This window comes from Streptomyces aurantiacus, from assembly GCF_001418335.1.
GTDB lineage: Bacteria > Actinomycetota > Actinomycetes > Streptomycetales > Streptomycetaceae > Streptomyces > Streptomyces aurantiacus.
Genome location: NZ_LIPP01000099.1, coordinates 1 through 93,148 on the forward strand (window position 1 = coordinate 1; position 93,148 = coordinate 93,148).

The following is a 93,148-nucleotide window of genomic DNA, read 5'->3' on the forward strand; positions in this document are numbered from 1 at the left end:
CCCTCCCCCCGCCATGAGCACTCGGACACCACGGCCCTCGCCCCTGCCTCCTTCGCCCAGCAGCGCCTGTGGTTCCTCGCCCAACTCCCCGGCGGGAACGAGGCGTACAACGAGGCCTTCGCCTTCGCCCTTCGCGGCCCCCTCGACCCGGCCGTCCTGCGCCGCGCGCTCGACACGCTCGTCGTCAGGCATCAGGCACTGCGCACCAGGCTTGTGGCGGTCGAAGGGGAGGTCCGTCAGCACATCGATCCGCCGGAGACCGGATTCGCCCTCGCGGCGGACGATCTCACCGGACTGGCGGACTCGGCGGCGCGCCTCGACGAGCTGCGTCTCGCGGAAGCCACGGCCCCGTTCGACCTGGCGCGTGGCCCCCTCACGCGCGGTCGCCTCATCGCTCTGGCGCCGGACCACCACGTCCTGCTGTTGACGATGCACCACACGATCTTCGACGGCCAGTCCCTGAAAGTGCTGATGCGCGAACTCGGCGCTCTGTACCCGGCGTTGTCGCACGGCAGGACCTCGCCGCTGCCGCACCTGCCGCTGCAGTACGCCGACCACGCCCGCGCCCAACGGGAGCGCGTCCTCTCGGGCGGGCTCGCCGAACAGGCCGCCTTCTGGCAGAAGCAACTGGCCGACGCCCCGCCGCTGTCCGGCCCGCTCACCGACCGGCCGCGCCCCGCCCAGCAGGATCTGCGGGGCGGCCGGGTGGAGTTCTCCCTCGATGCCGAACTCACGTCGGAGCTGACGGCATTGGCCCGGCTCCACGAAGGCACGCTGTTCGTCTCCGTCCTGACGGGCTGGACCCTGCTGATGTCCCGGCTCAGCGGCCGTACCGACGTCGTCGTGGGCACGCCCACGGCCAACCGGCGGCACAGGGACCTGTCAGGCCTCATCGGCTTCTTCGTCAACTCGCTCCCGCTGCGCGCCGACTTCTCCCGCACGGCGACAGCCGGCGAAGCCCTCAGACACGTACGGGGTGTCCTGCGCGAGGCGCTCGACCATCAGGACCTGCCGTTCGAGCGCGTCGTGGAACTCGTCAACCCGGTCCGCAGCGCCGCTCACACGCCGTTGTTCCAGACGATGTGTGCCTGGGTTCCCGACCGGAGCGCTCTGCTGCGACTGCCAGGTCTGGATGTCGCTCCGCTCGACATCCCGCACGCGCCGGCGAAGTTCGACCTCGCGCTGTCGCTGACCGAGTCGCAGGGTCGTGTCGTCGGCCACCTGGACTACGCGTCGGCGTTGTTCGACGAGGAGACCGTGCGGCGGTACGTGCATCAGCTGCGGCACCTGCTGACCGACATGGTGGCCCGGCCGACGGCGCCCGTCGGGGCGCTGAAGCTGATGGACGACCGCGAACGGCGTCTGCTGCTCACGGACCTTGCCACCGGTGCACCGCTCGCGGGCGGGGCGCCGTCGCACACGGGTGGCCTGATGGGCCGGTTCGACGAGCAGGTGGCGGCCCGCTCCGCGCAGACGGCGCTGGTGTGCGGCGACGAGCGGCTCGACTACGCCACCCTTGCCGGGCGGGCCGGCCGCCTCGCCCGTGCCCTCGCCGACCGGGGTGTGGGCCCCGGCGCCGTCGTCGGGCTGCACACCGGACGTTCCGTCGAACTCGTCGTGGGCGTCCTGGGCATCCTGAGAACCGGCGCCGCCTATCTGCCGCTCGACCCGGCCCAGCCGCCCGCGCGGCTCGCCGCGATGGTCGAGGACGCGGCCCCCGTCCTGGTGCTCAGTGATCTGCCCGGCCCCGAGAGGCCGGCCGCGTGGCACGACCTGACGACGGTCAAGGCCTCGGTCGGGGCGACAGACGAGGCGCCGGACGAGGCCTTGGCAGACAACGATGTCCCGCCTCCGACGACGCCACCGACAACGTCTCCGCCGGTGGCGGACGACGAGCAGGCGGCGGACGACGAGCAGGTGGCCTACGTGCTCTACACGTCGGGCTCCACCGGCCGTCCCAAGGGCGTGGCCGTCACGCAGGGCAGTGTCCTCAACCTGTTCGACAACTGGCTGGACCGGATGGGAGCGACGCCGGGAGAGGCGACCTCGGCGTGGTCGAGCATCGGCTTCGACGCCTCGGTGCACGAGTTGCTGCTGCCGCTGACGACGGGCGCCGAACTGCACCTGGTCCCCGAGGAGCTGCGGGGTGACCCCGAGGAACTCGTGCGGTGGATGCGGGAACACCGCATCGTGCAGGCGTTCCTGCCGCCCTCCTACATCCGCTGGATCGACGAGGAGCCCGGCAGACGGCTCGACGGGCTCGCGCTGCGCCAGTTGCTCACCGGCGTGGAGTCGCTGCCGGAGGCCGCGCTGCACCGCATGCGCGAACACCTCGCGGGCCTCAAGGTCTGCTTCGGCTACGGGCCGACCGAGGCGACGCTGTACAGCACGGCGTACTACGACCCACGGCCGCTCGACCGGCAGTGCCCCATCGGGCGCCCGCTCGCCGGAACCCGGATGTACCTCCTCGACGAGCGGATGGAGCCGGTGCCGGTCGGGGTCGCCGGAGAGGTCTATCTCGGCGGTGCGAGTCTCGCGGCCGGGTACCTCCACCGCCCCGACCTGACCGCCGAGCGGTTCCTGCCCGACCCGTTCCTCCCCGGCGAGCGCGTCTACCGTACGGGCGACCTCGCCCGACGCCTGCCCGACGGCGACGCCGTCTACCTGGGGCGCGTCGACGACCAGGTGAAGCTGCGCGGCTTCCGCATCGAACCGGCCGAGATCGAGGCGGCGTTGCTCGCCCAGCCTGGGGTGCGCGAGGCGGCCGTGGTGGTCGACCGGGACACCGGCGCCGAGCCCCGGCTGGTGGCGGCGGTGGGCCGCGGCGATATGCCCGCCGGGCCCGTACCCGCCAGGCCCCCGCACGAGTGGCGCGCGGCCCTGGCGGACCGGCTGCCGGACTACATGGTCCCCGCGGTCGTCGTCGAGCTGACCGCCCTGCCCCTGAACCGGAACGGGAAACTGGACCGCGCGGCCCTGCTGCGGGAGGCGGCCGAAGCCACCACGAGCCAGGTCAACACCCAAACGCCCCGCGACCACATCGAGTTGACGATCCACCAGATATGGCGGGGCATCCTCCTCGGCCCGGACTTCGGCATCCGCGACAGCTTCTTCGACATCGGAGGCACCAGCCTGTCGGCCATCAAGATGGCCCACGGCATCGGCGAAGCACTCGGCACGACGCTTCCGGTCCGCGACATCATGCTCCACCCGACGATCGAAGACCTCGGCGGCCTCGTCCGCCGGGGCCGCTCGGGGTCACCGCCGAGCAACCTCATCGAGTTCCGGCACGGCGGCGCCGGCGGGAACGTCGTGTGCGTCCATCCCGCCGGCGGCACCGCGTTCTGCTACCTGCCCCTGGCCAGGGCACTGCCCGCGGACGTCGGCCTGTACGGGATCCAGTCCCCCGGAGTGAATCCTGGCGAGGCATTCCTGCCCAGCGTCGAGGCCATGGCCGAGGCGTATCTGCGGCTCGTCGAACCGTTCGACGACGGCCCGCTCGTGCTCACCGGTCTCTCCTACGGCGGTCTGGTCGCGCACGAGATGGGCCGCCGTCTGGCACGCGGGGGCCGCACCGACGTGAGTGTCGTGCTCCTGGACACCCAGGCCACCGAGAACACCGAGGAACGCGCCGCCGTCGCACCTGTGGACCTGGCCGAGTTCCGGGACAAGCTCGTGAGGTTCAACGGCATGTATCCGGGGATCGACGATGAGCAGATCGACCAGTACTTCCGGATCTACAACCACAATCGCATGACGGCCCGTGACCACCTCCCGGCGCCTTCACGGGCTCGTCTCGTCCTGGTCCAGGCCGTGGGCGGCTCCACCACCGACCCGGCGTCCCTGCCGGAGGTGCGCGGCTTCTGGCGGCGTCGCGCGGAGGGCGGCTTCCGGGTCGAGCCACTGGACTGCGACCACTGGGAGGTACTGGAGAGCAGCACCTCCCCACGGGTGGCCGCCGTCCTCACCGCGGAACTCACCGCCGAACTCGCCGCGCCCTCCCGCGCGTCCGCCGTCACCGAGGAGGCGTGATGTCCGGCTTCCCCACGTCCGGCCTCACCGCATCCGGCCCCACCGCGTCCGGCCCCCTGCTGGCCGATGCCGTCCTCGGCCAGGCCCGCCTCACCCCCGACGCCCTCGCCGTGGTGGACGGCGACCACCGGCTCGACTACGCGGCGCTCGAACAGGCCGCCCTGCGCGTGGCACGCGGCCTGCGGGCACGCGGGATCGGCGCCGGGCAGGCCGTCGCGGTCTGCCTGCCGCGATCCTGGCAACTGGTGTGCGTCATGCTCGGCATCCGCCGTGCCGGAGCCACCGTGGTCCCCCTCGACGCGCAGAGCCCCGCCGAACGCCGCCGCCACATCCTCGACGACTCGGCGGCTGCCGCCCTCGTCCACGACGGCACAGTCGCCACGCTCGGGGTGGGCGCGGACCCCGGCTTCCTGCTCGACGTCGCCGAGCTCCTCGGCACGGACGCGAACACGGACGCGAACACGGGCACGGACGCGGGGTTGGACGCGGGGTCAGGTACGGGGCTCCTCGACGAGGTCGGCCCCGCGACGGACGCCGCCGCCTCGTTCCTCTTCTACACCTCGGGTACCACGGGCCGTCCCAAGGGTGTCGAGGTCAAGGACGCCGGAATCATGCGGCTGGCCGACCCCGGCTTCCTCTCCCCCACCACGGGCGCACGGTACGCGAGCATGTCCAACCCGGCCTTCGACGCGCTGAGTTTCGAGGTCTGGGTGCCGCTGCTCACAGGCGGAACCTGCGTCGTCCTGAGCGACGAACAGGTCCAGAACCCTCGGCTCCTCGCCGATGTGCTGCGCCGCCGACGGATCGACGTCCTCTTCGTCACGGCGGCGCTCTTCAACGCCGTCAGCGACACCGCCCCGCACTGTTTCGACTCCGTCGGCCAGGTCCTCGTCGGCGGCGAGCAGCTCAATGCCTCCCGCATCAGGCGCTGGTACCGGGACAACCCCGGCGCCGCGACATGCCTGGTCAACGCCTACGGGCCCACCGAGTCCTCGACCTTCGCCCTGTACCACCCGGTGCCCCGTGACTTCGACGGCGACACCGTCCCCGTGGGCCGGCCCCTGCCCGCCACGGACGCGCTGCTGGTCGCCGACGGCTCACGTACCGCGGACACCGACGAGGTGGGTGAGCTGTACTTGTCCGGGGCGGGGTTGGCGACGGGCTACCGCAATCTGCCCGAGGAGACGGCACGGCGCTTCGTGCCGTTGCCCTGGCACGACGCGGGCCGCGCCGTCTGGTACCGCACCGGCGACCTCGCCCGCCGTGACGCCGCGGGACTCCTCACCTTCGTCGGGCGGGCGGACCGCCAGGTGAAGGTGCGCGGTTTCCGCGTCGAGCCCGGAGAGGTCGAGCAGCGGCTCGCCGCGCACCCCGCCGTCCTGCAGGCCCGCGTCTGCGTCCGGCGCGACGTGGACGGCGCCCATGAGCTGCTGGCCTACCTGGTGCTGGGTTCCGAGCCGACGTACGAGGAGTACGACGCGTACGAGCGTCATCTCACGGCCACCCTGCCGCCGTACATGCGCCCGCACCGCACCCACCTCGTGGACGCCCTGCCGCTCAACGCCAACGGCAAGGTCGACGACACCGCCCTGCTCGCCGGCCCGGCACCGACCTGGCGCCGCACCTCGGTCACGGCCGTCGAGGTGACCGACGCGCAGCAGGAGGTGCTGGAGATGGCCGGGAGCGTCCTGGGGGTGCCCGGTCTGCGGCCCGACGACCGCTGGATCCCCAACGGCGGTGACTCCCTCAAGGCGCTGCGGCTGCGCTTTCGCATCCGGCAGCGCTGGAACGTCGAAGTACCCCAGACGGTCGTACTGCGAGAGGACTTCGCCACGCTGACGGAGGCCATCTCCTCCGCCACCTCCGCCGCACATCAGTCGTCGCCACTCCACCCGTCCGTGCCCGCCGCGAGCGGGCAGCGCACGGCACCGGCCACGTCCGAGCAGCAGCGCCTGTGGCTCCTCGACCGGAGCGATCCGCACAGCCGCGCCTACCACGTTCCGCTCGCCTTTCACCTGGAAGGAACCGTCGACGAGGACGCCCTGCGCGCGGCGCTCACCCGTCTGACCGTCGAACACCCGGCGCTGCGTACGGCTTTCCGCTCCGCCCCCGAGGGGCTTCTCCAGCAGGTCGGCGACCCCTTCGATCCATGGGAACCGGCCACCGTCCTCGACGACGAGGCCGACGAAAGCGGTGAAGGCTACGAGGGCTCCGAGGGCTGGGAAACCGCGGCGCGGCGCTTCTTCGCCGTCCCCTTCGATCTCGCCGAGGCCCGGATGCTGCGGGCAGGCCTGCTGCACACGCCCGGCGGCACGGTCCTGCTGCTGCACCTGCACCACATCGCCGTCGACGGCTGGTCCCTGAACGTCCTCTTCCGCGACCTCACCGCCTTCACCGCGTCCGCTGCGGGCCACGAAGGCAGGGAAGGCACACGGCATACGCCACTCGACTTCGCCCTGTGGCAGCGGCGTTGGCACCTTGAGCCCTCCTACAAGGAACAGCGGTCGGCACTGCACCGGCAGTACGCGGCCCTCGCCCCCGCGGCGCCCCCGCCCGTCGCGGCGGACACGGCCGGCACAGAGGCCCGGTTGCTGTCCGCGTCCGTCGACCTCGGCCGGCGCTCCCGCCTCGACCGCCTGGGAGCGGAACTCGGACTCACCCGCTTCCAGCTCCTGCTGGCCGCGTTCTCCTGGAGCCTGTACGGCGTGACGGGACAGACCCGTCCCCTGATCGCCAGTCCCGTGTCGGGCCGGCCGGTCACCGAATTCATCTCCGCCGTCGGCATGTTCGCCAACACCGTGCTGCTGCCGCTGCGTCTTGAGCCGGGCAACGGCCTGCGACAGCAGCTGGCCGCACAGGCTTCGGGCGTCCAGGAGATCCTGGACCGGCAGGACGTGGCACTGACGGACGTGCTGACCGACCACGACTTCGGTGACGGCCCGCTCTTCGACTTCATGTTCGTGCTGGAGAACACCGACTTCGGCGCGCTGTCGCTGCCGGGATGCCGGGTGCGCCCCGCCTGGCTGCAACCCGCCGACACCAAGTGCGCGCTCACGCTCTCCGTGGTCGAGCGGGAGTCCGGGTTCGACTGCCTGTGGGAGTACGCGGCGGGTCGGTTCGACGCCGAACTGGTGGCGTCCGCCCATCGGCTCTTCGTACGGGCGATCGACCTGCTCACCACCGACGACGCGGATGCCGCCGACGAGGGCGAGGACGGCGCCGAGAGCGAGGGCGAGCACACGCCGGCAGCCCTCGTGGCCCCCTACCGGCGTACGCTCCCCGACCCGGGACAAGGTCCACTGAGCGCACCCGGGTTCACCACGGTGGCCGAGGGCTTCGCCCTCCAGGTGGGCCGAACACCGCACGCCCCGGCCCTGACCACGGGCGACCACACCCTCACATACACCGAACTGGACGCTCGGGCACGGTCGTTGGCGGCCGAGTTGGCGGACCGGCACCCCCTGCCCGCCGACCCGGCCGCGCCGGCCCGCGTGGCCCTGTATCTCTCACCCTCGGCCGAGCACGTGGTGGCTCTGCTCGCCGCCGCGCAGCTCAACCTCACCGTCGTACCGCTCGATCCCGCCTATCCGCCGGCCCTGCTGCGCCGGATTCTGCGCGATGCCGCCCCCTTGTGCGTCCTGACCGCGCCGGGCGCGGAGGCGGACGTGGACGTGGACACGATCGCGCCGCCGGAGCTGCCCCGCCACCCGATCGACCTGTCCGCCGCCGCGCCGCCCGCGCCGCGGCCGGCTCCCCACGCGGGGCTCAGGCCGCTCTACACGCTGTTCACCTCGGGCTCGACCGGCACGCCCAAGGGCGTCGACGTGCCGGACCTGACCCTGTGCAACCTGCTGCACTGGCAGAGCGAGGCAGGCGGTCTCGGCCGGGCCGCGGTCACCCAGCAGTTCTCGATGCTGTCCTTCGACGTCTCCTTCCAGGAGATCCTCACCACGCTGTGTTCGGGCGGGCGACTGCACCTCGTGCGCCCCGAGTGGCGGCAGGATCTGCCGGCCCTGCTCGACCAACTGGAACAGGCAGGCGTGGAGCGGCTGTTCCTGCCCTGTGTGGCGCTGCAACTGCTCGCCGAGCACGCCGTCCACCTGGGGCGCTTCCCCTCCCGGCTGCGCGAGGTGGTCACCGCCGGCGAGCAGCTCCTGTGCACCGACGCCATCCGCCGCTGGTTCGCAGGCCTGGCGGACGCCCGCCTGTTCAACCACTACGGGCCCACGGAGACCCATGTCGTCAGCGGCCTGTGCCTCGACGGCGACCCGATGCTGTGGCCCGCCCGCCCGGCCATCGGCCGCCCGGTGGCCAACACGGTCCTGCGGGTGGTCGACGACAGCGACGAACCGCTCCCGCCGGGGGCCGCCGGCCGGCTGCTGATCGGCGGCCCGATGGCCTCACCCTGCTACCTCGGCGACGCGGAGCTCAACCGCTCCAGGTTCACCGAACTGCCCGGCCAGGGAACGTTCTACCGCAGTGGCGACCTAGCGCATTTCGACGCCGCCGGGCTGCTGCACTTCGACGGCAGGGACGACGACCAGATCAAGATCAGCGGTCACCGGCTGGAGCTCGGCCACCTGGAAGCCGCTCTCCTGCGGCACCCGGCGGTCATCGGTGCCCTGGTGGCCCGCGACGGCGATTCCCTCGTAGCCCTTCTGCAGTGCCGTGGGGACGACCCGGACCTGAAGGACCTCACCACTCATCTCGCGGGGCAGATACCGCCCTTCGCCCGCATCCGCACCTTCCGCAGGGTCGAGGCGCTGCCGCGCACCCCGAGCGGCAAACTCGACCGCCGCGCGGTCGCCACCCTGGGGCGTGAGCTGCTGGGTCCGGACACCACGGAATCCGCCGTGTCCGCACGGGAAGCCCGGCTGTGCGAGTTGTTCGCCACGGTCACGGGCAAGAGGGTGCTGCCGGACCAGCGGTTCTTCGACGCGGGCGCCGGCAGCCTGGACCTGATGCGCTTCCAGTTGCGCTGCGGTGTCGACCTGGGCCTGTCCTTCGCCGTCGCGGACCTCTTCGAGCACGTCACCGTACGGAGCCTGAGCCGCTTCCTCGACGCGGCCGGCGGTCCGGCACCCGCCGCGGCGAGTTTCCCGGCTGAGCGGGACGGCATCTCGGACGAGCCGATCGCCGTCGTCGGAATGGCCGTGCGACTGCCCGGCGCCCCCGACCTGGCGTCGTTCTGGCGCATGGTCGAGTCGGCGGAACGCGGCATCGAGCACTTCCCGGCCCCGGCAGGACGCGTGGGCGCCCGCAGTCAGATGGACGGTCTCCTGGCCTTCGACCCGCACCGCTTCGGCATCAGCCCGCAGGAGGCGCGGCTGATGGACCCGCAGCAGCGGCACCTGCTGATGAGCTGTGTCGAGGCGCTCGCCCACGCGGGCCTGGCCGACCCCGCGAGCCGGCGCGTCGGACTCGTCGCGGGCTGCGGCGAGAACACGTACTTCCAGTCCATGCTGCGGGAGGCCGACCCGGCCGCCCTGCCGGACGGCTTCCGGCTGGCCCTCCACCACGACAAGGACTTCCTCGCCACCAAGGCGGCGTACCACCTGGGCCTGACCGGCCCCGCCTTCACCGTCCAGGCCGCCTGCGCCAGCTCCCTCGTGGGTGTGCACATCGCCGCTGGTCTGCTGCGGCAGGGCGAGGCCGACGTCATGCTCGCCGGCGGAGTGCTGGTCGACACGCTGCTGACGGACGGGTACACGTACCGGCCGCAGCACATCTTCTCGCCCGACGGGCACTGCCGGCCCTTCAGCGACGACGCCGCAGGCACCGTCGGAGCCAGTGGCGTCGGCGTCGTGGTCCTCAAGCCACTGAGCCTCGCCGAGCGCGACGGCGACACCGTCTACGCGGTCGTCACCGGGTCCGCCCTCAACAACGACGGCGCGGCGAAGCTCGGTTACAGCGCGCCCTCCGTGGCCGGGCAGCGGGAGGTCATCCGCACCGCGCTGCGCCGCAGCGGTCGCACGGGCACCGACATCGGCTACGTCGAGGCACACGGCACCGGCACCCGTCTCGGCGACCCCGTGGAGGTCGCCGCGCTGCGCCAGGCACTGGACCTGCCCGACTCCGCCTCGTGCGCCCTGTCGTCCGTGAAGAGCCAGATCGGTCACCTGGGGGCGGCTGCGGGCGTCGTCGGCCTCGTACGGGCGGCGCTCGCCGTCCATCACGGGGTGATCCCGCCGAACGTCGACTTCCGGCGCCTCAACCCGGAGATCGGCACCGAACCGGCCCCCTTCCACATCCCGACGACCGCGCGGCCCTGGCCGGCCGGGCGTCCACGCGTCGCCGCCGTGAGCAGTTTCGGCATCGGCGGCACCAACGCCCATCTGATCCTGGAGCACCACGCGGCCACCGCACCGGCACAGGCGCCGTCGGACACGGGCGGCCGACTGGTGCTGTCCGCCGACAGCGAGGACGCCCTGCGTACGGACGCCCGACGCATCGCCGGCCATCTGGCCGCCGCTCCCCGGACGTACGCACAGGTCCTTCGCCATCTCCGGGGCGGCCGTCCGACACGCACGCACCGTGTCGAGGCCTTCTGCCCGGACGCCGAGAGTGCCGTGGCGTGGCTGCGGACGGTCGCGGACGGTACGGAGCGTGCCACGGCCTCCGGGACCGCCGCGGGCACGGCTCAGGAACAAGCACAGCGCTCCGCTCCTCCGCCCTGGGACTTCCCGCCGCCCGCCTTCGCCCTCACCGATCACGACTTTCCCCGCGCCGACCGGCAGCCCGAGCGCGGTACGACAGCCGGTTCCGCCGTCGACGCGCCCCCGGCGAGGATGCCGGAGGACGCGTGGCTGCACCAGACGGAGTGGGCGCGGACGCGACGGGCCGTCCCCTACACGGGACCCGTGTCCGGGCGCCCGGTCGTGGTCGTCACCGACGGCACCTCGACGCCGGTCGACTGGAAGGCCCTGCACTCCGCCCACAGCCGCGTCGTCCACGTCACGACCGGTACCGCGTTCGCCCGGTTCGGCACCGACCGGTACGAGGTCGATCCCGCCGACCCCGCCTCGCTGACCCTCCTGCTCCGGGACGTCGTACACGACGCTCCCGAGGGATTCGAGTGGCTTCACGCGCTGCCGCTCGGCGTCGAAGGGCCGGTCGGTGAGCGGTCGTTGGAGGACGCGCGACGCGTCTGCCTCGATCACACGGCCGCCCTGTGCCAGGCGGCGGCGGACCTGCCGTCCGGCACACGTCCGCGCCTGTGGTGGCTGTCCCACGGCGCACAGCCGGTGACGGGCGACGTACCGCGCCCCGAACTGGGCCTGCTGGCCGCGGCGGTGGAGGTGCCGCGCCAGGAACTCGGCCTGGACACCCGCTGGATCGACCTGCCCGGCGCCGACCCGTCCCAGTGGGCCCACCTGCTGCCGCTCGTCCTCGCCGAACCGCACACGGCGGACGGCCCGGAGCGCCGCATCGCGCTGCGCCGGGGCTACTGGTGGCGCCCGGTGGCCCGGCCCGTGCTGCCGCCCCTGTCCCACGCCTCAGCCGGGCTCATGGAGGGCGACGGCACGCACCTCGTCCTCGGCGGCACCGGTGGCATCGGAACCGGTATCGCCGCCTGGCTCCTCGAACGCACCGACGCCCGGGTCGTGTTGCTCGCCCGGCACCCCGCCCTGCCGCCCGCCCTCGCCCGCTGGTCCGACCGTGTCACCCTCGTGGCCGCCGACCTCGCCGAGGAGCCCCTCGACGACCTCCTGGAGCGCCTGGCACCCCACACCGCCCGCCTCCACGGCATCGTGCACGCCGCGGGCAGCGCGACCGGGGCCCTCCTGGTCCGCCGCGACGCCGGGACCATGCGCACAGCGAGCCGGGCGAAACTACGGGCCGCCCTGCTCACCGAGCGGCTGATCGCGCGCCACCGGCCCCGCTACGCCGCCTACTGCTCGTCCCTGTCGGCCCTCTTCGGCGGAGTCGGCCAGTTCGACTACGCGGCCGCGAACGGAGTGCTCGACGCCTTCGCCCACTACGACGGCGACGCCGCCTCGGCGACCGTGCGGCTGAGCATCGGCTGGGACGTGTGGCGGGACTCCGGCATGGCCCGCGACGCCCTCGGCACCGACACACGCCACCAAGCTCATCTGCGGACGGGACTGTCGACCGCCGAGGGACAGCGCGTCTTCGCCGACGCCGTGGAACTCCAGCTGCCGCACCTGCTCGTGTCCACCACACCACTGGAGGCGTCCCGGTACTTCTACGAACCCCCCGGGCCGGGGACCGCGCACAAACCGCAGGCCGCGCACGAGCCGCTCGGTGCCGTGGAGCCGCCCGACGCCACCCATCTCCTGGAAGCGGCACGGGGGTTGCTCGGCACGGACACCCTGGACCCGGCGGCATCCCTGTACGACCTGGGCGCGGACTCCCTCACCCTGCTCGACCTGCTGTCCGAGGTGAAACGGCTGTACGGGGTCGATGTCGAGCTCTCCCGGCTCAGTCATCAGGTGAGCGTCAACGATCTCCTGGCCCGCCTCGACCGTCCCCCACCGGCCGAGGACTCCTCCGGCGACCCGGTCGCGATAGAGACCTGGCAGACCGGCGACGACCAGGACGTCCTGTGCGTGATCCACCCGGTCGGCGGCGACATCCAGGCCTACCGGCCGCTGGTCTCCGCCCTGGACGCGCGCACCACGGTCTGCCTCGTCCCCGACCCCGCCCTGCGCGATCCCCGTCTCCCGCACTGGTCGGTCGCCGAGCGGGCCGGTCGCTACCTCGCCGCCCTGCGCGCCCGTTTCCCGAGCCCGAAGACGCGGCTACGGCTCGCGGGGTGGTCGTTCGGCGCGCTGGTCGCCCATTCCATGGCCGCGACCGCCGAGGCGGCGGGCCGCCCCCTGGACCGGCTGTACCTCCTGGATCCGCCCGCGCCACACGCCTCGCCGCTGCCGGAGGGCCTGGACGAGGACGCCCTGCGCGCCGTCTTCCAGCACGAACTGCTCGGCAACAAGAGGCAGTCGACGTCTCCGGCGACGGGAGAGTCCTACGCCGAGCGGCTCGCCCACTGCTGCCGGGCCAACATCACCGCGATGACCGGCCACACCGCACCCCGCGTGACCCGTACGCCCAGCACCCTGTGGCTCGCCACCGAGGCCACAGAGGCCACCACCGGCCTGACCCTCGCCGCGCCCGCGCCATCCACCACAGCCGCAGCCGCAGCCGCAGCCCCAGCCGCTGCCGCTGCCGCGGAATGGACGGCGCTGCTTCCCCATCCCGCCCGTGTGCACCACGTACACGCCACTCACTACGGCATCGTCACCGGTCGGCACGCCCAGGACATCGCCCGCGCGATCGACGCGGAACGGCCGGGCGACGCCGCCGACGACGGCAGGCCCGTCGACCTCGACCCACACATCGGAGACATCCATGGACCAGTTCACCCTGGACGCCGTCGAGCGCATCACGACGGCGCCCCGTGAGACCTACGACAGCTTCACCGTCGACCCGCTGACCCCGCTCCTGGGCGCGGAGATATCCGGCCTCGACCTCTCCGAGGAACTGACTCCGGTCCAGCAGAAGGACGTCAGGGCGGCCTTCCTGACCCACCACGTCCTCGTCTTCCACGACCAGCACCTCGCGCCCGAGGACCACAAACGGTTCGCCGCGCTCTTCGGCCCCCTGCATCCGGTCGCCCTGCCCGAGGAGGGTTCCGACCCGTACATCCTTGAGATCCGCGCGGACAGAAACTCCCGTGCCGTCGCCGGCAACGGCTGGCACGCCGACGGGACCGCCGACGCCGAGCCCTCCCTCGGCTCGATGCTCTACGTGACCGAGGTCCCGGAGATCGGCAGCGGAGGCGACACCCTCTTCGCCAACATGCACCTCGCCTACGACATGCTGTCCCCGGCGATGAAGACGTTCCTGGACGGGCTGACCGCCGTCCACGACGGCGCGCGTCCCTGGCTCGCGCAGGGGCAGATGCCCCCGCCCGAGTACGACGTGCCGCGCAACGAGCACCCGGTCGTGGTGCGTCACCCCGACACCGGACGCAAGCTCCTGTTCGTCAACGGCCCGTACACGTCACGGATCACGCAGTTGTCCGACGCCGAGAGCACGGCCGTCCTCCACATGCTGTACGACCACATCGCCCGCACGAACCTGCTGCACTGCCGGGTCCGCTGGCAGGCCGATACCCTGGCGTTCTGGGACAACCGCTGTGTCCAGCACCATGCCACCTGGGACTACTTCCCGCACTCCCGCTACGGGCAGCGCATCGCCATCGACGGAACCCGGCCCTTGGCCTGACCACGGTGTGTTCGTACCGAGGACACTCCGGCGAGGCCCCGGTGCCTGCCCGGCGGCACCGACCGGTGCGGTCGGGCAGGTCCCGGCATGCGTCGGTGTCAGGGGCGCAGGTACCGGGTCAGCTGTTCCAGCAGGCGTGCGGCGTCCTGGAGGTTGCGGGCGGTGTCCGAGAAGTCCACGGCGAGCAGTTCCCCCGTGTCGGCGCCGCTCTCCTTGTCCGCTCCTGACACCGGAGCGGGAATCCTCGTCCCCCGGTATCCCACCGGCTCCGCGCCGGCATCCTGCCGGTAGCCGACGAAGTCGCAGTCGCCGGGAGCCGCGGACTCGGCGCCGCCGTCGAAGAAGCGCACCGCGTTCAACTGGGTCTCGTCCGCACCGCGGTTGGCGGTGATCCGCAGGCGGTAGTGCCGATGGGCCTCGGCGCGGGCGAGCGCGAACTCCTTGGTCTGGTAACGCCCGTGGAAGGACTCGCCCTCGCGGGAGTCCAGCCGCGTCCAGTCCCGGCCGTCGGCGGAACCCTCCAGCACCCAGACCGCCGGGTCGCGGTCGGGGGCGTCGTTGGCGGAGGTCAGGCTGTAGGCGCTCACGGCGACGGGAAGGTCGAAGGTGAAGCTCAGCTCGGGGTCCTGCTCGTGAGCGAGCCACTTGCTGTGCGGCTTCACCAGGTTCTTCGCGACCTCGCCGAACTCCGCGAACTCCTCGCTGGCCCACACCTGCGAGACCAGGTCGGTGATGTCGCGCCGCTCGCCGGACACCGGGGCCTGTCCCACGACGGCCGCGGTGAGCAGGGAGAGCGAGGTGGCCGCGCCGTGGCGGTCGCTCCATGTCACGCGTTCCACCGGTGCGCCGCCGTCGTCGAGCAGCAGCCGCAGCCGGCCGGCCGGGCTCCACACTCCGTCGTGCGCCTCCTCGGTGGTGAAGTGCCGCACGGTGGTACCGGCGGCGGCGCCCGTGTGGGGCATACGGCCGGTGAGGGTGCCGCGCAGTTCACCGAGAGAGCCGTCGGCGTCCCGGAAGTGGCCGTGGAACCCCGACAGATCCGAATAGAACGCCACGGAGGACTCCGTCCCCGTGGTCCCGCGCCACGCCAGCCGGGTGACCGGTTCCCGCTCCCCGGCGACGTCGTGGGTCTCGCTCCGGTCGAGAAGGAAGCGCAGCTCCGCCGCCGGCTGCCAGGCGGCGCCTCCGAGGCGGCGGCGCTCGGTGGTGAAGACCCACCCGGATCGTTCACCTGTGTCGTGCCCGGAACCACGCCGTGCCCGGCCGTCGTGTTCGGCGGAGTCCACCATGAGGGTCCGCAGCCGGAGCACGCCGTCGCCTCCCCTTTCGGCGTCGGCATCGGCCTCGGCCTCGGCATCGGCGTTGTGTATCGCCAGGACGTTGGCGCCCGGCCGCAGCGCCGTGCCGGGCACGGTCAGCACGTACTCCCGTACGGTGTCGGGGCCTTCGGCTCCGGGCAGCAGGAAGTTCTTGGCCAGCGGCTCACCGTTCACCGTGACGTCGATCGGCGCGGCGACACCGAGCACCGACATGCGCAGCACGGCTTCGGTGATCTCCGCGCCGTCCGGCACCATGAAGTCCACATCGAGGTGGCCGCCGGACGCCACCACGACGTAGGACGGAGCGACCACGCAGCGGTGCTGACGCACGACGGCGTTCGACAACTCGGCGGGCCGGGTGGCGAAATCGACGAAGACAGGGTCCATCACGTTTCCTCACGATCGTCCAGGACACCGCACGCGGCCAGGTGACCGGTCGGTGATCCGTTTCGTCCAGGACACTAACGCCCGCCTCTGACAACAGCCCGCAGCCACAGGGGAGTTGGGGCCGAACCGCGACGAGCGCGGTGCGTGCCGCGGACATCCGGCTCCGAAGCCTTATGCCGCTGCAATCACGGTCCTGGTTTCATGACGCGATGAGAGTGCTGATAGCCGAGGACCATCGCGTGCTCGCCCGTACGATCGCCACCGGTCTGCGGCGGCAGGCGATGGCCGTCGACATAGCCGGCACGGGGGACGAGGCCGAGCGGAGGTGTCTGCTCACCGCCTACGACGTACTGATCCTCGACCGTGACCTGCCGGTCATGACCGGTGACGAGGTGTGCAGGCGGCTGCGGGACCTGGCGGATCCGCCGCGCATCCTGATGCTGACCGCGGCCGGGGAGATCACGGACAAGGTCTACGGACTCACCACGCTCGGCGCGGACGACTACCTGGCCAAACCCTTCGACTTCGCCGAACTGGTGGCCCGCGTACGGGCTTTGAGCCGCAGATCGCCGCAGCCGCCGCGCACCGTTCTGCGGCAGGGCGGCATCACACTGGACGGGACGCGGCGCGAGGTGTCCGTGGACGGCCGCCCGCTGGAGCTGACTCCCAAGGAGTTCGCGGTCCTGCATCTGCTGCTCCAGGCCTGCGGGGCGGCGGTGCCGCACCGGGAGATCGTCCGCACCCTCTGGGACGAGAACCTCGACCCGCGTACCAGCGCGGTCCGGGCCACCGTCAGCCGGCTGCGCGGCAAACTCGGTGACCCGGGCCTCATCAGCGTCGACAAGGGGCAGGGATACCGCCTGTGCGACTGAACCCGCGGACGCTCCTCGGCAGGCTCCCCTTCCGCGCCCGCCTGGCCGCGGCCATCTCCGCCCTGTTCCTGGTGGCCGGTGTGGCGCTGCTCGCCTTCGTGGTGCTCCTCGCGCGCTACGGGACGGCCCAGCAGGTCCAGGGGATCGCCGTCGAGCACGGCAATGTGTCGACATACGGCGATGTGCCGACGAGTCCTGAGCATTCCTCGGGCCGCACAGGCCTCGCAGGGCCGCAGCCGGCCCGGGGCAGGGCCGACGGCGACATGGCACTGATCCGAAAGATCGACTGGACCGTCCAGGCCGTCCAGGACACCGCCCTGCGGCAAATGGTGCTCTGGTCGGCGGTCGGGCTGCTGGTCATGGCGCTGCTGGTCGGCCTGCTCGGCTGGTGGCTGGCCGGGCGGGCACTGCGGCCGGTCACCTCGATGACCGAAGCGGCCCGCCGCATCAGCGAGCAGAACCTGCACCAACGGCTGGCACTCACCGGACCCGACGACGAGCTCCAGCGCCTCGCCGACACCTTCGACACCATGCTCGAACGGCTGGAGAAGTCCTTCGAGAGCCAGCGGCGCTTCATCGCCAACGCCTCCCACGAACTCAGAACACCCCTCGCCGTCCAGCGCGCTAGCCTCCAGGTGGGCCTCGCCGACCCGCTCCCCGAGGGGCTCGCGGAAGTCCGCGAGGACCTGCTCACCGCCAACCGTGAAGCCGAACAGCTGGTCAACGCCCTGCTCCTGCTCGCCCGCAGTGACCGCGGTCTGGAGGAGACCGTCGACGTCGACGTCGCGGCCACCGCCGAGACGGTGACGGCCGAACTCGCCGCGCAGGCCGCGATCGAGTGCGTGGACATCGGTCTCACGGCGAAAGCCCCGCGGCCCGTCCTCGGCGACCCCCTCCTGCTACGGCATCTGCTGACCAACCTCATCGGCAACGCGGTTCGCCACAACCGTCCGGGCGGTCATGTCCGCGTACGGGTCGAGGACCGCACCGTGACCGTGACCAACACCGGCCCCCTGGTGTCCGCCGAACAGATCCCCGCCCTGTTCGAGCCGTTCCGCCGCCTCGCCCAGGACCGTACCGGCACCACCGGCCACGGCCTGGGCCTCTCCATCGCCGACTCCATCGCCAAGGCCCACAACGCCGGACTGACGGCCGAACCCGGCGAAGACGGCGGGCTCCACATCACCTTGTCCTTTGCCTGACCGCGTGCTTTCGCTGACCGCGCTCATCGACGCGCGGAGCCGGTGAGGACGGCTGTCGTGCCGTCCGCCCTGGGGTCGCTCGCCGCGTCGACCTCGCCCGCTCGCAGCCGCGCCGTCTGTACGTGGCCCGCCTCGTCGTGCGGTCCCGCTGTCCCGGCCACCTCCAGGCCCAGCCGGAGCGCGACGGCGGTCAGGTGCCCGGCGTCCGGGGTGCCGGGCTCAAGGACGAGGGTGGGGTGCGCGCGGTCCAGGTCGCGGGAGCCGATGACCCACCGGGGACGGGCCAGTACGTCCTTCGGGGCGGGGGCGTCGAGGAGGTCCTCGGCCACCTGCGACAGGATCCACGCCTGGGCCCTGCCGCCCTGGCAGCCGAGGGACACGACGCGTCCCGGGGCCGTGGCGAGCGCCGGGCACAGCGTGTGCGGGGGCCGCGCCCCGGGCCGCAGCGCCCCGGGGTGCGCCGGGTCCAGGCTGAACGCCGAGCCGCGGTTGTGGAGTACGACGCCGGTCGCCGGGTCGGCGATGCCCGATCCGAAGCTCTGGAACACGCTCTGGATCAGGGCCACCGCGTTGCCCTCGTCGTCGACGGCGGTGACGGCGACCGTGTCCCCGGCCGGTCTGGGTCCTGCGGGCAGCGCGGCGATGTCGCGCTCGGCGCGCAGCAGCAGTCCTTCGATGTCCACGGCGCCCGACCGGGGGTCGCCGAGGAGCGCGTCCCTGCGAAGCTCCGCCTGTCGCGCGGCGGTCAGCGGGTCGCCGCCGCGTCCGAGTACGGCCAGCAGGGCCGCTCCCTGGCTGGGCGGCGGGGCCACCCACCAGGTGACGCCGTTACGGGTCGCGCTCAGTGGAGCGGTGTTCTCCGCCCGGTGTCCTGCGAAGTCCGCCGCGTCGAGCAGGCTGCCGCGCTCACGCAGGCCCGCGACGAGGCGCCGGGCGGTCGGCCCGGTGTAGAAGTGGCGCCAGTCGTCGGAGAGTTCCGCCAGGGTCGCGGCCAGTGCCGGCTGGACCAGGGTGGCTCCGACGGAGAGCGGTTCGCCCGCCTTGTCCAGCAATAGCGCCGACAGCCCCGGGTCGGCCCGTACGACGTCGAGGCGGTTGCGGATCGCCCGGGCCAGTCCCTCGCTCACCGCGACACCGCCGTCGGCCAGGGCGAGGGCCGGTGCGAGGGTCCGGGCGAGCGGCAGCCGCGCTCCGAGGCGGGCGAGTTCCGCCCATCCGGCGACCACTCCGGGGACCGTCACCGTGTGCGGGCCGCCGGGCGGCATCCGGTGCCCCGCCGCCCGCAGCGGTGCGGGGTCGGTGGCCGCCGCGGCGGCTCCCGCCGAGAGCACTGTGCGGACGGTGCCGTGCGCGCCGTCGCGGACCAGGGCGACGAGGTCGCCGCCGATGGAGCACTGGTGCGGGTAGGCCACCGTGAGCGCCGCCGCGGCGGCGAGCGCGGCGTCGATCAGACCGCCGCCGGCGGCGGTCACCTGGCGTGCCGCCTCGATGGCGGCGGGATGGGGCGCGGCGATCGCGATCGTGGCCACGGTTCAGTCCCGGGTGGTGAGGATGGCGCGGGCGAAGGAGCCGTCGGCGCCGACCAGTTTGGTGGGCAGGCAGGTCAAGTCGTAGGTTCCGGCGGGTACTTGGTCGAGGTCCGCGTTCTCCAGGATGAGCACGCCGGCGCCCAGCAGGGAGTGGTGGACGTCCCAGGTGTCGGTGCGGTGGTGGCTCTCGATGGTGAGGTAGTCGATGCCGATGAGTTCGACCTCGTGCTCGATCAGCCAGTCGGCCGCCTTCGGGGAGAGGCCCACCCACTGCGGGGCGCGTTCGGTCTCCTTGAGGGGGCCCGCGGAGTTGGAGGTCTTGAGCAGGACGCGGGTGTGCCCGGCCGCCCCGCCCTCCTCCAGGTGATGCGGTTCCACGTCTCCGTCGACGTGGGTGAGGTCCACGACCAGGGCGGGGCCGACCAGCGAGTGCAGGGACACCTCGTCGATGGGGGTGGCGCCGTCGCGGAAGTGGGCGGGGGCGTCGACGTGCGTGCCGGTGTGGGCGCCGAGCCGCCAGCGCGTGACGTTGGAGGCGTCGCCGTCGGAGAGGGATTCGACGACCTCGACCTCGGGCTTGCGTCCCCAGTGCAGCATCTCGGGGTGGATGGGCAGGGTGATGTCGTAGATCTTCACGCGGTCGCTCCGGGGCGGTGGGTCGGGTCGGGCCAGGGCTCGTGCACGGCGGCCGACACGGCGCGGGCGGTGGTGAGCAGGCAGCGGTCGAACTCCTCGCCGCCGTGCTCGGCGTCGGCGTCGGCCACGTCGCGGCCCCAGACTCCGGTCTCGCTGACCTGGTCCATCCGGTAGTCCCAGAAGGAGTCCACGTCGGTGTGTGAGGTGGCCAGGTCCATCCGGACCAGTTCGGGGTGGAGGTGGAGCATGACCGAGGTCTCGAAGAAGTTGGCGTGCATCAGGCCCCGGCCGTACTGGACGTGCCCGTCGACCTCGGGGCCGGGATACATCGTCACGTAGCCCAGGGCCCGTACGCGGGCGTCGCGGTGGCGTACCCGGAGCTTCTCCGCGGACACGTCGAGCGCGCCGTTGTTCCAGATGTGCCCGTTGAGCAGGATGAACTGCCGTACTCCGGAGGCGTACAGGGAGTCGATGACGTCCTCCACCACGGCGATCATCGTCTCCGGGCGCAGCGCGACCGTGCCGCCGAAGTCGCCGTGGGAGGCGGAGACGCCGAAGCCGATCGGTGGCACCACCGGTACGCCGGTGAGCGCGGAGACGCCGAGGGCGACGGCGCGGCAGATGAGGGTGTCGACGGCCAGCGGCAGATGCGGTCCGTGCTGTTCGGTGGCGCCGACGGGGATGATCACGGCGTTCTGCGCGGCGGCGGTGGACTCAGCCTGCTGCCAGGTCAGTTCCTCCCACCGGACCGGCACTCCGGAGCCGCCGAGTTCGGCGGCGAGTGCGGGAACGTCCAGGCCGGTGGGGACGGGCTGCTGTCCGAAAAGTTCGGGGACGGCTGGTGTCATGGTGCTTCCTTCTTCTGCGGTGCCGGGTTCGCTGCCTGGTTCGCTGTCGGGGGTCACCATGCGCGCCGGCTCTTGTCCGGGAGCAGGTCGAGGGCTTGGACCGGAACGACCTCGTTGTCCTCGACCGTGGTGATCCAGACCCTCGCGTCCGGGCTGTAGTCGCTGATGAGTTCCCGGCAGACACCGCACGGCGCGATCACCCGGAACTGTCCGGCGGGCTTGATCTGGACGGAGACGACCGAGGTGACGTCCAGCGGCTGCCCGCCGGGATATGCCCCGCGGGCCGCTCCCAGGGCGACACCCTCGGCGCAGATGGAGCTGCGCCGGCAGGAGCCTTCGAGATGGACGCCGGTGTGTACTGCTCCGTCGGCCGTGCGCACCGCGGACGCCACCTCGTGCCGGCCGTCGCGCCAGACGCGGGCCAGCAACTCCTGGGCGAGCGTGAGCAGTTCGACGTCGTCGTCGCTCATGGACGCGGGCACGGCGACGCGCGCGACGCCGGTCCGCGCCGCCGGCGCCGTCGCGGTGCCGGTGTCCGTGTCCGTGTCCGTGTCCGTGTCGGACGGTGCGGGGCTCACTCGGTGATCCCGAGCAGGCGTGCCATGTTGCCGCCCTCGACGAGCGCGCGGTCCTTGTCGTCCGGGATCGCCTTCGCGATCTTCATGCGTTCCAGGTCGAAGTCGGAGCCGGGCCACTCGCTGCCCAGGAGGATCTTCTCGGGACCCAGCCGGGCGTAGGCCCGCTTCACGTCGCTCATCAGCGTCGCCGAGGTCTCCAGGTACACGTGGGGCTGCCGTTCGGCGACGATGATCGCTTCGGGCACGTTCCACACGGCGCCCATGTGGGCGATGATCGTCGGGACCTGGGGGTGGTCGCGGGCGATCTCCTCGATGGACAGCGGGGCGCAGAAGGAGTCGTCCAGGGCGTTGATCAGGACCATCAGGCCGCGCCGTGCGCAGGCCTCGAACAGCGGGTCGAGCAGGCCGTGGTCGGCGACGTGGTAGCCGTGCAGGCTGGGGTGGAGCTTGAGGCCCACCAGCCCTGCGTCGGCCATGCGGTCGATCTCTTCGAGGGCGTCGTCGGCCTGCGGCAGGACCTGCCCGAAGCCGAAGAAGCGGTCGGGGTGGGCGGCGACCAGGGAGCTGATGAAGTCGTTCTCGATGCGCTGGGCGAGCGAGCAGACCATGGCCATGTCGACGCCGGCGGCGTCCATCCGGTCCAGGATGCGCCGGGGTTCGAACGGGGTGTACGGCGGCGGCGCCTCCCCCTTGCGGACGCCGGTGAGGTAGTCCGACCGTCCCCGGACGTCCTGGGTCGTGTTGTACGCGTCGATGATCACGCGGGATCAGCCTTTCTCGACTGGGCTCGGCTGGGCAGCGCTGGGCCGGTCACCAGGGGCAGGTGGCAGCGCACGGTGCGGCCGGGTGCGACGGTCCGCAGTTCCGGCATGCGGGTGCGGCACTGGGCCTCGGCGAAGGGGCAGCGGGTCTGGAAGAGGCAGCCGGCCGGCGGGTTCGCGGGATCGGGCAGTTCGCCCTCCAGGACCCGTCGCTCGCGCCGCCCGCTGGGGCGCAGGGACGGAACCGAGGACAGCAGCGCTTCGGAGTAGGGATGGGCGGGGCCGGAGAAGAAGTCGTCGCGGGACGCGACCTCGATGATCTGGCCCAGGTACATGACGGCCACGCGGTCGGCGATGTGCCGTACGACGCCCAGGTCGTGGGAGATGAACAGCATGGTCAGGCCGCGCTCGCGGACCATGTCCGACAGCAGGTTCAGTACCTGCGCCTGGATGGAGACGTCCAGCGCGGAGACCGCCTCGTCCGCCACGACGAACTTGGGCGAGGAGGCCAGTGCGCGGGCGATGCCGATGCGCTGGCGCTGTCCTCCGGAGAACTCGTGCGGCCTGCGCGGGCCCGCCTCGGCGCCGAGGCCCACGCGTTCCAGCAGCTCCGCCACGATCGGCCCGGCTTCGGCCTTGCTCACGCCGCGCGCCCGCAGCAGCGGTTCGGCGACGATGTCGGCGATCCTGCGCCGCGGATTGAGCGAGCCGAACGGGTCCTGGAACACCATCTGCAGGTCGGCGCGGGTGCGCCGCAGCCGGGTACCCCTGAGCCGGGTGATGTTCAGGCCGAGGAAGTCGATGGTGCCGGACGCGGGCTCGATCACCCGCAGCAGGGCCCGGCCCAGGGTGGACTTCCCGCAGCCCGACTCACCGACCAGGCCCAGCGTCTCGCCTTCGAGGATCTCCAGATCGACGTCGCGCAGCGCCCGGACCTTGCCGCCCGAGCGGCCGCGGAACTCGACGCGCAGTTTCTCGGCCCGGATGAGCGGCGTGCCGGGCGGCGCCGCGGGTACCGGGCCGTCGGCCTCGGTGGCGGAGGTGGCGGAGGTAGCCGGTGGCGAGGTCATGAGCGCCCCTTCTCGTTGCGTACCAAGTCCCGTTCCGTCCCGGCCGCTTGCTCCAGTTGCTCCAGTTGCTCCGGTCGCTCGGGTCGCTCCGGCTGCGGGTCCGGGCCCGCTCCGCGCGCCTGGCGGCGTACGGAGTCGGGCAGGACGCAGGCGTCGAGGTGGCCGGGCTCACCGTGCCGGTGGCGCAGTTCGGGCTGCTCCGTGCACGCGTCCTCGGCGAAGGCGCAGCGCCCGGCGAACGCGCATCCGCCGGGACGGTCCACACCCGTAAGCGGGCTGCCGGGGATGGCGGGCAGCCGGTCGGCGACCGGTCCGTCGATCGGCGGCACCGAGCCCAACAGACCGATGGTGTACGGGTGTTGGGGGTTGAACAGCACCTCGTCGCGCGAGCCCTGCTCGACGATGCGGCCGGCGTACATCACGGCGACACGGTCGGCGACCTCGGCGACGACTCCCAGGTCGTGGGTGATCAGCAGGACGGCGGTGCCGTGGTCGGCGCTCGCCCGCCGGAGCACGGAGAGGACCTGCGCCTGGATGGTCACGTCCAGCGCCGTGGTGGGTTCGTCGGCGATCAGGACGGCGGGGTCGTTGGCCAGGCCCATGGCTATCATCACGCGCTGGCGCATGCCGCCCGACAGCTGGTGGGGCAGGGCACGGGCACTGGCGCGGGGATTGGCGATACCGACCTCGCCGAGCAGTTCCACGGCCCGGTCCATGGCCGTCCCGTACGGCATCCGGCGGTGGGCGCGCATCATCTCGGTGACCTGGGCGCCGACCCGGTGCAGTGGGTTGAGTGCGGCCAAGGCGTCCTGGAAGACGACGGCGATGTCCTTGCCCCGGACCGAACGCAGTTCGCGCTCGGATGCCTCGGCCAGGTTGCGGCCGCCGAAGGTGACCTCGCCGCTGATGTGGGTGCGCGGGTCCCGGTTGAGGCCGACCAGGCTCATGGCGAGGGCGGACTTGCCGGAGCCGGACTCGCCGACCAGCGCGAGCGTCTCGCCCCGGCGCAGCGTCAGGTCAACGCCGGCGACGGCCGGCAGCCGGCCCGACGGCACGTCGAACCCGACCCGCAGCCCGCGGATCTCCAGGACCACGGGCGGGCTCTCCTGGCCGTGTGCGGCGGGCGCGGGCCCGCTCACGACGTGCCGCTCACGGCCGTGGCCGCGGTGTGGATCAGGTCGGCCACCCGCTGTGGGTGCACGAGCGTCGTGTAGTGGCTGCCCGGTACGTGTTCGGTGACGGCCTTCATCCGGGCGGCCATGTCGCGCTGCGCGTCCGGGCGCAGGGTGCGGTCGTCGTCGGCGACCAGGTACCAGGCGGGGAGGGTGTCCCAGGCCGGCTTCCCGGTCGGCTGGGTGAAGATGAGGTTCTCCGCCTTGCGTCCCTCGGCCTCGACGACGGCCCGTTGCGCGGGCGACAGGTCGGGGCCTATCTCGGCCCAGAACTCCTCGCTGGGTTCCGACTTCCACTCCCCGTTGGGGCCGCGCCGCATGAACGCCGAGATCTCCGCGGGTTCGTAGCGTTCGACGATGCCGTTGACGGTCTCGCCCTCGTCGGGGCCGAACGCCGCGATGTAGACCAGGCCGCGGACGGCGGGGTGCCGGCCGGCGTTGGTGATGACCGCGCCCCCGTAGGAGTGGCCGACGAGGAGCAGCGGTCCTCCGGGCAGCGATCCTGTCGCCTTCTCGATGGACTCCTCGATGAACTTCTCGATGACCGTGGTGGTGTGGGCCACGTCCTCGTCGAGGGAGGTCAGGGGGTTGGTGACGGCGACCGTCCGGTGTCCCCGGGCGGCGAGCAGGGGCTCGACCTCCGACCATGTGGTGGGGCGTCCGCCCGCTCCGTGGACCAGCACGATGTCCATGCGGCTCAGCCTTTCCGTATACGGGGATCGAGGATCATGTAGAGCACGTCCACCGCGTAGTTGACGAGGACGAACAGCAGGGCGATGGCGAGCGCGGCTCCTTGCACCACCGGGTAGTCGCGCTGGAGCACGCCCTGCACCAGCAGCCGGCCGACGCCGCCGTAGGAGAAGACCGTCTCGGTGATCACGGAGCCGCCCAGCAGGGACCCGAACTGCAGGCCGAGGACCGTCACGATGGGCAGCCAGGAGTTGCGCAGGACGTGGCGGCGGATCACCGCGGACTCGCCGAGTCCCTTCATTCGGGCGGTCCTGACGAAGTCGTCGCCGAGGACGTCCAGGACCGAGGCACGCACGATGCGGGTGATGTAGCCGGCCATGGACAGCGCCAGGGTGGTGGCGGGCAGGATCAGGTGCTGGATCCAGGGGCCGATCAGTTCGGGGCGGTTCTGCAGCATCGCGTCGATGACGACGAAGTTGGTCGTGGGCCGGTAGTCGAGCGAACTCGGCAGCCGTCCCAGCACGGGCAGCCAGCGCAGCCAGACGCCGAAGACGACGATGGCGATGACCCCGAGCGCGAACCACGGCAGGGAGAAGCTGACGGTCGCCACGGCCCGGGTGGCGGTGTCGATCCAGGTGCCCTTGCGCAGCGCGGCGATCACGCCGGTGACCACGCCCAGGAGCACGGCGATGGTCATCGCGGCCAGGGTCAGTTCGATGGTGCCCGGGAGGGCGTCGCCCAGCAGGCCAAGGACGCTGTTGGAGCCGAAGAACGATTCGCCGAAGCGCAGGTGCACCAGGTTGTCGAGGTAGGTGCCGTACTGGGTGAGCAGCGGCTGGTCGAGGCCGAGCGCCTCACCGGCGCGGGCCTGGTTCCGCGCTATCTCCGCGGCCGTCAGGTTCGTGCCGCCGCCGGCCAGGGAGGCGGTGGGCGAGCCGGGCAGCAGGCGCATCGCGATGAACACCAGGGTCGCCAGCGCGAACAGGACGACCGGGATGCCCAGGAGCCTGCGGAACATGGCCCACAGGGTGTCGGCCCGTTCGGACCGGGGGCGGTGCGGGCGCCGCAGTCGCGGCAGCGGGAGCGTGCTCATGCGGAGCCCTTCGGGTCGAGCGCGTCCCGCAGGTCGTCGCCCACGAAGTTGCAGGCCACGACGAACAGCAGGGTCAGGGTCGCCGGAAGCACCACCAGGCGGGGCGCGGAGTAGAGGAACTCCTGGCCCGCCTGGACCATGTAGCCCCAGTCGGGGGTGGGCGGCTGGATGCCGAGGCCGAGGTAGGACAGTCCTGCGGCGAAGCCGGCCGCGACCGACAGGGTCATGACGATCTGGGCCACCATCGGCCCGGCGATGTTGGGCAGGATCTCCTGGACCAGGACGCGCGGCGTGCGGGTGCCTCCCAGCCGGGCGGCGACGACGTAGTCCCGGGCCGTCTCCCTGGCCGCGAGCGCCCGGGCCAGCCGCGCCAAGCCGGGGGCGAGGGAGACGCCGACCCCGATGACGAGGCTGGTGGTGCCCGGTCCGGCGGCGGCGACCAGCAGGATGACCAGGAGGATGGAGGGGAAGGCCAGGGCCAGGTCGACGGCGCGCATCAGCACCTGTTCGACGGCGCCGCCCGCGTAGCCGGCGAGCAGGCCGACGCCGGTGCCGACCACGGCGGCCAGCGCGGTCGAGGCGAACGCCACGAACAGGAGCGGCCGCGCCCCGTGCACCAGCCGGGCCAGTTCGTCCCGGCCCAGGTCGTCGGTGCCGAGCGGGTGGCCGGGCGAGCCGAACGGCAGCAGCGCCGCATTCGTCTGCCGGACCGGGTCGGCCGAGATCAGCAGGGGTCCGACGAGGGCGATGAGGACGATCGCGACCAGGAACACCCAGGACACCATCGCGGGCCAGGACGTACCGATGCCGCGCTGCCGCAGTCTCGCCGCCCACCTGCCGGAACTCGCGCGACCGAGGCCGGGACCCGTACGGCCGGCATCGAGACCCGTACCCGTGTGGTCAGACACTGGCTTTCTCCATGAAACAGCGGTGGTTTCCGAGTGCGGCGGTGTTGATGCCCTTCACCTCGGCTCCGCTGACCACCAGGTTGGTGGAGCAGGCCAGCATCGCGATCACCATGTACTCCTCGGCCCAGCGCCGCTGGATCTTGGAGTAGGCGGCGGTGCGCTTCTTGCCGACCGGCAGGTTCTTGGCCACCAGCAGGTCCTCGGCCAGGGTGTCGACGCCGTCCAGCGTGTCCAGGCCGGTGATGGTGCTGCCGTAGAGGCCGGCGGGGTTGGCCATGGAGCCGACCATGTTGTTGGGGTCGGGGACGTAGGAGTTGCGCTCCCAGATCATCAGGTCGTGGTAGTCGTCCTTGCCGTCGCTGAGCCGACTGAAGTACGAGGCGGGGTCGACGGAGGTGGTCTTCACCTTGAACCCGGCGTCCTCCAGGTTCTGCTTGACGATCTGCGCGGCCTTGGGGTGCCAGGAGTCGCCGGCCGCCATCAGCCCCAGCTCCCTGCCCACCGCTCCGGCCTCCTTCAGGAGCTTCTTCGCCTGCGCGAGGTTCTTCGTGCTCAGGTCGGCGAGGCCGGTGTCGTAGCCGTTCTGGGCGGGCGGGATCGTGTAGCCGTCGGGCTCGCTGGCCACACCGAAGAACGCCTGCTGGACGATCGCCTTGCGGTCGATGGCCAGGTTGATGGCCTTGCGCACCTTCAGTTCGGGAACGCGCCGGGCGTCGATCATCAGGATCGCGTCGAAGCCCTCCTTGGTGTCGTGGACGGTGACCGAGGGGTCGGACTTCAGCTGCTCGACGGCCGAGTAGGGCGTGAACTGGGTGGCGGACACGTCCCCGCTGAGCAGGGAGCTGACGATCGCCGAGGGGTCCTGCACCTGGCGCAGGACCAGGCGGTCGATCGGCGGCCGGCCGAGCCGGAAGTCGTCGAAGGCCTCAAGGGTGACGGACTGGCCGGAGGTGGCCGAGGCGAACTTGAAAGGGCCGATGCCGACGAGGTGCTTGCCTATGCCGGACCCGTACTTGTCCAGGGCGGCCTTGGAGATGACCCGGCCGCCGATGTCGGAGAGCTGGGCGAGGACGGTCCGGTCGGGCGCCTTCAGCACCAGCTCGACGGTCAGGTCGTCCTCGGCGGTCAGCGAGGCGACGTTGTTGCCGAGGGAGGCGAGCGGTCTGGACGCGCCCTTCGGCAGGGTCTTGTTCTCCGGGTCGAACTGCCGGTTCAGGCTGGCCAGGACATCGGCGGAGGACAGCGTCGTACCGTCGTGGAACTTCACGCCCTCGCGGAGGGTGAAGGTGTAGGTGAGCTGGTCGTCGGAGATCTGCCAGCTCTTGGCCAGGTCCGGCGTGGGTTCGTTGGACTCGAAGGAGATGAAGGTCAGGCCGCGGCAGATGCAGTCCACCGCCATCCAGTCCCCCAGCGTCGTGTAGAAGGCGGGGTCGTTGACCGCGCTGGTGGAGTCGATCGCCAGGGTGAGGGTGCCGCCCTTGCCGGATCCACCGCCGGACTCCTCGGACCCGCCGTCGGCCACTCCGCAGGCGGTGAGCAGCGGGGTCAGTCCGAAGCCCACTCCGACGCCGAGGACACTGGCGCCGCGCAGCATGGTGCGGCGGGACACCTGCGGTCCGGCCGGGCGGAGTGCGGGCGATCCCTGCGACTGATCCGGCATGAGGGCCTCCTTGGGGCGCCGTTCCTCTGAAACCTCTGAGGGAATGGATCTAATCTCGTCTTGATTGGATCCAAAATCATCGTGTCCGGCTCGCGAGTCCGAGCCGTGTCCCGGGTGTTACGAGCACATGAAACCGGGATCTTGTGTGTTATCTGCCGAGATCTCCCGCCAGACAGGGTCCAGGCTGGTTTATGACGGCTGGTCAGCCGGCGCAGCAGTGGTCCGTGCCGGCCGACGGGTCCGGGATGTCCATGGCCGGGTTGCGGTCGAAGAAGCCGTCGGGTTCGAAGACCAGCCGTACCCGGTCGACCGGCATGACCGGCCACTGCTCGGGCCGGGGGAAGTGATGGCTGCCCACGACCGGCCACAGCACCAGCTCGGCCCCGTCCAGCGAGCGGTCCTTGCGCTGCCAGACCTGTACGCCGTCCTCGCCGGGCTCCGCCTGGTTCGGGTACTGCCCCCCGACGTACTGTTCGGCGGGGTCGGAGACCGTGGCCCACAGGTGCTGGTGGACGAAGGGCGCACGGCGGGCCATCACCGACTCGGGTCGCGCGAACGGCCGGGTGGTGTTGGGCAGTTGCAGGCGGTACGCCGTCGGCTCGCCGTAGCGGTTCTGCCGCTGCGCGCTCTCCACCCGCCAGTGCCGGGACGTCGCCGGGTTCGTGCGGCGGGCGGCCCCCGACTCCGACAGCAGGGGTGTGCGCACCATGCGGACCGCGTTGCCGTACGGGTCGTGGCGCGGGTCGTCCTCCGCCTGGGCGTTCTCCTCCACCAGGCGGTTGAGCGGGCCGTCCACCGCGGCGTCCAGGCGCAGGCCGAAGTAGTGCTGGTGCGTGGGTGTCTGGACGTTCGGCGAGACCACCCGGCCGTGCCGCACCTCCGCGCCCTCCTCGATGCCGGAGGCGGACAGCATCCCGGTCAGCTTGATCTCCAGCTCGATCCTGCCGTCCTGGTAGAGCGACCAGTAGAAGCCGTAGTCGTAGTTGGCCACCGTCTGGAAGCTGGAGATGATCAGCCGCCGGGAGCGGCGCACCTCGCTCACCCCGCGGCGCAGGTCGTTGTGCTTCCAGAGGATGCCGTCGTCCTCCTCGTGCAGGCAGATCGCCTGGGAGACCTCCTCGGCGGCGCCGTCGCCCCCGAGGTAGGCCGCGTCGAAGTAGTGGATGACGCCCAGGCAGTCGCAGCCGAGCGCGAGCGAGTTGGTCAGCGGGCCGGCCCCGTACTCGCCCCAGTCGAAGAAGTTCTTGCGGAACTGCGTGGAGCTCGGGTCGAGGTAGGGGACGTACATCTCGTTGCAGGCGGCCCGCTTGAGCACCGAGCGCCCCAGGAAACCGAGGTCGTACAGGACCAGGCCCTCGCGGTGGGTGAAGCCGACGCGGAACTCCCAGCCCTGCCAGCTGACCCGGTGCCCGTCGACGGTGTAGCTGGGCCCCTCGGGCTGCACCACCTCCAGGGGCTTCAGCCCTTCGCGGTCCGGGCCGAACCCGCCGGCCGACAGCGGTCCCGGCTCCTCGGAGACCGGGACGACGCCGTGGTCCTCGACCTCCAGCACCTCCATCGTCGCCATGTCGATGAGGGGGATGACGCCCTGCACGGGGCGCACATAGGCGTTGTCGTCCTCCTGGACGCGGTGCCAGACCGAACCCCAGGTGATCCTGCGGTCCTTGTACTTCTCCGGCACGAAGCCGCCGATGGACTCGGCGTCGATCACCGTCAACGACACGTCGTGGATGCCCCGCCGGGCCAGCGCCTCGCGGAACAGCGGGCTCTCCCGGCACGCCCTGGCCGCCGCGCGGGCCTCCGTCGAGGTGATGCCCGGCCGTCGTATGTCCACCGGCCGCCACTCCAGGCAGCGCGGCTCGGCACCGAGCCGCACATCGATCTCCCAGGCGCCGGGCAGGTCGTGGTCCATCGCCACCAGGCCCACCCGCACCTCGCCCGCGGCGTGCAGACCGGCCATCACCTCGCGGGCGAAGTGCTCGTCGAGCACCGCGCCCCAGAACCTGGTCCGCTCCCCGAGCCGGCCGTCGGCGCGCGCCACGGCGACGGCGGCGTCGATCTCGGCGGGAGACAGCGGGTCGAGAGGGTGGGTGCGCGCACGCCGGGCGTGGACACGGGTGCTGACGCTTCCGGGCGGGTTGTGCATGGTTGTGCTCCGCTCATCTGCACGGATCGCGAGATTTGGATCCTGCGACCTCTAGAATGGATACATTGAGTTCATTGGATACATAAGCTGTGCCGATCAGACGGAGACCTCATGGACACCGCCCCGCTCCCCGACGCGGACTCGCCCGCCGGCAAGGGAAAGGCACTCGTCGACGACACCGCCGCCGCGATCCGCGCGCGCATCCTCTCCGGCGAGATCCCCATCGGGTCGCAGCTGCGCCAGGTCGAGCTCGCGGAGCTGCTCGGCGTCAGCCGCACCCCCGTGCGGGAGGCGCTGCGTCAGCTCCAGGCGGGCGGCCTCATCGAGGTACTGCCCAACCGAGGCGCCGTGGTCCGCGTCCCCGCCCCCTGGGAGGTCCGCGAGGCCTACGAGGTCCGCGCCGAACTCGAAGGGCTCACCTGCGTCCGGGCGGTCCGCGCGGTCACCCCCGACGTGCTGCGGGAGCTGCGCGAGGCCAACGAGACAGTACGCACGGTCAGCGGCGGTTCGCCGGCCGGCGAGGGCTCCTCGCCCTCCACCGCCGCGAACGACTGCTTCCACACCCTGATCCACACCGTCGCGGGCAACAGGCGTCTGGCCCGTGCCATCAAGGACGTCAACGAGGCCTTCCCGCGCAACGTCTCCGCCCTCGTCCTCCAGGACAACCCCCGCCACCGCGAGGACAACATCCGTGAACACGAGCGGATCGTCGAGGCCCTCGCCGCCGAGGACGCGGAGCGGGCCCGCAGTGAGATGAAGGCCCATGTGATCAGCGCGGGCGAGCAGTTGGCCCGCTGGTACGAACAGCGGTCGGCCACCGTCTTCCGCGGCTGACCGGCCGTTGGGCCGGGCGCCGGGGGTCATCGCGCGGCTCCCGGGCCGGGCCGGGCGGTGATGCCCATCGCGTCCGGGGACAGGAAGTCCAGGTCCGCCCGTTCCTTGCCCTCCGCCAGATCCGCGAGCGCGGCGCCCAGCGCGGGCCCGAACTTGAAGCCGTGGCCGGAACAGGCCGCCGCCGTCAACACCCTGTCCTCGCCCGGCAGTCGGCCGACGGCGAACCGGTTGTTCGGCGCCATCGTGTAGCGGCAGGTGATCGTCTCCTCGACCGGCCCGTCGGCCGCCGGAAGGAACCGCGAGGCCAGACCGAGGAGCCGGTCCCGCTCGGCTTCGGTGACCGGTCCTGCGGGCACCGACGGGTCCTCCGGCGGCCCGTGGTCCAGGCCGATCTTGACGCCGGCTCCGCCGAAGGCCGGGATGCCGTACAGCAGGCCGACGTCCGGGACGTCGACGGAGAACGCGCCCAGCAGCGGCGGCTCCAGCAGGTGGCGCCGCGAGGAGCCGAGGTGCAGGTTCACGATCCGCACCACGCTCAGCGACCGGGCGAAGGCGGGCAGCAGTTCGCCGGTCCAGGGGCCCGCGCACACGACCAGCCGGTCCGCGTGCAGGACGCCTTGCTCCGTGTCGACCCGTACGCCCTCGCCGTCCCGGCGCCAGCCGAGCACGGCGCAGCCGTCCCGCCGGTCCACGCCGTGCGCGCGGCCCAGCGCCGCCAGCGCGGTGAGTGTGGCATGGGCGTCGATGACACCGGCGGCCGGATCGTGGACCGCGGAGAAGCCCTCGCACAGGCGCAGCCCGGGGAAGAGTTCCGCGGCACGGACGTGGTCCACGGTCTCGCAGCCGGGGCCGCGCAGGGTGCCCGGTGTGTCCACCGCCCTGGCGTACAGGCCCCCGGTGGTCGTCACCAGCCGTTGCCCGGAGGCGGCTTCGAGGTCCTCCCAGGCGCCGTAGGCGGTGTCGACCAAGCCGTCCCAGACCTCGGCGGGATAGGCCCGCCGGATCATCCGCGTCCTGCCGTGCGAGGAGCCCTCGGTGTGACCGGCGGGGAACCGGTCGAGGTGGATCACGCTCGCGCCGCGGACCGCCAACTGCCAGGCGGCGGACGAGCCGTGGACACCGGCCCCGACGACGATCACATCGGCCCGGTCGCCGGCGGCCCCCGGAACAGGGGTGGTGCCGGTGCTGGTGCTGGTGCTGGTGCTGGTGCTGGTGCTGGTGCTGGTCGACGGGGTGCCGGACGTCGCCTCCCGCGCTCCCCGGCGGCGCCGTTCGCGTGCGGTCAGGGCGGCGATGAGCGCGTCCACGTCGTCCGCGCTGTTGTATACGTGCAGCGAGGCCCGGGCGACCCGGTCCAGGCCGCGCCTGCCCAGGTCCCACTGCCCGTGCGAGGCGGGAACGGTCGTCAGCCGGAATCCGGTGGCCCGCAGGTCCCGTACGGTCCGGCGCGGGTCCTCGTCCTCGCGCAGGAACGTCACGATGCCCGAGGCCGCCGCCGCCGGATCGGTCCGACGGATTCCCGGTACGTCCGCCAGCCCGGTCCGCAGCCGTTCCGCCAGGGCCGTCACGTGGTCGTGGATCAGCGGGACACCGAGGTCGAGTGCCTCGTCCAGGGCCGTGCCCAGGCCCAGCCGCAGCGCGTGGGAGGACTCCCACGTCTCGTAGCGCCGCGCCCCCGGCATCACCTCGTACCGGTAGGCCGCCGACCACTGCGCACCGCGTACGTCCGGAGCGGCGGGCCTGGCCCGCGCCCGCAGCTCCGGACCGACGTACAGCAGGCCCGTACCCCGTGGCCCGCGCAGGAACTTGCGGCCGGTGGCGACGACGATGGCGCAGCGCATCTCCTCGACGTCGACCGGGAGTTGGCCGAGCGACTGCGTCGCGTCCAGCAGCAGCGGCACCCCCGCGCGGGCGGCCAGTGCGCCCACCTCGGCCACCGGCTCCACCAGCCCGGAGGACGTGGGGACATGAGCTGTCGTCACGAGTGCCGCGGGCTCGCGCAGGGCGATCTCCAGTGCGCCGAGGTCCACCTGCCCGCTCGCGTCGGCCGGCAGCACCTCAAGGACGATGCCGTGCGAGTCCCGCATCTCCAGCAGGTGCAGGGCGGAGCTGACATAGGTGGAGGAAGAGGCCAGAACCCGGTCGCCCGCCTTGAGCCGCAGGGCTCCGAGCGCCCGCTGCCAGGCGCTGGAGGCGCTGTCCACCAGGGCGATGTCCTGCGGCGCGGCGCCGATCAGCCGGGCCGCCGAGTGGTACACCCGCTCCGTGCGGTCGGCCAGCGCCTCGGCCGCTTCGTAGCCGCCGAGCAGCGCCTCCAGGCGCAGGTGGTCGGTGACGGCGGCCAGCGTCGCCGTGCTGGGCAGCGCCGCCCCGGCGGCGTTCATGTGGTGGGCGTGGCGCATGCCGGGGGTGGCGGCGCGCAGTGCGGCGACATCCAGGGCAGGCCTGCCGGGCGCCGACGGGGGCACGGGAACCGCGGTCCTGTCGGTACTCGCGGTCGTGTCGGTACTCGCGGTCGTGTCGGTACTCATAGTGCGACGACCACCGCCTTGCGCTCGCAGTAGGAGTACAGGGCGTCGTCGCCCAGGTCCCGGCCCAGGCCGGAGTCGCCGAGTCCACCGAAGGGCAGCGCCGGGTCGAAGATGTTGTAGGTGTTGATCCACACCGTTCCGGCGCGCAGCCGCGCTGCCGTGCGGTGGGCGCGGGAGAGGTCCCTGGTCCATACGCCGGCGGCGAGCCCGTAGGTGGTGTCGTTGGCGATGGCGACGGCTTCTTCGTCGTCCTCGAAGGCCATCACTCCCAGCACGGGGCCGAAGATCTCCTCGCGGGCGATCCGCATGCTGTTGGTGACGTCCGTGAACAGCGCCGGTTCGACGAAGTAGCCCGGCCGGTCCGGTATGTGGCCGCCGGTCACCAGTTTCGCGCCCTCGGCGACACCGGCCTCGACGTACGACAGGACCTGGGTGCGCTGTTCCTCGGAGACCAGCGGGCCGACGGTGATCCCGCCGTCCAGGCCGTTGCCGACGGGGACCTTGCGCACCGCGTCGGCCAGGCGTTCCTCCATCTCCGCGAGGACGGAGCGCTGGACCAGCAGCCTGCTGCCGGCCGTGCACATCTGCCCGGAGTGGCCGAAGGCGGCCCGCACGGCGGTGGTGACGGCGGCGTCGAGGTCGGCGTCGGCGAAGACGATGTTGGGGCTCTTGCCGCCGAGCTCCAGGGTGAGGCGTTTGACGGTGGGAGCGGCGGCGCTCATCACCAGTTTGCCGACCTCGGTGGAGCCGGTGAAGGACACCTTGGCGACCCCCGGGTGCGCGGTGAGCGCGGCGCCCACCTCGCCGTCGCCGGTGAGTACGTTGAGCACTCCGGCCGGCAGTCCCGCCTCGGCGCACAGGGCGGCGACGCGGAGCATGGTCAGCGGGGTCTGTTCGGCGGGCTTGAGCACGACGGTGCAGCCCGCGGCGAGTGCGGGGGCCAGCTTGAAACAGCCGGTCATGATCGGGAAGTTCCACGGCAGGATCAGCGCGGCCACCCCGACGGGTTCGGGCACCGTGTAGACGTGGTGTCCCGGATCCAGGGGCACGACCGTGCCGGTCAGCCGGGCGGGGGCGCCCGCGAAGTGGCGGAACGTCCTGGCGCTCATCGCGGTGTCGGCGCGCGAGCGTTCGACGGGTTTGCCGTTGTCCCGGGTCTCCAGCACCGCCAGTTCCTCGGCGTGCTCCTCGATCAGCTCGGCGATCCGGTGCAGCACCCGGCTCCGCTCGGCGACCGGCAGGCCGCGCCAGCGGCCGTCCTCGTGTGCCCGAGTGGCCGCGGCCACGGCGTCGTCGACGTCCTGCGGCGTGGCCTGCGCGACCCGGCTCAGGACGGTCTCCGAGGCGGGGTCGAGGACGGGGAACGTCCGGCGGTCGCCGGGGGCGATCCACCGGCCGTCGACGAAGAAGGGCTCCAGCGGCGCGGGTTGGGCCTTGAACGTGGTCATGGCGTCTTCCGTGAGGTGTGGGCCGGCCGCGGAGGGCCGGGGGCGGACTCCCGGGGTGCGGACTGCCGGGATGCGGACTGCCGGGGTGTGCGGTCAGACGAAGTCGAAGTACTCGCGCTGCTCCCAGTCCGAGACATGCGCCAGGTAGCGCGCGAACTCCGCGCGTTTGATCGTGGTGAGCCAGGAGACGACGTCCCGGCCGAGCGCGTCGGCGAAGACCGGGTCCGCGTCGAGCGCGTCCAGCGCCTGGGCGAGCGAGCCGGGCAGGGCGCGGGCTCCGACGTCGTACGGGTCGGTGGTCGGCGGTCCCGGGTCGAGTCGCCGGGCCATCCCGTCCATCCCGCTGACCACCTGCGAGGCGATGTAGAGGTACGGGTTCGCCGCCGGCTCGCCGGATCTGTTCTCCAGCCGGGTGCCTCCCCCGCCCTGGGCGCCGACGACCCGCACCATGGCGCCCTTGTTGTCGATGCCCCACACGACCCGGTCGGGAGCCAGCGACATCGGCAGGTACCGCTTGTAGCCGTTGACGGTGGGCGTGGTGAAGACGGTGGCGGCGGGCGCGTGTGCCAGCAGCCCGGCGAGGTAGTGCCGGCCCACCCGGGACAGCGTCTCCCCCGGCGCCGAGCCGGGCGCCGGGTCGAAGACGGCCTCGCCGGTGGCCCGGGAGCGCAGCGACTGGTGCAGGTGCCAGCCGCTCGACGCGGTCTCCGCCGTGGCGGGGCGGGACATGAACGTCGCGTGGTAGCCGTTCCGGTGGCAGATCTGCCGCACCGCCGCACGAGCCAGCAGCGCGTCGTCCGCGGCCTGCCCCGCGTCGCGCGCGTCCAGCGTCAGCTCCAGCTGGCTGGGCCCGAACTCCAACTCCAGGGAACGCAACGGCAGATCGAGTCCGGTGAGCCCGCGGTACAGCAGGCCCACCAGGTCGTCGAGCCGGTCCAGGCCCTCCTCGTGCAGCAGTTGCGCGCCGCTGGTGAGGGGCTCCACCTCCGGTGCCGGGCCGGGGGCGCCGGGCCGTCCGACGGCCACCGGCGCGGGCACGCCCCCGGCGGGACGGTACACATGGAACTCCAGCTCCACACCGACCGTGAGGTCGTACCCCGTGTCCGCCAGGGCGGCCAGCCTGTCGCGCAGCAGACCGCGCGAGCAGAACGCCGCCGGGGTGCCGTCGGGGTGGTAGAGGTCGCACAGGATCCAGCCGGTCCGATCGGCCCACGGCAGTACCCGGAACGTCGTCATGTCGGGCACCAGGACGATGTCGCCGGCCCCGGCGAAGCGACCGCCGGTCAGCATCCCGCCGCCGCGCTCACCGCCAACCCCGCCGCCGGTCGCGCCGCCGGTGTCGCCGCCCGAGAAGACGGGGAAGACGGTCCGGCCGGAGGTGTCCTTCAGGAGCAGGGAGGACGGCGCGGTGACTCCCGAGCGCAGTGCGCCGGGTACCGCCTCTCGCGTCAGCGTCTTGCCCCGCAGCACCCCGTGCTGGTCGGCGAAGGAGAACCGCACCCGTTCCAGGCCGAGTTCGTCGATCACCCGGCGGACGTGCCCGGCGGCCACGTGCTGCCGCTCGTCCCACAGGCCGTGCCGCTCGACGAAGCCACCGGCTCCGGCGGAGGTCAGCGGGCGGGCGGCGGGTCCGTCACCGCCCTGCGCCCGCGGCCGCTCGTCAGCGCTGCGCATCGCGCACCTCCCGCCGCGCCCACGGTGACCGCGCGCGCCGCTCCGACTCCCGGTGCCGCCAGGCCTCTTCCCAGCCGTCCACCGGCGTGATGGTGTCGATGGCGAGGGGCCCGGTCAGCTCCTCGGCCTCCTGCGCGTCGAGCGGCAGACCGGGCACCGGATGGCCGCTCTCGAAGGAGGCGATCGCCTTCAGCAGGAGTCTGCGGTTGGCGGTCACGGCGCGGTCCGAGATACCGAGCCGCTCGACGGTCCGGTCCTGGACGGGCCCCATGCTCTCCACCGCCCACTGGTCGTGGACGTTGATGTCAAGGCCCATGCCGGTGTACGTCAGTTCCCGCTGCTCCTCTGGATCGAAGCCCCAGTTGTTCGAACGGTTGCGCAGCGGCCGGTAGTCGGGGAGCGAGACCTCCGCGAGGCGCTGCGCCAGCAGCGTCTCCTTGTCGGTGACCTCCTCGAAGTCGTAGAGGATCATGAACCAGTAGTGGCTCTCGTCGTCGATCGGGACGTGCCACTGGCAGAAGACCTTGCCGTTGCCGAAGGGCACCACGAAGGCGTTGGGGAACACCAGGTTGGTGATCCGCACATGCCGGACGTCCTCGGTGAGTTCGCGCAGCGCGAAGACCCGCAGTCCGTGCCCGGCGCTCTCCACCTCGATGTCCGGGCGGAAGCTGGCCCCGACCAGTTCCGAGAGCTTCCTGCCGGTGCCCTCCACCTCCTCGCTGAACTGCTGCCCGTACACCTCGCGCGGGTCCTCGCCGACGAAGCGGTGCAGGAAGGAGACGTGACTCGGGTCGATCCCGCCTTCCACGCCCTGGAGCCAGTTGCACTCCCACAGGCCCTTGAAGGCGAAGGTGTACTCCTCGGGAGCGGTGAAGCAGTCGTACGCGGGAAAGGGGGGCGGGTCGCCGGTGCCGAGGTAGGCGAAGACGATGCCGTTGCGCTCCACGCAGGGGTAGCTCGGGATGCGCACCTTGGCGGCGAAGCTGCTGTGTTCGGGTTCCGCGGGCTGTTCCAGGCACCGGCCGTCCGGGCCGTACAGCCACCCGTGGTAGAGGCACCGCAGGCCGCCGCTCTCCCGGCGCCCGAAGGAGAGGTCGACGCCCCGGTGCGCGCAGTACCGGCCGACCAGGCCCCATGCTCCGGTCCCGGCCGGGCCCTCCGGCCGTCCCGTGCGGTCGGCGACCGGGCGGTCCGCCGGCTCCTCGCCGGCCACACCCGGACCGTCGTCCCGCCGGAAGAGGACCAGGTCCTCGCTCATGATCCGGATCGCCTTGACCGGTCGCTCGTCGGGCATCTCCGAGACGAGGGCGACCGGCTGCCAGTAGGCGCGCATGAGCTGTCCGAGGGGCGTGCCCGGGCCGGTGCGCGTCACGCGCTCGTTGTCCTCGCGTCTCAGCATCGCTCACCTCGTGCATCCGATTGCTTATTGATTGGATCCAATGCTTACACATCGAGATCCAAAGCGACAGGGTCAGATTTCTCGGAGCCGCGGCGCGGCTGCTCCCGACCGCACCGCCTCGCCCTCAACTCCCTTACTGCGGCGGCGACTTCGGCGCGGGCACCGTCATCCTCCCGACTTCGTCGTCAGGGCAGACCGAGCATGACGGCCATGGCGGTGACCATGAGCCCGCCGCCCGCCTCTCCCAGCAGAAGCGCGCGCCTGCCGGGTGAGCGTGCGGCGATCCGGGGCGGCCACGCCTGCCGGACGAGCACCACACCCGCCCTGGCCACGCCCCAGCAGGCGAGGGACAACAGCACCGGCCACAGCGCGACTCCGGCCGACGCGAGACCAGTGAGACCTTCCTCGCCTTCCCCGCCGTGGTGACTTTGTCCTACCACCGCCGCAGCCGCCGTCAGCAGCGCCATCACCGCCAGGTTCACCGACTCGGCAGCTCTGCGGAACGCGCACCCGGCGCGCATCTCCCACAGACACGCGCCGCCGATCACGGCGGCCCCCGCCACCAACAGCCCGCGGTCTCCCACTCCGGGGGCCATCGCCGACATGGCCACCGTCGCGAGCGCGTGCGGCAGCCACTGCCGCGCGGGAGACGGCAGATGACCGACGAGGCACAACACCCCGCCCACCAGCCCCGTCACCCACAGCACCTCATGCATGGGTCTCGCGCCGGGGGGATGAAGGGGATGACGTGCTCACGGTCCTCCTATGCCACTCGCGCAGGACGACGTCCTCGCAGACACGGACAAACGTGAGCGATACATGTTTCGTGCCGGAACAGCTCCTGTTTCCCAGCAGTAACAGCTGTTACCGGTGGCAGCAGCGCGGCGTCACCTCGCCTGCCGGGTGAATACTTCCGGTGCCGGGTACTCACTTCGCCTGGGCGAGCCGGACCGCGTCGGGGCCGGCCGGGAACCGCAGTTGGCCGGTCGTGTCGTGCACGGCGCGCCACACCGTCTCGGCGACGTCGCTCTCCTTGGTGAACAGGTCCTGGCTCGTGAACTCGTCCATGGTCTTCTTCGCCCAGGCTGCGTAGGGCGCCGGAACCAGCTCGTCCGGCGACCCGCCGCTCATCGACCTGGCAGCGAAGTTCGTCGTCAGACAGGCGCCCGGCTCGACCGTCTTCGCCCGCACACCGAACGGTGCCAGTTCGAGCGCGAGGGACGCGGTGAATCCCTCGACGGCCATCTTGCTCGCCTTGTAGACGGCCGTGAGCGGCATGTGACCCAGCACCACACTGGAGGTCACATTGACCACCACGCCGGAACCGCGCTCGCGCAACTGGGGCAGCACCGCCTGTGTCGTCGCCATGACGCCGAACGTGTTGGTCTCGAAGACTTCCCGCACCCGGGCCATGGGCATGCCCTCGAACACACCCATCGAGGGGATGCCCGCGTTGTTGACCAGGACGTCGACGGGCCCCGCCGCCTCGAACGCGGCGGTGATGGTGTCGGGCTCGGTCACGTCGAGCTCCACGACGCGGAGCCGGTCCGACTCGGGCAGGACGCCCGTACGCGGAGTACGCATCGTGGCGATGACGTTCCACCCCTGCGAGTGGAAGTGGAGGGCGGTCTCCCGCCCGTATCCGGATGACACGCCAGTGATCAGAACTGTCTTCATGCTGTGCCCCTTGCGATGTGTCGGGATCCGCGTAAGGCAGGCACTTTCCTACCCCACGGGAGAACTCGTGATCCCATTCAATCGCCATGACCTGCTGAAACAGTAGAACTATCCTCGCTCCTCCCTGCACGATCCTCCCGCCTGGTCCACCTCACTCACGGCAGGACGCCCGCAGGGGTGCGTACGGTGTCCCGCAGGCGGGCGGCGTCCCGGCTCGGGGGTTCGCCGAACTGGCGGCGGTACTCGCGGCTGAACTGTGACGGGTTGTCGTAGCCGACGCGCCGGCCGACTCCGGTCACGTCGCCCGGGTGCGTGGTGAGCAGCAGCCGGGCCTCCTGCAACCGGATCTGCTTCTGGAACTGGATGGGGCTCATCGCGGTCACCGCCTGGAAGTTGCGGTAGAAGGCGGAGACGCTCATGCCGGACATCCGCGCCACGTCCTCGACCCGGAACGGTTCCGCGTAGTGCTCGCGGATCCAGCGCACGGCCCGGGAGACATGGCTCAAACTGCTGTCGGCCAGGCCGAGTTGGCGAACCGTCGCACCCTGCTCGCCGGTGATCAGGCGCCACAGGATCTCGCGCTTGACCAGCGGGGCCAGTACGGCGCGGTCGCGCGGTTCGTCGAGCAGGCGCAACAGCCGTACCGAGGCGTCGAGCAGTGTGGGCGGAGCGTCGCAGACGGCGATCCCCGACGGCGCGCCTCCGCCGACGCGGGGGGTGTCTCCCGGACCGGCCTGCAACAACAGTTCCGCGACGGCGGACGGCTCCAGCGTGAGACCGAAGCCGAGGGCCGGCCGCTCGGCGTCCGCCTGCGTGAACTGGCCGGTGACGGGCAGGTCGACGGACGCGACCAGGTACTGGCCCGGGCCGTACTCGTAGACCCGGTCGCCCAGCGCGAGGCGTTTGGCGCCCTGGGCGATGACGGCGAGCACCGTGCCGGACATGGAGGGTGCCGGCGGATCCGGCCGGTCGACCTTCGAGATCAGGACACCCTCGATGGCGGTGGTCCAGTCGGGGCGGACGTGCCGGGCCAGCAGCGTGCGGAACTCTTCGAGGTACATGCGTCCATTGCAGCACTCGTCGGTACCTTCGCTCCGGCGTCCGCGAGGATTGTGCAGACAGGCGCGAGCATCGTTCTACCGTTTGCGCAGGTCAGCTCGGTTCAATGGAATCACCGCACTCCATCGACCGAGAAGAAGGCATCATGAACGTCGGCTACGGATTCAACGCCACCCTGACCGCCAGGCCCGGCATGGGCGACCGGCTGGTCGCCCTGTTGCTGACCGGTCTGCACGAGGGCAGCCCCGGCGCGAGCGAGTACTGCGTCGTCTACCTCGTGTGCCGTTCCGCGTCCGACCCCGACGTCGTCCACGTCACCGAGGGGTGGAGCAGCGAGGAGGACCACCACCGGATCTTCGCCGGCGAGGCCGCCCAGGCCATCGTGGCCCAGATCGACGGGCTGCTGGCCGGGGAGTCCGAGTACACCGACTACGTCCCGGTCCGCGGCAAGGCCGCCTTCTGAACCGGACAGTCTCCCGGCTCCAGACCGGCAGGCCTGTCGGCCTGCCGCGTGTCCTCGTCCGACCGTCCGGCACCCACCCCATGAAAGGCAACAAGCCATGACCACACTGCGACCCGACCTGGACCCCGAACTGCGTGAGCTGCTGGCCGACATGCCGCTGATGTCTCAGCTCAGCGCCGAGGTACTCGCGCAACTGCGCCAGTACCCCTCGCCGCCCGTCGAGTCCCTGCTCGCCCACCGGCGGGTCGACCGGCGCGAGGTCACCGTGCCCGCCAAGGACGGTGCCTCGATCGCCCTGTCGGTCTTCAGCCCCGCGCACACCGACGGCGCCGCCGCCGCGCCCTGCGTCTACTGGATGCACGGCGGCGGGATGGTCATGGGGGATCGCTTCTCGCAGATCGACATCCCGTTGGAGTGGCTCGACGAGTTCGGCGCGGTCGTGGTCTCCGTGGACTACCGGCTCGCCCCGGAGGCCACCGGCACCGCCCTGGTCGACGACTGCTACCAGGGGCTGCTCTGGATCGCCGAACACTCCGAGGAGCTGGGCATCGATCCCGCCCGGATCGTCGTCGCCGGTGCCAGTGCGGGCGGCGGGCTCGCGGCCGGTACCGCCCTGCTGGCCCGCGATCTCGGTACCCCCGCGATCGCCGCGCAGGTGCTGATCTGCCCCATGCTCGACCATCGCAACAGCAGCACCTCCAGCCGCCAGTACTCCGGCGTGCCCGGTGTCTGGACCCGCGAGATGAACGAGTTCGGCTGGCATGCCGTCCTCGGCGACCTCGCCGACGGCGAGGTGTCCCCGTATGTCTCGCCCGCGCTGGCCGAAGACCTCTCGGGCCTGCCCACCGCCTACATCGACACCGGCTCCGCCGAAGTCTTCCGCGACGAGGACACCGACTACGCCACCCGCGTCTGGGCGGCCGGCGGCCAGGCCGAACTGCACGTCTGGGCGGGCGGCTTCCACGGCTTCGACGCGCTGTACCCGCAGGCACACATCTCGGCCACCGCGCGCCGAACCCGCACCGACTGGCTCGCCCGGCTCCTGAGCCGAAACGGCACCGTCTGACACTGCCTCGCCCTCAGCTCTGTTCGTCCCGGGCCGTGAGGTGTTCGACGACGGCGCCGAGCAGGGGCGCCGGTACCCGCAGAGCGTGCAGGGCGGCGATCTTCGCGGCCAGTGGCTTGGGCGAGGACACGATCTCCCACATCCGTAGCTTCACCGGGTTGTCGAACTGGGCCGCGCCGAGGACCTTCTGGATGCTCTCGGTGGAACGGCCGGCGCCTGCGGATTCGGGAAGTTCGACCTCGACGGTGACCTCGGAGGAGGTGGCGGCCTTCGTCAGGACGCTGAACCGCCGCTGCCCGACGGCCACTTCGACGGGCTGGCCGTCGACCAGTACGGGTCCGGTCGGCGGTTCGGCGAGGAAGGTGACGGTCCAGGCCCGCTCACCGGGAACGATGCCGTCCGGCCCCAGCGCCTGCCCGATCCGGAGGACTCCGGTGGCGGCGTCCCACCGCAGTGGCGTGGAGACCGTACGCAGGTTCGTTCCGTCGCCGTGTCCGTCGTCCTCGACCAGAGTGAAGGTTCCGCTGTCCGAGGGCGCGACCAGCAGTTCGAGGTGTTCGGGGTTGCGGGTGGCGTCCGTTTCGGCCGGCCCGGCCAGTGGCAGGATGCCGCCGCCGCGCAGCAGGACAGGGACGCTGTCGAGGCCCCGGTGGAACTCGGCCCGGCGGTCGCCGTCGTACACGGTCCCGGTGACGATGTCGGTCCAGGTGCCCGGTGGCAGCCATACCGGTGTGGCGCCGAGCAGCGTGACGGGGTCCCGCGGGGAGGTGATGGGGGCGACGATCAGTTCGCTGCCGAACGCGAACTGATTTGGCACTTCGTAGGCTTCCGCGCTGTCCGGTGCGAGGTGGTACATCGGGCGCACCAGGGGCAGGCCGGCGGCCGCGCGGTGGTTCATGGTGTGCAGGTAGGGCAGGAGCCGGTGGCGGAACCTGAGTGCCTCTCCCATCGCGTGCCGTGCTTCGAGCGGGAACTCCCACGGTTCCTTGCGGATGAAAGGGTTGTTCGCCGAATGCAGTCGCAGAATCGGTGAGAGGACGCCCAGTTGGAGCCAGCGGGTGGCCAGTTCGTCGTCGCGTGTGCCGCGGGTGTGTCCCCCGATGTCGTGGCTCCACCAGCCGTAGCCGATGTTCGCGGCGGACGCGGTGAACTCGGGCTGGAAGGCCAGTGACGCCCAGGACACGACGGAGTCCCCGGAGAACCCGATTCCGTACCGGTGGCTACCCGGTCCCGCGTATCGGGAGAACGCCATGGGGCGTCGGCCCTCGCGCCCGGAGTCGAGGAAGTGGAAGTGGTTCAGGAGCCAGAGCGGATCGACGCCGGGGACGCGGGAGGTGGCGCCCTGCTGCCAGTCGATCCACCAGAAGTCGACGCCCTGGTCCTCCAGCGGATGGTGCAGGAGGCGGAAGTAGGCGTCCAGGAACTTCTTGTCGGTGAGGTCGAAGGGGATCGTCTCGTCGGACTCGGGGTCGATGCCCAGCGCGCGGGCCATCTGCGGATACGCGTCCTCGAAGGGGCGGACACCGTCGGCGGGGTGGAGGTTGAGGGTGGTCCTGAGATTGCGTCGGTGGAGTTGGTCCAGGAACGCGGTGGGGTCCGGGATGAGGCGTCGTTCCCACGAGTAGCCCGTCCAGCCGGTGCCGTACCGGGGTGGCACCGAGTCGACGCGGTGCCAGTCCATGTCGATCACGGCGACGGAGAACGGCAGTTCCTCGGCGTCGAAACGGTCGAACAGCTTGAGGTACTCGTCGGCCGTGTAGGGGTGGTAGCGGCTCCACCAGTTGCCCAGAGCCCAGCGGGGCAGCACCGGTGGATGACCCGAAAGGTCGTACAGGGCTTTGAGGGCCGCGGTGTAGTCGTGGCCGTAGGCGAAGACGTAGAGGTCGCGGCGGCCCGGTCCACGCGTGGCGATCCATCCGTCGGCGTCGAAGAGGAACGACTCCGAGTCGTCGACGACGGCGATCCCTCTGCGAGCGGCGATCCCGTGGTCGAGAGGGGTGCGCCCGTCGGCCTCGTCGAGTGTGCGGGCGGTTCCGCCGAGGTTGTCCGCCGGCTCCCCGAACCGCCATCGCCCGCCGACCGGCGTGGTGACGGTGAGCCCCTGCGCGCTGAACTCGTGTCGGTCGTAGTGCAGCTGGAACCGTGGGGTGGAAACGGTGAGCGCATCGTGGTCGTCGCGGACGGTGAACCGCGGTGGAGTGGACGCACGGTTCAGGGCGAAGGTCGAGGCCCGGTCCTCGAAGACGCCGTCGTCGGCCCACTCCAGTCGCAGGAGCCCGTCGGTCAGCACCGTGACGCGCCACCGCTCTCCTTGGAGAACGGATGCGCGGTGGGCCTGGGGACGCGAGGGCATGGTCCTGTTGGCTGTCATTGCTTCACTGCCCCTTGGGTCACTCCGCTGATCACCCATCGCTGGGCGAACAGGTAGACAAGTACGGTCGGCGCCATCGCCATGAGATACGAGGCGAACGCGATGTTGTAGTTCGTGCCGAACTGGCTCTGGAAAATACTCTGGACGACAGGCAGCGTCTGCTGCGCCGGATCGGCGGTGATGAGCGACGGCAGCATGTAGTCGTTCCACGAGGCGAGGAAGGCGAAGATGCCGACCGTCGCGTTCATCGGACCGAGCAGCGGCATGATGATGCGCCAGAAGATCTGCCATGTGGTGGCGCCGTCGATGCGTGCGCTCTCCTCCAGTGCCGCCGGGATGGAGCGGAGGAAGGCGCTGTAGAGCAGGACGCTGAAGGAGAGCTGGAAGACGATGTGCAGGAGCGCGACGCCCACCGGACTGTCGATGCCCAGCAGGGCGGTGAGTTTGATCTGCGGCAGCGCCACGACGGGGAACGGCAGGAACATCGCTCCCAGCAGGTAGTAGAACGACCACCGGAACAGCCGCCGGTCCCAGTTGCGGGCGATGGCGTACGCGGCCAGCGAGCTGAGGACGAGCGTGCCGATCACTGTCGCGGCGGCCACCGCGAGCGAGATGCCGAAGGAGACCGGGAAGTCGGTGAGACGCCACGCGGTGGCGAAGCTGTCCGGGTTCAGCGGCCAGGGCAGGGCGAAGGCGTTCCCGTCGGCTGCCTGGGACGTCGACTTGAGCGACATCGCGATCGTGACGTACAGGGGGATGACGACCACCAGGGCGGCGATCATGAGGCTGATCGTGACCGTCCGACTGGCGGCGCCGATCCGCTTCCGCTTCGGGTTCACCGGCGGCCGGCTGTCGGGCTCGGTGCCAGGGGGTGTGGTGCGCGCGTGCGTCGGGGTGGTGGTCATCAGAGTCGCAGGCCCCTTCCCCGGGTGGCCAGCAACTGCAGCAGCGAGACCACGACGGTGAGGACGAAGAAGACGGTCGCGTTGGCCATCTGGTAGGCGTAGTCGCCGCCCGTGTATCCGGTGAAGATCGTCATGGCGACACTGCGGGTCTCGGTGCCGGGCCCGCCCTGGGTGAGCGCGACGATGATGTCGTAGGCGTTCAGATAGCCCTTGATGCCGAGGATCGTGTTGATCAGGATGAATCCGGCGATCAGCGGCAGCGTGACGGACCTGAACCTGCGCCAGGGCGACGCCCCGTCGATGGCGGCGGCCTCGTAGAGCTCGTCGGGGATCGACAGCAGGCCCGCGATGTAGATCAGCAGGGCGCCGGGGATCGTCTGCCACGCGGACACGATGACAATGGCGATCCAGGCGAGGTCCGGGTTGCCGAGGATGCTCTCCTCCAGCGGGCCGAAGCCGATGGATCCGGCCACGCTCGGCAGGGTGTTGGAGAACAGGTAGTTGAAGACGTAGGCGATGACGATGCCGGAAATCACCATCGGGATGACGAAGATGCTGCGCAGCGCTGTCGCGAACCGGATGCGGCTGGTCAGCCCCAGCGCGAGTGCGAGCGCCACGGCCTGGGCGAGGATCACGGTGACGAGGGCGAAGCCGATGGTGAACGCGTAGGCGTCGAAGACGGCCGGGTCGGAGAACACGGCCCGGTAGTTCGTGATCCCGACGAACGACCAGTTTCCGAAGCCGACGTAGTCCGTGAAGCTGTAGAAGATGCCCACCACGGCGGGGAGCAGGACCAGGGCGGTGAACAGCAGCAGTGTGGGCAGCAGGAACCAGTAGAAGACGGGTTCGACACGGCGTCGCCCGGCGCGGCGGCTCGCGCCGGCCGCACCTCGTGCGACCCGGGCGGAAACGGACATGGGCTCTTCTCCTCGATGCGGCTCTGGGCGGGGCTGAGGGCTCCTGATGGATCTCCGTGGGTGAGGGAGCGGCGGTCGGGCGGCCGGTGCGGGCTCCGAGGGTCCCCGGCCGGCCGGCGGCTGGACGAGCGCCTGACGCGGGGCCTCGTACCGGCCGTACTCGCGTCTTGCTCCCGGTGCGGTGAGTGGGGATCGCCCCTGCTCCAAGAGCCTCGGGGACCTCGGGGGGAACCTCGGGGAGAGCGTGCCTGGCGTCGCGACGCCGCGGAGGCCCGTCGGCGGCCCGCCCGCGACCCGCCCGCGACCCGCCGGCAGGCTTACGCCGAGGAGCGGATCGCGAGGCGTCGCCAGTCGCTGTCGAGTTGCTTGAGCATGGACTCGAAGTTGCCCGACGAGATGGCGCTCTGAAGGTAGTTGCCCAGCGGGATGGACACCGGGATGAACGTTCCTGCGCCCGGGTAGAAGGCGGCCGAGTCCACATAGGGCTGCAGGCCGGCCAGTCGGGGGTCCTTGGCCGGCGGCGCGTCCTCGGTCACTCCGTAGGCGAGGTTGTCCCGGTTGTAGCCGTTGATGATCGCGGGTTCCATCAGGAAGTTGACGAGCTCCCGGGCCTCGTCCTTGTGCTGTGAGCCGGTCGGGATCCACAGCGCGAGGTCGATGTTGACCCTCGCCTGCCGGTCGCTCGCCCGGTCCGTGACGGGCAGCGCGAACGTCCCGACGTCGAGTTTCGGGTTCACCGCGGCGATCTGGGACAGCGCCCAGGGGCCCTGGAGGTACATCGCCGCCTGGCCCTTGCCGAAGGCCAGGTTGCCGTCGGCGTAGGAACGGGAGGCGGCGTCCGGGTTGTAGTACCTCGTGATGGCGCGCGCCCGGTCCATCGGCTCGGCGAACGTCTTCTGGAAGGAGACGGCCGAGTCCGGTCCGATGTCGGTGCCCTGTTCGTCGAGCCGGGAGAAGAAGGATGGCGTGTCGACGAGGCTGCCGACCGCGTAGTCGAAGAGCCCCTGCCATATCGTCCAGGTGTCCTTGCCCGTGGCGTAGACCGGCGTGACCCCGGCCGTCTTCAGCTCCTTGCAGACGTCGATGAACTCGGACCAGGTCGTCGGCACCGGCAGGCGGTGCTTGGCGAAGATCTGCTTGTTGTAGATGACCCCGGCGGCAGCCAGCGAGTAGGGCAGGACGCTGGTACGTCCCGGATACTTCGCGTACTGCTCGGAGAGTCTGCCGATGTCCGCGGGGATACGGCGCGCGGCGGGCAGGTCCGACAGGTCGGAGAGCACGCCCCGCTCGATGTAGCGGGCCAGCTCCAGGTTGTCGTTGAAGCAGCCCACGTCGGCAGGCTTCTCACGGACGAACTGCGGCGCGATGATCACGGTGTCGTCGTGGATCACCTTGATCCCCGGACGCCGCTTCTCGAACTGCCGCAGCAGTTTGTCGAAGTAGGCGAGCACCTCCGTCTTCTGCTCGTAGAAACGGATGGTCGTCCCACCGCTTCCCGAGGCGTCGCCGCCGCAGCCGGTGAGTCCCGCCGCGCCCAGCAGGGCCCCGGCGCCGACGCCGGCCGACGCGAGGAGGCCGCGGCGGCTGATCCCTCGTACGCCTCGGCTCGTGGGGCGCCTTGTTCCGGTCGTCACCTCGTTGCCTCCAGAGGTCCGTCACGCAACCTCGGGGCGCGTGAGCCGTGTGCAAGCGGGCGCGGCGAACTTACAGCGCTGTAAAATTGAGTGTCAACCACTTGCCGCCCATGTTTTCGGCGTGCCCGCTCGACCGTCCGGTGCACCCGACGCGGGCCGGGAACGGCCCGGTAGAGTCGCAGACCGCCGACGGAGCGTCGCGTGGCACCAAGGACCGAGCGTCACCGAGGAGCGAAGTGTCCAACGTCCGGCTGAGCGATGTGGCCAAGCATGCAGGCGTCTCGCCGAAGACCGTCTCGAACGTCGTCCACGGCTACGTACACGTGCGTGAAAGCACGCGGGCCCGGGTGCAGAGCGCGATCGACGAGCTCGGCTACCGTCCCGACATGCGCGGCCGCAACCTCGCCACCGGCCGCACCAGGATGCTCGCCCTGGCCTTCCCCGATCTGCGCATTCCCTACTTCGCCGAGCTCGCCCACGTCATCGCGGAGGCGGCCGGCGAGCGTGGCTACCGGCTGCTGCTCGAAGAGTCGGGCGGGGCGCCCGAGGTCGAGCGGGCGATCCTCTCCACGGAGGAGGCCGGGATCGTCGACGGAGTGCTCTTCCAGCCGGTCTGGCTGACCTCGACCGAGATCGCCCAGCACCGCAGGGACGTGCCGGTCGTCCTGCTCGGCGAGAGCATCGCCCCGCTCAGTGTCGACCACGTCCACATCGACAACATCGCGGCGGCCGCGCAGGTGGTGGAGCATCTGGCCGCGCTCGGCCGACGGCGCATCGCCTTCCTGTGCGCCGAGAGCCCGGCGCCCTCCGAGACGTCGAAGCAGCGTCTGATCGGTTACCAGCAGGGGCTTGAGGCCTGTGGGCTGCCCGTCGACACCTCGCTCGTCGTCACCGGCAGCGTGGCCGACGCGGACGCCGCCGGTGCGTCCCTCGCGGCCGCGCTCGACGCCGGTATGACGCCGGACGCCATCCTCTGCCGCGACGACCTGGCCGCCCTGGGGGCGCTGCGCACCCTGACCGACCGGGGCCTTCGGGTACCGGAGGACGTCGCGATCACCGGCTGGGACGACATCACTCTGGCGTCGGCGGTCCGGCCGAGCCTCACCTCCATCCGTGCCGACGGCCCGCAGCTGGCCCGGCGCGCGCTGGATCTTCTGCTTGAGCGCGTGGACGGGTACGACGGCCTGGGCCGGCACGAGACCGTCGGCCATTCACTCGTGGTCCGCGAGAGCGCGCCGGCACCCGCACCGGCACCCGCACCGGCTCCGGCTCCGGCTCCGGGAGCGGCATCCGCACCGGCTCGGACTCCGTCCGCCTGAGCGCCGCACCCGATCCCACGCTGCCGCGTTCGGCCGGTCTTTACAGCGCTGTAAATGGATGTTGAGATAGCCCGGCGACGTATGAGTCCGGTGAGTCCGATACGAGTCCGATCCGATCCCCCGCCGCAGGAGACACACAGCCATGCCCGATGCGCATCCCCCGACCGCGGTTTCGTCCAGCCCGGCGGCCATCCCCCGGCCGGAGTACCCCCGGCCCTCCTTCGTCCGCCAGGACTGGCTCAACCTCAACGGCACCTGGCAGTTCGCCCGCGACCCCGGCGACAGCGGCCTGGAGCGCGGCCTGGTCACCTCCGAACTGCCGGAGCGCATCCTCGTCCCGTTCTGCCCGGAGTCGGAACTGTCCGGGATCGGCGACACGGACTTCCACCACGCCGTCTGGTACCGGCGCACGGTGCGTGTCCCCGACGCCTGGGCCGGCCGTCGGCCACTCCTGCACTTCGGCGCCGTGGACCACGACGCCACCGTCTGGGTCAACGGGCACGAAGTCGCCCGGCACAGCGGCGGCTTCACCCCGTTCACCGCCGACCTGGGCGATGTGGTCCGAGCGGGCGAGGAGGCGGTCGTCGTGGTGCGGGCCCGGGACAGCGCCCGCGGCCCCCAGGCCCGCGGCAAGCAGTCCACGGAGTACGCCAACCACAGCTGTGTCTACACCCGGACCACCGGTATCTGGCAGACCGTGTGGCTGGAGCCGGTCGCCCCCACACATCTGCGGCGCCCCCGGATCACACCCGACCTGGCCGCCGGTTCGTTCCACGTGGAGGTGCCGCTGGCCGGAAGGCGGATCGGCCATCGGGTCCGCGGCGAACTGCGCGACGCCCAGGGCGTGGTCGTGGGAAGCTCCGTGTCGGCGGACTTCGACCTCGCGCCGCGCCTCGTCCTGCCCCTCCCCTCGGACCGCCGCCGCACCTGGTCACCCGAGGACCCGCATCTGTACGAGCTGGTCCTGGAACTGACCGACCCGAACGGCACCGTGATCGACCGCACCGTGTCCACGGCCGGACTGCGCTCGGTGACACTCGACGGCAAACGCATCCTCATCAACGGCGCACCCGTCTTCCAGCGCCTGGTGCTCGATCAGGGCTGGTACCCCGACGGCCTGATGACCGCGCCGGACGACGCCTCGTTGATCCGCGACATCGAACTCTCCCTCGCCGCGGGCTTCAACGGCGCGCGGCTGCACCAGAAGGTGTTCGAAGAGCGCTTCCTGCACCACGCGGACCGGCTGGGCTACCTGGTCTGGGGCGAGTTCGGGGACTGGGGCGCCGCGACGGGGCCGGTCAGCGGCGACAACCAGCAGCCGACCGCCGGCTTCGTCGCCCAGTGGCTGGAGGCCGTGGAGCGCGACTACTCCCACCCGTCGATCGTCGGCTGGTGTCCACTCAACGAAACCCGCCAGGAACTCACGGACCGCCAGAGCGTTCTCGACGACGTCACCCGTGCCATGTTCCTCGCCACCAAGGCAGCGGACACCTCCCGGCCCGTCCTCGACGCGTCCGGCTACGCCCACCGCGTACTCGACACCGACGTCTACGACTCGCACTGCTACGAACAGGACCCCGAGGTCTTCCGCAAGTTGATGGCGGGGCTGGACAAGAACACCCCCTTCGTCAACCCGCAGGACGAGACGCCGCAGTCCACCTGGTCCCTGCCCTACCGCGGACAGCCCTACTTCTGCAGCGAGTTCGGCGGCATCTGGTGGAATCCCGACGAGGCGCGGGCCGTCGGAGAGGACCGGCTGCTCTCCTGGGGCTACGGCCAACGCCCCCGCGACGAGGAGGAGTTCCACCAGCGCTTCGCCGGGCTGACCGGTGTCCTGCTCGACGACTCCGGCATGTTCGGCTACTGCTACACCCAGCTGACGGACGTCTTCCAGGAACAGAACGGCATCTACCGTTTCGACCGCACGAGCAAGCTCGACGTGGAGCGGGTCCGGGCAGCGCAGCAGCGGCCTGCCGCGTTCGAGGCCGACGGTACGCAAGAACGACCGTAAGGCTGCCGGGCTGTCTCGTCAGGGGCTCGCCTGTGCCTTGCGCCGCTTGCCCGAGTGCCGGGCTGCCCGCAGCAGGACCACCGGCAGGGCCGGCGCGAGGCACAGCTCTCCTTGCTGCGGACATGCCGCCGGACGTGCCGCATCGAGAGGCCCACGGCCTCGGTGATCCGGTCATCGCTCGTGGCACCCACTCCCTGTGGTGACGGCGGAGCAAGGCGATCGTTATGATGACCGGAATCGTTCAAACGAACATTTCGGGGTGGGGCAAGGTGCGGGAGCCGGTCGATCTCAGGCGCCAGCGAATCCTGGCGGCGGTCCAGGCACGCGGAGCGGCGCGGGTCCGGGACCTCGCCGACGAGTTGCAGGTCTCGGTGGTGACGGTGCGCCGGGACGTGGAGGAGCTGACGCGCGAGGGCAGGCTGCGTCGCGGACACGGGGTCGTCCGGTCGACGCTGCCCGCCCAGGAGGTCCTCTCGGGCGGCCTCTCCGAAGGGGACAGGGTGGCCGTCGTGGTGCCGGAACGGCACTCGTACCTGACCGAGACCCTGCATGGCGCGCGTACGGCACTGGAGGAGGCCGGGATGCGCATGGCGCTGCACATCGCCCCCCAGGTGACCGGCGCCGAACGCCCCCTGGTGGAACGGGCGTTGGCCGACGGCGCCCGCGGTCTGCTGCTCGCGCCCCGCTGGCACAGCAGGGCGGCGGAGGACGCCGACCACGGCTGGCTCGCCGCGCTGGACGTACCCACGGTGCTGATGGAGCGCCGTCCGCGGCAGGGCAGCGCGGCACACGCCCTGGACTCGGTGTGCTCCGACCACTGGTACGGCGCTCATCTCGCGGTGGAGCACCTGGTGGGGCTCGGTCACCGGCGGATCGTGTTCGCGACCCGGGAGGACAGTCCGACCGCGCGCACGCTGCGGGCCGCCTTCACGAGCATCGCCGGGGCGCATCCGCTGCTGGAGGAGTGGGCGTGGGCGCTGATATCCCCGCAGGCGGGGCGCGAAGGCCCATACACCGCCGACGAGACGGCCGGCCTGCCGCGGTTGCTGCGCAGGGTGCGGGCGACCGCGGTGGTGCTGCACAGCGACGTGGACGCGCTGATGGTCGTCCAGCAACTGGCGGACGACGCGGTGCGGGTGCCCGAGGACTGCTCCGTCGTGGCGTACGACGACGTGGTGGCCGCGCTCGCCACGTCCCCCCTGACAGCCGTGTCCCCGCCCAAGGCGGAGGTCGGCCGCGTGGCCGCCGAGCTGTTGGTCCAACGCCTTCGCGAGGGCGGGGAGCGACCCGCGCGCCGCGTCGAGCTGCTTCCGCGGCTGATGGTGCGTGGCTCCACCCGGGCATGGCGGGGTCCCCTGGAGGGAACCGCCGCTCAGAGCGATACCGCTCGGGACGATGCCGGTCGGAGCGATGCCGCCACGGTCGATGTCACCACGCCCAACTAATGAGCGTTTGAGCGTTTGTTTTTCTTCTGATCGATCTATTGACCGTTTGGATCGAAGCGTTGAGGATTCCCGTGTCCCGAACAGCCGTGTCCCCCCGGACACGCAGGAGCCGCGGGAGGCGCCATGCCCGGACGACCCGACCGTCGGTCCGTGCTCGCCGCGATGGCCGCCGTACCGCTGACAGGAGCCGCGAGCGCCTGCAGCGGGGACAACGGTGCCTCGTCGGCGGGCACGGGCCGTACGACGCGCATCACCTTCTGGTCCGCCCTGCGCGGCAGCCAGGAGGTGGTCGATGCCTTCAACCGCACGCACGACAAAGTGCGGGTGGACTTCCAGCAGATCCCCTCCGGGGGCCAGGGCGGCTACGCCAAGCTGAGCAACGCCGCCCGGGCGGGCAACGCGCCCGACGTCGCGACCATCGAGTATCCGCAGGTGCCGGGGTTCGCCATCGACGGAGTCGCCCGGGACATCACCGGCCTCGTCAGTGACAGCCTGCGCCGCAAGCTGCTGCCGCAGGCGCTCGCACAGACCACGTTCGAGGGGCGGGTGTTCAGCGTTCCGCTGGACGTCGAGCCCATGGTGATGCATTACCGCGCCGATCTCTTCGACCGGTACGGGCTCCAAGTCGCCCGCACCTGGGACGAGTTCGCCGAGCAGGCGGCCACCGTTCGCCGCAAGGCCGCCGACCGGCGACTCGTACTGTTCCCGACGGACGGGATGACGCAGTTCGCCGCCTACGCCTGGCAGGCCGGCGCCCAGTGGTTCGACACCTCCGAAGGAGCCTGGAACGTCTCCCTCGCCGACGCGCCCTCGCGGCGCGTGGCGCGGTACTGGCAGCGGCTCATCGACCGTGACGACGTGTTCGTGAACGCGGTCGAGAGCAGGCAGTCCGACGCGCAGATCGGCAACGGGCTGGTACTCACCCGGCTGAGCGGTGCCTGGGACGCCGGCGCGCAGATGAACGCCCGGCCCGCGCAGAAGGGCCAGTGGCGGATCGCCCCACTCCCCCAGTGGGACACCGGCAGCCCTTCCGTGGGCACACACGGCGGCTCCACGTTCGCCGTCACGAAGGACAGCCGCCGTCCCGAGGCCGCGATGGAGTTCATCGAGTGGCAGGTCACCCACCCCGACGCCCTGCGCGCCCGTCTCTCCAGCGGCACCAGCAGCCAGTATCCGGCCGCCCCCGGCCTGGTCGCCGTGGGCCGCAAGGCCTTCGACCGGTCGTACTACGGCGGACAGGACATCTACCGCCTGTTCGAACAGGAGGCGGAGAAGATCGGCGAGGGCTGGCGGTGGGGACCGCGGATGAGCGCCACCCAGAGAGTCATGCAGGACTCCTTCGCCCGGGTCGGCGGCGGCCAGGGATCGCTGGCCGCATCCCTGCGCACCGCACAGGAGGGGACCATGCCCGACCTCAAGGCCCTGGGCCTGTCCACCACGCAGCACACCACCTGAGCCGACGAGAAGGCAGGTGACACCGCATGACCACCACCGCCAGGGCCCGGGTACCGGCCGACGCGTCCCGCACCGAAGGGCCGGCCCTCTCCGCCTCCGGTCTGCGCGCCCGCCGGGCCGCCGAACGCCGCCGATCCGGCGCCGTCATCGTCCTCATGGCGCCGTTCTTCGCCCTGCTCACCACCATCTTCCTGATCCCCGTCGGCACAGCCGTCTACCTCAGCTTCTTCAGCGACGACCAGCCCGGTCTCGGTTTCGGTGCCGAACGCACCGTCTTCGTCGGACTGCGCAGCTACGCGGCCGTCCTGACCGACCCCACGTTCCTCGGTGGGCTCGGCACGGTCGCGCTCTACTGCCTGATCTACCTTCCGCTCATGGTCGTCAGCGCGCTCGTCCTGGCGCTGCTGCTGGACTCCGGGGCGGTCCGGCTGCGGGCCTTCGCCCAACTGGGTCTCTTCCTCCCGCACGCCGTGCCCGGCATCATCGCCGCCCTGATCTGGCTGTACTTGTACACGCCCGGCATCAGTCCGGTGATCGACCTGTTCGCCCGCGCGGACATCACGATCGACTTCCTCGGCATCCACACCGTCGTCCCGTCCATCGTGAACATCGCCGTGTGGAGCAACCTCGGCTACAACATGGTGGTCTTCTACGCCGCTCTGCAGGCCGTACCCCGCGAGGTGATCGAGGCGTCCGTGGTCGACGGCGCGGGACCCGTGCGGACAGCGCTCCAGGTCAAGACACCCCTGGTGCGCGCCTCGATCGTCATGGTGGCGATCTTCACCCTGATCTGGGCGCTCCAGCTCTTCACCGAACCGATGCTGCTCAGCCAGTCCTCCCCCATGATCAGCTCCCGCTTCTCGCCGAGCATGTACATCTACGACGCCGCGTTCACCCGCAACAACTACGGCCTGGCGGCGGCCGCCTCGGTGGTCCTGCTCATGTGCACCATCGCCCTGTCCTACGGCGTCACCCGCTTCACCGGCCGCGCCGACGCCGAGGAGGCCCGATGAGCGCCACCGACAGCTCCCTGCTCCGCCCCCGTCTGATCGGCCGGGCGACGGTCAACGTGGTCGTCGCGGTCTCCGTCCTCTACACCCTGCTGCCCGTGCTGTGGCTGGTGCTGGCCGCCACCAAGGACCGGGACGCGCTGTTCAGCAGCGACCTGCTGTCCCTGAGCGACTTCTCACTCGTACGCAACCTCAAGGACCTGTTCGCCATGGACGGCGGGCTGTACGGCCGCTGGTACCTGAACAGCCTGCTGTACGCGGTGCTCGGCGCCGCCATCGGCGCGCTGCTGAGCGTCGCCTGCGGCTACGCCTTCGACAAGTACCGCTTCCGGCACAAGGAGAAGCTGTTCGGTCTGGTGCTCGCGGCGGTCATGGTGCCGCAGACGGTCCTCGCGCTGCCGCTGTACCTGATGGCCTCCGAGGCCGGCCTGGTCAATACCTTCTGGGCGGTGTTCATCCCCGTGCTGTTCAACCCCTTCGGTGTCTATCTCGGCCGCATCTTCAGCCGGGGCTACGTGCCCGACGAGGTGCTGGAGGCCGCGCGGGTGGACGGGGCGGGCGAACTGACCACATACGTCCGGGTGTCGCTGCGGATGCTCGGCCCCGGCCTGGTCACCGTCTTCCTCTTCCAGCTCACCGCGATCTGGAACAACTTCTTCCTGCCCATGGTGATGCTGTCCGACCAGGACCTGTATCCCGTCAGCCTCGGGCTGTACCAGTGGAACAGTTCGGCGTCCGTCTCGCCCGAGTACTACCCCGTGGTCATCATGGGGTCGTTGCTCGCCGTACTGCCCCTCATCCTCGCCTTCGTACTGCTCCAGCGGTTCTGGCGCAGTGGCCTGACCGCCGGAGCCGTCAAGTGACCCTGCACGCCCCCGGACCCGGCTTCCGGCCCCGTGCCGCCGTGGCCATGTCCCAGGACGCCGCCGCGGCCGTCCTCGACGACCAGGTGCTCGCCGCGTTCCGCGAGGTCTGCGACCTCGCCCCTCCCCCGGTGCTCGACGACCTGTCGACACCGCGGGCGAGGTCGCTGCTGGCCGACGTCGACCTGCTCGTCACCGGCTGGGGCTGCCCGGCGCTGGACGAGGAGGTACTGCGTGCGGCGCCGCGGCTGCGCGCCGTCGTACACACCGCGGGCAGCGTGCGCGGGCACGTCACGGACGCGTGCTGGGAGCGCGGCGTCGAGGTGTCCTCCGCCGCCGCGGCCAACGCCCTTCCCGTCGCCGAGTACACCCTCGCCATGATCCTGCTCACCGGCAAACACGTCCTGGAACGCGCCCGCGACTACCGGGTCTCTCGGGCCAGGGACAACTGGCTGCGCACCCCGCGCGACATCGGAAACCACGGCAGCACCGTCGGCATCCTGTCGGCGTCGCTGATCGGCCGCCGGGTCATCGAGCTGCTGCGCCCGCACGACATGGAGGTGCTGCTCCACGACCCGCACATCAGTGACGCGGACGCCACCCGACTCGGAGTCGAGCGCGTCGAGTTGCCGGAGCTGTTCGCGCGCTGCGACACCGTCAGCGTGCACACCCCGCTCCTTCCCACGACCCGGGGCCTGGTCGGCCGCCCCCTGATCGAAGCGATGCCCGCCGGTGCCACGCTCATCAACACCTCCCGCGGAGCCGTCGTCGACCAGCGGGCGCTCACCGACGCCGTTCTGGCGGGCCGGATCCGGGCCGTGCTGGACGTCACAGAGCCCGAGGCCCTGCCGGCGGACCATCCGCTGTGGGACTGCGAGAACGCGCTGATCACCCCGCACCTGGCGGGTTCCGAGGGCAACGAGTGGCGCCGCCTGGCCGATCTCGCGCTCGCCGAGACCGCCCGCTGGGCGTCCGGCACCGGTTTCCTCCACCCCGTACGACGCGAAAGGCTGGCGTTCCTGGCATGAGCACCCCCCTCGAAGCCCTCTCCCGACTCCCCTTCCGCCTCCCCTCCGAGGACCGTGCGTCGAGCCCGTACACCGGCTACACCCGGGCCCACTGGGAGGCCGTCGCGGACGGGCTCCTGGCAGCGGCATGGCGTTGGAGCACCCCGGGCCACGCCCTGCTGGACCTGCCGGGGCGGCCCTCGCGCTCGGGGGTGCGCTCCGACGGTCTTGAGGGGTTCGCCCGGACGTTCCTCGCGGCGGGCTTCCGGGTCGCGGGCGCGGGCGGCGACGATCCGCACAACTGGATGGAGCGGTACGCCCAGGGCCTGGCCTCGGGCACCCGTTCCCCGGGCCGCGACGACGCCGAGTCCTGGCCGCTGATCCTCGACCACGATGTCCAGGGCCAGCCCATGGTCGAGTCGGCGTCGATCGCGCTCGGGCTGCGCCTGACAGCGCCCTGGCTCTGGAAGGAACTCGACGCCGGTGTCCAGGACCGGGTGGAGGAATGGCTGCGCGGGTCACTGCGGCACGTGCCGGCACCGAACAACTGGTACCTCTTCCCGTACACGGTCGCCGGGTTCCTGGAGTCGGTGGGCCGCGGCGACGCCGAGACGGCAGCGGCGCGCCGGCGGGCGCTGGATCTGCTGGAGAGCTGGTACCGGGGCGGGGGCTGGTACGCCGACGGGGACGGACGTGCCTTCGACCACTACAACGGCTGGGCGCTGCACCTGTATCCGGTGCTCGACGCGCACCTCTCCAAGGACTCGGCGCTCCTCGCCCGGTACGGCGGCCGGCTGCGCGAGCACCTCGACGGCTTCGGGCTGATGTTCGGCGCGGACGGGGCGCCGCTGCACTTCGGCCGGTCGCTCGCGTACCGCTTCGCCGCCTCCGCGGCCGTGGGTCTCGGCGCGCTGACCGGGCACACGCCGCTGACGCCGGGCGCCTCGCGCCGGCTGGCCGGCGGCAGCCTGCGCCACTTCCTCGACCGCGGGGCGCTGACCGAGGACGGTCTGCTGAGCCTGGGTTGGTACGGCCCGCGCGAGGCCACCCTGCAGTCGTACTCAGGACCGGCCTCGCCCTACTGGGCGTCGAAGGCGTTCGTCGCGCTCCTCGCCCCCGCCGACCACCCGCTGTGGACAGCGACGGAGGAGCCCGCGCCGGTGGAGGAGGCCGACCGTGTGCTGGCCCTGCCCGCGCCCGGACTGCTCGTCCAGGCGACACGCGACGACGGGATCGTACGGCTGCACAACCACGGCAGTGACCATGTGCGCCCGCACGAGGCGGAGTCGGCAGCCGGGGACGACCCGCACTACGGCCGGCAGGCCTACTCGACGCGGACGGGCCCGACGGCGGCCGGGAACCTCGCGGACAACCACCTGTCGGTGGAGGTGAACGGCCGGCCCAGTGTGCGCCGCCGCGTCCACCCGCTCGGCGCGGGACACGGCGACGGCTGGGGCTGGGCGGCGTCGTGGCACCGGCCCGTCTTCGCCGGCGGTCCCCCGATGGTGCCGGGGCTGCGGGTGGAGAGCGTGACGGTGGCGCGGGGACCGTACGAACTGCGGGTGCACCGCGTGGTGGGGGCGCCTGCCGGGGCACGCCTCACCCACACCGGGTGGGCGACCGGTCCGCGGGAGCCCCTGGTCTCGGCGCTGCACGGCCTGTACGGCTGGAGCCCCGAGCCGGAGACGGTCCGCGCCCCGCAGGGCACCGCCTACGTACCGTGGGCCGAGATTCCCCGCCTCACCGGCGAGACGGCCGGCCCGGACAGCACGGACGGCACTTCCCTGCATGTGTGCCTGGCCGCCCTCACCGGCGAACCGGGCCCCGGCCCACTGCCGGAGGCCGTCACGCGGGTGCTGGCCGACGCCACGGGTGTGGAGGTGGTCTGGGCGGAGGACGGGGCGCACACGCGGGTCTCGTTCGACCCGGTCCGGGCGACAACGGTACGAGCCGGCCTCGGGCATTCATGAGGTGGTCTGTCCGAGCACATGGCTGCCTGTCACGGCACTGGCTAGCGGATCTCGCTGGGAGCGCGGGCGAGCAGGGCACGGGTCTCCGCGACGACTCGGTCGCTGAACGCGGCGTCACGCACCTGGGCAGAGCCCAGCATGGGCTTGCCGTTCTCGTCGTAGTACACCCCTGACTGCTGCGACTCGCTCGTCAGCACCCCGGCGAGCAGCCGTGCGGCACGCTTCGGAGTGCTCCAGTACTTGATGAGGGGCGCCAGCGGCGCGAGCACGTACTTCGCCAGGAGTTGGAGGGCGGCGTTCGCGTCGCGGCCGAGGCCGGTACCGGGGTTGAAACCGGGTTCGACCGCGATGAAACGGAGTCTTGGGGTTTCGCGGGCGAAGGCGAGGACGGTGGCGAGGTTGCCCTGTTTGGAGGTGGCGTAGGCGTCGAAGCCTCGCTTGGAGGACCCGCCGGGCTGCCATTCGCCGCGTGCGCCGGCTTCGGCGGAGATGTAGCGCCCGCCGCGGAAACCGGCGGTCACCGCGGGCTTGCGCTCCGGGTCCTCGACGCCCGAGCAGGTGAAGACGACGTTCGCACCGTCGGGCAGGTGCGGAATGAGCGCCTCCGTCAGGGTGAACGGTCCGAGGTGGTTGGTCGTGAAAGCGAGGTCCCATCCCTGTGCGGTGCGGTCGGCGCGGTTCGGCATGATGCCGGCGTTGTTGAGCAGGCCGGCGAGCGGAAGGCCGAGTGCGACGATCTGCGCGGCGGCGCGGCGCACGCCCGGGATGTCGGAGAAGTCACAGACGACCGATACCGCGTGACCCCCGGCCTGCGCGCTGATCTCGGCTTCCACCTCTTTGAGCTTGTCCGGGTCTCGGCCCACCAGCACGACAGTGCCGTGCCCGGCGAGCTCCAGCGCGGTACGACGGCCGATTCCGGACGTCGGCCCAGTGATGATCCATGCTTGGCCGGGGGTTGGCATGTCAATTCCTTCGCGGTGGTGTCTCGCTGTGGCGGGGTGAGGTGACGGTCGGGAGTCAGGCGCCGGCGACGACCCGCCAGATGGCGTCGAACGCGACGCGGATGAGGGTCTCGGCTTCGGCAGGTTCGCGGATCACCGTGTCGATCGTCGTTTCCGCGATGGCGTTGGTGAGCGTCAGGACGAAGCTGAGCGGCGCGTCCTGCATCGGACCTCCCGCGCGGCTTCGCTCCAGCAGGTCCGCGATGGCGCTGGATGCGGAGTACACCGCCTGGTGACTGTCGGCGGTGATGTCGTCCGACACCTGGAGCTGTGCGAGCGCGCGCCGCTTCTCCGGGCCGGCAGTCGCCCAGTGCAGCCACTGCGTCCACATCTGGAGCAGCTGCTCGCGAGGCTCACTTTCGGCGGGGATACCGGCGAGGGCCGTCGTCGCCATCTCGGTCTTCAGGGCGACGTAGAGCTCGTTCAGGAGCACCGCTTTCGTGTCGAAGTAGACGAAGAGCGAGCCATTGGAGACACCGGCCTCCTTCGCGATCACTGCTGTCGGTGCGCCGAGTCCCTGGGAGGCGATGGCGCGGGTCGCCGCCGACAGGATGGCGTTACGCCGATCCTCGTTCCGTGGTCTGGCCATGCCCTCACGATATAAGAGAGTGACTAGTCAGTCAATTTAGTCCGTCCGGCATCGCCCAGAACGGGCCAGGAGCGGTGATCCTGATCCGGTGGACAGGCGTGGGTCAGTGCTTCATCGCGTCGAGCTCCGCCAGCGCGTCCTGTGGCAGTGGGAGAGCAGTTCCGAGGACGTTCTCCCTCCTCTTTCATCAGTGGTGTTCGAGCCGGCCGAATGCGACGGATCAGGCGCCGGCCCAGCTCCTTGGTCCCCGCCTCTCGTCACGCGTTCAGGTGGTGGATGAGGTCGGGCAGGTCAGCCGCACGGCGCGGAGCCCGCCCAGGACGCGGGCCGTCGGGCCCAGGCGTGCAGGGAAAAGCCCGCTTCTGCGAGAGCGGTTACGCGGCGGTGCCGCGTTCTTCCTCCTCGACCGCGGCCAGGACGCAGTCCAGGAGGCCCGGGAAGCGGAAGTCGAGGTCCTCCCGGCGCAGTGTGTGCAGGATGATGCGACCCTCGCGCCGGGCCCACAGGATGCCGCTCTCCCTCAGTACCTGCCAGTGGCGGCTCGCCGTGGACGCGGAGACTTCCGGCAGCACCGTCGAGCAGGTCAACTCCTCGCCGCCGGCCAGCCGCTTGACGATCCGGAGGCGGATCGGATTGGCGAGCGCGTCAAGGACGGACTGGATGAGCAGATCCTCACGCGCGGGATGAGTCAAGGACTTCATGACGACCGATTGTACGTTACATCGTGAACAGACAGATCAGTTGTCCGGGCGCCCGCACCTGCCTCGATTGCCACCCACCGATCCCCATGGTTCCATAGTTCGCGAGTTCGCGAACTATGGAGGTTTTGATGAGTGCGTACATGATCATCAGCGTGTCCCCTCGGAACCAGGAGAAGATGACGGAGTACGAGACCAGGACTCTCGCGGTCGTGGAGAAGTTCGGAGGCCGACCCGTCGCCCGGGACACCAGCCCCGAGGTGTTCGAGACCGAGCACCGCCCGGCCATCGGCGTCATTCTCGAATTCCCCGACAAGCAGGCCGTGTTGGACTTCTACCACTCAGAGGAGTACCGGCCGCTGAAGGAGTTCCGGCACACCTTCGCCACGGCGAGCGCCCTGGTCGTCGAAGCCTGAGGCGTAGTGGATCGACCGCCGCGAGGGATCGCGGCGTTGACGGCACCCTGGGCCGGGCCGGTCGCTACGGGAGGGTGACGACGACTTTCGCGGCCGAGACGCCCTTGCGCTGGATGTCCAGGGCGTGCTGGATGTCGTGGAGGCCGTGCCCGACGACGGTGGGCTTCGGCAGCGCGAGGTAGCGGCCCTCGGCCAGGGCATCGGGCAGGAAGTCGCGGTAGATCAGCGTGCTGACCTCGTTCGCCTTCAACGTCGTGCCGAAGATGTACTTGGTGCGCACACCGCGCCGCCGCGCGGCGACCTGCAGCGCGATGTTGGAGGAGATCAGCCGCGCGATCAGCCTCGGCGTGGCGAACCGGCCGCGGTCGGGCTCGCCGAGGTGGGCGAAGGAGACCGGCGGAGTGGCGAGCGACACGAACCGGGTGCCCTGGCACGCGCCCGCGATCCGGATGCAGGAGGCGGCGGAGGTGGTGCCGAAGGCGATCGCGCCGGCGAGCGTGCGGCCCTTGAGCGCCGCGACGATGTCGGTGACGGCATCGGGGCTGTTGTAGTCGAACACCTCCGTGGCGCCGAGTTCCTTGACGTAGTCGACGTTGCGCGGCGAGGCGGTGGTGATGACGTCGTAGCCGGCCGCCACCGCCAGCTGGATCGCGTTGCCGCCCACGCTCGTCGAACCGCCCCACACCAGCAGGGTCTGCCCGGTCGGCTCGGCCCTCGCCGACGGGTGCGCCAGCCCCAGCTGGTCGGTCTGGAACAGGCCGCAGGCCGCGGTCGAGACGGCGAGCGGGAGCACGGCGGCGTCCTCGAACGCCAGGGCGTCCGGGACCGGGGCGGCCATATGCTCAAGGACGAGCGTGTAGAGCTGGAACCCGCCCTCTGCCGCGGTGTTGGAGTCCTTGTCGGTACCGACCGCGTGGCCGAGCACCCGGTCGCCGACCCGGAACCGGGTGACCGCCGAGCCGACCTCCACCACCTCGCCCGCGACGTCGGAGCCGAGCACTGTCGGGTACTTCAGCCAGCGATAGGCGAGCCGGCCGGCGACCTGGATGATCCACTCCAGCGGATTGATCGCCACGGCGTGGTTGCGGACGACGATCTGGTCCGCGGCGGGCGGGGTGTAGGGCGCGGGGCCCACTTCGAGCGGGGCGTTTCCGGCTTTGATCCAGGCTGCGGCGTTGGACGGCATGAGACGGTCTCCTCCGGAACAGTGATTGCATCAGGTGCAATGACTTGAGCATGGCACGCGATGACACCAAGTGCAATCCGGCCGGTATGATGGGCCCGTGGCACGTTGGGAACCGGACGCACAGGCGAGGCTGCAGCAGGCGGCGATGGCGCTGTTCACCGAAGGCGGGTACGCCGAGGTGACGATCGCCCAGATCGCGGACCGCGCCGGCCTCACCAAACGCACTTTCTTCAACCACTTCACCGACAAGCGGGAAGTCCTGTTCGCCGGCGCGAAGGCCTTCGAAGAAAGCGTCGTCAAGCACCTGGCTGAGGCTCACGACGGCCTGGATCCCATCGACGCGGCCGTCGTCGCCCTCACCCGCGCCGGTCTCGCACTCGCGGGCTACGGGGAATTCGCGCGCGCCCGTCAGGAACTCATCGCGTCCTCGACCGAGTTGCAAGAACGCGATCTGATCAAAATGACATCGCTGGCTTCGGCCATGGCCGAAGCACTGTGCCGCATCGGGGTCCCACCCAGAACCGCCACCTTCACCGCACAGGCAGCGGTGACCGTGTTCACCACCGCCTACGCCGACTGGATCACCGATCCCGGAGCGGACCTCGACGCCCTGATGCAACGATCACTCGCCGACCTGCGCCGAGCCGTCGGCCACCCCCCTGGCCACAGCGACCGGAACTGACTGACGGCGTCCGGCCCGCGAGCGCCGCCGGGCCCGCGGCCAAGGCGATGACCACCGGCACGCGGAGCGGCCGGGAAAGCGGACCCCTTCCGCGACGGTGGCGCCGGTCAGGCTCGTTCCAGGGCCCGGCGCCAGTGGCCGGTGACGTGCGTCCGTAGCCGTTCCGTGTCGACGCTGCGAGGGTCGACGAGCCGTTGCATGCCGATTCCGCGGAGCTGCGCGACGATGGCGATCGCGGTCTCGTGCGGGGCGACGTCGGGGCGGATCGTGCCGTCAACGATTCCGGCGGTGAGATCCTCGTGCAGGCCCGCGTGGAACGCTTTGTTCCGCTCATGGAATATGGGGGCCAGTTCCGTTGCCGTCGCGGCCTCGGTCCACAGCTTGAGGAAGACCCTGTTCAGCGCGCCCATACGGCCGAGCTCTCCGACGTATCCGTCGATCAGCCGCAGGAGACGGTCCAGTCCCGGCGGCAGGCCGTCAAGTCCGGGCACGAATCCGGTCTGTGCCACGCGGGCCAGGCGTTCGACGAGTGCCTGCTTGGAACCGAAGTAGTGGGTGATGAGGCCCCGGCTGTAACCAGCTCGTTCTCCCACCCGCGCCAGCGTCAGCGCGTGCACTCCCAGCTCGTCGACCAGCTCGACGGCCGCGTTGAGCAGCGCGGCCTCGGCCTCTTCGCGGCGCTGCTTCTGAGTGCGGTGAGCGGTGGTCATGGGACAGACCTTAACAAGATATTTGTCATCCGGCCAACAAGTAGATAAGAATGGCGGCGTCGACGACGGCAGACCGGAACGGAAGGCATCGGATGACGCGACCCACTCGACGTGCGCCGCGGTCGGACGCCCAGGAGAACCGCGCACGCATCATCGAGACCGCGCACGCGGCCTTCACCGACGATCCCTCGGGGAGCCTCCAGTCGATCGCCAAGGCGGCCGGGGTCGGCCAGGGAACGATGTACCGCCACTTCCCCACCCGCGAGGCGCTGCTTCTGGCCGTCTACCGGGAGGAGTTGGAGGCGCTCATCGCCGCCGCCCCGCGCCTGCTGCACGAGCACGAACCCCTGGAAGCGCTCCGCCTCTGGTTCGAGCATCTCGCCGTGCACGGTCGGGGCACCCACGGAGCGTCCCTGGCCGTGGCCGCCGCCACCTGTGTGGGCCGGCCCCACCCGCCCTTCGTCGCCGCGTTGGAGCTGCTGCTCAGGGCGGGCAAGGAGGCGCGCCAGGTGCGCCCGGACGCTGAAGCGGACGACGTCCTGCTCCTGGGATCCTCCCTCTGGAGGACCGACGGTGGAACCGCGTACCAGGAACGCAGCCGACGCATGCTCACCGTCATCATCGACGGCTTGCGCGCCGACGCCCGCCGCTGACGGCCACAGCTCTCCGATGTCCGACGCGCCGCCGAAGGCAGGTCAGACGGCCAGCTGTCGTTCCACCGCCTGGGTGTCGATCAGATAGTTCATCTCGTAGAAGCGCCCGTCACGAACCTTGTGGAAGGCGTACTCCGCATACTCGATCGTGGCGCCGGTGGGGAGCACACCGAACCACTCCTTCGCGGGCGTGCCCCTGTTGAACAGACGGGCCGCGACTCGATCACCGTCGACAGCGAGGTCCTTGACCCGCCAGGTGAAGTCCGGGACCGCGTCGGTGTGGCCCTCCATGGCCGCGATGATGTCCTTTCGCGTGACCGGGTCGCCGTTCATGACGAGTTCGTCGTGGACGAACTCGGTCATGCGGTGGAATGCATGAGCGTTGAGCGCGTCGATGTAGCGCTGGAAGAAGTCGCGCAGTTCGGCCTCAGACATGCTTACCCCTCTGTGCCCCGGATCGGGGCAGCGTGTTTCGTATGGTTTCAAAGGGTTTCGATCGGTCCGGTCAGATCTGGTTCATTCCGCCGTCGACGTAGAGGTTCGCGCCGTAGACGAAGCTGCTGTCCGACGAGGCGAGGAAGGTCACGGCGGCGGCGATCTCGTCCGGGTCGGCGACCCGCTTGGAGGGCAGGCCGGCCGCGACGGTGTCCATCATCTCCCTGGCGCGATCACCGAAAGCCGTGTCCCACATCGGGGTGTTCACCGGGCCCGGCGAGATCGCGTTGACCCGGACACCCCGGCTGCCGAGCTCGTCGGCCCAGGCGCGGGCGTAGGCCCGCACGGCCGCCTTCGACGCCCCGTACGCGCTCATGCCCGCCGCGCCTCCCTCGGCGGCGGTGGAGGCGACGAGGATCACCGAGGCGCCCTCGTTGAGCAGCGGGAGGGCCTTCTGCACGGTGAGGAAGGTGCCCTTGACGTTGGTGTCGAAGATCGCGTCATGGATGTCCTCGGTGAGCTCGTCCAACGTCGCGAGGGGGTTGATGCCCGCGTTGGCGAACAGCACGTCCAGGCCCTGCCCGTGCTCCCGCACACGCTCGTACAGGCGGTCCACGTCGGCCGCGACACCGACGTCACCGGCCACCGCGGTGGCGTTGCCGATGGCGGCGACGGCCTTCTCCAGCTCGGTCTCGCGCCGGCCGGTGATGAACACGTGCGCACCCTCGGCCGCGAGTCGTTTCGCGGTCGCCAGACCGATCCCGGCGTTGCCGCCGGTGACGACTGCGGTCTTGCCCTCGAACTGCCCCATGACCATGGCCTCCACTCATTTAAGTACCGATCGATACCGAACGAGACTGTAACACCTTCGGAACCGATCAGTACAGAAAAGGGGTGCGCCGGATCGCACGGAGACACGGAGACACGGCAGAAGGCGCCTACCCGCGGCGCCAAAAGTGTTCCGGTGCGGTCGTGTAGTGCAGGCCGTCGAGCGGTTGGTCGGTGAGGAAGCGCAGGACCAGGTCGGCGTACTCGGCTTCCCGTTCGAGGTGCACCATGTGGTCGGCGTCGCGGACCAGGAGGAAGGTCGAACCGGCGATGGCGGCTGCCACGGCACGGTTCTCGTCCGGTGTGCTGACGTCGTCGTGCTCACCGGTGAACACCAGCGCGCGTACCGCGTCGATCCTGTCGAACGGGAGCGGGTCCGTGCCGAGCAGGCGCTGGTGGCAGACGGCGTGGCGGCGGGCCTCGGCCGGGGTGATGCGGGCGAACTGCCGGTGCAGCATCCTTGCCACGGCGAGGGCCTGGGAGACCTGGTCCTGGCGGCCGGTGTTCAGCAGCGTGGCGGCGGCGCGGGACGCGACCTCCTGCCTACCGGAGTCCGACAGCGCCCCGTCGACGCCGTCCGCGAGTGCGGCGCGGGTACGCCACACCTGCTCGCAGTCGGACACCAGGCGCGGGTTCATCCGGTGTGTGGCACCGGCCAGGACGAGCCGCGCGACCCGCTCCGGCCGGCTCAGGGCGGCACGGTAGGCGATCGGCGCGCCGTACGAGGCGCCCAGGACATTGACCCGCTCGAACCCGAGTCGGTCGGTGACGAGCAGGGCGGCCTCCGCGAGCGCGTCGAAGCCGTGGTCGGCGGGCAGGTCGTCGGCTGTCCCGATGCCGGGCAGGTCGACGAAGACCAGAGGCATGTGCGCGCCGAGTCTGCGCTCCAGCCGGGGCCAGGCGTACATGTCCTGCAAGGCGCCGCCGAGCAGCAGCAGGGGTTCCGTGGCCGCGGGCCGGTCCGAGGTGATGACGCGGCAGGTGTAGCGCAGGCCGCGCCATTCCAGACGTACGAGCTCCTCCCTGGTCTGCTCGGGCGCGCTCCACTCGGGCGGGCTCCACACGGCGCTGTCGGTCGGCATCACACGTTCCCGGTGACTCGGCTCGCGATGAGGTCGGCCAGGGCGTTGACGGTGGGGGCGCGCGAGAGTTCGTCCTCGGTGAGGAACAGGCCCATGCGGTCCTCCAGTTGCATGGACAGCACAGTCACGGCCATCGAGTCGATACCGGCGGCGGCCAGGGTCGCGTCCGCGGTGATGGGCGCTGGGGGCAGTCCCGCCTGCGCCGTGAGAATGCCTTTGAGTTCTTCCAGCACGTGCTTCGTTTCCTTACGTTCCTGGGCGGGTGGATCTCTACAGCTCCGCGGTGACGCCCGGGGGCCACACCAGGGTGGTGGCGGCCCAGGCGAGCCCGCTGCCGAAAGCGACAACGAGCACGCGGTGCCCGGGTTTCAGCCGGCCCTCGTCCGCGGCGTGGGCCAGCAGCAGCGGGACGGAGGCAGCCGCGGTGTTGCCCACCCGGGCGATGTTGGAGGGCGTGCGCTCGGCCGGGATGCCGAGCGCGTCGGCGACGGAGGCACCGATGCGCCCGTTGGCCTGGTGGACGATCAGGCGGTCGACCTCGTCGAGGGTCCAGCCCGCGGCCCGCACCGCGTCCCGGGCGGCCTGGCTCATGCGCCGCACCGCGTGCCGGAAGACCTCGTTTCCGCGCATGTGAACGAAGAAGTCACCCGCTGGCGCGGTGTCCCGCCGGTCGCGCGCACGGGCTCCGCCGGCCGGGATGACGATGGCGTCGGCGAGTGAGCCGTCACTTCCCCAGGCGAAGGGGCCGAGGCAACCGTCCTGCCCCCTGAGTCCGGCCTCCAGGACCACGGCTCCCGCGCCGTCGCCGAAGAGCGGTGCGGTGGCGCGGTCGTCGGAGTCGATGATGGCCGACATCGTCTCCGCGCCCACGACCAGGACTCTGCGGGCGCTGCCCGCGCTGATGAGCCCGGCGGCGACGGCGGACGCGTGCACGAACCCCGCGCATCCCGCGGTGACGTCGAAGGCGACCGCGTCTTGCAGTCCGAGCCGGTGGGCGACCGCAGGCGCGGTGGCCGGGCAGTGGTGGTCCGGCGTGGTCGTGGCCAGGACCAGGGCGTCGACGTCCGTCACGCCCGCCGATCGCATCGCCCGCCGCGCGGCCTCCAGCGCCAGATCCCCCGTGGACACCGCCGCGTCCGCGCGGCGACGCTCCTGAATGCCGATTCTCTCCCGGATCCACTCGTCGCTGCTGTCCAGCCGAGAGCACAGCTCGTCGTTGGTCACGCGCCGGGGAGGAAGATGGGAGCCCACACCCGTCACCACGGCGGCCGGCCCCGGCACTTCACGGGGTCCCGCACTCGAAACGTTCATTCACCAAGCGTACTTGAGTGAAGCCGGAGAGTTACCTGCGTCTCCCTGCCGCCCCCGGGAGACCGCCGACGGGACCGGGTTCACACCGACGTCCAAGGGCGATCAAAACATCATGAACGACCTCATATAGGCTGCACGCGCTGCCCTTTGCAGCCTTGTCCTTCCTCAGGAGAGTCTCCCAGTGACTGTAGTGACCGCGCAGCCCGAACCGGCCGTCCCGCCCGTCGACCAGGTGCCCGGACAGGCGACGTCAGAAGCCGAGGAGTTCTGGGTCGAGCCCGCGGCATCCGCCGACGAGGCCCCGACGGCCGCCGCGCAGAACGAAGTTACGACGGACGAGGCGGAGCAGGATGGTGATGCGCCCCGCGCCGAGCCGCGGACCGAACAGGCCGAACAGGCCGAGGACGATGCGATCCTGGACGACGTGCACGCCGATGTCGCGCGGGACGCACAGGACTTCGGGGCGTATGTGCGGGCCGGCGGCTGGGCGTTCGCGCTGAAGGTGGCGCGCAGCGTGCGGCCCGGCGGGGAGACGGCGGGGGAAACGCCGAAGATCTCCGCGAAGGGCTTCGCCGAGCTGGCCGGGTGCTCCCCCGAGCGGGTCATGCGCTATTACAAGGCGTGGGACAAGGCGGCCGACGACGGGCTCGTCCCGTACTTCGAGGCGCTGGCCCCGGGCCAGGACGTGGAACTGCCGGACTCCGACGTATGGCACACGTACTACCTCTCCCGTTCAAGCGCCGCCTCCGAGCGCGGCACGGCGATCGCCGCGGCGGCCGAGGCGGAGGGCATCCGGCCGACGAAGGCCCTGGAGGTCGCCGAGAACCCCACCGCGCTGCGGGCCGCGATCCTCGCCGACCCCTCCACGGCGCAGGCGGCGCGGGCGGCGCTCCTCGACCGGCTCCAGGAGGACCCGGCGCTGCAGACGGAACTGGCCCGTGACATCGCCCGTACCGACGACCTGAAGAAGGCGGTCGCCGCCGAGACCCAGGCGGCGGGCCGCATCGGCTACGTCCGCCAGATCGTGGAGAACGGCCAGGTCAAAACGCCTGCCGGGCAGACCATCGACGCCCCCGCCGAACTCCGCGCCGAGGCCGAGCGTCACCTCTCCCTCATCGACGAACTGGACGAGGGCGAGGACACCAGCGAGTGGGCCTTGGACGCGTACGACTCCATGAAGGACATCGTCGCCCAGACCATCCAGGCCGACCCCGAACTCCGACGCCAGGAACGCCGCACGAAGTTCTACAGCAGCCTGCAGAAGGCGACCAAGGTCTTCGAGGAGCTGACCTTCGACGACGTCGACGACCTCGACACGATCTACGAGGACGACATGCTGCAGCGTCTGCAGGAACTCCAGGAGGCCATCACCACCTGCATCACCGCCCTGCGGAAGGCGGCACCGGGCGAGTGAGCGCGGGTCCGCTGCTCTAGGGGCCCCTAGGGCCCTTCTGGCCCGGCGGCGGGGATCCGGCGGTGGATGTCCTCGACCAGGTTCCGCATCGCCATGCGGAAGATCTCGGCCTGGTGGTCACCGATGAAAGCGGTGTGCCCGAACACCTCCAGGACCACGAGGCCGTGCATGTGCCCCCACGCGCTCACGAAGAGCGCGGTCGCGGGAGACGGCAGCTCCTGATGCCCGGTGGGTGGCAACTGGTCCAGACGCGCCCTGAACTCGGGTGAGAGGCCAGGAGTGTGGGCCGCGGCCAGTTGTTCCGGGGTGAACCCGCCGAACATCTCGCGCTCGAAGATCGCGGCCATTTCGCGCATCGCCCGAGTGGTCGGCCCGTCGGCGGGTGCCGCGTAGTGCCGCAGCGGGGTTCCGTACAGGAGTTGGAACCGTTCAGGGTTGGCGAGGGCCCAGCTGCGGTATCCCTCGGTTCCGGTCACCACGCGCTCGGCGGGCGAACCGTCCGACGCCGCTTCGACGGCGATCCGTACGGCTTCGGTCAGGTCCTCGTACGCCTTGGCGATGAGCGCCGTGACGAGGTCGTCCCGGCTCGGGAAGTAGTGGTAGAGCGCCTGCACGGTCATCCCCAGGCTCCGGGCGACCGCGCGCAGGGACAGGGCGGCGGGACCGTCTTCGGCGATCTGGCGCTCGGCGGCGCCCAGGATCTCGTGCGTGGCCGCCGTCCGACGCCGCTGGCGCAGGGAGGGCGGGGCAGGTGCGTGCTCGTCTACCGGCATGGAACGACCGTACGACGGCAACTCTCCCCGCACAGCAAGATGTTGAACACTGTTAGAAAAACATAACACTGCCAAATCTCCGGCTGCCTCACTAACGTCGGCATGGCGACGACATGCGTGCCACTGCGCGCATCGGCTCCTGCCGGGACGAACGACGCCCGCAGGCTACCGCGTTGGCTTTCCTTCTCAGCGTCGGCCGCTCGACGTCGTTTCTACATGAGGATTCAAAGGAGATTGTTCGTGTTTGAACGCATAGCCGAACTGGCGATTCGTCGCTCCCGGCTCATACTCGTCGTCGCCGTCGTGGCCGTGGCCCTCATGGGTGCCGCGGGCGCCGGCGCGTTCGGCAAGCTGCTGGGGGGTGGCTACGACGACCCGGCCTCCCAGTCCAGCCGTGCCGAGGAGGTCATCGACGAGAAGTTCGGCGGCGAGACGAACCTGGTCCTTCTGGTTCGCACCTCCGAAGGCCGTGTCGACGCCCCGGCGGCCGACAGGAGCGGCCGGGCCCTGGTGGCCGACCTGAAGAAGGACCAGAACCTTGAGAACGTGATCTCGTACTGGGACACGGACAGCCCCAGCCTCCGCTCCGAGGACGGCCGCCAGGCCATGGTGCTCGCCCATGTGAAGGGCGAGGGTACGGAGCGGGACGAGCACGCCAAGAGCGTCATCGACGCGTACGCCGGATCGTACGAGGACACGCTCACGATCAAGGCCGGTGGCGGTGCCGCCGTGACCAGCGAGATGGGCAAGCAGTCGGAGGAAGACCTCGTTCTGGCCGAGGCCATCGCCGTACCGCTCACCCTGATCCTTCTCCTGGTCGTCTTCGGCAGCCTCGTCTCGGCCCTGCTGCCGCTGGTGATCGGGATCATCGCCATCATGGGCACCTTCGCGGAGCTCTACTTCCTCGGCAGCGTCACCGACGTCTCCGTCTTCGCGATCAACCTCACCACCGCGCTGGGCCTCGGCCTGGGCATCGACTACGCGCTGTTGATGGTCAGCAGGTTCAGGGAACAGCTCGCGGCGGGGGCGAGCGTGGACGACGCCGTCCGGCAGACCATGAGCACCGCCGGCCGTACGATCGCGTTCTCCGCCGCGACCGTGGCCGCCGCGCTCGGGGCGCTCATGGTGTTCCCGCAGTACTTCCTCCGCTCGTTCGGTTACGCCGGGGTCGGTGTCGTCGCCATCGCGGCCGTCAGCACCCTGTTCGTGATGCCGGCCCTGTTCGTCGTCCTCGGACACCGCGTCAACAGCGGGCGGATGCCGTGGGTCAAGACCAACCGGGCCGGCACCCGGGCTCCGATGTGGGGACGCCTCGCCCGTACCGTCATGCGGCGCCCCGCCCTCACCGCGCTGCCCGTACTCGCGGTACTGCTGCTGGCGGCCGGTCCCCTGCTGGGCATCACCTTCGGCACACCGGACGAGCGCGTGCTGCCCGAGGACGCCAACAGCCGCCAGGTCTCCGCGGTACTGCAGGCCGACTTCGCCGGCAACGACGACGCGGCCCTGCACGTCGTCCTCGACAGGTCCGTGGCCAAGGACCCGCTGCAGTCGTACGCGGTCACCCTGTCCGAGCTCGACGACGTCGTCCGCGTCGAGGCCAGCACGGGAACGTACGCCGACGGGAAGTCCACGCCGCCCGGCCCCGCCAACGCCGCCCTGGGCCGCCCCGACGCGCAGCAGCTCAACGTGGTGAGCACCCTGACACCGAAGTCGGACGAGGCGCAGAGCCTGGTCGACGAGGTACGGAACATCGCCGCGCCCGCAGGGGCCCACTCCCTGGTGGGCGGAACCGACGCCGTACTGGTCGACTCCAAGGACTCCATCGCCGGCCGGCTCCCGCTCGCGGTGGCGCTGGTCGCCGTCACCACGTTCATCCTGCTGTTCCTGTTCACCGGCAGCGTCGTGCAGCCGGTGCGTGCGCTGGCCCTCAACCTGGTCAGCCTGGGAGCGACCCTCGGTGTCATGACCTGGATCTTCCAGGACGGCCATCTCTCCTCGCTGCTCGGCTTCACCGCGCAGCCGATGGACGTATCGATGACCGTGCTGATGTTCTGCATCGCCTTCGGTCTCTCGATGGACTACGAGGTGTTCGTCACCAGCCGCATCAAGGAACTCCACGAGGCGGGCGAGGACAACGAGTCCGCCGTGGCCAACGGCCTCGGGCACACCGGGCGCATCGTCAGCGCGGCGGCCTGTCTGCTGGCGGTGAGCTTCTTCGCCTTCGGCACGGCCAAGCTCAGCTTCATGCAGATGTTCGGCCTGGGCAGTGGACTGGCCATCCTCATCGACGCGGTCGCCGTACGCGGAGTCCTCGTACCCGCGGCGATGCGTCTGCTGGGCCGCTCGGCCTGGTACGCGCCGCCCTTCCTGCGCACGTTCCACGCGCGCTACGGCCTCAGCGAGAGCGGCCCCCAGGCCGTGGCCACGCCGGAGCCCACGCCCGCGGACGAGTCGTTGTACGTGAAGAACTCGACGGAGGTCTGACCAGGCCTCCCTGTCCGGGGCGGGACCAGGCCCCGCGGTGTGCCCGCCTCCCCCACCGGAGGCGGGCACACCGGCGTCCGGGCGGACTCGGCTCCGGCGGCCGGTTTCCTGCACGTGTCCCGCCCGTTGGTAATCTGCCCCTGTGTCCGAGCCGCCTCCCTTCAGCCCCACCGTCACGCTGCTCACGGTGGGCCGGGTGTGGGAGGCCGCGTTCACCGAGGCCCTGAAGCCGCTCGGCCTGACCACCCGCAAGTACGGGCTGCTGGGACACGTCCGCGGCACTCCGGGCATCTCGTTCAGCGAGCTCGCCCGGCGCTCACGCATCACGGTGCAGAGTGCGCACACCGCGGTGGCGGCGTTCGTCAGGGCCGGGCTCGTCGACGACGGGACCGCGCACGCCGGGTCCGCGTCGAGCCTGCGGGTCACGGCCGACGGCGAGTCGCTGCTGGCCCGGGCCGCCGAGGTGGTGGCCCGCCTCGACGTGGAATTCGCCGCGCGGTATCCCGAGCTGACCGAGGCGCTGCGTGCCCAGATGGCGCGGGCGGTCTCGGGAACCGACTGACCTTCAGCTAAACTGAAGGTCATGGAATCCCAGTCGCCGCCTGTCGATGTCGCGGCGGGCATCGTCCGCGTGCTCCGTCGCATCGCCCTCCCGCACGGCATCCTGTCGATCACGCCGCGTCGGCGGGAGGTGTGGAGCGCATGAGCTTTCGGCATTACCTGCGTCGGCCACCGGCCGTCAGCGCCGCCGAGGCGGTCCGCCTCGTCGCGGACGGCGCGCTCGTCGTGGACGTCCGCCGGGACTTCGAGTGGAACCGGACGCACATCCCGGGTGCCGTACACATACCGCTGGAGGAACTGCCCGACCGCTGTCTGGAACTCCCCGACGACCGCCTGCTCATCACCTTCTGCACCGGCGGTATCCGGTCCGCCGGCGCGGCGAACCTCCTGGTGGAGAACGGCTTCGAGGCGGTCAACATGAGCCGCGGCCTCGTCGACTGGCGCGCCGCAGGCGGACCGCTCACCACGCGGTGAACGGTCGCCGCTCAGCTGTGTGAGAAAGGGCCGACTGTCTGAGAAAGGGCCGGCCGCGGTAGGCATTCCGCGTGCAGACCTTTCTCCCGTATTCCGACTTCACGCAGTCCGCCGAGGTCCTGGACCGGGCACGCCTGGGCAAGCAGCGGGTCGAGGCCCTTCAGGTGCTGCGCGGCCTGACCGTGCCCGGCTACGGATGGCGGCACCATCCCGCGGTTCGCATGTGGACCGGCTACGAGGAGGCGCTGGTCCGCTACGGCCTGGACATGTGCGCCATCTGGGTGGCGCAGGGGCGCGCCGACACCTGTGCCACCACGCTCGTGACCGACTTCTCCCAGTACCGTCCCGGCGCCGCCGTACGTGTCCAGGAGCAGCTCGCCCGCGACGGCGAGCTGCCGCCCTGGCTGGGAGATCCCGCTTTCCACCGCAGCCACCGGTCGGCGCTGGTGCGCAAGGCACCGGAGGTCTACGCCCCGTTCTTTCCCGACGTCCCCGACGACCTGCCCTATGTCTGGCCGGCCTCCGACCGGGTCACTTCGTAGGGACGTGGCCCCGGTTCACTGGTGAGTACCGCCGAGCGGTGAGTACCGCGGAAGGGAAGGCTCACCGTGGGTCCGTCCCGTACCGGATGACCTGGGTGGGGACCACGGTGCGTCGTGCGGGCAGCGGGGTGCCGGGACCGGCGTTGATGCGGTCGATGAGCATCTGGCAGGCCCTGCGCCCGATCTCGTCGGCGTCGTAGGACACGATCGTCAGCGGGAGTCCGAGGACGTCCGCGAGGTCGAAGTCGTCGAAACCGGCCAGGGCCACCGGGACGCCGAGGGCGCGGACGGCCCTGATGGCGCCCTGTGTCAGACGGTTGTTGGTGCAGAAGAGAGCGGTCGGGGCGTCAGTCCCGCGCAGCAGGTCGAGGGCGGCACGCTCGGCCGTGGGCACGTCGACCAGTCCGCGGCGCACATGCCGTTCGTCCGGTGCCAGACCGGCCGCCTCGTGGGCAGCCCAGTAGCCGCGGAACCGTTCGGCGCCGGTGTAGAGCGCGGGTGGGTTTCCCAGGAACCCGATCCGCCGGTGGCCGTCCTCGATCAGCCGGCCGGTGGCCTCCTCCGCCCCGTCGAAGTCGTCCACGAGAACGCAGTCGGCGTCCATTCCGGCCGGTGGCCGGGAGGCGAGGACGATCGGCATACCGCGCAGCGCGGCCGGTGCCAGGTGACGGTGACTGCCGCCCGCCGGCACGACGATCATGCCGTCGACCTGACGAGCTGCCAGGTCTTCGACCAATCCCCGCTCCCGGTCGACCTGTTCGGCGGTGTTGCTGAGCAGGACCCGCAGACCGTGTTCGTAGGCCACTTCCTGGACGCCGAGCGCCAGCCGTGAATAGAACGGATTGGCCAGGTTGGTGACGACCAGACCGATCATCCCGCTGCCACCGAGCCGGAGCCGGCGGGCGGTCTCGTTGCGCCGGTAGCCGAGCGCGTCGACGGCGCTCAGCACCCGCTCCCTGGTGGCCTCGCTGACCCGGCTGTCGTCCTTGAGCACCCGGGAGACGGTCATCGCGCTGACCTGGGCGCGGGCGGCGACATCGCGCATCGTCGGCGCTCCGGCGTCGCCGCCCGGTCGGTGCTGCACCAAGGCCGGTCCTTCCTTCGTACCGTTCGTACCGTCAGGGGGTCTTAGCCGTCGGTGGGTTACCGAGCCACGGGCGCGGTCATTCTAATGCCGTGGCGGGCAACGCCTGCCGGTCAAGGAACCGCGTCCGATGCACAGGGGGCCGCGACCCGACCGGGCGTCCTCGCGACGGGGTCACCAGGGCGTTCGGTGGCCCTCCGCCTGCCACAGCGCCCACCGTGCCGCGCCGATCAAGGGTGCGTCGTCCGGCCGTCGGGCCTCACGCAGACCCATCGCGGCCACGACGGCACCCGCACCACCTGCACCACCTGCACCACCCGCAATCGGTCCGACGCCATTGGCCCCCTCCGCCGCGTCGACCCCGTCGGCTCCGTCGGCAAGTCCGGCGCGCAGTGCGGGGCCGATGAGGTCCCAGGACGCGGCCATGGAGCCGCCGACGACCATCACGTCCGCGCGGAACGCGGCGCACCAGGGCGCCAGGGCACGCCCCAGGGTGGTGAAACATCCACGGATCGTCGCCACTGCCCCCGCGTCTCCCCCGCGGGCCAGTGCGGCGATGGCGCCGACGTCCGGGACCTCGGCCCGGTGGTCCAGGCCCGCGGCCTCGGCGTACCGTGCGCGGATCGCCCGCCGTGAGACCACGTCCTCAAGCGGCAGTCCGTCCACGGTGATGCGGTGGGCCCGGCCTTCGGGCGGCACGGTGGGCCCGTCGGTGACGGGGCGCCCGCCGTGGAGGAACGACGATCCGACGCCGGTGCCGAGCGTGACGCACACGGCCCGGTTCCGCCCCGCCGCGGCCCCGCTGCGGTGCTCCCCCACGGCGAAGGCGTCCGCGTCGTTGAGGAAGCTGACGGCGCGCGGGCGCGGCAGCCGTTCGCGCAGTTCCGCCCCGACGTCGACGCCGTGCAGTGACTCGAACTTGCCGATGCCGCGGAACGCGCCGATGCCGGCCGCGTAGTCGAACGGGCCCGGCATCGCGATGCCCCAGCACGCCCCGTCGGGCGCCGCGATGTGCCGGGCGGCCTCGGCGAAGGCGTCAAGGATCTCCGGGGCGCTCGCGTCGGCGCGGACCGGGCCGCGTACGACGGAACCCGCCACCGGCAGGCCCGCCGCGACATCCACCAGGGCCGCGGTCACATGGGTGCCGCCGATCTCCAGCACGGGCACCCGGGTCATGACGGCGTCACCGGCGTCACCGGTGTCACCGGCGTGACCCATGACTTGACGACCTGCACGGGCCGTGTCCCGACGGGGTGGAGGCGGTAACCGCCCACGGCCGCCGGCACGGTGAGGGTCTCCGCGAACGCCAGGTCGTGGCGCCCGCCGTCGGCGGTCTCCACCACCACGCCGTCCCCGGCGGCGACGTTGAGGATGTGGAAGCGGCCCTCGGTGTCGTCGTCGGCGGGACCCGTTCCGTCGAGTACGAAGCGGTGGACGGCGTAGAACATCTCGGGCAGGGCGCCGATGACCTCCTCGCGCCAGCCCGCGCCCTCGCGCAGGGTGCGGGGCCGCTGGACGAGGTCCTCGGCGACCTGGAGGCCGCGCCGCCCGGTGTCGAGGTTGGCGAAGGCGTGCCGGTGCGACAGCGGCCTGGGCGCCCCGGAGGTGGAGCGGCGCAGCCAGTCGTAGAAGCGCAGGGAGTAGAGGTAGGGCGTGGCGCTGATCTCCAGCACGAGGTTGCCCGCGCCGGACGCGTGCGGCGTACCGGCCGGAATCATGAACAGCCGGCCGGGTTCGGCGGGGAACGTCTGGACGTGGTCCTCGACGCGCAGCGGTACGCCGTCCGTCGCGGATGCCTCGACTTCCTTGCGCAGGATGTCCACGTCCGTACTCTGCCGCAGTCCGAGGAAGACCTGGGCTCCGGGTTCGCTCGCCGTGACGTAGTAGGTCTCGTGCTGGGTGTAGGGCCAGCCGAAGGTCTCCCGCATGTACCGCTCCCGCGGATGGCAGTGCAGGGAGAGGTTGCCGCCGCCGACGGTGTCGAGATAGTCGAAGCGGATGGGGAAGGAGGTGCCGTAGCGCTGGTGCACCTCCGTGCCGAGGAACCGTTCGGGATGCAGGACGCACAGGAGCTGGAAGGGCAGTTCCACCTGCGCCTCGGCGCCCTGGCCCACCAGGACGCCCGCCTCGGGGGCGATCAGTTCGTAGCCGAGAGCGGTGTTGCCGTCGCCGGGCTCGAAGCCCAGCTCGTCGGCGGCCCACCGACCGCCCCAGGGGGTGGAGTTGAAGTACGGGCGGGTGCGCACGGGCTGCCCGGCGAGGGCGGCGAGGGTGGCGCGGACCGCCGTACCGTCGAGGGAGGCGGGGGCCCCCGGGTCCTGTACGTCGATCCACCGGTCGAGCCGGGGGGCGAGCGCGTCGCGGTGGCGGTCGGTGACGGGCCAGTCGGTGTAGAAGAGGCTGCGCAGTTCGCCCGGCGTCCGCGGGCGGCCGAGGTTGACGCCCAGGGGCAGTGTCCCGGCGGTGACGGCGCTCTCGGCGTACCGTTTCGGCAGGTCGGCCCACCAGATCAGGTCGGGCGAGCAGAGGGCGGCGCCGGGGCCGAAGACCAGCAGGACACCGGTCGCCGGCCGGGTGACGGAGAGCCGGCCGTCGAAGAGGTCGCCCATCTCGAACTCGGCGAGCGGCAGGAAGAACGCGTCGGCGTCCGCGTCGGGCACGCACAACCGGTCCACGGCCGCGGGCGACCAGCGCTCTCGCACATCGACCGTGGCGACCTCGGTGGACCGCGCGCGCAGTGCCCCGGCGATTGCACGGGCGGCCTCGTGCCAGTCCAGGGCCGCCGGTCCGTCCACGGCGAGCACGGTCGGCCCGGCGGGCAGGGTCGCGACCGCGGCGTCCCACCCGGTGACCACGGCGCCGCCGGTGGCCGGGTAGCGGGGGTTGCGTTCGTAGGGGCGTGGCTCTGAAAGCACAGGCACAGGTACTCCTGAGGAGGTGGGCGGGCGGCGGCAGAAGGAATGGTAACGATAACTTTCAGGGCGAACAAGGTCGGCGTCCCACCGCGGGACGCGCACGACACATAACCGCTGCTGGGAGTGGAGACCGGACGAGTCCTCGGTGCGAAGTCTTGTTTAAGGCTCATGGTGTCGTTAACATCCTGGCAATCCGAACCGCCGATGCCGTGCGGTACGGCGAGATCTCTCGGAGGGGCACGCCCCTCACCCACCACACCCCAGAGCCAGGGATCCCTGCCGGGATCCAAGGGAAGGGAACCCATGAGATCAACCGGCGGGGCGACACAGCGGTCGCCCCACTCGCTCGGCCGCCGCAGCGTCCTGGCGGGCATCGGAGCGGGGGCCGCGGCAGTGCTGGCCGGCTGTGCCCGGGGAGACAGCACCGCGGTGCAACCCGGCACCACCTCGCTCGCCAACGACAACGCCACCTGGGACCAGGGCTATGTCGCGGCCGGGCGCGAACTGAAGAAACTCACCGGCTACGCGCTGCGCCCGCTGTCCAACCCGAACCCCACGTCGTACCGGCAGGTCACGCAGATCTCGCTCCAGACGACCAAGGCCACCGACATGATCAAGTGGGCCTCGGGCTACTTCCTCAAGTCGCTGGCGCGCACGGGAGAGCTCAGCGACCTCTCCTCGATATGGGACGCCTACGAACGCAAGGGCTGGGTCACCTCGCCGGCCCGTGACGCGATGTCCTACCGCGGCTCCGTGTACGGGATTCCGCTCTACGAGTCGTACTACGTGCTGTTCTACAACAAGGCGGTCTTCCGCAAGCACGGCCTGCGGGCGCCCGGCACCTGGGAGGAGCTCCTGCACAACGCCGAGGTGCTGAAGAAGGCGGGCGTCGTCCCGTTCGTCGCCACCCAGACCGGCAACTGGCCCGCGTACGAGTGGTTCCAGGAGCTCGTCAGCAAGGTGGACCCCGCGTTCTACACGAAGCTGATCAGCGGGAAGGCGAGCTACACCGACGAGCAGGCGAAGCAGGCCCTGCAGATCTGGCAGGACTTCATGCGCAAGGGCTGGATGACGGCGGCGGACTTCGACCAGAACAACGGTCCTGCCGCACTCAAGTCCGGACGGGTCGGCATGTTCCTGCACGGTTCCTGGCAGTCCCAGGGCATCGCCGCCACCGGCATGAAGCCGGGCGTCGACTTCGACGCGTTCGTCATGCCGCCCGTCGACTCCTCCACGCCCCGCTCCGTCATCACCGAGTCCGGGGTGCTCGCCGTGCCGCGCAAGGCCGTCTCGCACGAGGCGGCCATGGCCAACGCGGCGAACTGGCTGAACCCGAAGGTCCAGAAGGTGTGGACCGACTTCCTCCAGGACTCCTCGGCCAATCCGCTCTCGCGTCCGGGCAACCCGGTGATCGCCGGTCTCAAGGACCGGGCGCTGCGGGAGCACTGGACCCTGCTGCCCCGCTACGGCGAATCGGGCCCGCCCAACCTCATCCAGGGAAACACCGACGACCTGGGGAGCTTCATGACCGGGGCCTCCTCCCCCGACGCCACCCTGCGCAGCATGGCCGGGCGGGCGACGAAGGAGTGGGCCGCGTGGGAGAGGGACGAGTCATGAGTTCTTCCGTCGACCAGCGGCGGCCCTCGCTCCCCGGGCCGCATACGCCGCCGGGGACCGACCCGGCGGGCTCCGAGCCCGTACGCCGGTTCCCGCGCCGCGTACGGGACAAGGTGGCCGGGGCCGGTTTCCTGGCTCCCGCCGTGCTCCTGGTGGGCGCGCTGCTCCTCGTCCCGTTCGCCACCACCGTCTACCGGAGCTTCTTCGACGACCGGCGCGTCTCGGGATTCGCCGGTTTCGACAACTACACCCTCTTCCTCAACGATCCGGTGCTGACCCGGTCGATCCAGAACACCCTGATGTGGGTGGTCGGAACGGTCGTGCTGCCGCTCGTGCTGGGGCTCGCCATCGCCGTGCTGACGGACGGCGCCCGCTGGTCCCGGGCGGCGCGGATGGTCGTCGTCCTGCCGTACGCCCTGTCCGGTTCGGCCGTCGCGGTGGTGTGGAACTTCATCCTCAACACCGACGGCGCCGCGAACCAGGCCCTCAAGGCGTTCGGCCTGGATTCGTTCGCCCGGGGATGGCTGCTGGAGTGGCCGGGCAACACGCTGGTGATGATCCTCGCCAACACCTGGCAGTCGGCGGGCGTCGCGGTGATCCTCTTCCTGGTCGGCCTCCAGACCATCCCGCGCGAGACCATCGAGGCGGCCTCCCTCGACGGAGCCGCGGGGTGGCGGCAGTTCTGGTACGTCGTACTGCCCCAGCTGCGTACCGTCTCCGTCATCGTCGTCGGCACCAGCCTGGTCAACGGGCTGAAGTCCTTCGACCTGATCTGGGTGCTCACCCAGGGCGGGCCCGGCCGGCAGTCCGAGACGCTCGCGGTCTCCATGTACCAGGAGACGTTCCTCGCCCTGCATCCGGGAGCGGGCGCGGCGGTCGCGGTCGTCCTCACCGCGATCGTGCTGATCGCCTCGTGGCTGTATCTGCGGCGCCAGCTGACCCCGAAAGGCGACTGATCATGTCAACCACCCGCGCAACACCGGGCCGCGCGACGCCGGGGCGTGCCCCGCGCAGGCGGCTCACACCGGGCCGGATCGCCCGCAACACGACCCTGGTGGTCATCTCCCTGATCTGGGCCCTGCCCACCTGGCTGCTGCTGGTCAACGCCCTGGTCCCGGCCGCCGACTACGGCGGCACACCCCACTGGTGGCCGCAGGGCTTCGGCCTCTTCGACAACATGTCGCAGGCCTGGACGAAGGCGGATCTCGGCCCCTCGATGGGCAACAGCCTGCTCTACGCCGTCACCAGTGCCGCCGCCGCCATCGTCGTGGCCACCACCGCCGCGTTCGCGACCGTCATCATGCCGGTCAGGCACAAGGCCCTGTGGTTCTGGCTGATCTACTCGGGGACGCTGCTGCCACTCCAGGTCTTCCTTCGGCCGCTGTTCCTCGCCTACGCCGACACCGGGCTCTACGACGCCCAGTTCGGGCTGTTCCTCGTGTACGTGGCGATCGCCATCCCGTTCGCCTACTTCATCATGCGCAACTTCGCGCTCACGCTGGCACCGGAGATCATCGAGGCGGCCCGGATCGACGGCGCGTCGTGGTGGCGGGTGTTCTGGCAGATCCATGTGCCGCTGTCCAGGTCCGCGATGGTGGCCGCCTTCGTCTTCCAGTTCGTCTCCGTCTGGAACGACCTGCTGTTCGGCATCACCCTCTCCACCAGCAAGAACATCCGCCCGGTGATGGCCGCGCTGGCCGAGCTCCAGGGCAACTACTCCAATGTCGGGCCGCCCGTGGTGCTCGGCGGCGCGCTGCTGGTGTCGCTGCCGACCGTCGTCCTGTTCTTCTCCGCGCAGCGGTTCTTCGTCAGCAGCCTCAAGCTGCACGGTTGAGCCGTGTTGAGCCGTGCTGAGCCGTGTCGAGCCGTGTTCCGGCCGCCCGTCAGTATTCCGGCCGCCCATCGGCGTTCCACCTTCCCCGAAAGGCAGACCATCTTGAAGACGACAGCACGCGTCGCCCTGGCGCTCGCGGTCCTCTGCGGAGCGCTGGGCACGAGCCCCGCCGCGGCGGCCGGCTCCGACCGCGCCGCTCAGGGCTCCGACCGCGGGGCTTCGGCCTCGGCCCGTGGAGCTTCGGCCTCTGACTGGGCGCGCCGCGCCGAGGTCACCTACGGGTCGTTGCAGCAGCATCTCTACCAGGGCCCGCAGGAACACGGCCTGTACCTGGAGAAGACACCGCGCAAGGAGGGCGAGAACCCGCACTCCTATCTCTGGCCGCTGCGCGAGGCAGCCGCCGCCACCGTCGGCATGGCCGGACTGCCGGGTGTGAGCGCCCGCTACCACCGCGATGCCGCCGAGCGCTTCACGACGCTGCGGCTGTACTTCAACCCCCGTGACGGCAGGCCCGGATACGACTCCTACCTGCCTGCCCCGCTCGGTGCGGGCGGCGACGTCTTCTACGACGACAACGCCGTCGTCGGGCTGTCCTTCCTCGACCAGTACCGGGCGACCGGCAAGCAGGTCTACCTCGACCGGGCGGTGGAGACCTATGGCGTCGTCGGCCGGGGCTGGGACGACGATCCCGCCAAGCCGTGCCCCGGCGGCATGAACTGGGTCGACTCCCCGAACAACACCATGCGCGCCGCCAACGTGACAGGGCTGGCCGCCGAACTGGCCGCCGAGCTCTACGCCATCGAGCACGACGACCGGTTCCTCGCGAGCGCCAAGAAATGGTACGAGTGGAACTGGTCCTGCCTGCGCCGGTCGCCGGGCCTGTACGACAACAGCCGCGACGACGACGGCACCGTGAACACCACCCTGTGGACGTACAACTCCGGCGCGATGATCGGCACCGCGACCACGCTCTACCGCGCGACCGGTGACCGGAGCTACCTGGACCGGGCCGTCGCGGACGCCGACGGCTCGCTCGCGTACTGGAAGCAGGGCGAACGGCTGCACGACCAGCCGGCGATCTTCAACGCCATCTACTTCGACAATCTGCGGCTGTTGAACGAGGTGCGCCCCGACAGCACTTACCGGACGACCGCCGCCACGTACGCCGAGCGGACCTGGAAGGAGAACCGGACACCGTCCGACGGGCTGTTCCGCTTCCAGCCCTCCGGCGGCGGTGACCACGACCCGGCCGCACAGGCCGAGACACTCGAACAGTCCGCGATGGTGCAGATCTTCGCCGGTCTCGCCACCGATCGCACCTGAGCCCTTCCACGCCCGCAGCAGCACGCCCCGGCACCGCACACGAGTGGAGACCTCTCCCATGCCCCGCCCCGCACTTGCCCGTCCCTCCTGGTGGGACTCGAACATGGCCCGTGACATTCTGCGCGAGCGGGGGGTGTCCGCCGAGGGGGTTCTCGGCGGACACCGGTTCAGGTTCTCCTGCGAACCGCTGCTGCGCCACGACGGCGGCGGCGGGCTGCTCCAGTCCGTGCGCGTGACGGCGGACCGGCCGGTCACCCGTGCCCGCGTCACCACCGTCACCGGTGGCGCCCTGCGCTGCGACGTCGTTCCCGGCCCCGGCGGCACCACCCGGCTGCTCGTGCCGGAGGTGGACGCGCCCACCCCGGTCCTGGTCGAACTGCCCGAACTGGCCGACGCCCACAGCGTCGAGGTGCTGCTGACCCCGCAGCGCCACTGGACACTCCACCTGGTCCAGCACGCCCACCTGGACATCGGCTACACCGACCCGCAGGGCACCGTGCTCGCCGAGGGACGCACGTACCTCGACTCCCTGCTCGAACTGTGCCGCACCACGGACGACTGGCCCGACGAGTCGAAGTTCCGCTGGGCGGTCGAGGGATTCTTCAGCTACGAGAACTGGTCGCACAACCGGCCGGAGCGGCAGGTCGCGGCGTTCCTGGAGCGGGTGCGCGAAGGGCGCATCGAGCTGACCGCGATGCCCTTCAACCTGCACACCGAGACCTGCTCCACCGACGAGCTGCACGAACTGCTGCGCCCGATACGGGAGTTGCGCAAGCGGCACGGCATCGACATCACCACGGCCATGCAGACGGACGTACCGGGTCAGGTCGTCGGGCTGCCCGACGTCCTCGCCGACAGCGGCATCCGCTATCTGTCGGTCGCCCACAACTGGGCGGGACGCGCGGTGCCGCACCACGTCGGCGGCCAGGACCTGCCGCGCCTGTTCCGCTGGCGGGCGCCGAGCGGGCGCGACGTGCTGGTGTGGCGCACCGACACCCCGCACGGCCTCGCCTACATGGAGGGCTCGATCATCGGTTTCGACGAATCCTTCGACCGGGTCGACGACCTGCTGCCGAACTACCTCTCGGCGCTGACGAACCATCAGTACCCGCACGAGGGCCGCGGCATCCCCGGATTCCCCGTCCTGAACGAGGAGTTCAAGGGCGACCCGTACCCGTGGGACTTCCTCCACCTGCGGGTCCTGGGCAAGTTCGCGGACAACGGACCGCCGCGCCGCATCATCGCGGACACCGTGCGCCGGTGGAACGAGGAGTGGGCCTTCCCCGTCCTGCGCACCTCGCGCAACGAGGACTTCTTCGCCGACGCCGAGGAACGGCTCGGCGACCGGATCGAGACGTACGAGGGCGACTGGACGGACTGGTGGGTCGACGGTGTCGGTGCGGGCGCCGTGCCGCTGGCCGCCACCCGGGACGGGCAGGCCGCGCTCGCCGACGCGGGGACCCTCGCGGGATACGCGCAGGTGTTGGGGGCGCCGGACGCGGCCCGCATCACCCGGGCGGCGCCCGAGGTGTACCGCGCCGCCTCGCTGTTCAACGAGCACACGTGGGGAGCCGGCGACCCCTGGACGCATGGCGACCACGGCCACGGTTCGGGGGAACGGCAGTGGCACTGGAAGTACTCCCAGGCCCTGCTCGCCCACGACGGCGCGCACACCCTGCTGGACGCCGCGGGCGCGGCGCTGGGTGAGCGCCTGGCTCCGCGCGAGGGGTCGCTCGCCGGCTACTACGTCGTCAACACCTGCAGTTGGGAGCGTTCCGAGACGGTCCGGCTGTTCCTCCCGGAGAGCACCGTGCCGCTCGCCGAACCGGTGCGGGTCGTCGACTCCCGCGACGGCACCCCCCTTGACGTGGCGGAGGAGGCGCAGAGCAACGAACTCCACCGGGCGGCGGGGCGGTTCCTGCTGTTCCGGCTGGCGGGCGTGCCGGCCCACGGGGCGGTACGGGTGGACATCGAGCCCGCGCCGCCCCGCGCCGCGACTGGTGACGCCCCGGCCGATGCTTCGGCCGGCGCCGCCACGCTGCTGGAGAACGAGTTCCTGCGCGTCCACGTCGACCTGGCGTCCGCATGCATCGACTCCGTCGTCGACAAACGGACGGGGCGCGAGCTGGTCCGGCAGGACGCGACGGTCGGCTTCAACGGATATCTGTACGACGAGTACGCCACGGCCGGCGGGTTCAACCACCAGTCGAGCAAGACCACCGCCGACGATTCGATGCACCTGCTGGCCACCCGCAGGACGGCTCCCCCGGCGGCCCTGGTGGAACGGACCTCGGACGCGACCGGCGAGACGCTGGTCTACGAGTGCGCGGCGCCGGGCACCCGTCGGCTACGGGTCAGGGTCCATCTGCCGCGCGCCAGTGCGCGGATCGACCTGGAGAACCGGATCGACAAGGCCGCGACCCTGACGAAGGAGAGCGCGTTCTTCGCCTTCCCGTTCGCGATGCGGTCCCCGGTCGTCCGGATGGAGGCGACCGGCGGGGTCACCGGGACGGGGCTGCCCTCGGTACCGGGGTCCGCCCGGCACATGCGCGCGGTACGCCGTTGGGTCGGCCTCCAGGAGGACGGGGCGTGCGCGGCGCTGGCCACCCAGGACGCACCGCTGATCCAGGTGGGCGGTGTGGCGATCCCCTACGTGCCGTATCCGCAGTCACTGGCCCAGGAGGAACCGGGGACGGTGTTCTCGTGGGTCCACAACAACATCTGGGACACCAACTTCCCCTCGGAGCAGGCGTTCGACCATGTCTTTCGCTACAGCGTCGGCTGGGAGGAGGCGCCGCCCCACGGCGGTGCGGCCTCGGGTGGTGCGGTGCTCGGCGGCGCAGTACTCGGTATGCGTACCGCCGCCGTGGGCAGCCGGCCTCTCGCGGCGGTACGGGCCCGGCGGGCGGCCGAGCCCAGCCCTGTGTCCTCGTACGCGCTGCTGGCACTCGACGACCCCCATGTGCGGGTGGTCGGTCTGACCGTGCCCGAGCCCGGGCACCTGCTGGTGCGGTTGCAGTCCTTCGCCGAGGACCCGGTCACCTGCCGGCTCACCCCGGGGTTCCCCGTCACCGGCGCGGCGTCCGCCGACTATCTCGGCGCGACGGGTGCCGAGTTGCCGGTCGGTGCCGACGGCTCCGTGCCGGTCCCGGTTCCCCGGCTCGGCACCACGGCGGTGTCGCTGACCTGGGCAGGCCCGCCGGACCAGGAATGACTGCCGTAGCCTCGGGGAGATCACTTCTTCCGGACCGCGCGGTGGGCGGGGCGCCGGACCAGGACCGGGATCGGAGTCGGGGTCGGGTCCAGGCGCTGCGGATCGGCCTGGTCTCGCTCGACACCGCCGGGGCGACGGCCCGCTTCGACTACGTACGCACCTACGCGAGCTGATCCGGATCGTGGTCCGCGTGGTGGTGCGCGGGGAGTTGCACGGTCTCCCCGTCGGCCACCAGGTGCGCCACGATGCCCCTCTCCCCGGCGGCGCGGCCGAAGCGTTCGGCGATGTCGGACTGTTCGACGTAGGCGGGAGGGTTGTTGAAGAGTTCGTAGTGGATCGCGCAGGCCGCGGTGGCGTTGAGAGCCGCCGCGGCCTCCACCGCCTGTTCGGGTGTCATCGTGACGGGCACGTTGGCCTCGTAACCCTCGAATCTGGCGACGACACCGTTGACGGGAAGGAACGCGACGTCGAACGGGCCGTGGTCGCGGGCGATCTGCCACCAGTTGCCGTGCCACATGGTGTCCCCGCAGTGGATGATCCGCGCCCCGGCGCCCTCCACGATCCAGGCGACCTGGTCGCAGTCGCTGCCTCGCCAGTCCAGCGAGGCGACGGGGGTGACTGTCAGCGGGCCGATACGACGTGGCTGTCCCAGTTCCTGCGCCTCGGCCGCTATGCCGTCCGCCGCCAGCGTCGACGCGGTGGGAGCGTGGCAGCCGACGGTGCCGGAGCCGGCCAGGCGCGCGATCAGTTCGCGGTCGTAGTGGTCGGGGTGCACATGGGTGATCAGGGCATGCGTGCCGGCCGGCGCGTCGACGGGAGGAAGTGGCCGCCGCGGCCGTCCCATGACCGGTTCCAGCGGACCGGTGTTTTCGAGCGGGTCGATCAGCAGGGTCACCCCGCCCAGCCGGATCTCGACGCCCGCCCAGCCGAGGCGCCGCAGGCGCAGTGTGTCAGCGGTGGCACGTCCGAGGGGGCCGGATGCACCGGTGATGCCGATCATGATCTCCGCACCAATCTGTAGTCGTCGCAGTTGCGATTTGAACTGTAGTCATGACGATTACAGAAGAGCAATGCCGACGCGGATAGACGACCGGTCTAATCATGAGCTATGATTACGGACATGCCAATCACCGCACGTACCGGCGACACCCGCCGGAGCATCCTCGACACCGCCCAGCGGATCATTGCCCACAAGGGCTACTCCGCGGTCGGCATCAATGAGGTACTCGCGGAGGCCGGTGTACCAAAGGGCTCCTTCTACCACTACTTCCCGTCGAAGGACGCCTTCGGTGAAGCACTGCTGCGGAGCTACTTCGAGGAGTACGTCGCCGACATGGATCGCATACTCGCACGGTCCGGCCAGTCGGCCGCCGAGCAGCTGACGACCTACTGGCAGCAGTGGCGGGAGACGCAGAGCGTCGACGACTGCCAGGGCAAGTGCCTGGCGGTCAAGCTCGGTGCCGAGGTCTCCGACCTGTCGGAGCCGATGCGACTGGTCCTCAAGGAAGGCACGGACGCGATCGTCGACCGCCTGGAGCGGATGATCACCGGCGGCCTTCAGGACGGGTCGGTGGCGATCGACGGAGACCCCCGCGGAACAGCGCAGGTCCTCTACCAGATGTGGCTCGGCGCGAGCATCATGGCCAAGATCCACCGCAGCCTCGCGCCGCTCGACTCCACCACGGCGATGACCCGCCAGATCCTGCACCTCTGACGGCCCGCGTTTCACCTACGACGACCGGGAGTCGCGGGCAGTTTTTTGCCCAACTCTAGACGACCGGTCTACTCACCTCTACCGCTCGCACTCGCACTCGCACTCGCACTCACACTCACACTCACACTCACACTCACCAGGAGACAGACATGAAGGTCCTGATCGTTCTCACCTCTCACGACGAGCTGGGCGACACCGGCCGTAAGACCGGATTCTGGCTGGAGGAGCTGGCTGCTCCCTACTACCGCTTCAAGGAGGCCGGCTGGGAGGTGGCACTCGCCTCTCCCAAGGGAGGCCGTCCGCCCCTGGACCCGAAGAGCAACGAGCCCGGTTTCCAGACCGAACAGACCCGCCGGTTCGAGGCCGACGCGGAGGCGACCGCGGCGCTGTCGAACACCGTGCGCCTGGACTCGGTCTCGGCCGACGACTTCGACACGGTCTTCTACCCCGGCGGCCACGGCCCGCTGTGGGATCTGGCCGAGGACGCGCATTCCGCGCGGCTGATCGAGACAACGCTGCGCTCCGGCAAGCCGCTCGCGGTGGTCTGCCACGCTCCCGGCGTCCTGCGCCACACGGTCAACGAGGACGGCACCCCGCTGGTGCAGGGCAAGAGGGTCACCGGCTTCGCCAACTCCGAGGAGGAGGCGGTCGCGCTCACCGAGATCGTCCCCTTCCTCGTCGAGGACGAGCTGAAGCGCCTGGGCGGCGTCTACTCCAAGATCGGCGACTGGGAGCCCTACGTCGTGCAGGACGGCCTTCTGATCACCGGGCAGAACCCGGCGTCCTCGGGCCCGGCAGCCGACGCACTCGTCGAGCTGGCCGACAAGATCGGCGCCTGAACGCGTACGCCGTCAGGTCCAGGTAGCCAGGCAGCACTGATGCCGGTGCCGACCCCCGGAACGGGCGGCACCGGCACCGGCACGAGCAACGGCATCGGTGATGCCGTCGGATCAGCGCTTGATCTCCTTGATCTTCAGCATGCGCGTGATGACCTTGTCGAGCTCGTCGTCCTCGAAGACCTTCTTCCAGTCGTCGCGCACGATGGACTCGCGGCCGTAGTCCATGGCGATCAGGCAGGCGTCCGAGAACGGGTTGGAGCCCTTGAGGGTGTTCGCCAGGGCGACCTGGGTGTGGCCCAGGAGCATCGCGCGGGCCGCCTTCTCCGGGACGCCGACCGTGTGCACCGTCTCGTGCAGCGCCTCGGTCAGGAGGGCGCCGACCATGCAGGCGATCGTCTCGACGAGGGTCGGCTCCAGGACGGCGAGCTGCTTGACGGTGACCCAGTGGACGTCGACCACGGGGGCGTACATCACGCGGATGACCGAGTCGGCCAGCTCCTGCTTGGCGCTGTCGCCGCCCTCGTACGCGGCGACCACCTCCTGCGGGGCGGCGATGCCACCGAAGGTGTCCTGCCACTCCTCCTCGGTGGTGCGCTCCAGGAACACCGACGGGTGGCAGGGGTGGGCACACGCGTAGTGGATGTCGTCCCGGCTGAACAGCAGGCCCGCGTACGCGGCGGCCGGGTCGAGGGTGAGGACGACGGTGCCCGGCTTCATGAGGGGCACGAGCTGCTCGGAGACCGTTCCGAGGACGACGTCCGGCACGGCGAGGATGACGACATCCGCCTCGGCGACCGCGTCGGTGGACTCGGTCAGCTCCCGGCCCAGGCCGCGGATCAGCTCCTGGCCCTTGGGCGAGGCCTCGCTGAAGAGGACCCGGAAGTCGCTCTCGACCAGGTTGTTGGAGACACGCTGGCCCATCTTGCCTGCGGCCCCGATGACGGCGACGGTCCTGACGTCGGCCTGGGTCTGGATCTCGGTGGCCATTACTCGCTCCTCAGAAGGGTGTTGATGCTGTGCTGCGTCCACTGGTGTTCGAGCCGGGCGGTGGCGTCGAAGCCCTCGTCCTGCCACGGGAGCCAGTGCTCCACGATCTGGTTGATGCCGTCCGCGTCCGGCCGGGCGGCGTGCACGGCGGCGATCATCGCGTCGTAGTCCAGGAGTCCCTCGCCCAGGGGGCAGCCGGCGTAGGTGAAGCCGACCCAGCCGTCCCGGCGGGTGAAGGCGAAGTCCTTGACGTGGATGTTGACCACGTGCGGCGCGGTGGCGGCGACCACGTCCACCGGGCGTTCCAGGCGGGCGACGCTGTTGCCCGGGTCCAGGACGACGCCGAGCCGCTCGCTGTCGACCCCGCGTACGACAGCCAGCAAATCGTCGGTCGACACCTGCTCGTAGGTCTCCAGGCCCAGGGTCACCCCGGCGTCCTCGTAGCGGGACACCGACTCCTTGAGCAGCGACACGGCCTCGGCGGTGTCCGGCCGGTGGTCCGCGGTGTTGAGCATGGAGCGGACCAGGGTGACGTCCAACTGCCGTGCCAAATCGAGGTACTTGAGCAGATGGGAGGTACGCACGCCGCGGGTGCCGAGTTCCAGGGTCAGGCCCAGGTCGGCGGCGGTGGCCCGCACGTCCGCCAACTGCGCGGCGTCGTACGACTCGACGGGTGCGTAGTCGCAGATCTGGAAGACCCGGCCGCCCAGTTCGGCGGTGTCGCGCAGCATCTCGGCGAGGGTCATCGGCCGGGGTGCCCGGTCGGAGATCCGCCAGAAGTACGCGTACGTGCTGATTCCGTGGGCCATCACGCCACCGCCGCGCCGGTCGGGGTGCGGATCTCGTCGAGTACGGCCCGTACGTTCTCCGGGTCGTGGGCGAAGCGGCCGAGGAAGAGGCCGTCCGCGGTTCCCCCGAGGCGGCTGAGCAGGCCGGGGCCCGCGCTGCCGCCGTAGATGACCTGCGAACCCGCGTGCTGCGAACGGGAGTCGAGCCAGTTCCGCAGGGCCGTGCACACGGCGGCGATGTGCTCGGCCGAGGCCGGTTCCGGCGCTCCGATGGCCCACTGGGGCTCGTAGGCGAGGACGACGGTGCCGTCCAGTCCGGTCAGCAGGCGGGCGGCCTCGGCGACCGTGCGCTCGGCGGCTTCCTGTGGTGTTCCCCGGTCGCGTTCGCCGACGCAGAGGACGGGGGTGAGGCCGCTGCGCAGGGCGGCGGCCGTCTTGGCGGCGACGACCGTGTCGCCCTCGCCGTACAGGCGGCGGCGTTCGGCGTGGCCGACCTCGGCGTAGCGGCAGCCGATCTCCTTGAGGAGGGGGCCGCCGACCTCGCCGGTGTACGGGCCGGTGTCCTCGGTGGCGATGTCCTGGGCGCCGAGGGCGATGCCGTACGGCGCGAGGATGCCGGCGGCGGGGATCAGGGTCGGGAAGGCCGGCAGGACGAAGAGGCGGGCCTCGCCGGAGGTCACGGCGGGGTGCTCGGCGGCGAGAGTGGCAATCTTCCGCGCCCAGTTGAGGGTCTGGTGGTGGCCGAAGTACATCTTCAGGCTCACCCCCAGGAGGAGGGGCGGGCG

The 93,148-nt window shown here is 71.0% G+C and carries 75 protein-coding genes; 33 read left to right on the plus strand and 42 right to left on the minus strand.

All coding sequences use genetic code 11. The annotated features are described in order from the left end of the window. From AOK01_RS14370 to AOK01_RS14380, 3 genes are all read left to right on the plus strand, one after another. The coding region (locus AOK01_RS14370) for a non-ribosomal peptide synthetase (protein WP_281181354.1) at window positions 1-4,032 on the plus strand (4,032 nt) is incomplete at its 5' end. After that, window positions 4,032-13,454 carry a non-ribosomal peptide synthetase gene (locus tag AOK01_RS14375; RefSeq protein ID WP_063792794.1) on the plus strand — a complete coding sequence of 3,141 codons (9,423 nt, stop codon included), beginning with the start codon at window positions 4,032-4,034 and terminating at the stop codon, window positions 13,452-13,454. The genes AOK01_RS14370 and AOK01_RS14375, both read left to right, overlap by 1 nt. Next, a complete protein-coding gene (locus tag AOK01_RS14380; RefSeq protein WP_055511504.1) occupies window positions 13,402-14,280 on the plus strand; it encodes a TauD/TfdA dioxygenase family protein in 879 nt (292 codons plus the stop codon). Before AOK01_RS14375 ends, AOK01_RS14380 begins: the two co-directional genes overlap by 53 nt. A gap of 98 nt (window positions 14,281-14,378) precedes the next feature. On the opposite strand, the gene AOK01_RS14385 is transcribed toward AOK01_RS14380, so the two are convergent. Continuing rightward, window positions 14,379-15,986, minus strand: coding sequence for a hypothetical protein (locus AOK01_RS14385; RefSeq protein WP_055511506.1), 1,608 nt, complete (start codon window positions 15,984-15,986; stop codon window positions 14,379-14,381). 209 nt (window positions 15,987-16,195) lie between these two features. Between AOK01_RS14385 and AOK01_RS14390 the strand changes: the two genes are divergently transcribed. Both AOK01_RS14390 and AOK01_RS14395 read left to right on the plus strand, forming a co-directional pair. Next, window positions 16,196-16,858 carry a response regulator transcription factor gene (locus tag AOK01_RS14390; protein WP_055511508.1) on the plus strand — a complete coding sequence of 221 codons (663 nt, stop codon included), beginning with the start codon at window positions 16,196-16,198 and terminating at the stop codon, window positions 16,856-16,858. Next, window positions 16,849-18,060: a sensor histidine kinase gene (locus AOK01_RS14395; RefSeq protein ID WP_055511510.1), complete on the plus strand. Its 1,212-nt coding sequence runs from the start codon at window positions 16,849-16,851 to the stop codon at window positions 18,058-18,060. Before AOK01_RS14390 ends, AOK01_RS14395 begins: the two co-directional genes overlap by 10 nt. Before the next feature lie 23 nt (window positions 18,061-18,083). On the opposite strand, the gene AOK01_RS14400 is transcribed toward AOK01_RS14395, so the two are convergent. The 12 genes from AOK01_RS14400 to AOK01_RS14455 form a co-directional block, all read right to left on the minus strand. Then, a complete protein-coding gene (locus AOK01_RS14400) occupies window positions 18,084-19,589 on the minus strand; it encodes a gamma-glutamyltransferase (RefSeq protein WP_055511511.1) in 1,506 nt (501 codons plus the stop codon). Window positions 19,590-19,592: 3 nt separating this feature from the next. Beyond that, the gene (locus AOK01_RS14405; RefSeq protein ID WP_245702253.1) at window positions 19,593-20,225 is read right to left on the minus strand and encodes a cyclase family protein; all 633 of its coding nucleotides are present in this window, start codon (window positions 20,223-20,225) and stop codon (window positions 19,593-19,595) included. Beyond that, a complete protein-coding gene (locus AOK01_RS14410) occupies window positions 20,222-21,073 on the minus strand; it encodes a creatininase family protein (RefSeq protein WP_055511513.1) in 852 nt (283 codons plus the stop codon). Before AOK01_RS14410 ends, AOK01_RS14405 begins: the two co-directional genes overlap by 4 nt. 53 nt (window positions 21,074-21,126) lie before the next feature. After that, entirely contained in the window at window positions 21,127-21,651 is a 525-nt protein-coding gene (locus AOK01_RS14415) for a cytidine/deoxycytidylate deaminase family protein (RefSeq protein ID WP_245702254.1), read from the minus strand. Then, window positions 21,648-22,412: an amidohydrolase family protein gene (locus AOK01_RS14420; protein ID WP_055511514.1), complete on the minus strand. Its 765-nt coding sequence runs from the start codon at window positions 22,410-22,412 to the stop codon at window positions 21,648-21,650. The genes AOK01_RS14415 and AOK01_RS14420 overlap by 4 nt, the downstream gene beginning before the upstream one ends. After that, window positions 22,409-23,482 carry an ABC transporter ATP-binding protein gene (locus tag AOK01_RS14425; RefSeq protein WP_079103417.1) on the minus strand — a complete coding sequence of 358 codons (1,074 nt, stop codon included), beginning with the start codon at window positions 23,480-23,482 and terminating at the stop codon, window positions 22,409-22,411. Before AOK01_RS14425 ends, AOK01_RS14420 begins: the two co-directional genes overlap by 4 nt. Beyond that, window positions 23,479-24,621 (minus strand): ABC transporter ATP-binding protein, encoded by a 1,143-nt coding sequence (locus AOK01_RS14430; RefSeq protein ID WP_245702255.1) that lies wholly within the window; start codon window positions 24,619-24,621, stop codon window positions 23,479-23,481. The genes AOK01_RS14425 and AOK01_RS14430 overlap by 4 nt, the downstream gene beginning before the upstream one ends. Continuing rightward, complete coding sequence (locus tag AOK01_RS14435) at window positions 24,618-25,346, minus strand: alpha/beta hydrolase (RefSeq protein ID WP_055511516.1); 729 nt, start codon at window positions 25,344-25,346, stop codon at window positions 24,618-24,620. The genes AOK01_RS14430 and AOK01_RS14435 overlap by 4 nt, the downstream gene beginning before the upstream one ends. Window positions 25,347-25,351: 5 nt before the next feature. Then, on the minus strand, window positions 25,352-26,437 hold the full coding sequence (locus AOK01_RS14440) for an ABC transporter permease (protein ID WP_079103419.1): 1,086 nt from the start codon (window positions 26,435-26,437) through the stop codon (window positions 25,352-25,354). Continuing rightward, window positions 26,434-27,345, minus strand: coding sequence for an ABC transporter permease (locus AOK01_RS14445; protein WP_245702256.1), 912 nt, complete (start codon window positions 27,343-27,345; stop codon window positions 26,434-26,436). Before AOK01_RS14445 ends, AOK01_RS14440 begins: the two co-directional genes overlap by 4 nt. Beyond that, the gene (locus AOK01_RS14450) at window positions 27,338-29,005 is read right to left on the minus strand and encodes an ABC transporter substrate-binding protein (RefSeq protein WP_055511518.1); all 1,668 of its coding nucleotides are present in this window, start codon (window positions 29,003-29,005) and stop codon (window positions 27,338-27,340) included. Before AOK01_RS14450 ends, AOK01_RS14445 begins: the two co-directional genes overlap by 8 nt. A 202-nt stretch (window positions 29,006-29,207) precedes the next feature. Next, complete coding sequence (locus AOK01_RS14455) at window positions 29,208-31,151, minus strand: primary-amine oxidase (protein WP_055511520.1); 1,944 nt, start codon at window positions 31,149-31,151, stop codon at window positions 29,208-29,210. A gap of 111 nt (window positions 31,152-31,262) precedes the next feature. On the opposite strand from AOK01_RS14455, the gene AOK01_RS14460 reads away from it, so the two are divergent. After that, a complete protein-coding gene (locus AOK01_RS14460; RefSeq protein WP_055511522.1) occupies window positions 31,263-31,985 on the plus strand; it encodes a GntR family transcriptional regulator in 723 nt (240 codons plus the stop codon). Between the two features lie 26 nt (window positions 31,986-32,011). Here AOK01_RS14460 and AOK01_RS14465 read toward each other — a convergent pair whose 3' ends face one another. The 7 genes from AOK01_RS14465 to AOK01_RS14495 form a co-directional block, all read right to left on the minus strand. Further along, window positions 32,012-34,516 (minus strand): FAD-dependent oxidoreductase, encoded by a 2,505-nt coding sequence (locus AOK01_RS14465; protein WP_055511524.1) that lies wholly within the window; start codon window positions 34,514-34,516, stop codon window positions 32,012-32,014. Next, entirely contained in the window at window positions 34,513-35,964 is a 1,452-nt protein-coding gene (locus AOK01_RS14470) for an aldehyde dehydrogenase family protein (RefSeq protein ID WP_055511526.1), read from the minus strand. Before AOK01_RS14470 ends, AOK01_RS14465 begins: the two co-directional genes overlap by 4 nt. A gap of 93 nt (window positions 35,965-36,057) precedes the next feature. After that, on the minus strand, window positions 36,058-37,638 hold the full coding sequence (locus AOK01_RS14475; RefSeq protein ID WP_079103420.1) for a glutamine synthetase family protein: 1,581 nt from the start codon (window positions 37,636-37,638) through the stop codon (window positions 36,058-36,060). Further along, the gene (locus AOK01_RS14480) at window positions 37,625-39,037 is read right to left on the minus strand and encodes an aromatic ring-hydroxylating oxygenase subunit alpha (RefSeq protein WP_055511528.1); all 1,413 of its coding nucleotides are present in this window, start codon (window positions 39,035-39,037) and stop codon (window positions 37,625-37,627) included. Before AOK01_RS14480 ends, AOK01_RS14475 begins: the two co-directional genes overlap by 14 nt. 185 nt (window positions 39,038-39,222) lie before the next feature. Beyond that, window positions 39,223-39,753 (minus strand): hypothetical protein, encoded by a 531-nt coding sequence (locus AOK01_RS14485; RefSeq protein ID WP_055511530.1) that lies wholly within the window; start codon window positions 39,751-39,753, stop codon window positions 39,223-39,225. A gap of 211 nt (window positions 39,754-39,964) precedes the next feature. Further along, window positions 39,965-40,714 (minus strand): SDR family oxidoreductase, encoded by a 750-nt coding sequence (locus AOK01_RS14490; protein WP_055511532.1) that lies wholly within the window; start codon window positions 40,712-40,714, stop codon window positions 39,965-39,967. Window positions 40,715-40,869: 155 nt separating this feature from the next. Further along, entirely contained in the window at window positions 40,870-41,775 is a 906-nt protein-coding gene (locus tag AOK01_RS14495; RefSeq protein ID WP_055511535.1) for an AraC family transcriptional regulator, read from the minus strand. Window positions 41,776-41,918: 143 nt separating this feature from the next. Here AOK01_RS14495 and AOK01_RS14500 point away from each other — a divergent pair, with 143 nt between their 5' ends. Next, window positions 41,919-42,236: a putative quinol monooxygenase gene (locus AOK01_RS14500; RefSeq protein ID WP_055511537.1), complete on the plus strand. Its 318-nt coding sequence runs from the start codon at window positions 41,919-41,921 to the stop codon at window positions 42,234-42,236. A 97-nt stretch (window positions 42,237-42,333) separates the two neighbouring features. After that, window positions 42,334-43,302 (plus strand): alpha/beta hydrolase, encoded by a 969-nt coding sequence (locus AOK01_RS14505; RefSeq protein ID WP_055511539.1) that lies wholly within the window; start codon window positions 42,334-42,336, stop codon window positions 43,300-43,302. Between the two features lie 13 nt (window positions 43,303-43,315). Here the strand turns inward: AOK01_RS14505 and AOK01_RS14510 are convergent, their stop codons facing one another. The 4 genes from AOK01_RS14510 to AOK01_RS14525 all read right to left on the minus strand — a co-directional run bounded on the left by AOK01_RS14510 (window position 43,316) and on the right by AOK01_RS14525 (window position 49,129). Continuing rightward, window positions 43,316-45,673: a glycoside hydrolase family 31 protein gene (locus tag AOK01_RS14510; protein WP_055511541.1), complete on the minus strand. Its 2,358-nt coding sequence runs from the start codon at window positions 45,671-45,673 to the stop codon at window positions 43,316-43,318. After that, a complete protein-coding gene (locus tag AOK01_RS14515; protein ID WP_055511543.1) occupies window positions 45,670-46,578 on the minus strand; it encodes a carbohydrate ABC transporter permease in 909 nt (302 codons plus the stop codon). The genes AOK01_RS14510 and AOK01_RS14515 overlap by 4 nt, the downstream gene beginning before the upstream one ends. Beyond that, a complete protein-coding gene (locus tag AOK01_RS14520; RefSeq protein WP_055511545.1) occupies window positions 46,578-47,495 on the minus strand; it encodes a carbohydrate ABC transporter permease in 918 nt (305 codons plus the stop codon). Before AOK01_RS14520 ends, AOK01_RS14515 begins: the two co-directional genes overlap by 1 nt. 317 nt (window positions 47,496-47,812) lie before the next feature. Next, window positions 47,813-49,129 (minus strand): ABC transporter substrate-binding protein, encoded by a 1,317-nt coding sequence (locus AOK01_RS14525; protein ID WP_063792795.1) that lies wholly within the window; start codon window positions 49,127-49,129, stop codon window positions 47,813-47,815. A 236-nt stretch (window positions 49,130-49,365) separates the two neighbouring features. On the opposite strand from AOK01_RS14525, the gene AOK01_RS14530 reads away from it, so the two are divergent. The 8 genes from AOK01_RS14530 (at window position 49,366) to AOK01_RS14565 (ending at window position 60,209) form a co-directional block, all read left to right on the plus strand. Next, a complete protein-coding gene (locus AOK01_RS14530) occupies window positions 49,366-50,448 on the plus strand; it encodes a LacI family DNA-binding transcriptional regulator (protein ID WP_079103421.1) in 1,083 nt (360 codons plus the stop codon). Between the two features lie 142 nt (window positions 50,449-50,590). Beyond that, window positions 50,591-52,459: a glycoside hydrolase family 2 protein gene (locus AOK01_RS14535; RefSeq protein WP_055511546.1), complete on the plus strand. Its 1,869-nt coding sequence runs from the start codon at window positions 50,591-50,593 to the stop codon at window positions 52,457-52,459. Between the two features lie 269 nt (window positions 52,460-52,728). Continuing rightward, window positions 52,729-53,904, plus strand: coding sequence for a substrate-binding domain-containing protein (locus tag AOK01_RS14540; protein WP_079103426.1), 1,176 nt, complete (start codon window positions 52,729-52,731; stop codon window positions 53,902-53,904). A gap of 123 nt (window positions 53,905-54,027) precedes the next feature. Next, window positions 54,028-55,359, plus strand: coding sequence for an ABC transporter substrate-binding protein (locus AOK01_RS14545; protein ID WP_055511548.1), 1,332 nt, complete (start codon window positions 54,028-54,030; stop codon window positions 55,357-55,359). A gap of 26 nt (window positions 55,360-55,385) precedes the next feature. Next, window positions 55,386-56,372, plus strand: coding sequence for a carbohydrate ABC transporter permease (locus tag AOK01_RS14550; RefSeq protein ID WP_055511550.1), 987 nt, complete (start codon window positions 55,386-55,388; stop codon window positions 56,370-56,372). After that, window positions 56,369-57,232 (plus strand): carbohydrate ABC transporter permease, encoded by an 864-nt coding sequence (locus AOK01_RS14555; RefSeq protein WP_055511552.1) that lies wholly within the window; start codon window positions 56,369-56,371, stop codon window positions 57,230-57,232. The genes AOK01_RS14550 and AOK01_RS14555 overlap by 4 nt, the downstream gene beginning before the upstream one ends. Further along, a complete protein-coding gene (locus AOK01_RS14560) occupies window positions 57,229-58,260 on the plus strand; it encodes a hydroxyacid dehydrogenase (RefSeq protein WP_079103422.1) in 1,032 nt (343 codons plus the stop codon). Before AOK01_RS14555 ends, AOK01_RS14560 begins: the two co-directional genes overlap by 4 nt. After that, complete coding sequence (locus AOK01_RS14565) at window positions 58,257-60,209, plus strand: DUF2264 domain-containing protein (RefSeq protein ID WP_055511554.1); 1,953 nt, start codon at window positions 58,257-58,259, stop codon at window positions 60,207-60,209. The genes AOK01_RS14560 and AOK01_RS14565 overlap by 4 nt, the downstream gene beginning before the upstream one ends. A gap of 41 nt (window positions 60,210-60,250) precedes the next feature. Here the strand turns inward: AOK01_RS14565 and AOK01_RS14570 are convergent, their stop codons facing one another. From AOK01_RS14570 to AOK01_RS14580, 3 genes are all read right to left on the minus strand, one after another. Then, a complete protein-coding gene (locus AOK01_RS14570) occupies window positions 60,251-61,171 on the minus strand; it encodes an SDR family NAD(P)-dependent oxidoreductase (protein ID WP_055511556.1) in 921 nt (306 codons plus the stop codon). Window positions 61,172-61,226: 55 nt separating this feature from the next. Beyond that, window positions 61,227-61,799, minus strand: a complete 573-nt coding sequence (locus tag AOK01_RS14575) for a TetR/AcrR family transcriptional regulator (protein ID WP_055511558.1) — start codon at window positions 61,797-61,799, stop codon at window positions 61,227-61,229. 374 nt (window positions 61,800-62,173) lie between these two features. Beyond that, window positions 62,174-62,500: an ArsR/SmtB family transcription factor gene (locus tag AOK01_RS14580; protein WP_055511559.1), complete on the minus strand. Its 327-nt coding sequence runs from the start codon at window positions 62,498-62,500 to the stop codon at window positions 62,174-62,176. Between the two features lie 128 nt (window positions 62,501-62,628). On the opposite strand from AOK01_RS14580, the gene AOK01_RS14585 reads away from it, so the two are divergent. Beyond that, on the plus strand, window positions 62,629-62,913 hold the full coding sequence (locus tag AOK01_RS14585; RefSeq protein ID WP_055511561.1) for a DUF1330 domain-containing protein: 285 nt from the start codon (window positions 62,629-62,631) through the stop codon (window positions 62,911-62,913). 64 nt (window positions 62,914-62,977) lie between these two features. Here the strand turns inward: AOK01_RS14585 and AOK01_RS14590 are convergent, their stop codons facing one another. Then, window positions 62,978-64,099, minus strand: a complete 1,122-nt coding sequence (locus AOK01_RS14590) for a zinc-binding alcohol dehydrogenase family protein (RefSeq protein ID WP_055511563.1) — start codon at window positions 64,097-64,099, stop codon at window positions 62,978-62,980. Between the two features lie 97 nt (window positions 64,100-64,196). On the opposite strand from AOK01_RS14590, the gene AOK01_RS14595 reads away from it, so the two are divergent. Continuing rightward, window positions 64,197-64,781: a TetR/AcrR family transcriptional regulator gene (locus AOK01_RS14595; RefSeq protein ID WP_055511565.1), complete on the plus strand. Its 585-nt coding sequence runs from the start codon at window positions 64,197-64,199 to the stop codon at window positions 64,779-64,781. 107 nt (window positions 64,782-64,888) lie between these two features. Here the strand turns inward: AOK01_RS14595 and AOK01_RS14600 are convergent, their stop codons facing one another. Next, the gene (locus AOK01_RS14600) at window positions 64,889-65,491 is read right to left on the minus strand and encodes a TetR/AcrR family transcriptional regulator (RefSeq protein WP_055511567.1); all 603 of its coding nucleotides are present in this window, start codon (window positions 65,489-65,491) and stop codon (window positions 64,889-64,891) included. Window positions 65,492-65,583: 92 nt separating this feature from the next. Between AOK01_RS14600 and AOK01_RS14605 the strand changes: the two genes are divergently transcribed. Then, complete coding sequence (locus AOK01_RS14605; RefSeq protein WP_055511569.1) at window positions 65,584-66,144, plus strand: TetR/AcrR family transcriptional regulator; 561 nt, start codon at window positions 65,584-65,586, stop codon at window positions 66,142-66,144. A 42-nt stretch (window positions 66,145-66,186) separates the two neighbouring features. Here AOK01_RS14605 and AOK01_RS14610 read toward each other — a convergent pair whose 3' ends face one another. The 5 genes from AOK01_RS14610 to AOK01_RS14630 all read right to left on the minus strand — a co-directional run bounded on the left by AOK01_RS14610 (window position 66,187) and on the right by AOK01_RS14630 (window position 69,800). Next, window positions 66,187-66,579, minus strand: coding sequence for an ester cyclase (locus AOK01_RS14610; protein WP_055511571.1), 393 nt, complete (start codon window positions 66,577-66,579; stop codon window positions 66,187-66,189). Window positions 66,580-66,649: 70 nt separating this feature from the next. Continuing rightward, entirely contained in the window at window positions 66,650-67,390 is a 741-nt protein-coding gene (locus tag AOK01_RS14615; protein ID WP_055511625.1) for an SDR family NAD(P)-dependent oxidoreductase, read from the minus strand. Window positions 67,391-67,517: 127 nt separating this feature from the next. After that, window positions 67,518-68,489, minus strand: a complete 972-nt coding sequence (locus AOK01_RS14620; protein ID WP_055511572.1) for an alpha/beta fold hydrolase — start codon at window positions 68,487-68,489, stop codon at window positions 67,518-67,520. Continuing rightward, window positions 68,489-68,722, minus strand: a complete 234-nt coding sequence (locus tag AOK01_RS14625; protein ID WP_055511574.1) for an acyl carrier protein — start codon at window positions 68,720-68,722, stop codon at window positions 68,489-68,491. Before AOK01_RS14625 ends, AOK01_RS14620 begins: the two co-directional genes overlap by 1 nt. 37 nt (window positions 68,723-68,759) lie before the next feature. Then, window positions 68,760-69,800, minus strand: a complete 1,041-nt coding sequence (locus AOK01_RS14630; protein WP_055511576.1) for a beta-ketoacyl-ACP synthase III — start codon at window positions 69,798-69,800, stop codon at window positions 68,760-68,762. A 181-nt stretch (window positions 69,801-69,981) separates the two neighbouring features. On the opposite strand from AOK01_RS14630, the gene AOK01_RS14635 reads away from it, so the two are divergent. Then, the gene (locus AOK01_RS14635) at window positions 69,982-71,214 is read left to right on the plus strand and encodes a hypothetical protein (protein ID WP_055511578.1); all 1,233 of its coding nucleotides are present in this window, start codon (window positions 69,982-69,984) and stop codon (window positions 71,212-71,214) included. A 26-nt stretch (window positions 71,215-71,240) separates the two neighbouring features. Here the strand turns inward: AOK01_RS14635 and AOK01_RS14640 are convergent, their stop codons facing one another. Continuing rightward, window positions 71,241-71,987, minus strand: a complete 747-nt coding sequence (locus AOK01_RS14640) for a TetR/AcrR family transcriptional regulator (protein ID WP_055511581.1) — start codon at window positions 71,985-71,987, stop codon at window positions 71,241-71,243. A 240-nt stretch (window positions 71,988-72,227) separates the two neighbouring features. Here AOK01_RS14640 and AOK01_RS14645 point away from each other — a divergent pair, with 240 nt between their 5' ends. The 5 genes from AOK01_RS14645 to AOK01_RS14660 all read left to right on the plus strand — a co-directional run bounded on the left by AOK01_RS14645 (window position 72,228) and on the right by AOK01_RS14660 (window position 76,048). After that, window positions 72,228-74,471: an MMPL family transporter gene (locus AOK01_RS14645; RefSeq protein ID WP_055511583.1), complete on the plus strand. Its 2,244-nt coding sequence runs from the start codon at window positions 72,228-72,230 to the stop codon at window positions 74,469-74,471. A 142-nt stretch (window positions 74,472-74,613) separates the two neighbouring features. Further along, window positions 74,614-75,033: a MarR family winged helix-turn-helix transcriptional regulator gene (locus AOK01_RS14650; RefSeq protein ID WP_055511585.1), complete on the plus strand. Its 420-nt coding sequence runs from the start codon at window positions 74,614-74,616 to the stop codon at window positions 75,031-75,033. A 21-nt stretch (window positions 75,034-75,054) separates the two neighbouring features. Beyond that, the gene (locus AOK01_RS46140; RefSeq protein ID WP_281181356.1) at window positions 75,055-75,177 is read left to right on the plus strand and encodes a hypothetical protein; all 123 of its coding nucleotides are present in this window, start codon (window positions 75,055-75,057) and stop codon (window positions 75,175-75,177) included. Continuing rightward, the gene (locus AOK01_RS14655) at window positions 75,174-75,506 is read left to right on the plus strand and encodes a rhodanese-like domain-containing protein (protein WP_055511587.1); all 333 of its coding nucleotides are present in this window, start codon (window positions 75,174-75,176) and stop codon (window positions 75,504-75,506) included. The genes AOK01_RS46140 and AOK01_RS14655 overlap by 4 nt, the downstream gene beginning before the upstream one ends. 71 nt (window positions 75,507-75,577) lie before the next feature. Continuing rightward, a complete protein-coding gene (locus AOK01_RS14660; protein ID WP_055511589.1) occupies window positions 75,578-76,048 on the plus strand; it encodes an MSMEG_6728 family protein in 471 nt (156 codons plus the stop codon). A 61-nt stretch (window positions 76,049-76,109) separates the two neighbouring features. On the opposite strand, the gene AOK01_RS14665 is transcribed toward AOK01_RS14660, so the two are convergent. The 3 genes from AOK01_RS14665 to AOK01_RS14675 form a co-directional block, all read right to left on the minus strand. Then, window positions 76,110-77,093, minus strand: a complete 984-nt coding sequence (locus AOK01_RS14665) for a LacI family DNA-binding transcriptional regulator (RefSeq protein WP_055511627.1) — start codon at window positions 77,091-77,093, stop codon at window positions 76,110-76,112. Window positions 77,094-77,306: 213 nt separating this feature from the next. Next, window positions 77,307-78,350, minus strand: a complete 1,044-nt coding sequence (locus AOK01_RS14670; protein ID WP_055511591.1) for an ROK family protein — start codon at window positions 78,348-78,350, stop codon at window positions 77,307-77,309. Next, window positions 78,305-80,053 (minus strand): class I mannose-6-phosphate isomerase, encoded by a 1,749-nt coding sequence (locus tag AOK01_RS14675; RefSeq protein WP_382033087.1) that lies wholly within the window; start codon window positions 80,051-80,053, stop codon window positions 78,305-78,307. Before AOK01_RS14675 ends, AOK01_RS14670 begins: the two co-directional genes overlap by 46 nt. 297 nt (window positions 80,054-80,350) lie before the next feature. On the opposite strand from AOK01_RS14675, the gene AOK01_RS14680 reads away from it, so the two are divergent. The 6 genes from AOK01_RS14680 to AOK01_RS43540 all read left to right on the plus strand — a co-directional run bounded on the left by AOK01_RS14680 (window position 80,351) and on the right by AOK01_RS43540 (window position 88,208). After that, window positions 80,351-81,664 carry an ABC transporter substrate-binding protein gene (locus AOK01_RS14680; protein ID WP_055511593.1) on the plus strand — a complete coding sequence of 438 codons (1,314 nt, stop codon included), beginning with the start codon at window positions 80,351-80,353 and terminating at the stop codon, window positions 81,662-81,664. Beyond that, entirely contained in the window at window positions 81,661-82,620 is a 960-nt protein-coding gene (locus tag AOK01_RS14685; RefSeq protein ID WP_055511594.1) for a carbohydrate ABC transporter permease, read from the plus strand. The genes AOK01_RS14680 and AOK01_RS14685 overlap by 4 nt, the downstream gene beginning before the upstream one ends. 2 nt (window positions 82,621-82,622) lie before the next feature. Further along, window positions 82,623-83,498: a carbohydrate ABC transporter permease gene (locus tag AOK01_RS14690; protein ID WP_079103425.1), complete on the plus strand. Its 876-nt coding sequence runs from the start codon at window positions 82,623-82,625 to the stop codon at window positions 83,496-83,498. A 102-nt stretch (window positions 83,499-83,600) separates the two neighbouring features. Further along, the gene (locus tag AOK01_RS14695) at window positions 83,601-84,821 is read left to right on the plus strand and encodes a glycoside hydrolase family 76 protein (RefSeq protein WP_245702257.1); all 1,221 of its coding nucleotides are present in this window, start codon (window positions 83,601-83,603) and stop codon (window positions 84,819-84,821) included. 58 nt (window positions 84,822-84,879) lie between these two features. Beyond that, on the plus strand, window positions 84,880-88,035 hold the full coding sequence (locus AOK01_RS14700) for a glycoside hydrolase family 38 N-terminal domain-containing protein (protein WP_055511596.1): 3,156 nt from the start codon (window positions 84,880-84,882) through the stop codon (window positions 88,033-88,035). Beyond that, complete coding sequence (locus AOK01_RS43540) at window positions 88,032-88,208, plus strand: hypothetical protein (RefSeq protein WP_157871313.1); 177 nt, start codon at window positions 88,032-88,034, stop codon at window positions 88,206-88,208. Before AOK01_RS14700 ends, AOK01_RS43540 begins: the two co-directional genes overlap by 4 nt. Here the strand turns inward: AOK01_RS43540 and AOK01_RS14705 are convergent. Continuing rightward, the gene (locus tag AOK01_RS14705; protein WP_055511598.1) at window positions 88,196-89,035 is read right to left on the minus strand and encodes an MBL fold metallo-hydrolase; all 840 of its coding nucleotides are present in this window, start codon (window positions 89,033-89,035) and stop codon (window positions 88,196-88,198) included. The genes AOK01_RS43540 and AOK01_RS14705 overlap by 13 nt on opposite strands. Before the next feature lie 120 nt (window positions 89,036-89,155). Between AOK01_RS14705 and AOK01_RS14710 the strand changes: the two genes are divergently transcribed. Further along, window positions 89,156-89,749 carry a TetR/AcrR family transcriptional regulator gene (locus AOK01_RS14710; RefSeq protein WP_213862097.1) on the plus strand — a complete coding sequence of 198 codons (594 nt, stop codon included), beginning with the start codon at window positions 89,156-89,158 and terminating at the stop codon, window positions 89,747-89,749. Window positions 89,750-89,898: 149 nt separating this feature from the next. After that, entirely contained in the window at window positions 89,899-90,588 is a 690-nt protein-coding gene (locus tag AOK01_RS14715; RefSeq protein ID WP_055511600.1) for a type 1 glutamine amidotransferase domain-containing protein, read from the plus strand. 111 nt (window positions 90,589-90,699) lie between these two features. On the opposite strand, the gene AOK01_RS14720 is transcribed toward AOK01_RS14715, so the two are convergent. From AOK01_RS14720 to AOK01_RS14730, 3 genes are all read right to left on the minus strand, one after another. Further along, window positions 90,700-91,575, minus strand: a complete 876-nt coding sequence (locus tag AOK01_RS14720) for a phosphogluconate dehydrogenase C-terminal domain-containing protein (RefSeq protein ID WP_055511602.1) — start codon at window positions 91,573-91,575, stop codon at window positions 90,700-90,702. Then, window positions 91,575-92,384, minus strand: coding sequence for a sugar phosphate isomerase/epimerase family protein (locus AOK01_RS14725; protein WP_055511604.1), 810 nt, complete (start codon window positions 92,382-92,384; stop codon window positions 91,575-91,577). The genes AOK01_RS14720 and AOK01_RS14725 overlap by 1 nt, the downstream gene beginning before the upstream one ends. Beyond that, window positions 92,384-93,148 (minus strand): triose-phosphate isomerase (locus AOK01_RS14730; protein WP_063792798.1); only part of this gene is annotated, 765 nt, incomplete at its 5' end. The genes AOK01_RS14730 and AOK01_RS14725, both read right to left, overlap by 1 nt.

Excerpts from the sequence above, each read along its gene's own strand:
- AOK01_RS14375 (WP_063792794.1), top strand. The coding sequence starts at position 4,032 with ATGTCCGGCTTCCCCACGTCCGGCCTCACCGCATCCGGCCCCACCGCG.
- AOK01_RS14380 (WP_055511504.1), top strand. The coding sequence starts at position 13,402 with ATGGACCAGTTCACCCTGGACGCCGTCGAGCGCATCACGACGGCGCCC.
- AOK01_RS14385 (WP_055511506.1), bottom strand. The coding sequence starts at position 15,986 with ATGGACCCTGTCTTCGTCGATTTCGCCACCCGGCCCGCCGAGTTGTCG.
- AOK01_RS14390 (WP_055511508.1), top strand. The coding sequence starts at position 16,196 with ATGAGAGTGCTGATAGCCGAGGACCATCGCGTGCTCGCCCGTACGATC.
- AOK01_RS14410 (WP_055511513.1), bottom strand. The coding sequence starts at position 21,073 with ATGACACCAGCCGTCCCCGAACTTTTCGGACAGCAGCCCGTCCCCACC.
- AOK01_RS14425 (WP_079103417.1), bottom strand. The coding sequence starts at position 23,482 with ATGACCTCGCCACCGGCTACCTCCGCCACCTCCGCCACCGAGGCCGAC.
- AOK01_RS14435 (WP_055511516.1), bottom strand. The coding sequence starts at position 25,346 with ATGGACATCGTGCTGGTCCACGGAGCGGGCGGACGCCCCACCACATGG.
- AOK01_RS14440 (WP_079103419.1), bottom strand. The coding sequence starts at position 26,437 with ATGAGCACGCTCCCGCTGCCGCGACTGCGGCGCCCGCACCGCCCCCGG.
- AOK01_RS14450 (WP_055511518.1), bottom strand. The coding sequence starts at position 29,005 with ATGCCGGATCAGTCGCAGGGATCGCCCGCACTCCGCCCGGCCGGACCG.
- AOK01_RS14455 (WP_055511520.1), bottom strand. The coding sequence starts at position 31,151 with ATGCACAACCCGCCCGGAAGCGTCAGCACCCGTGTCCACGCCCGGCGT.
- AOK01_RS14460 (WP_055511522.1), top strand. The coding sequence starts at position 31,263 with ATGGACACCGCCCCGCTCCCCGACGCGGACTCGCCCGCCGGCAAGGGA.
- AOK01_RS14465 (WP_055511524.1), bottom strand. The coding sequence starts at position 34,516 with ATGAGTACCGACACGACCGCGAGTACCGACACGACCGCGAGTACCGAC.
- AOK01_RS14470 (WP_055511526.1), bottom strand. The coding sequence starts at position 35,964 with ATGACCACGTTCAAGGCCCAACCCGCGCCGCTGGAGCCCTTCTTCGTC.
- AOK01_RS14475 (WP_079103420.1), bottom strand. The coding sequence starts at position 37,638 with ATGCGCAGCGCTGACGAGCGGCCGCGGGCGCAGGGCGGTGACGGACCC.
- AOK01_RS14480 (WP_055511528.1), bottom strand. The coding sequence starts at position 39,037 with ATGCTGAGACGCGAGGACAACGAGCGCGTGACGCGCACCGGCCCGGGC.
- AOK01_RS14485 (WP_055511530.1), bottom strand. The coding sequence starts at position 39,753 with ATGCATGAGGTGCTGTGGGTGACGGGGCTGGTGGGCGGGGTGTTGTGC.
- AOK01_RS14490 (WP_055511532.1), bottom strand. The coding sequence starts at position 40,714 with ATGAAGACAGTTCTGATCACTGGCGTGTCATCCGGATACGGGCGGGAG.
- AOK01_RS14495 (WP_055511535.1), bottom strand. The coding sequence starts at position 41,775 with ATGTACCTCGAAGAGTTCCGCACGCTGCTGGCCCGGCACGTCCGCCCC.
- AOK01_RS14500 (WP_055511537.1), top strand. The coding sequence starts at position 41,919 with ATGAACGTCGGCTACGGATTCAACGCCACCCTGACCGCCAGGCCCGGC.
- AOK01_RS14505 (WP_055511539.1), top strand. The coding sequence starts at position 42,334 with ATGACCACACTGCGACCCGACCTGGACCCCGAACTGCGTGAGCTGCTG.
- AOK01_RS14510 (WP_055511541.1), bottom strand. The coding sequence starts at position 45,673 with ATGACAGCCAACAGGACCATGCCCTCGCGTCCCCAGGCCCACCGCGCA.
- AOK01_RS14515 (WP_055511543.1), bottom strand. The coding sequence starts at position 46,578 with ATGACCACCACCCCGACGCACGCGCGCACCACACCCCCTGGCACCGAG.
- AOK01_RS14520 (WP_055511545.1), bottom strand. The coding sequence starts at position 47,495 with ATGTCCGTTTCCGCCCGGGTCGCACGAGGTGCGGCCGGCGCGAGCCGC.
- AOK01_RS14535 (WP_055511546.1), top strand. The coding sequence starts at position 50,591 with ATGCCCGATGCGCATCCCCCGACCGCGGTTTCGTCCAGCCCGGCGGCC.
- AOK01_RS14545 (WP_055511548.1), top strand. The coding sequence starts at position 54,028 with ATGCCCGGACGACCCGACCGTCGGTCCGTGCTCGCCGCGATGGCCGCC.
- AOK01_RS14550 (WP_055511550.1), top strand. The coding sequence starts at position 55,386 with ATGACCACCACCGCCAGGGCCCGGGTACCGGCCGACGCGTCCCGCACC.
- AOK01_RS14555 (WP_055511552.1), top strand. The coding sequence starts at position 56,369 with ATGAGCGCCACCGACAGCTCCCTGCTCCGCCCCCGTCTGATCGGCCGG.
- AOK01_RS14565 (WP_055511554.1), top strand. The coding sequence starts at position 58,257 with ATGAGCACCCCCCTCGAAGCCCTCTCCCGACTCCCCTTCCGCCTCCCC.
- AOK01_RS14570 (WP_055511556.1), bottom strand. The coding sequence starts at position 61,171 with ATGCCAACCCCCGGCCAAGCATGGATCATCACTGGGCCGACGTCCGGA.
- AOK01_RS14575 (WP_055511558.1), bottom strand. The coding sequence starts at position 61,799 with ATGGCCAGACCACGGAACGAGGATCGGCGTAACGCCATCCTGTCGGCG.
- AOK01_RS14580 (WP_055511559.1), bottom strand. The coding sequence starts at position 62,500 with ATGAAGTCCTTGACTCATCCCGCGCGTGAGGATCTGCTCATCCAGTCC.
- AOK01_RS14585 (WP_055511561.1), top strand. The coding sequence starts at position 62,629 with ATGAGTGCGTACATGATCATCAGCGTGTCCCCTCGGAACCAGGAGAAG.
- AOK01_RS14590 (WP_055511563.1), bottom strand. The coding sequence starts at position 64,099 with ATGCCGTCCAACGCCGCAGCCTGGATCAAAGCCGGAAACGCCCCGCTC.
- AOK01_RS14600 (WP_055511567.1), bottom strand. The coding sequence starts at position 65,491 with ATGACCACCGCTCACCGCACTCAGAAGCAGCGCCGCGAAGAGGCCGAG.
- AOK01_RS14605 (WP_055511569.1), top strand. The coding sequence starts at position 65,584 with ATGACGCGACCCACTCGACGTGCGCCGCGGTCGGACGCCCAGGAGAAC.
- AOK01_RS14610 (WP_055511571.1), bottom strand. The coding sequence starts at position 66,579 with ATGTCTGAGGCCGAACTGCGCGACTTCTTCCAGCGCTACATCGACGCG.
- AOK01_RS14615 (WP_055511625.1), bottom strand. The coding sequence starts at position 67,390 with ATGGGGCAGTTCGAGGGCAAGACCGCAGTCGTCACCGGCGGCAACGCC.
- AOK01_RS14620 (WP_055511572.1), bottom strand. The coding sequence starts at position 68,489 with ATGCCGACCGACAGCGCCGTGTGGAGCCCGCCCGAGTGGAGCGCGCCC.
- AOK01_RS14630 (WP_055511576.1), bottom strand. The coding sequence starts at position 69,800 with ATGAACGTTTCGAGTGCGGGACCCCGTGAAGTGCCGGGGCCGGCCGCC.
- AOK01_RS14640 (WP_055511581.1), bottom strand. The coding sequence starts at position 71,987 with ATGCCGGTAGACGAGCACGCACCTGCCCCGCCCTCCCTGCGCCAGCGG.
- AOK01_RS46140 (WP_281181356.1), top strand. The coding sequence starts at position 75,055 with ATGGAATCCCAGTCGCCGCCTGTCGATGTCGCGGCGGGCATCGTCCGC.
- AOK01_RS14655 (WP_055511587.1), top strand. The coding sequence starts at position 75,174 with ATGAGCTTTCGGCATTACCTGCGTCGGCCACCGGCCGTCAGCGCCGCC.
- AOK01_RS14665 (WP_055511627.1), bottom strand. The coding sequence starts at position 77,093 with ATGCGCGATGTCGCCGCCCGCGCCCAGGTCAGCGCGATGACCGTCTCC.
- AOK01_RS14670 (WP_055511591.1), bottom strand. The coding sequence starts at position 78,350 with ATGGGTCACGCCGGTGACACCGGTGACGCCGGTGACGCCGTCATGACC.
- AOK01_RS14680 (WP_055511593.1), top strand. The coding sequence starts at position 80,351 with ATGAGATCAACCGGCGGGGCGACACAGCGGTCGCCCCACTCGCTCGGC.
- AOK01_RS14685 (WP_055511594.1), top strand. The coding sequence starts at position 81,661 with ATGAGTTCTTCCGTCGACCAGCGGCGGCCCTCGCTCCCCGGGCCGCAT.
- AOK01_RS14690 (WP_079103425.1), top strand. The coding sequence starts at position 82,623 with ATGTCAACCACCCGCGCAACACCGGGCCGCGCGACGCCGGGGCGTGCC.
- AOK01_RS14700 (WP_055511596.1), top strand. The coding sequence starts at position 84,880 with ATGCCCCGCCCCGCACTTGCCCGTCCCTCCTGGTGGGACTCGAACATG.
- AOK01_RS43540 (WP_157871313.1), top strand. The coding sequence starts at position 88,032 with ATGACTGCCGTAGCCTCGGGGAGATCACTTCTTCCGGACCGCGCGGTG.
- AOK01_RS14705 (WP_055511598.1), bottom strand. The coding sequence starts at position 89,035 with ATGATCGGCATCACCGGTGCATCCGGCCCCCTCGGACGTGCCACCGCT.
- AOK01_RS14710 (WP_213862097.1), top strand. The coding sequence starts at position 89,156 with ATGCCAATCACCGCACGTACCGGCGACACCCGCCGGAGCATCCTCGAC.
- AOK01_RS14715 (WP_055511600.1), top strand. The coding sequence starts at position 89,899 with ATGAAGGTCCTGATCGTTCTCACCTCTCACGACGAGCTGGGCGACACC.
- AOK01_RS14720 (WP_055511602.1), bottom strand. The coding sequence starts at position 91,575 with ATGGCCACCGAGATCCAGACCCAGGCCGACGTCAGGACCGTCGCCGTC.
- AOK01_RS14725 (WP_055511604.1), bottom strand. The coding sequence starts at position 92,384 with ATGGCCCACGGAATCAGCACGTACGCGTACTTCTGGCGGATCTCCGAC.